Origin of the sequence: Prosthecobacter sp. (assembly GCF_020439865.1) — a bacterium.
Lineage (GTDB): Bacteria > Verrucomicrobiota > Verrucomicrobiia > Verrucomicrobiales > Verrucomicrobiaceae > Prosthecobacter.
On record NZ_JAGRPF010000072.1, the window covers coordinates 1 to 102,479 of the forward strand.

A 102,479-nucleotide genomic window follows, 5' to 3' on the forward strand; every position below is an offset into this window, starting at 1 on the left:
AGAACAAGGTGCAGGAGATCATCGCCAAAGCGCCGCAGCTTCCAGGCAGTCTGCACTGGCATCTCATCGGTCACTTGCAGTCGAACAAGGTGCGCAAAGTGTTGCCGCTGGTGAAGTGCATCCACAGTGTCGGCTCGCTCGATCTCGCGCGCGACATCGACCGCATCGCTGGTGAGCTTGGCTTGTATCCGAAGGTTTATCTGGAAGTGAATCTGGCTGCTGAAATCAGCAAGCACGGGTTTAGCGCCGAGCAACTGCGCTCAACTCTGGAAGCGCTCTACGCGCTGAAGCGCCTCGAGATCCACGGTCTCATGTGCATACCGCCGTATGATCCCGATGCGGCGAAGAGCCGGCCGTATTTCGTCAAGCTGCGCGAACTGCGCGAGGAACTCGAAACCCTCGGCGCTGCGCCGCTTCCACTGCTCAGCATGGGCATGAGCCACGATTTCGAGATCGCCATCGAGGAAGGCGCCACCATCGTGCGCGTAGGGAGCGCGATCTTTGGCGAGCGGACTTACAGCAAAGCCGCATGAATCAACGTGCCGACAAATGGCTGCATCATGTACGCGTGTTCAAGACGCGAACCCTGGCCACGCAGGCGTGTGCCAAGGGCAATGTGATGATCGGCGGACAGACAGTGAAGGCTTCACGCGAATTGAAACCGGGGGATGTGCTGGATGTCGTTCGGGGAGATCTGCGTCTGACCCTGAGGGTGATCGCGTTTTCTCCGCAGCGTCTCGGTGCACCGCGCGTGCCGGAGTTTAGCGAAGATCTAACACCCGTGGAATGTTACCAAAAAGCAGCAGAACTTCGACGCGAGCGCGCGCTGATAACGCCCAAGGAGCACGAAATAGTGGCCAAGCCGGACAAGAAACAGCTGCGCGAGTTGCGGAAGTTTTGGGAGGAACAGCAGGACTGATCATTCGGCCTTTGCCTTGCCTTTGCCTTTCTTTGCTTTGGCGGCGGGCTTGGTCTTCGTATCGGAGATAAAGGGAGGGTTTTCAAAGGGGACAGGATCCTGGGAGACACGCGGATCGCCGACAGCTTTGAGTTTGGCGAGAAGTTCGGCGGCCATCTGATTCTTCACGTCGGCGTAGCTGGGTTCGGCGGCGACGTTGATGGTCTGGCCGGGATCTTTGCTGAGGTCGTAGAGTTCTTCCTCGGGCCGTTGGGCGAAGGCGTAGTCGAAGTACCATTTGTACTGCGAGTCGCTGCGATGCTGGATGAGCCAGGCTTTCGCCGGGGAGGCGTCCATGTCCGGGAAGGCGACATAGGTTTCGTTTTCCAAGTCGTCCTGCGAGGGCGTGAAGGAGTCGGTGAGCTGTTTGTAGTCGCCCATGGGCATGCGGTCGGGTTTGAAGTTGTGAATGTAGAGGAAGCCGTCCTTGCGCAGCGCACGCTGCGGGTAGGGGAGGTTGCCTTCGCGGGCGATGCTCACATGGCGCTCGCGGCCGGTGATGACGTAATCGCGTTCCTCTTCGATCTGGCCCGATTTGCCCGACTTCATGAGGCTGACGATGCTTTTGCCGTTCACACCTTCGGGAATCTTCGCACCGCCGATTTCCATGAAGGTAGGTGCGAGGTCCATCAGGTTCACGAAGTCCTCGATGAAACGCCCACCGGGCTGGCCGGGCCAGCGGATCGCAAGCGTGACGCCGACGCCGAAGTCGTAGAGATTGCATTTGCCTCCGGGGAAGCCGGGCGCGCCGTGGTCGCCGCTGATGACGATGACGGTATTGTCGAGTTCGCCCGCTTCCTCGACCTGTTTGACGATGGTGCCGACCTGCGCGTCAAAGGCCTGAATCTCGCCCATGTAGTCGGCGAAGTCCTCTCGAATTTCGTGCACGTCGGGAAGATGCTTCGGGAGCTTGCCTTTCAATTCATCTGGATTGATGCCCCATTGGGCGAGACCGCTGCCTTTAACCCACTTGCGATGCACGTTGGTGGGGCCATGCCAGAAGAGGAAGGGCGCGTCTTTCGGACGGGCGGCGAGGAAGGAGGCGAAGTTGCCATGAACTTCGTCGTAGATCTGCTGCTTGGCTGCTTCGACGGCGACGCCTGCCTTCATGAGCTTGTCCACGTTCTGGGAGAACTGGTTGCAGCGTCCGCCTGATTTCTGATACGCGTGCGCTTGCATGCCGAAAGGAGCGTCCGCCGGATCGCCGGGGCTCCAGACCTTGAAGGCCTTGCCGATGTGGTAGCCTTCATCTTTGAGCAGCAGCGGGAAGCTCGGAATCGCCATGTCCCACACGGCGCCGTTGAGGATGGCGGCGCGGCCGGTGTTGAAGAAGTAGCGGCCAGAGAGCAGGGCGCTGCGGCAGGGCGTGCAGCTGGGTGCATTCACGTAGGCCCGGCGAAACAGCGCGCCTTCACGGGCGATGCGGTCGATGTTCGGTGTCTTGATGACCTGGTTCGGCGAAGGGAACTTCTCATGCTCGGCGTAGATGCTCGCGTAGCGGCCCCAGTCGTCAGCGAATAGAAATAGGATGTTCAATGGCTTGTCCGCCGCGGCGGCAAAAGTGGTCAGGGCGAGGAAGCAGAGCAGAGTTCGCATGGTCGCGTCATAACGGGATGCGGGCTCACAAACCTTCGCCAAAATTGAGGGCAAACATCGTATCGACATCACCCCAGCGTTTTCGATTCTCACCCTCATGATCCACGCCCTGCTCGACACCACCCAGGTCATCAGAACGCTCCAGTTTGAAGGGGCACCCCATGAAGTTTGTGCTGAAGCGCTTGCCAGCCATGACCGCCACAGCAATCAGCTCACGGTCAAGCTGCGTGCTTTTCTTCGCGCTCAGAACCAGGACCACATCGGCGAAGTGGCTGTCCCCTCATGGCTGCCGGAGCCCGAGACCGTGATTGACCATGTCGAATCTGACGAGGCGCATGAGGTGGCGAACGATGTCTTCGGCAGTTGGAAGCAGAAGGTGGCAGGGCGTTTGCCAGGATAGAGGGGCGGAACGCCCTGTCTTGGTGGTTGCACAGCGATCGTTTCGCCGCATGAATGCGCGCGCATGAACAACCTGAGAATCATTTGCCTCGCGACTTCTGTCGCGCTCGCCTCCTGCAACGTCGGGCCGAATTTCAAGCTGCCGGAGGTGTTGATGCCCTCCCATTGGAAGAATGGCGGACGCTCAAGCACGGCTGACATTCCGGTTCCTGGCGAGTGGTGGAAGCTGTTTGGCTCGTCCGAACTGGATCGCCTGGTGGCCAAGGCGCTCGATGGAAATCAGGAACTGCGCAGTGCTCTGGCACGGGTCGAGACCGCACGTGCCCTCGTCGGAGTTCAGCAGGCCGACTGGTTTCCCCAGCTCACCATGAAGGATGCCATGCAGTATGAGCGTCTCTCAAACACTTCGTTTGGCGCGAACCTGCCGGCAGGGGTTGCATTGCCCAAGACCCAGCGTCGTCGCTTCCAGAACTTGATTGAGCTGGGCTGGGAATTCGATCTTTGGGGACGTGTGCGCCGCGGAGTGGAGGCTTCCAAAGCCTCTCAGTTTGCAGCCTTGGAGACTCTTTCCGCCCAGCGTCTGACTGTCGCGGCAGAGGTGGCGCGATTGTATTTCCTCACGCACTCTCTGGACCGGCAGATGGAGGTGGTGCGTGGCACGCAGACATGGCGTGACGAGGCCCTGAAACTGCAGGAGTCCCGCTTTAAGGGAGGTCTGGCAAATGAGATGGATGTGGCACGGGCGAGAACAGAGCTGGAACTGGCCCACAACGATCTGGCCGCGCTGGAGCGTCAGCGGGGCAACGCGGAGAACGCACTGGCGGTCATTTGTGGTGAGATTCCCTCGATGTTTCACATTGCCAAAAGCAGCAGCCAGCCTTCACCACCGAAGGTGCCGGGCGGACTGCCCTCCAACCTGCTTCAACGCCGCCCCGACATCCGTGCAGCAGAGCAGAAGATGCGTGAGGCGAATGCCAAGGTGGGCGTGTCCAAGGCGGACTTCTTCCCAGCCTTCAGCATCGTCGGAAGCGGCGGTCTGGAGAGCATTGGTGCCGCACACTTCTACGATTCACGCAGCCGGGTGCTGACGATCGGACCGAGCATGACACTACCGATGTTCCAGGGCGGCCGCCTGCGCGCCAACTACAAGGCCAGCAAGGCGGCCTACGAGGAAACGCTGGCGAATTACCGGCAGAGCATCCTCGTAGCTCTTCAAGAAGTCGAGGACAGCATGCTGGACGCCCGTGCGTATGCGAAGCAGGCCTCGGCGCTGAATGCCGCCATCGAGGCGGCGAAGGAGACCCAGCGTCTCGCCGAACTGCGCTACCAGAAAGGTCTGGCCAGCTACTTTGAAGTCGTGGATGCGAACCGCACGGTGCTGAACACCCAGTTGCTCGCCGCACAGGTCGAGGGCCAGCGCCTGTTCGCGAGTGTAGCGATGCTCAAGGCGCTCGGCGGCGGGTGGAAGTGAGCGGGGCGTTAAGTGTTGTTAGTCTGGGTTATGAGTGAGGGAGGACTCACTCATAACGACCAATGCATTACTTGATCTTCACCCACACCGGAGAGGACCAGGCCATGTTGCCGTCGTTTTGCTCGACGCGGAGGTAGTAGCGGTTTTCGCCGGAGTCGGGTGATTCGTCAGTGAAGGTCTGCTCAAAGGTCTTCGAGTTGGGTTCCCACTGCTGATGGTTCTTCTCGTTGCGGACGAGCGTGACGCGTTTGATGGGCGCAGTGCCATCGACGCTGAACTTAAGAACGGGTTTGCCGGTCAGTTCGATCTCGGTGCCAAGGAGTTTGTCGTTGCAGGTGAACTCGACGAAAATCTTGTCCGTCGCAGCGATGGTGCGGCGCGCGTTGAGTCCTTCAACGATGCCCTCGCGGGTGAAGTCCTTCACATAAACACCGCCGTAGCTTGTGTGGGTGCTGATGTGGTCGCTGTTGGCCCACACGCCGAGCTTGTGGCCGATTTCAAGCGCATGCTGATACACGCCGTTGTTCTTTTCGGTGAAACTGCGGATCGGTTCGCCGACGACCGGTTTGCCGATGACGGTGGATGCATGGTTGTACTCCTCACCTTTGCGCAAGCCGACCGTGGGCTGCGGTGCGTTGAGACCTTCGTAGCTGACGCGGGCGCCTTGGTAGATTTCAATGACGTTTTCGACGCGATGGTCGATGGGCGGGATCTGATTCCAATCCGTGCCCATGCCTGTAGCACCCGTGTGAGAGATGGCCGTGACGGGCTTGCCGTAGCGCGTGAGAACGTCCCAGAGCTCAGAAGGATGAAGCTCAGGTTCGCCCTCCTCCTTCAGTGGAAATATTTTTTGCCAAGGGCTGGCGAGGTAGTTTTTACGCTGGATGTAAACGATCGGTCCGCCGCGCTGGGCGAAGACCATGTTGCGATGACCGTAGGGCCACTTCTGTTCGCGCTCGTAGGCATACATGCTCATGAAGAAGCCGGGCGTGTAGAAGACATCGACGAGCTTCTGGTTCAGCCACCACTCGTAAGGAGTGTAGATCTTGGCGATGTCTGTGTGGTCGCTCGTGCCGAGGGTGTCCAGCTTGCCCATGTCCCAGGCGTAACGGAATTGCTCGACGATGCAGCCGTCGTTGGCGGTGATGCAGTTCGAGACGTCCGTGTGACGGTGGTAATCGCCCCAGTAGAGCTTGTAGATCACGCCGTCGTGCGTCCACGTATGGCGGTCGTCACGATCCCGCTCCGGTGTGACAGGATTGATGTATTCGGGGAAAGGTTCGCGCGGTTTGAGGGCGGGGGCGGCGACAAGCGGCAGGTCCAAGCCTGTGTCCACCTTCGCAAGATGCAGGCCGGTGTTGAGCTGAAGCTTCGAGGTGCGTCCATCGCTCGGCCAGGCGATCCACAAGCTGCCGTCCTTTCCAAGCGCATGCGAGGTCTGGCGGTCCTGTGAGTAAACGCTTTCAGGGATGGCAAAAGGCTTCGTCCACTGCTTCGTCGCGACATCATAACGTGTGAGCGCGAGACGCCAGGCGTAGGCCTTGAAATAACGAACGGTGAGCCAGGGCCTGCCTGCAGCATCAAGCATGATGTGAGGCAAATTAACAGCGGCGACTTCGTTGGCGGCGGGCTTGCCTTTGGCCTTGGCCTGTGCGGCCTGCTTCTTGGCGTTGGCTTCGGTCTTTGCTTTTGCCTTCGGATTGTTGGCACGCGGGGCGGCGGGTGCTGCGGCCTTTGGACCGGGAAGATCGGTAAAGAGACCATCGGGCGACGGGATCTCCTCGATCTTGTCGCTGCCGAAGTCCCAATACGCGATGACGGTGTCCTTGCGTCCGTTCAAGCCTTGAGGATGGCCGTGCGCACGCATGTCGAGCCCCCACTGCTGGTTTCCCCGTTCGCAGGCGAGCCAGAGTCCCTTGCCATCCGGTGTGCCGACGGCGTTCACGCGTCCCTCGTAGCGCTCAGTCGAGATCAACGTGCGCGGTTTGGCCGCCTTGAGACCTGCGTCGATGTGAGTGGCATAAATGTTGAATTCGTTGCCAAGAGATGAGTCGTAGAGCACCCAGGCGCCGCCTTTGCCATCAAAGGCCACGCAGGGTTCCCAGTCGCCGCCCGCATCATCGGCCACGACGATTTCGGCGGACCATTCCTTTTTCTTCGCGTCAAAGACGCGGCAGAAAACATCCCCAAGCTTGCCGCGATTGCCCTGCCACACGACCCAGACATTGCCGAACGCGTCTGTTCCTGATTTGGCAAAGGCATTCGCACCGTTGGGTGAACTGGCGAGCGTTGTGATTTCTCCATCGAGCTTGCCATCACGAACTCGAGCCGCCTTGAGGTCCATGAGGTTCTTGTCGTTCACCTGCGACCACACCACATGCAGCGTGCCATTCCCATCTGCGGCAAGAGCGGGCTGATGAATGATGCCCGGCTGACCAATCGTAAGCGTGTCGCTCAATGCGCCATCGGTGAGCTTGGCGAGATGCAGAGTGTCCTTTTCAGCATCCCACTGCACGTAGGCGACCCACGGCGTGCCATCTGCGGCGGTGCACAGGGACGGGAAGTCGGCCCACTTGTCTGCGGAATGAAGGACGGCGGGCTTGGGCAGCAGTTCCTGCGCAAAGCTGGACGCGACGACGACGATCGAGAGGAGGGCTGGTCGGAGCATTGCCTTTTAACATTCCATTTGCCGATTCCTTTCATGCAGCGATGGAAACAAGCACCCCCAACCTGTCATGAAATTCCGAATTCTCCTCGCATCCCTCCTCGTTGGTTCGTTCACGCATGCGGCCGAGCATGACATCGTCATCTATGGTGGCACGTGTTCGGCGATCATCGCAGCGGTGCAGGCAAAGAAGATGGGGAAGTCGGTCATAGTGGTGTCGCCTGACAAGCATCTCGGCGGTCTGAGCAGCGGCGGACTCGGATTTACCGACACAGGCAACAAGGCGGTGATCGGCGGACTTTCGCGCGACTTTTATCACCGCATCTACATGCACTACGACAAGGATGCGTCCTGGGTGCAGCAGAAGAAGTCAGAATACGGTGGCAAAGGACAAGGCACACCCGCCGTCGATGGTGAAAACCGCACAATGTGGATCTTTGAGCCCCATGCGGCCGAGCAGGTGTTTGAAGACTACGTGAAGGAGTTCGGTCTCGAGGTGGTGCGTAATGAGTGGCTGGATCGCGCCAAGGGCGTGGCGAAAGACGGCGATAAAATCACCGCCATCACCACGCTGAGCGGGAAGACTTATGCCGGGAAGATGTTCATCGATGCGACCTATGAGGGCGATCTGATGGCGGCGGCAGGCGTGGACTATCACGTGGGTCGCGAGGCGCAGAGCGTCTATGACGAGAAGTGGAACGGCGTGCAAACCGGCGTGCTGCATCACGGCCATCACTTTGGCAGCATGGACATCAGCCCCTACATCGTGCCGGGAGATCCAAAAAGCGGTGTGCTCCCGCATGTGAGCTCAGCGCCGCCGGGGGAATACGGCAGCGGTGACAAGAAAGTGCAGGCCTACTGCTTCCGCATGTGTCTGACGAACGTTCCGAGCAACCGCGTCCCCTTCGCGAAACCGGAAGGATATGATCCAAAAGAGTTCGAACTGCTTCTGCGCGTGTTTGAAAAGGGCTGGAACGATGTGTTTCACAAGTTCGACCCGATTCCGAATCACAAGACGGACACGAACAACCACGGGCCCTTCAGCACGGACAACATCGGCGAGAACTGGGACTATCCCGAGGCGAGCTACGAGCGTCGGCGCGAGATCATCGCGGAGCACGAGCGCTATCAGAAGAGCTGGCTGTACTGCATCGCCAACGACCCGCGAGTACCGAAGAAGATTCAGGAGGAGATGCAGACCTGGGGCCTGCCGAAGGATGAGTTCAAGGACAACGGCAATTGGAGCCACCAGCTCTACATCCGCGAGGCACGGCGCATGGTTGGCAGCTACGTGATGACGGAGAACGAACTGCTCAAAAAGCGCCCCACGCCTGACAGCGTCGGCATGGGCAGTTACGGCATCGATTCACACAACATCCAGCGCTACATCACACCGGAAGGCTTTGTGCAAAACGAGGGCGACATTGGCGTGAGCACCAAAGGTCCCTATGAGATCGCCTACGGCTCGCTGGTGCCGAAGAGAGGGCAGGGGAGCAATCTGCTCGTTCCCGTGGCGATGTCCGCCAGCCACATCGCCTATGGCAGCATCCGCATGGAGCCGGTGTTCATGATTCTCGGCCAGAGCGCCGCCACCGCTGCGGTGATGGCCATCGACGCGAGCATCGCGGTGCAGGACGTGCCGTATGAAAAACTGCGAGAACAGATTCTCAAAGATGGCCAGATCCTGCACTACGACGGACCTGCGTCCTCGAACGGCGGCATCGACCCGAAGACGCTGAAAGGCATCGTGGTGGACGATGAGCAGGCCAAACTGACCGGCAGTTGGAAGCACAGCCACGCCGCGAAGAGCTTTGTCGGTGACGGCTACAACCACGACGACAACGCGAAGGACGGCAAGGCCAGTGCGCTGTTTGAAACGAAGCTGCCGAAGGGCGGGAAGTATCACGTGTATCTGCTGTCCCCGCCGAACAACAACCGCGCGTCCAATGCGCCGGTGGAAGTGCGCTACGCGGGCGGGGTGAAGCAGGTGAAGCTCAACCTCAAGGAGCCGAAGAGCATGGACGGCGTGTTCGGGTTTGATCTCGGCGTGTTCGAGTTTTCCGCGGATCAGCCTGCGTCCGTGAGCGTGACCAACCAAGGCACGGATGGCTATGTCGTGGTCGATGCTGTGCACTGGGTTCCGGTGAAGGAGTAGTGGTGAAGGAGTAGTCCATGACTCAGGAAGCCCTGCTGTGCCGCTACCGGCTTGTGCTGGGGCTATTCATCACGGGACTTGTGCTCAGTGGTGTTACGGCGTTCCCTTTGCTGCATGAGCTTCGGTTCATGGCCGCTTGGCTGGGGATTGCTGATCATGCCCAATACGCGTCTCATGAAGGGCTGGCGTTCTGGATAGGCCGGGTATGGCATGGGTTGGAGGTAACGCATGCCCAGTTTCCCTTTTTGGCCTATGGGACGGACTGGCTGGCCTTCGGGCATCTCATGATTGCGGTGTTTTTCATCGAACCCTGGCGGCATCCGCTGGGAAACGCATGGGTGCTGAAAGTGGGACTGGTCTGCTGCGCAGGCGTGATTCCTCTGGCTTTCATCTGTGGCGCTCTGCGAGGCATCCCGCTCTACTGGCGGCTGGTGGACTGTTCTTTTGGTGTGTTCGGCTCTATGCCGTTGTTGTACTGCCTGAGGTTGGAACGGCGAATGCGGATGTCGTAGATCGGAAGGAATAGAAGGGGGCGTCGTCGGCGTTTCTTTTTACGACGTCCTTCCGTTTAGGCTGCCGGTGCCGATGGTGGCTCCTTTTAAGCTGAGAGTCCCAGCAAAGACTTTGCAGCAAGGGGGGGATTGCAGGCGCCAAAATCTCTTCGCGAGGTCCGAAATTTCCTCCTTGCCTGTGGCGTATGCTAGCCGACCCCATCTAACCCTCATCATGTCCACCCTACGTCATTTGACTCTCACCGCAGTCGCGATCGTCTTCGCCACGTCCGCGTTTGCCGCCTATCCCACCTTTACCTCGACGAAGCCCAACGGCGGGCAGCGAGGCACCGAGGTGAAGCTGACTGTGACGGGCACTCAGCTCGCTGACTTTGAGAGCATGGTGTTTTTCTCACCAGGATTCACTCAGAAGAGCGTGGAGAAAGTGGAGAACGGCAAAGTGGAACTGACCATCGGCATTGCCGCGGACGTGCCGCCTGGGAATCACCTGATGCGCATCCGCACGAAGAGCGGGATCTCTCATGCCCGCCAGTTTTTCGTGGGCATCTTCCCGAACGTGGACGAAAAAGAACCCAATAGTGATTTCGACACCCCGCAGGTCATCCAACTCAATCAAACGATCGAGGGAATCGTTCAAAACGAGGACGTGGACTACTACCGCGTCAGCCTCAAAAAGGGGCAGCGTCTGTCCGTTGAGGTGGACGGCCTCCGTCTCGGCTACACAGTTTTTGACCCATTCCTGGCCATTATCGACAAGGACCGCTTCGAGAAGGTGATTTCTGATGATACGATCCTTCATCGCCAGGACGGCTACTGCTCCTATGTGGCGGAAGAGGATGGGGACTACACGGTGATGATCCGCGAATCTTCTTACCGTGGCGGCGGCACGTCCTATTATCGCCTCCATGTCGGGAGTTTTCGCCGCCCTGATGTGGTCTATCCGGCCGGAGGAAAAATCGGAACGAAAGAGAAAGTGCGTTTCATCGAACGTGACAGCTCCTTTGATGAAGATGTGACTCTTCCTGCTGAGATTGATCCAGATTTCATGCTGTATTCCAAATCCCAGGAGCCCGCGCCTTCAGGCAATCCGTTTCGCTTGGTCAGCTACGACAATGTTCTTGAAGCTGAGCCGAATGACGAACAGACCAAGGCTACCGTTGCGCCCGGTGCTCCGATTGCGCTCAACGGCATTATCGAGAAGCCCGGCGATGTGGATTTCTTCAAAGTGTCGCTCAAAAAGGGCATGACGCTGGAAGTGCAGGGCTTTGCCCAGAGTGTCGGGTCGCCGCTCGATAGCGTGGTGAATGTTTACAATGAGAAAGGCGGCAGCCTCAGTGGCAACGATGACGGGGGCGGTCGTCGTCGTCTGGACAGCAAGTTCAAGGTGAACATTCCGGCTGACGGAGATTACTTTGTTCGTGTGGCTGATCATCTCGAACGCGGCGGGCCCAACTTCGTTTATCGTCTCGAGCTCATCGCCGCTGAGCCCGAAGTGTTTTTCGCCTCTCCGCAGTACACGGTGAACGACAACAACTACCGGCAGTTCATCGCCGTCCCCAAGGGGGGGCGTTATGCCACGCTGGTCAATGTCACCCGCAGCAATGTCAGCGGCGACTTCAAGTTCGAGACACAGAACCTGCCTCAAGGAGTGAAACTTCTGACCGAACTGGCTCCAAAGGACTTGGGCAGCGTCCCATTGTTGTTCGAGGCCACGGCCGATGCCCCACTGGGGCATCAGGTGGTGCCCATCTTCCTCAATGCGGTTGATCCGAACACCAAGTCACGTGGGAAGCTTCGCCAGGAGTTCGATATCGTTCGCAACGGAAACGTCGTCTATTACACCCAGATCGAAGACCGTCTCCCTGTCGCCGTTGTCGAAGAGGCTCCTTATTCGCTCGAAATCGTCAAGCCGGCCGTGCCGCTGGTGAACAACGGCATCCTTGAACTCAAGGTGGTAGCCAGGCGCAAAGAAGGATTCAACGCCAAGATCAGGGTCTTGATGATCTGGAAACCGAACGGCGTCAGTTCGCTTGGTGAACAGACCATCGCGGAGGGTCAGAACGAGTGCACTTTTCAGCTCGACGCGAATGCAGGGACGCCTGCGGGCACGTGGAACTTCACCGTGATGGGAGAGGCGGATGCGGGGGGCGGACGAATTTACAATGCCTCGCCATTTGCCGCCGTAGAGACCGCTCCTGCTTATCTCACGGCTCCCGCCATCCCGCTGGTTGCAGTGGAGCAGGGCAAGGAGGCGGTCATGGTGGCCAAGCTGGAGCAGTTGCTGCCATTCGAAGGGGAAGCCAACGCTCAGGTGCTCGGCGTTCCGGATACGATTCCGATCGAGCCTGCGAAGATCACCAAGGACACCAAGGAAGTCGCCTTCAAGGTGAAGACGGATGCCAAGTCGCCAATCGGCAAGCAGGGCAACCTGTTTGTGCGCGTCGATGTCCCTGTGAAAGGCACCAACGCCACCACGATTCATCGGATCGCGCTGGGTTCCATTCTGCGCATCGATGCGCCTCGCAAGGTCGTCACGCCGCCTGCCACCCCGGTTGTCGCGGCAAACAAGCCGAAGGAAGCGCCGAAGCCTGCGGCTCCTGCTGCGCCGAAAGTATTGTCCCGCCTGGAACAGCTTCGTCAGGAGGCCGCTGCTGCGAAGAAGTAGTCGGTGCTGCCAGATTGAGTTCTAAAAGTGATGAGGGAGGCTTGGCGGCCTCCCTCATTTTTCGTGGGGAAGATCCCATGCCTTCAGCCACTCCACCTTGGTACGGTTGAAGCCCTTTTTCAGAAGGCGCGCCTCCATGTCGGCAAGATGCGCAGCGCCATAAAAGATGGCGATGTGCTTTTTACCGGCGGCGAGCTGTTGATCCATGATTTCCAGCGCAAACTTATTCCGTTCACCAATCAGCACGGTGCCATCACCGGATTCGATGCCGGCCATGATGTCTTCCACACTGTCGAACTCGCTGGCGAGCATGCGTTTCAGTTCGGTGCTGCTGTCTTTCATGGTCAGGATCTTCAACAACAGAACCATGCCTGCGGCGTCGGAATTCACCCCACGTTCCGCGTTGATGGATTTCTGGGCTTGTACGGCTTTGAGGTAAAGCGTGAGGAAACTTTCCTGTTTCTGGCCCTGAGTTTGGGTGAACTGGGACATGTCCATGTCGGCATGCACGAAGTTCCTGGCCGTGTAGTCGATACCCTCCAACTGGCCATGAAGCTTCAGCGTGTCACGCATTATGGTTTGAAGCTGGCCGACCCACTGCAGCTTTTGCTGCGACTCAGGTTTTGGTTCCTCCTTGCTCCGCTCTTTGATCGAGGGGCCGACGAGCTCATACAACACCGCATCGTAGCTTTTGAAACGCACATTCAGAGCGTCAAAATACGCTTTGTCAGCGATATGAATGGCGCCGACCAAATCGACTTTGGCCTTCTGCGGTGATTCATAGCTCACGACAGCAGTCTGGAGGCTGTCCCCTTCATCTCCCTCGACAAAACGAATAAAATCCGTGGACTCCTCGCCTGCATGCAGCATTGCAAAGGCGAGCGTGGCAGGAAGCAGGAGAAAATGCTTCATCAGGAGGTCTGTTGAAGGGGTCACTGATCGGATTTGAAGATGCGTGAAAAGAACGCCTTCATTTCCTCCCAGGAGGCCTTGTCGGCGGCCTCGTTGTAGGCCGCGCCTTTGCTGTTGTCATTTCCCGCGGCTTTTTGGGTGAAGGCATGCACGGCACCTGGGTACTTCACGAGCTTGTAGTCCACCTTGGCGTCCTTCATCTCTTGTTCAAACGCAGCGACATCCGAGGAGGGTACGAATGGGTCGTCCGCACCGTGAAGGGCCAGGACGTTGCCCTTGATGTTCTTCCCATCGGCCGGGTTCGGTGAATCAAGTCCTCCGTGGAAACTGACCACCCCCTTGAGCAGCGCGCCGCTGCGTGCGAGTTCAATAACTCCGGTGCCGCCGAAGCAGTAGCCGATGGCAGCGACCTTCGAGGGATCGGTGTGCTCATTCTTGTTCAGCACCTCCAGTGCAGAGAGCATGCGTTCACGATAGAGCTTGCGATCAGACTTGTACTTTCCGGCCTCCTTCCCCGCCGCCGGGGGCTGCGGCCGGACGCCTTTGCCATACACATCGGCGGCAAAGACGTTGTAGCCGAGTTCGGCGAGCATGTGGGCACGCATCTTTTCGTTTTCGCTCAACCCAGTCCACTGATGGATGATCAACACTGCGGGCAGTTTGCCCGTCTTAGCGGTGTCCACGACATGCAGCCCTTCACACGTCACTCCACCGGACTGGTAATCGACAGTTGTTTCTTTGATCTCGGCTTGTACAAAACTGGAGGAGCAGAGCAGGGAGGAGATGAAAATCAGAGCGCGGTTGGTTTTCATGGGTGGTGAATGATATACGTCGGGAATGCCGCTGCCAGCCTGTTTTATCCAACGGACATGACTTCTTCCTACTTGAGTTCCTGAATGCGGATGTTCCTCCACATCACTTCCTTGCCCACCGCCTCGGTCTTTTTGCCGATGCCGTGCACCTGCAGCGCGATGACGCCTTCCTTGGTGAGATCGTCGGTGAAGTCGGTGGCGGGAACGCCGTTGATCCAGGTCTTGATGCTGCTGCCGCGGCACTCGATGCGCGCCTTGTTCCAGTCGCCATGTTTGAAGGCCTTGCGCGCGGCCTCGTTGTTCTTCAGGTCAAAGAGCCATCCGCGGCGGCCTTCATCGTACACGCCGCCGGTATAGGCGCGGTCGCTTGGGTCGATTTCATACTGATAGCCGTGCACGCGGTCGGCGGGGAACTTCTTTTTCTTGCCGTTGATCTCCACTTCGGTCTCCTTCTCGTAGTAGTTGCTGCGGAACTGGATGCCGGAGTTCATCCCTTCGGCCACCTTGAATTCGATTTCCAATATGAAGTCGCCGTATTTTTTCGAGGTGCAGAGGAATGAGTTGCCAGTGTTGGGCACGGTCTTGCCCACGACGGCCCCTTCTTCGACCCGGTACTCCGCGGTGCCGCTGTGCTGCTCCCATCCCGTGAGCGTTTTGCCGTCGAACAGCGGGACAAAGGCATCCTCGGCATGAACGGAGGCGACAAAAGAGAAGGCGGCGGCAAGAGAGAGAAGACGGTTGGTCATAGGACGCTCGTAAACGGGGTGTCGGGGTGGCTCTTTCTACACCTGATGTGGCATATTCAACTTTTGTTCACCGGCCGTTGGCAGGATGAAGAGCTCTGGCCGCTTGCACTCGCATGGACTGCTGGCACGGTGGGTGATGCCGAAGCGCATCGCTATTTTTGGAGGCAGTTTCAATCCGCCGGGAAGTCATCATGCCGCCATCGCGACAAGGCTGGGGCAGGTTTTTGACGAGGTGCGCGTGATCCCATGCGGGCCGCGTCCTGACAAGCCAGTGACGGACAGCGTGCCGCCGGTGTATCGGGCGGCGCTGGCGGACATCGTGTTTGGCGGACTACCGAACGTGGTGGTGGATCTGTCGGACTTTGAGCAGGAGACGTTCACGAGGAATCATGAGCTCCAGACCCGGTTTGAGACACAGGGCGAGGTCTGGCATGTCGTAGGGGGAGACCTGGTCGCCGGAGGCGCACGTGGCGAATCACAGATACAGAAAACGTGGCAGCGAGGCGAGGAACTGTGGCAGCGGGCTTGTTTTGCAGTGCTGCAACGTCCGGGATTCACGGTCGAAGCAGCGGATCTGCCGCCGCACGCGGAGGTGATCGAACTGGTGGTCGAGGGATCCAGCACCTTGATTCGGGAGCATTTGAGCCGCGGAAAATGTGTGGGCGGTCTGGTGCCGCCACGGGCGGAGGCCTATCTGGCGCGCTACGGCCTGTACAGGGCACCCGTGCCTGGAAACTGGGCACGTGGGACGCTCGAAGATGCGAAGTTTTTTCTTCAGGCCGATGCTTCGAACCCGAAGGTGAGCGAACTGAGCTGCTCTCTGGATGGCAGGCACGTGGCCGCCGAGCATGCGGACTTTATTAGTGTGGTGGGCGGAGACGGGGCGATGCTGCGCAGCATCCGCGAGCACTGGAGAGCACGGCGGCCGTTCTTTGGCATCAATGCCGGCCATCTGGGCTTTCTGCTCAACGCGCCGGAGCAGGTGAACGCCAACGCCTTTCCGCCGAGTGATGTGATTTTTCGCCAGATGCCGATGCTGTTCCTTGAGTTTGAGGATGAGCAGGGGCAACGGCTCACGGCACACGGTTTCAACGACGCCTGGCTGGAACGGGCGACCAGTCAGTCCGCCTGGCTGGAGGTCACTGTGAATGATGTGCTGCGAATTCCCAAACTGGTGAGCGACGGGGCGCTGGTGGCCACTGCTGCGGGATCCACCGCGTATGCACGGAGCATGGGAGCGGCGCCCCTGCTGGCGGATACACCGGCCTGGCTGCTTGTGGGTTCCAATGTGCTGGAACCGGCGCACTGGCGCAGCGCGCTGCTTTCCCCGGACACGACAGTGACGATCCGCAGCCTCGACCCCAAACGCCGGCCGCTTCAGGCTTATGTGGACGGTCTGAGCATGGGACGGGTGGTGGCTCTGCATGCGCGTCTCTCGCGGGCTGCGGCGGCAGAGCTGGTCTTTTGTGCCAGCCATGACATGGCGGAAAAGATTGCCGCAATTCAGTTTGGAGCCTGACCGATGATTGCTGCTTTTCAAAAGGATGATGAGCTGCTGGCCAACATCTCATCCGCATCGGTCGATGAAGACACGCTGCACGTCTGGTGGCTGGGACAGAGCGGTTTTTTGATTCAGTGGGCAGGGGAGCGGCTGCTGTTTGATCCCTATCTGTCCGAATCACTGACGCAAAAATACGCCGCGACGGACAAGCCCCATGTGAGGATGACCGAGCGCTGCATTGATCCTGCGCGGCTGACAGGTATCACCCGGGTGACGGCGAGCCATGTGCATACCGACCACTTGGACGGCGAAACACTGAGGCTGGTGGCTGAAGCCAGTCCGGGCTTTCGCCTCTATCTCCCACATCCCATCATTCCGGAGGCCCTGAAGCGATTGGGCGATGCCGAGGTGATCTTGTGCGGCATTGGGGATCGCGACCGTTATGCAGAGGGAAGGTGGGAATTGCGAGGTGTCGTTGCCAAGCACAATGAAGTGCTGCGGGATGAAGAGGGACGCTGCCACTACACGGGTTTCATCGTGAATTGCGGGCCATTCACGATTTACCACAGCGGAGACACGCTGTGGCACGATGACATCCTTACAGCCACGCGGGAGGTGAACTGTGATCTGATGCTGCTGCCGATCAATGGCAACAAACCGGAACGTCGTGTGGCTGGAAATCTGAACGGCACAGAAGCCGCGGCGATGGCAAAGGCGGGCGGTGCGGCGCTCGTCGTGCCGTGCCACTATGACATGTTTGAGTTCAACACGGAGACGCCGGACGAATTTGTCGCTGCCTGCGGACGTTTGCAGCAGTCATTCCGAGTGATGCGCTGTGGAGAGCGGCTGGAGTTAAGAGCCCGGACCTCAGGTCATCGGGCGATGGCCTGACCGTCTGCGGTCCAGGCATTGAAACCACCTCTGATCAGCAGGATGTTCTTGAAACCAAGTTTGTGCATTTCTATGGCAATGAATTTTGCCCGACCACCGATGGCACCGTAGACGATGCAGGGTTTGGTTTTATCGAGTTTCACAAGCGCATCGACAGTCTTTTGCCCGTGGAAGTAGTCCAAGGGCAGAGAATTGAGGATATAGCCCCGAGAACGGCGCTCTTCTTCTGTGCGCACATCGATGATGAGGGTGTCGACATGGTCCACAAGATACCTTTCAACCTGTCCAGGCGCGATTTCGTGGACTTCAGGAGGAAGAATGGCCTTGGGAGGAGTGGTCTCAGCCCAGGCGCTGGACTGGAGCTGGACCAAAGCATAGAGCAAAAGGCATATGTTCGAAAGAAGCTTCATGAGGGGGAAGAAGACAGAGCTTAGAAGAGAGTCATGGTAAAACACGCATTTCGCGTGGCGTGGTCCCTTCAAGGAGGAGGGGCGAAATAGGTTATGAAAACAACGGCAGCTCTTGCTGGAAATAGAATATTTGTCAGAAAATTGTGAAAAATATAAAAAAGATGTTGAATAGAATTTCGAGATCGAATATAAATATCATAATTCGAAGCTGAGCTGACTCAAAACCGGCGCACTTTGAACTAACGCCAACAGCCAAACATACAAACACACTATGAAAAACATCAAGCTCAACACCTCCCGCAAAGCTGGCTTCAGCCTCGTGGAAATGCTCGTCGTCATCGCCATCATCGGCATCATCGCCGCGATCGCGATCCCTAACATCGGCAACCTGAACGACAGCGCTCGTGACGCTGCCGCCAAGCGCAATGCCCAAACCGTCGCTTCCGTGCTCAACGCCGCTGTCGCAGCTGGCGCTGACCTCGGCACTCTGACCGACGGTGCTTCGATCGTGGCTCTCGCCCAGACCGGCGTGTCTCCGACCGACGGCGCCTTCCAGGGCAAGACGTTCACCTCCGGCCCGATCGACGACGATGAAGAAACCAAGGTTGCTTCCTACCTTAGCTGGGATTCGACCAACAAGCAGGTCAAGTACGATCCAGGTAACTAATACCGGTAATCCTGACTCGTCGCCCGGCTCTTTGATCTAAACAACAGATTCGGACGATCTACGTCCGCCGGGGAGGTGACTCCCCGGCGGATTTTGTGCAACAAGCAACAAGCGCGGCTGCGATGAAAGTGAGAAATACAGTTCAAGTCTGCAGAAGAGGGTTCAGCTTTGTTGAAGCCATTTTCACCATCGCCATCATCGGCATCATGTCATCACTCGTGGTGGCGGCGATATCGAACGCCTCTCGGGATGCTCATCGGGTCATGGCGCGGCAGCAGCAGGCGTCGGTCCAGAGCGCTCTGACGGCCTGGGTACTGGCTCAGACTCGTATGGGCAACACGGCCCAGTTTCGCAGCCTCGAAAACGTTCGCACCACCTACAACTCGTTGGGGACGACGAGCGCTCGCTTTAATCTTCTGGTTCCCAATTCAGCCTCTCCTGATCCCAATCTGCGTGCAGGATTCCTGGATCAGACGACAGCCGATCACTTTTTGGACTACACGACTGGCTCAGACAAACTGAAAACCGCCGCTTTGGACAATGCAAAGCAGTACCTCTCTCTCCCTGACTGGCAGAGCGGAGATTTTCCGCGGGTGGATTTGGTCAACGAGTAACTTTCCTTTATTTAATTCATGAACGTCACGTTCCAACAAAATCGACTGTCCTGGCGAGGCTTCTCGCTGGTGGAGATGATGGCATGCGTGTCGATCATCGGCATCATTGCGTTCATGGCGATCCCTTCGGTGACGCGCATGCGGAATGACAGTGAACGCAACCTCGCGATCGCCCGGGCCGAGGCGCTGAATCTTGCACAGGCAAGCTTTATCCAAGTCCGCGGCCGCACACAGGCCGCCTTGGACTGGTCTGCCGCTTCTTCGACCGAAGCGAAGTACACCCTTTTGCGCCCCTACCTGAGCTTTTCCGAGGCCACTTTGGCAACATTCATGCCATCCGGTTACTCGGTGACCTTTGCCCCATCCATCACATCCATGACCAAGGCCGCTCTGATAAGTCCGAGCGGAGTCATCTACTACTGACACACCATTCCCGAGCATGACCACCTCCACTCATAGAGGAACCTGTTTGACGAAGCCCACCTTCCTGTCTTCCGACAAGAGGGGAGGGTTTTCTGTCACTGAGCTGGTCATTGTGATCTCGATCATGGGCGCCCTCGCAGGCATCGCGGTGGGAGCCTACAACAGCTTTCTTGGCGGAGCTAAAAATACGTGGCGGAAGCGCGTCAGGAGATGCTCAACCAGGCACTGCACGGATTCGCACAGCAGAACTATGAAATGTTGTTCACGCCGATGGACGGCTCCACGGCGGATGAAATGGTCATCCTGCGCACCTTGCAGTATCGCGATTCGGATGATGATCGCGCGAAAGTTGGCTCACCCTACGTGGACCCGCGTTACAACCCGGTTTCATCCAGTAACACAGCGCATTATCGACTGCGTTGGACGGGCCGCATGTACGAGCTGCTCACGCCGGGTCAAGCAGGGGCCGGCTTGCTCATGAATTTCGAAGGCACTGACTTCACCACGGCATTCGTCTTTCCGCCGAACTTTCAAATGGCAGGACGCTGAACCTGCCACACTTCACCCGATGTCTTCTCTTCTTAAAGTTCCCTCGCCACAGCTCGCCCCAAAATCGTTTGGGGCTGCGAGTAATCCGCCAAACGCGACAATTGAGGCTCGGCAGTCGGCGATCCTGGCCATTCAATCGATCGAAGGACTGGCGTTGCAGTATGGAATGCTGCCGGTGACGCTATTGCGCGAGAGTTGTTCCCCCGACGCTGAAAGACTGATCCGCAAACTTGGGCGCGTGCCCTATGTGGCAGATCCGTGGCTTCCGGTGAGCACTATCGGCCCCATGCTGGTCATGGCGCATCACAATCCTAGGGCGGGGGATCTGTGGGGGGTGCCACACTTCTTGACCATCCGTGTGCTTATCACGCAGGAGCAGTATCAAAACACGCGCAAAGACCTGGTGCAGCGATTTGGTCAGATGCCCATTTCGCAGTCAAATGCGATGGAGCAGCTACAGCCGCCGGTTTTCGGCGATCTGGGTTTGGAAGGATCGTTCAGCTGGCTCTTGGAACACTATCCGTATGAGCCTGCGGAAATCACCAAGCTCAAGGGTTTTTACGAGGCGCAGAAAGGCAAGTCGGAGACGCTTGCCATCAATGATTTCAATGTGGTGCAGCGCAACATGGGGATCGCGCTGCAGCACCTTGTTAGTGGCTGCAAGACTTTGGTCTACAGCGCCACTGAAGCGCAGCGCCAGACGTTTTTCCCGATTCCGCTGCTGGAACGGCACAACGTTTACCCGCTCTACATTGGCAAGCAGGTCGTCTTCCTTCTCAGTGAGAACAGCGACTGTTATGCTTTCGAGGACGAATGGCTCTCCATGGGCAATCCCTCGGTTAAAATCGTGCCGGTGCTTGCAGACCTCGCAAGTATCCGCGACGCCATTAACCGCGCGGGAGCCACATTTGATCCCAGTGCTGTCGCTTCCATCGAAGGAGCGTCACTGTCAGTTGCTGATGATGCGAGTGTTGTCGAGATTTCTCCTGAAGACATGGCGCGGATCAATCCGCAGAATCCGAACCATGAGCCCGAGCAGCTTGTGCAATGGGCTCTTTTCACGGCGATTCGCTGTCGCGCCTCCGACTTGCACTTGGAGAAATTCTACAGCTTCACGCGCTTCCGCGCCCGCATGGACGGGACGATGAAGACCATCATGACGGCTCCCGAGAGTCAGTTGAACCGCTATGTGGCCCTGCTAAAAAACTACGCCGGCATGAGCCAGAACCGGCAGGAGTGCCAGGATGGACGTATGGCGCTCTCCATTGGTCGGCGTCGTGTGGACGTTCGTGTTGCCGCCGTGCCGACACGCCGTGAGTTCCAAAAGGTGATCATGCGCTTTCTCGACAAGCAGGACGGGGTAAAGCGGCTCTCCGATTTCAATCTTTCACAGCGTCAGATCGACATTCTCACGCGCACCATGCAGCGGGACCAGGGGCTGGTGCTGGTCACCGGACCCACTGGTTCGGGCAAAACCACCACGCTTTACGCACTGCTCAACAGTGTGAACGACGAAGGGGTCAATATTCAGACCATCGAAGACCCGATCGAATACGAAATCGAAGGCATCAATCAAACCCAGACCAACAACGCGCGGGGCCTCGACTTTGCCAATGGTCTGCGTGCTCTTCTGCGAGCCGACCCCGACATCATTCTGATTGGTGAGTCACGTGATGCTGAAACCGCCGGCGCTGCGGTGAATGCCTCTCTCACCGGGCATCTCGTGCTCACCACGCTGCATGCAAACGACTCCCTGCGTGCCGTCTCAAGGCTTCTCAGCATGGGGGTTGAGAAATACCTCCTGGCAGACTCTCTGGCCCTGAGTCAGGCACAACGCCTTGCGCGGCGGCTCTGCGCATATTGCAAGCAGCCCATGCAGGCGCCGCAGGATGTGCAGGATCTCATGGCCAAACAGGCCATCATCACCCAGCCTCTTACCACGCCGATTTACAGTGCTCGTGGTTGCGACGAATGTCATGGCACCGGTTACGCCGGCCGCGTGGCTTTGATGGAACTGTGCGAGGTCAACAACGAGCTTCGTGATCTTGTTGAGGAAGGGGCTCCGCTGAGTGCAATGCGTGCGGCCGCCTTCAAGAACGGATTTCGTTCACTCTATCAGGAAGGATTACAGCAGGTCATTGGCGGGCACACCTCGCTCGATGAAATCAAATGCCTCAGCTACACCGCCATGTAGTCGCTCAATGTCAGTCCCCACTTTAATCGTCCTCCGCCATGTCCCAGACCACCCAACTCCTGCCTCGTGAATTCGCCGCGCGTGCTGTTGCGCGTGTGCTGCTTGTCGATGATGAACCCCACGTGCTGGCTGTCGGCAAGGCCGTGCTTGAAGCACATGGTTTTGAGGCCGTGGCCGTTCCCAACGGAGAAGAAGCACTCGAACTGGTGCGCCTTGGAATGGAAGCCGGTCAGCGTTTTACTACCGCCATTCTGGATCTTACGATGCCCGGAGGAGCCTCTGGTTTTGAAGTGCTCGAATGGCTGCGTTCCTGTGATCCACGCCTGCCTGTGATCGCATGCAGTGGCTACTTCCAGGAGGATGTGAAGGAGCTTTGTCAGGCCATTGGTTTCGTCGACGTGTTGCACAAGCCCTTTAATCTTGAGAGTCTCTGTCTCGCTGTTCGCAGGGCCATGGTGCAGGAGCCTGAGTCTTTCGCCGATACCGCCATTCAGCCCGTGGAATGTGAGTCATGAAGTTGCATTTCCAAATCGCCAACAGATTCACGCTTCTGGGCATGTTCGCTGTCCTGGTAGGTGCTGGGGCGACTGCGGCCGGATTTGTCTGGCAGGAGTTTATTACCCTGAGGTTTGTGCAGAGTTCCTATCTCGGGGCTGTCGCTCTTGCCGGCCAGATGGAACTGAACCGGCAGGCGCTAAGTGAAGGGGAGATTTCGGGCGTGGCACCGTTGAACTGGGAAAATGAAACACGTATGCGGATGCGTTTGCAGACTGTGGACATCCCTCCTGCTTTGCAAAACCTTGGTCTGGAGGTTGAGGTTGTCGCACCGCGTCAGTCTGCCGCTGGGGGCGGGGGACAGCCCGTGACAAAATCTCCCCCCATCGTCATTCTGCCCATCTGCCAGAAGTGTGTCATCAGTGATCCTTCGCCCGCGCATGTGGACGGTCTGATCTACCGGGTCATGGCAGGCAGCACGTTGGTGATGGATGACACCAGCGACACGCGGGACCTCGAAATCAATGGCAGCGATCACTGGCTCATCAGCGCCGCCCCACTTTACTCGCGCAATGGACGTGTCGCAGGCGCATTTATCGCACGTCAGCCATTGGTGCAGTTGCGTCATTTGTTCAATACACAGCGCCTCACGGTGCCCATTCTAGGTGCGTGCGCCGGGCTCGCTCTGGCCGTGTTCAGCTTCTACATCATCGGCAGAGGAATCACGAAAAAGACTCACGCACTCATTGAGGCCTTCCGGGCAATGCGCTCAGGCAACCTGAATGTTCGGGTTCCCGCGAATGGTTTCGATGATCTGGATCTCGTTCAGGATGAATTTAACACCATGATCTCCCACGTTCAGGAGGAAGATCACCGCAAGCATACGCTTCTGGTTGAGTACGAGGCCGCCAAACGCCAGGCCGAGTCCGCCACTGCGGCCAAGGGAAGCTTCCTTGCCAACATGAGCCATGAGATTCGCACGCCGATGAATGGCATCATTGGCACCACGAGTCTGCTCATCGAGATGGGCCTCGATCCGGAACAGGAGGAACTGGTGCGAATGATCCGCTCCAGTGGAGAATCTCTTCTTCACGTCATCAATGACATTCTTGATTTCTCCAAGCTCGAGTCGGCCAAGATGGACATGGAGAAACTGCCTGTGGACATTGAAAAACTTCTTGGCGAGACCACCGACGTGTTCTCCCACAAGGCGGCGGAGAAAAACATCGAACTGAACGTTCATGTGGACGCCGCTCTGCCGCGCAAGATTCTTGGAGACTTTCAACGCATTAAGCAGATCCTCGTCAACCTCGTTGGCAATGCCATCAAGTTCACTGAAAAAGGGGAGGTTCTTATTCTCGCCCGCCAGGTTTCTCGACAAACCCCGCAGGGGGACAAAACGCTGCTTCATTTTTCGGTGCGCGATACGGGCATCGGCATTCCGCCCGAAAAAATCGGGCACCTCTTCCAAGCTTTTAATCAGGCCGACTCCTCCACGACCCGGAAGTATGGCGGCACCGGCCTTGGTCTCGCGATCTCCAAAAAGCTCATCAAACTCATGCAAGGTGAGATCAGCGTGGTCAGCGAAGAAGGGAAGGGTTCTGACTTCTTTTTCGAACTGCCACTTGTCGTCGCTCCAGACGATGAGTCACGGGATGAAGAAGTCGCGTGGCTTGATGTGGTTAAGAACCGCCCGGTGGCTCTTTACAGCGCCCACCCCACCACGCTGCAAGTTCTCAACCAGTCGCTGATGCAGTGGGGGATGACTGTGACAACCCTGCGGGATCGCTCCCTCACCGAACTCGACCATGTGATCGAGGAGGCCGGTCTGTTTATTCTTGATGTCTCGCGCCTTCGTCATGAAGAAGCGGTGCTGATGCTCAACGCGGCAGCCGTCAGGGGAACGGCCATCATCACCATCATGCCCATCACGAGCGCCAAGCTCGATCGGGAGCGTTTCAGCCCGCCGCCCGGCAGTCGGCACACACGTCTGTCAAAACCGATCAAGCGCCGGGAACTCCTGCGCTCCATGGCTGAACTTTACCGGATGCCTCGTCGTGTGGTTTTGGCTCCCATGTCCACCACCTCGGCATCACCCTCGACGCCGTCCACAGAACCTCTCGCGGTCCACGGCATGCCAGTTCTGCGACCGATGAGCACACCGGTGCAGTCTCAAATTCAGCAGCCTGTCATTCAGCCACAGGTCCAGCCGATCGCGATGGTTACATTGCCTGCTCCCCAGCCGTCTTTCCAGCCTCAGGTGGAACTGCCGATGGTAAAGCCTCTTTCGGCCTCATTCGATTCGCCCCAGGTTCTGGAAACGCAGCCACCGCCGGCTCTTTCCGGATACGGTTCTGCTCGTGCCGCGGCAGGCAGTCACGACGTTCAGGTCTCGAACTCCACCAATCGGGCCATTGCGAAGGCAGCCAAGGCAGAAACTGATAATTTTGCCAGCCAGAACCCTGCTCGCATCCTCTTGGTGGAAGATCAGCCGTTGAATCAGAAGATCGCAACCATGCTTCTGCAAAGGCTCGGCTACTCCAGAATAGACATCGCGAACAATGGTCAGGAGGCGGTTGAAATGGCCGCTCAGGGGAACTTCGACATCGTCTTTATGGATCTTCAAATGCCGGTGATGGGCGGTGTTGAGGCCACGCGAAGCATTCGTGGCAACTTCCAGCTTAAACGTCAGCCGGCCATCATCGCCATGACCGGGCATGCTCTCACCGGAGTGAAGGAGGAGTGCCGTGAATGTGGCATGAACGCTTTCCTCACCAAGCCTGTCTCCCTTGATGACTTCCGACGCGTGATCCCTCCGGCCCTGGCGGTGGAGGCTTCGCAGATTCCCATGAATCTCTAGAATGTCGCAGAGATGACCGGAGGCGTGTTGTCAGGTTTTCCCGTCTTGCGGCGGCCTGTGAAATGTCTGATAGACGCACTGTGAAATCTCATCTTCCCAATCATCCCACCCAGCTTTATTTCATCCGCCACGGCGAGGTGGAGGAGCGCTATCACAAGGTGTTCGGAGGTTCACGCATCGACATGGCGCTGTCGCCTTTAGGGCTCAAACAGGGGCAGGCGGTGGCGGACTGGCTCAAGGATACGCCGATGGACGCCCTGTATGCCAGCCCTATGCTGCGTGTACAGCAGACGTTAAGTCCCATGGCCAGGCAGCAGAACCTGCAGCCGGAGTTGATGTCAGGACTGCGCGAAATCGATTTTGGCGACTGGACTGGGAGCCGCTGGGACGAAGTGCAGGCAAACTTTGGCGTGAGTGCATTCGACTGGCTGGAGATCATCGAGAGCAACGGCATTCCCCATGGAGAAGGCGTGCAATCCATCAAGATGCGCGTACAGGACTGCCTGCTGCAGATCCTTCACGCTCATCCGCACCAGAGGGTGGCGGTCTTCTGCCACGGCGGCATCATTCGCGTGATGATCTCGCTCTTGTTGGAAGTTCCGCTGGCACACATGGCCCACTTCAACATCGAGTATGGCAGCATCAGCATGGTGGAACTGCTGCCGGAGCGGAAGCACGCCGTAGAGATTGAGCTGCTCAACTTCCAACCACCGGTTTAGAGGCGGCGGCAGCTGGTCAGTAGTTTAGCGGCTTGAGCTCAGGCAGCACAAACCTGCCATCCTTGCGGATGACTTTGCCGTCGAAACGGATTTCACCACCGCCGTAATCGGGACGCTGAATGTTGACCAAGTCCCAATGGACCTGGCTGCGATTTCCGTTGTCGGCGATGCCTTCGTAGGCCTGGCCCGGTGTGAAGTGGAAACTGCCGGCGATCTTTTCGTCGAACAGAATGTCACGCATGGGCTCTTTGATCTCGCGATTGAATCCGATGGCGAATTCGCCGATGTAGCGGGCGCCCTCGTCGCTGTCCAAGATCTTGTTGATGGCTTCGGTGTTGTTTGCCGTGGCCTTGATGATCTTTCCCTTGCTGAACTCGAGCTTTACGCTGTCAAAGGCGATGCCCTGATAGATGGTGGGGGCGTTGTAGCTGATCACACCCTCGACGCTGTCTTTCACTGGTGCGCTAAAGACTTCGCCGTCAGGGATGTTGTGATTGCCGCCGCAGGCGATGGCTTTGAGACCTTTCAAGCTGAAGCGCAGGTCGGTGCCCGGTCCGGTGATGTGGACCTGCTGAGTTTTGTCCATGAGCTTCTTGAGCGCATTCATGGCGGGGAGCAGGGCGGCATAGTCGAGCAGGCAGACACGGAAAAAGAAATCCTCGAAGGCCTGGGTACTCATACCTGCCTGTTGGGCCATGGAGGCGGTGGGCCAGCGCAGGACGACCCAGCGGCTGTTGTTCACACGTTCGTTTTGTACAGGACGAAGCTTGGCCATCACGAGCTTCATCTTGTCTGGCGGCACATCGGCGGCCTCAGTGATGTTGTGGCTGCCTCGCACGGCGATGTAGCAGTCGGTTTGCTTCATCAACGCCAGATTGTTTTTTGCAATGATGTCGTACTGCTTGGCATCGGCGTGAATCATCTGTTCGCGAGTGAGCACTGCATCGTTGATGCGTACCATGGGCATGCCTCCGACAGCGACAACTTCACGAATGAGGCTCTGGCCTACTGTGTTGGGCACGTCGAAGAGGTCGATCCAGACAAGTTCGCCCTTTTTGACCTTGGTGGAGTAGCGGACAAGCTGGCGGGATAGGGCGTCAATTCGGGGGTCGTGCATGGTCGTGGATTGTGGCGATAAAGACGCGTGCTGGCAAAAGGGAAAATTCAGGGAATGCTGCGGCATGCGCTTTTTGTTTTCTGTGCTCCTTTGTCTGCTGATTTGGCAGCGGGCTGCGGCCGAGACTCCTGCCTGGGTAAAAGATCTCACGCCGGGCACTGCCGGTGCCCATGTGCAGGTGCCCCCGTGCAGACTGACGTTTGAGCTTGGCTGGAACAATCTAATCACCGCCGGCAAGGCGACTCTGTCGGTGCGTGAAGCTGGCGCCTACTGGCGTGCCGATGCCACCGCAGCGAGCACTGGTTTTGCGCGGACTCTTTGGAAATACGACTGTGAGATGACGTCGATCATGCATCGCTCCGATCTACGGGCGCACTACCTTCAGCACAGCGAAACAGACAGCGACGAAACCTGCCGCTACCGGGTGTCTTTTGAAAAGAGCCGGGTCACCACCGAAACCTTGGTCCATCCGGTGAAGGGGAAGTCGTCCACATCAACGGCTCTCTGCCCGTATGGCCCGATGGATGACATCCTTTCGGTCATTCTCTATGTGCGCAGTTTGGAGTTGAAGGACGGGCAGAAGATCACGCGGATCGTGCAGCCTTGGGACAAGCCGTATCTGACAACCTTCGATGTACTAGGGCGTCAAACGCTGAACTTTGGCGGCAAGAAACGCCCCTGCATTAAAATCGGGCTGCAGATCCGCAAGATCGACCGGACCACGCTGGCTCTCAGCGCCTATAAAAAAATGAAGACCGCGACGATCTGGGTTTCTGACGACAAGCTGCGTGTTCCCATCGAAATGCATGCCAGTGTCTTCGTGGGCTACATGTCCGCCCGACTGACCAAACTTGAGTTGCTCAGCGGAAAAGATGCTCAGGGCTCCGTTCCACCCAACACCACAGTCAAACCTCCTTCGAAGTAACGCTGTTCTCAGGGTGCGGGAGCAGCCTCTACGCTCAAATGAATGTCGTCGAAATAAACTGGAGTTCCTGAGAACGGAGTGGCCCAGATGGCGCACTTTCCTTGGCCTTTAAGCGCTTTGTCCTCGTATTTGATGAGGGGATCGGCGGGTTCGGCCGCATCAGCCGCCCAAGCTTTGCCGGAAATGTTCCACGCGTCTCCCGCGCTCTTTTGAACGGCGAGCTTGACCTTGAGCCAGGCATCGCTGGTCCAATCGAACGGAACGCTCGTTAGCGTCTCATTGTTTTTGACGAGGTCGAGTGACTTCTTGGCCGGATTGACGATCAGACGATGTCCGCTCATGCCATGGACGCTGACACCGAAGCGCGGCGTGCTGCGTCCGCGTTTGGTGGCTAGAATCCGGGCCTCAATGCTGGCATTGCCATTGGCCGACACGGCCAGTTGAGCGCTGGCATCCGTGATGGGATTGGGGTCTATGACGATGGCCTTGTTACCATCATGAGCGCCAATTCTGATGGTGCCATCGACCACGAAGACTTCCTTGGGTGGTTCGCCTTCGGCCCAATTGTCGGCGCTGATCTCGAAGGATTGCGACTGTTGAGCCTGAAGGGAAAACGCAGCGAGCAGGTTGGCGGCAAGGATCAGTCGTTTCATGATTGGCTAGCGAAACAGAATCAACGCACTGGTTCTTTCAGCAGGGCCAGGGCTTCGAGCGCGGAGACGTCCTCATGTACCACCGCAGCAAGGCTGCGTGCGATGGCTGCAGGATTTTTATGCTGCCAGACATTGCGGCCGATGGCGATGCCTGCGGCCCCGGCATCCATGGCATCTTCAACCATCTTGAGCAGGCCGGCATCATCCCCCATGGCCGCTCCACCGAGGATGATCACTGGAACGAAACTCTGGGCGACGATGCGGCGAAAGTCGTCGACGGTGCCGTTGGTGGGGAAGGGGGTCTTCACGACATCAGCACCCAGTTCGGCAGCGAGACGGACGGCGAAGCTGACATTCTCCACGGTGTATTTCTCCGGAGCCCCAAGGGCGAAGGGAAGAGACTCGAGGATGACGGGAATGTCCGTGTCGAGACTGAGACGAATGAGGTCGGCGCATTCCTGGAAATTGGCCTTCTCATAAGCTGAGCCGGGATAGAGCATGTTCATAACGGCATTAGCACCGACCATTTCAGCTTCCTCAACCCCAAAGACACCGATGCTGCCTGCGCCTTCCCCTGTGGTGCGGGTATTATAAACATCCGTTCGAAGGATGATGCCTTTGCCCGCGAGGCTGTCCGCCGCACGCAAGGCCACGCCGAGGTTCATGACATAACCATCCACGAATTCATTGACCTGGTCGATGAGTTGGAAGGGATTCTCCAGACCGGGCACGGGAATGGCGCAGCCGTGGTCAATAGGAAGGATGACGGTTTTGCCGTTGCGAAAGAGTGCTTCAAGGTTGTCCTGGCGGTTCATGGATTTGGAGGGGGGCCGTTTCTTCGCAGCGTTGCACGCAGCGTGCAAACCAAAATCCCTCTTCTCCTCGACTCTGATCTCAGCGACCGATCCTCTGGGGCTGGTTTTTTACCTTTTCGATCTCACGAATGGAGCTTTCGATCTCCCGCTCGTAAGGGGTCTTGTCGCGCTTGTACTCCCGCACGAGGTCCAACGTCCAGAATGCACCGCTCAAACTGGTGGCGAGGAGCAACACGAACAGCACATAACAGATGAGGGACATCTGGGTCTCATGAGAACGCCTTTTCTCGCGATCCGCATCCACATCAAGCACCCCGAGCAGGTCCATCCACCAAAGACGCCAGACGCGGGGATCGCGGGCTATGTTCAGCGCCCAGAAGCTGATGAACAGGGCGATAATGGAAGCAATGGCGAGGCCGATGGGCATGCTGTGCCTAGTCTTAGCTGGCTGGGTGGAGTAAACCCCGAGTTTTATAGCGAACGGCTACTCAGCCTACCAGTTTTTGATCCATTTGATCGAAATGTTGGTGGACTGCAGGGTGTCGATCGACTTTTTTGTAGTGTTCAACTCGTCTTCCGAATATGACCAGAGGTCATACGTGGAGTTGATGGTGGTGGGCTCGGGGGTGGCCCCGGCTCCACCGCCTGCGGCCGGAGTAGTGGTCACCCCGGCCTTGATATACTGAAACGGGTGTCCAAAACCGTCGATGATGATGTAGGTGCCATTCTTTTTGGTCCAAATAGTTTGAGGAATTTCCACAAGCATCTTGTTTTTAATCTCGGCGGTTCCCTCAGTCTTTCCATCGGACGCTCCAGGTGCGCTGGAAGACCCGGCTCCGGCAGAGGCTGAACCAGTTACACCCTTGATCTGATCATAACCATCGCCTGTGAGAGCTTGATAAAGACAAGCTGCGCCGGAAGTGTCGAAATTAAGTCCTGGAGGAAACTGAGCCATTGTTCCAGTTCCGTTCGCTTCAGGATACTCTCCAAACTCGGTGTTGTAACGTTCGAGGGCCAGTTTGATCGCCTCAAAGGTTCCGGTAGTTACACGTCGTTTGGATGAGCGCATGGCATAGGTATAACCTCCCATGGTCAGCGCAGCGAGGATGGCGATCAGGGTGATTACAATCAGCATCTCCACGAGCGTGAAGGCCCGTGAGTTGAATCTGAAGTGTGTTAATCTCATGATTCTGGAAGGTTCGGGTGTTTGCACTTAGCCCCCCGCGCCGCCGCTGAGGTTCTTGATGACATCGATGAGCGGAAGGAAGAGAGCCATGACGATGACCCCGACGACAAGGGCCAGCACCACGATCATGAGTGGTTCAAGCATGGAGGTGAGTGCGGAAACTGAATTATCCACTTCGTCCTCATAGACATCCGCGATCTTCAGTAGCATTTCGGGCAGCTGGCCCGTCTCCTCACCCACGTCAACCATGGAGATCACCATCGGCGGAAAGACACCGCTGGATTCCAGTGGCGCGACCATGGATTCACCTTCTTTCACAGCGTCATGGACTTTATTGATGGCGTCTGAGACGATGGTGTTCCCAGCTGTGTCACGGGTAATGTTCAGCGCTTGTAGAATCGGTACGCCGGAGGTGACCAGTGTTCCCAAGGTGCGGGTAAAGCGTGAGATGGCGGTCTTGCGCTGAACATCACCGAATAGCGGCAATTTCAGTTTCATCCGGTCGATCCACCTGCGACCTCCTTTGGTGGCGGCGAGCATGCGCCAGCCCGCGATGCTCCCCACCAAGCCGCCCAGGAGGTACCACTTGTACTCAAACATGTTACGGCTGAAACCGATGACCCACTTGGTCAGTTCAGGCAGCTTGTCTTTGCTGCCGAGCATGTCTTCGAAGATTACTTCGAAGCGCGGCACGATGACCATCATGAGGAACACCATGATCGCTGCGGCGATGAACATGACGATGATGGGATACACCATCGCGGCTACGATCTTGTTTTTGAGCTTCTGGGCCTTTTCTTGATACTCGGCCAGTCGGTTGAGCACGAGTTCCAGCACACCGCCGAGCTCCCCGGCTTTCACCATGTTGATGTACAGTTTGTTAAAGATCCGCGGGTATTGCTGGAGGCTTTCGGAGAAGGTGCTGCCGGTCTGCACATTGTCCGCAAGCGTGTTGATCGTTCCCTTCATCACCAGATTGGGCTCCTGTCGGCCCAGTACGGTGAGGCCGCGGAGCAATGGGAGCCCGGAATCGATCAGTGTGGCAAGCTGACGTGTGAAGATCATCAAGCTCTTGCTCTTGACCTTGGCGTTGGCCCCGACCTTGACGACCTTGGCTCGTCCTTTCGTGCTTGATTTTGCACGTTTTTTGATGGCGGCAGCCTGGCCCTGGCCTTCGGCCGCGACACTGGTCGGGTAGAGACCGGCCTGACGCAGCTGATTGATAGCATCGGCCTCGGAGGCGGCATCTAGGTCTCCGGCGGTTTCCTGTCCGTTTTGATCCAGGGCGATGTAGTGAAACTTGGGCATAGGGCGTGTCTAGGAGGCGTTGGTTCAGGGGATTTTCAGCATACCGGGGCGGCGGGCATTCTGTCCATTAAAAATGTGCGGGAGAGCACTCAATGGATGTCTGTCGGCCGACGCAGACTCGATCAGGTGTATTTCAAGACTTCTTCGATGGTGGTCTCCCCATCATAGATACTGCGTAGTCCGTCCTCGCGCAGGGTCACCATGCCCAGTTCGATGGCCTTCTGACGCAACACGATGGAGGGAGCGCGACCTGTAATGAGTTCGCGGATGGGATCGGTCACATCCAGCAGCTCATAGATGCCTTTTCGGCCTTTATAACCGCTGTTGCCGCAGGTGGAGCATCCGGCACCGGTGTAGAAGTGCTTCCCGCCGAGATCCTCGGGGGACAGGTTGAGTTGGTTGAGGATGTGCAGACTGGGCTCATACGGAGCACGGCAACTTTTGCAGATCGTGCGCAGCAGGCGTTGGGCAAGGACTCCCTCGAGCGTCGCAGAAACAAGGAATGGCTCGACTCCCATATCCACAAGACGGGTCACCGCCCCGGCGGAATCGTTGGTATGCAGCGTGCTAAGCACCAAGTGTCCCGTTAGCGAGGCTTGAATCGCAATCTGGGCAGTCTCCAAATCACGCATCTCTCCCACCATGATGCGGTCGGGGTCCTGTCGGAGGAAGGAGCGGAGGGCCTTGGCAAAGGTCAGTCCTACGGCGTCATTGATCGGCACCTGCATGACACCGTCGAGTTCGTATTCCACCGGATCTTCGGCTGTCAGCAGCTTGGCGTCGATCGTGTTGATCCGGCGCAGGCAGGCGTAGAGTGTGGTGGTCTTTCCGGCCCCGGTTGGTCCGGTGACGATGAAAATGCCGTTGGGCTTGTGAATCGTCTCGACGATGTAATCAAACAGGAAAGGCTGCATGCCGAGCACTTCGAGGTCGAGATTGACCGACGAACGGTCCAGAACACGAAGCACCACCGACTCTCCATGCTGGGTGGGGAGGGAATTCACACGCATGTCGACCGGTTTGCCCCCCACCGTAGTCATGATACGACCGTCCTGCGGAATACGCTTCTCGGCGATGTTCATGTTGGCCATGACTTTGATGCGGGAAATGATCGACGTGGCCAGGTGAATCGGAGGCGGTGCCATCTCATACAAGGCACCATCCACTCGGTAACGGATTTTGAATTCACGTTCGAAGGGTTCGAAGTGAATGTCGCTCGCACGTTCCTTGATGGCCTGATGCATCACCAGATCGACGAACTTTACGATCGGGGCGGAGTTTGCCTCTGCCTCTGGCGAACCGCCTTCTTTTCCCCCTTTGCCGAGCTGCCCAAAGATCTCATCAATGCTTGGTGCACCACTGCCGTAGTGCTTTTCGATCAGGTTCAGCACCTGGCTGCGGCGTGCGACGACCGGTACGATCGTTTTTTCCAGCCCGAAACGCAGGTCTTCAGCAAGTTGAGGATTGAGGGGATCGGTGAAGGCAACGTGCAACCCCTGTCCATCCAAGGTGATTGGGAAGGCACCATAAAGTCGTGCCATTCCAGCAGGGATCAGCGCGATAACTGACGGAGGTGGTTCGAAGTCGGTGAGATCAAAATGATCCGCGCCCAGTTCATCCGCCACTTGGGCCCAAAACTCGTCTTCGCTCGTGTAGATACCGTAATCGAGGAGCACTTGAACAATGTCCTTGCCGTTTTGAACCGCATCCTGCTCGAGATCGTAAGCGAGGCCTTTGTCGATCACGCCTCGGTTTTCGAGCATTTCTACCACATTCTGAGGTGTCATAGTCGTCTGTAAAAATGAAATTCGTTGAGATGCCAGGTGGAGAAACTTAATCGGCGTCCGCCATGGTGGCTTCGATGACCTCTTCTGCGGTGGTCATACCGGCAAGAACCTTGCGAATGCCGTCTTCACGAAGAGTGCGCATGCCCAGTTCGCGTGCTCGCTTACGGAGCTGAGGCGTGGTGAGTTGCTGATTGATCATGCTGCGGACCTCGTCGTCCACTTTGAAAATCTCGACGAGGGACATGCGGCCCCGGTATCCTCCCTGACGGCATTTGGAGCAGCCGTTGGGACCATTGATCGTTGCGCCGAGCACCTGGGATGCTTCCAACCCCAAAGCACGCAGTTCACGGTCGCTGAGGCTGGTCGGAGACTTGCAATCGGCGCATAGTTTGCGCACAAGGCGTTGGGCTTCAATCGCCCGAACCGCGGATGCGGTGAGGAAGGGTTTGACGCCGATGTCGCTGAGACGTGCAACTGCGCTCGGAGCATCATTTGTGTGAAGTGTACTAAAGACCAAGTGGCCTGTAAGCGATGCCTGAATGGCGATTGAAGCGGTCTCAAGGTCACGAATTTCTCCCAGCATGATAATGTTGGGCGCCTGACGAAGCATGGCGCGAAGGGCGGCGGCGAACGTCATCCCGACATCTTCCTTCACCATGACCTGATTGATGCCGGCCAGTTCATATTCGACCGGATCCTCTACTGTGATGATCTTGCGGTCGGGACGGTTGATGAAATTGAGACAGGCGTACAGAGTGGTGGTTTTGCCTGAACCTGTGGGGCCTGTAACCAGAATGATGCCGTCAGGAAGAGTGATAAGCTGTTCGAATGCAGCCTGGTCATCACTCAGGAAGCCCAGATCGACCAGGCCAAGTTTGAGGCTGCTCTTGTCGAGCACGCGCATGACGACGCTTTCGCCGTTGTTTGTCGGAATAATCGACACACGCATGTCGATCTCCTTCTCGTTGTAGGACATCTGGATGCGTCCGTCCTGCGGGATTCGCTTTTCATCCAACTGCATCGTCCCGGTCATGATCTTGAGGCGGCCGATGATAGCTGAATGAAGGCGTTTAGGGTGATGCTCCACATCGACAAGCACACCGTCCATGCGGTACCGGATGCGGATGTCTTTTTCCAAGGGTTCGACGTGAATATCGGAGGCCTTGTTTTTGAAAGCCTCCATCAGCATGTTTGTCACCAATTTGATAATGGGCGCATCTTCGTCGGTGACCGTGCCGTCCATGTTTTTGGCCTTCGGCACGCCCATCACTGCTTCATTGCCATAAATATTGGCCTGGAGCGTCTTGATCAGCGAAGGAGTGGAGCAGTAGTATTCAATGTCCGGCTGCAGGACGTGGGGAAGCGCATCCAGGGTTTCGAAATCGTACGGGTCCGCCACCACGATCTGCAGGGAGTTCTGATTCGTTCCCAATGGCGCGATCTTGTATTTCAACGCCACTTCCAGAGAGATCAGGGCTTTCAGACCGGCATGCGGTTCGAAGCCATGCAAATCGACGTACTCCATGCCGGAACTCACCGCCACCATCTGTGCGATTTGCTCATCCGAGACGGTTCCTGTTTTGATCAGCAACTCGATGATGCTCTCTCCTGGTTTCAGGCCGGCTTTGGCCTGCTGGATATCGCGTTCGGTCAGCAGTCCGGATTCCTGGAGCTGTTCGAGGAGGTATGTTTCATTCGAGTACATGAAATCGTATCTGCTTGGCGGGTGGGAAGTGCGGTCGGAATTTTGCGATAATAACGAGACTACAACCTCGCGCAGGAAAGTGTCAACGTCTCGGCGTGAGCAATGCAAAAAATGATCACAATGAATGACAAACTGTTGTTTCGGGTGGCGTTCGACTTGCCCCGCCATCTAAAAACGACGATTCACCACCATGTCTCCCGCTCAACGCCTCGCCGCTCCTTTCTTCAGCCTCTGCCTTGCTCTCTCGAGCGTCACCCCCTGCGAGGCTCATGACGCAGGCACGCAGATGTCCGCCATTGCCAACGTGTTCCTTTCGGCGCTTTCTGCTGAACAGAAGTCCAAGGCCAGTTTTGAATTCGGAAGTGAAGAGCGTGAAAACTGGCACTTCATTCCGCGCGAACGCAAAGGGCTGCCAATGAAGGAGATGTCGCCACAGCAGCGTCTCCTCGCTCATGCTCTATTAAACACCGGACTCAGCTTCCGCGGTTCCGCCAAGGCGGTGACGATCATGAGCTTGGAAGAAGTGCTCTATCAAATAGAGGGTGCTGAAGAGTTAAAGCGCGCGGCTACCCGGGAAAAGCGTGATCCGGAAAAGTACTTCTTCTCCATCTTCGGTGAACCTGCCGACAAAGGAACCTGGGGATGGCGGGTCGAAGGGCATCACCTCTCGCTCAATTTCACCATCAAGGACGGCCAGATGCTGCGCGCCACTCCTTCTTTCATGGGATCCAATCCAGGCGAGATTCGTCAGGGGCCGCTTACTGGCCTAAGGGTTCTGGCCGTGGAGGAAGAGCTGGGACGTGAACTGGTCAAGTCGCTCACGCCGGAGCAGTTCAAGGCGGCGTTTGTCGCCACTGAAGCCCCGAAAGAAATGATCACCGCCGCTGAGCACAAAGTAAATCCGCTTTCTCCTGCGGGACTCGCAGATTCCGAGCTCAATGAGAAGCAGAAGGGCATGCTTGCACGGCTCATCGCTGAATACATTGATCGTCTTCGTCCTGAGATCGCCGAAGCGGCCCGTGAGGAGATAAAGAACAGCGGCACGGTGTACTTTGCGTGGGCTGGTGGACGCGAGCGTGGCGAGCCTCATTACTATCGCGTTCAGGGAAAGACCTTCCTCCTTGAGTATGACAACACTCAGAATGATGCCAACCACGTTCACAGCGTTTGGCGGAGCTTTGACGGAGACTTCGGACGCGATCTGCTCGGTGAACATTTGAAGCAGGCGCATTGATCTGAACGCCTGCATCAACGGATGCGAGATGGCTTGTCTGTAGCAGCAAGCATTTCACGTGCCTGAATTTAGTTGCGCACAGCTATTCGCATGCTGTTCACAGCTTGTTCGCTTCACTTTGCGCAGATCTTCACAACTGATCGCAAATAAATTTTGAATGTTTCATCCGTCTGCATGGAAAATTCAAAAAATATATCGAAGAAGAGCTTGTTACATGTGCCAATTTCGACATACAAAGCGCCATCATTTTAAAAGATATTCATTGGTCTCTCTGATGTGACCATTTGAATCTCTTGTGATCCAACTTCCCAACCAATCCCGACCTCACTCCCCGGAGAAAACTCATCATGGCGCGTAACGATGAAATCACGAATCAAACTTCCCTCAATGGATCAGCCTCTCATGCGCCCGCGGAATTGTTCACGCCCGTTTCCACTGTTTGGGATCAGGTGTGCGAAGTGTTGGTAAAGCGCCTTGGTGGTGACAATTTTCAGCGCTGCTTCAGCGGCACATCGGGGCGTCTGGCTGATGACGGCCGGTTCATCATCACCGTTCCCAATCCCATTCATCAACTTTGGATCGAGAGTAATCACACCGGGGCTGTTGCTGATGCTGTGGCAGAGGTGACGGGCGAGCCATCCGTCATTGAGTTTCATGTCGCCACGGAGTCTGCGCCGGTGTCGTTTGCGCCGCTGCCGGAATTGAAGGCAGCGCGTGTCAACGCTGCCGACCAAGCGCCGATCCGCTTTTTCAGTGAGGCGGGGTTGAACGCCAAGTTCAATTTCGACAGCTACGTCATTGGTACCAACAGCAGCTATTCCGTCGCCGTTGCTCGCGCAGTGGCCGAAAAGCCGGGCCGCATCTACAACCCGCTCTTCTTCTATGGTCCTACGGGACTCGGCAAGACGCATCTCATGCAGGCCATCGGCCAGGAAGTGCTGGCACGCAAACCACGCGCGAATGTGCGTTACGTTACCTCAGAGCAGTTCACGAATGAGTTTGTGGATGCCATCAAACGGCAAACCTTCAGCCAATTCAGGCAGAAGTATCGCAAGGTGGACGTCCTGCTCATCGATGACGTGCATTTCTTCGAAGGCAAGGACAGCACGCAGGAGGAGTTCTTTCACACCTTCAACGAGCTCTTCAACAACGCTAAGCAGATCGTTCTCGCCAGCGATCGCCCGCCGAGTGAGATCAAGAATCTCGAAAGCCGCCTCGTCTCACGCTTCGAGTGGGGGCTGGCGACACAGATTCAAGTGCCTGATTTTGAAACGCGTATCGCCATTCTGCGCCGCAAGCAGAGTGACTTTAATGTTTCGCTCGATCCGTGGATCCTCGATTACATGGCGCAGCGCATTCGCGCCAACGTGCGTAAGTTGGAAGGCGCTCTCATGCGCGTCGCCGCGCACGTCTCTCTCGAAGGTGCTGTCACTACTGAGTCTGCACTTGCCGCGCTGCTGCATGATGTGATCGACGAAGATCACTCAAAGACGGTCACCGTTGATCGCATTCAGCGCATCATCGCCACGCATTACGATCTGCGTGTGAGCGATCTCACCGGTCCACGTCGTCCAAAAAACATCGCTGAAGCACGCCAGGTGGCCATGTATCTCACTCGCACGCTCACCAAGTTGCCGCTCGTGCAGATCGGCGATGAATTCGGCGGACGGGATCATGGCACCGTTATTCACGCCTGCAAAGTTGTGACCAACCTCGTCAACGGTTCCAACGACTTCAAGCGCACGCTGGACTCCCTGACCGGCAAGATCCGGGAAAGCTGAACCCCAAGCCCGCCGTCTCGAAGGGGGGGAGGTTATTTAACGGACCGCCGCGCTTCACTCAGCCACCCTGAGTGAAGCGGGGAAAGAAACCTTCACTTCCCCACACTCAGCACGCCCCACATCAGCACCGCGTGGCCGGGGAAGGTGCAGACGAACTCGTAGTCGCCGGGTTTGCCGGGGGCTTTGAGTTTGATGGTCTCGCGCTGGCCGGGTTCGAGGAGCTTGGTGGCGGCGAGGATTTCTTTTTCGAAAGCGGGCGGCATGAAGGCGCGGCCTTGCTTGTCGAGCTTGTCGGGCGTCATGGTCATGGCGGCCATGCCGATTTCCATGTGCTTGCCGGGCGGGACGATGGCGAAGTTGTGCGGCATCACGTCGTCGTTTTCGAAGATGATTTCAAACTGCTTGCCAGCGGTGACCTCGATCCTCGTGGTGTCGAAGCGGAGTTGCTCGTGGACGGTGTGCACAACGAAGACGTCCACGCTGATCGATTTGAGCTCGGTGAGCACGGGCTTGCCGGCATCGCCCTGCTGCGCGGCCATTTCCTTGGCGGCAGAGATGATCTCGACATACTCGGGCTTGCTGCGGTCCTGCGGCTTGACGGTTTTGCCGTAGGCGAGAACGGAATCGGTGATGGGTTTGGCGAGCGTGCTGTCCCAATTGGCTTTCGGGAATTTCATCAGCGCTTTGGCGGCGGCGTTGCGTTCTTTGCCGTCGATGACGTGCTGGGCAACGATTTTGAAATTCGCCGCGGCGTTGTCGGCACCCATGAGGGGCAGGGCGGTGAGGACGGCGCGGAGACGCGCGCCGGTCGTTTTGCCATCGTTGAGCAGAGCGGTGAGGTGAGGCTGGAACTTGGCGCGCAACGCGGCTTCGTTCGCGGGGATGAGGGCGATGGACTCGATGATGTCGTTGCGCTCGCCGTCGTCGGTGGTGGCCTTCCAGAGATTGTCGGGTGTCTTGTCGCCGACAATGTAAGCGGCGTAGCAGGCGCGTTTGACGGGGGCTTGTTTCGCGTCTTTGGCCAACGTCTTGATGAGCGTGCCATGGCGGGCGAGCATGCCGGGTGATTGTACGAGCAGGAGTTTGCCTAGGTCGTCGGCTGTTGAGTTCAGGCTGCCGCCGGCAGCTTCGATGCGCTTGAGCATGTTGACGAGAACGACGGGAACATCGTCGCCGGTGATCTTGGCGAGTTCTTCGAGAGCTTTGGCGCGGACATCGGCGGGAAGTTTTGGGCGTGTGAGCTTTTCTACGAGCACGGGTTCGAGATCGGGCAGGTCTTTGAGATCGGCGTCGGTGGTCTTCGCGATGAACTCCGCGAGCGCAGCGGGGTCTTTGGGCAGCACCTTGGTCTTGAGAACGGACTGCAGACCTTTGCGGCATTCGCCAAAGACGTGGTCGATGTAGTAATCCGTGGGTTGCTTGAGTGCGTCGTAGGCGATTTCGAGGGCCTTCGCCGCGTCTTCTGTTGGTTGGTAGAAACTAAGAGCACGAACAGCGTGCATGCGGACGGGCATGGCCTCGTCATTCACGGCCGCTTTGAGCAGATCGAGCGCACCGGGAACGCGATCCTTCCAGTAGCAAAGCACGCGCGTGGCGGCGGCACGGGCACGAGGCTCAGGAGAGGCCAGCACCTGCTTCAACAGATCTACATCGACGATGTCGATCCATTGATGAACCCAAAGGGCCTCGAGGCGGTGGTGTTCGTACTCCTTGTCGTTCTTGTCGAGCTTCGCGACCCAGGCTTCGACGGCGGCTTCCACCTTGGCGGGATCGTGCTTCGCCAGTTCGATCTTCGAACGCATGCGGACGTTGTCTTCCCACACCTTGAGGTTTTCGAGGAGGTTCTCGATGCTTTCGCCGTGGATTTTGACCGGCTTGAGCAGTTCGCGGCCTTCGTAAGTGAGCTTGTAGATGCGACCGTGACCGTGGTCGCGGTTGGGATCACGCAGGTGGTGCTGCATGTGACCGATGATCGCATTCGCCCAGTCGCAGAAATAGAGCGCGCCATCCGGGCCGACGCTCACAGCGCTGGGGCGGAAGGTTGGATAAACGGCCGGGTCCGCTTTGACGAGTTCGAATTCCGTGTCGCCTTTCATGCCGGCGCCGTCAGGGGTGAGCGGCACGCGCCAGATGCCCTGGAAGCTGATGACGTTGGTGTTGAGAAAGTTGTTCTGCCAGTCGTCGGGGAAATGGCGGCTGGAGATCATGTTGTTGCCCGGGCTGGGGCGTGCGGGGCGCTTCCAGAACTCCTTGAGTTTCGCGCTGCCGCCGCCTTCGCTCGGCAGGTAGCATGATGAGGCTTCGGCGAAGGTGTTCACGTTGCCTGTGGCGTCGGTGAAATAGGCATTACCCCAGCGATCCCAGATTTTCCCGTGCGGGTTCACGGTCGCGTCGGTGGTGAAACGCTCCAGTTTGCGGCTGTTGAGATCAAAGCGGTAGATGCAGCCGTTGGTGTTGCGCACGGGGCCATAAAGCGTCTCGACCTGCGTGCGGTGGAAGACACCATCGCTCGGATACAAGGCGCCGCCGCAGTCGTAGCTCAGCGCATTGGTTTCGTGATGCGAATCCGCAGCGCAGAGGCCCATGAGCAGGATGGTGCGCTTGTCGGCTTTGCCGTCGCCATCGGTGTCCTCGAGATAGACCAGATTCGGCGACTGCATGACGATGACGCCGTCTTTGTAGAAGTTGAAGCCGGTGGGGCAGTTCAGGTTGTCGACGAATTCGGTCATCTTGTCCGCCGTGCCATCACCGTTGGTGTCTTCAAAGATGAGCAGGCTGTCGCCTTTCCTGCTCGTCGGCGTGCGCTCAGGGTAGTTCAGCCACGCGGCGACCCACAGCCGGCCCTTCGTGTCCCAGGCCATCTGCACGGGGTTCACGAGTTCGGGAAACATTTTCTCATCCGCAAAGAGGGTGATTTTGAGGCCCTTTTCCGGTTGGATGTTCTTGAGGTATTCCTTGGCATCCGGGAAGGCCACGAGTCCTTCGGGCGTGAACGTCATCCCGGTCATGGGCACCTTGTTGAACTCCTTGCCCTCCTTGGGATTGGGCATGTTGGTCGGCACCTTTTCGACTGGTGGCAGGTTGTCGTCTTTGACTTCGAGATCGCCGCCTTTGGCGATGGCCCACACGCGCTTGTCGCGATTGGCGGTCTTCACGTCGCGCTGGGCCATTTCCTCCTGCATGACTTCGTAATTCGAAATGTAGGGCTTCTCAGGATGACGCTCGTTCTGTTTGAAGCCGCCCACACCCGCCGCGTAGGCGAGTCCGGACCGACCGCCATAGACGTTGTAGCCGTCCACGGTGCGGTAGCGCTGATGCCACTCCCAGTTCTTGTCGCGAATGGCCTGGCGCAGCTTTTCGTTCACCTGTGGCGCGTTTTGGCCGGTCAGCGATTTGAAAGCACTCTCGGCGATGGCCTTTTCGCCGCTGTCGGTGACGTAGAGACCGTCGAGCGTTGAGCCTTCCGGCAGACCCTTGGCGCTGGGCTGGAACAGATCGACAAAAGTCACGCCCTTGGCTGCGGCGACTTCGTTCATCGCGGCGGCGTAGTTCTGGATGTTCGTGTTCTTCTCATCCACCGGCGGCAGGCTTGGGTTTGCGAGTTTTTGCAACGCAATGGGCGAGAACAGCACGATGCGCGGCGCCCCTTTGCCGCTGTAGTTTTGCGCCTTGGCGTCGTCGATGAACTTGGCGAGGTTCTTTTTGAACTCGTCGATGCCTTCGTAGCCCTTGAACGACTCGTTGTAGCCGTAAAAGGCGAAAATGACGTCCGCCTTGACCTTGGTGAGCCATTCGTCACGGGTGCCGAAGTTGTCGATTCGGTGCCAGGTCTGCACCTCGTCGCCGGAAAACGCCAGATTGCGGAAGGTGAGGTCCTTGTCCGCATTGGCGTGGGTGAGCATCGTCTCCAGCCAGCCTGAATACTGCGAGCGGTCCGGCAGCGCGTTGCCGAGGATCGCAATCGAGTCGCCTTTTTTCAGCTCGATTTGCGCCTGGAGCGAGACGGTAAGGGCGGCGAGGAGGAAAAAGAGGTTCTTCATGGATTTGGGTCGGAAGGGCTGTGCAATACGGAGTGGCAGGGTCAATGTTTGCCACGGAAAGCGCAAGCCAGGCATTGGGGGAGGCTCCATCAAAAATGTTTACTCTTTTGTGTGGGCGTGATAAACACGATAAATGCTCTCGAAATCCCGCCTGTTTCTCGCCGTTGCCGCCTGCGTGTTGCTCAGCAACTGCGGGCTGATCAACACGGCGTTGAGACTGGCGCCTTACGCCTTGTTCTTCGCAGATGAACAGGGTGCAGGGAGCGACAGAGACAAGCCCCTCGAACTCAGAGGGCAGCAGGTGAACGACAAAGGTGTCCATGGCACGCAGCCGATGGAGACCGCTTCGGGGGCCAAACTGGCTCTCAAACGCTGAACATCTTGTTGTTTACAGGTTTTTCCCCGCATGATAAAAACACCCTCAATGAAATTCTTCCGACTTGCCACCCTTGTATCGCTTTCCGTCTGCCTGACCAGTTGCGGGACTCTTGGAGGACTCATGAACAGCTATCCGGTGAGGATGATGGATCAGACCGCGTCGGCGCTGCTTGGCTATCTGGCCGAGAACGAACTTCCGACAGATGGCAAGCCCGCATCCATTCAGGATCGTGCCCGCCAGGTGGAAGGTCGTGGCATTTACGCCGGTCAAATGCCTGCTGCTGTCGCGCCTCGTCAGAGCATGGCGGCACGCTAGTTGCCGGGGTCCTAGATCATGGACTGGCATCGCATCCGTTCCGATTTCCCAATTCTCGACCAGCAGGTTCAGGGGCATCCTCTGGTCTATCTGGACAGCGCTGCCACGAGCCAGAAGCCGCGCACGGTCATTCAGGCCCTGTCCCACTATTACGAGAGGGACAATTCCAATGTGCATCGGGCTCTGCACGAGTTGAGCGCCCGGGCGACAGATGCCTTTGAAGTGGCCCGGAAGAAGGCAGCTCACTTCATCGGTGCCGCCTCCGAAAATGAAATTATCTTCACGCGGGGGACGACCGAAGGGATCAACCTCGTTGCGAACACCTGGGGGACACAGAACCTCCGCCAAGGCGATGTCATTCTCGTCACTGGAATGGAGCATCACAGCAACCTCGTCCCGTGGCAGTTGCTTGCGCAGCGAACAGGCGCGGTTTTGAAGCACATTCCGGTGCTCGACGACGGCACGCTGGACAATGAAGCCATCGACACCCTGCTTACCGAGCAGGTGAAGCTCTTTGCTTTCGTCCACATCTCGAACTCCCTCGGCACGATCAATCCCGCTCGCGAGCTTTGCGCCAGAGCAAAGGCGGTGGGGGTTGTGACGCTGGTGGACGGTGCCCAAAGTGCCGGCCATATGCCCATCGATGTGCAGGATCTCGGCTGCGATTTCTTCGTGCTTTCGGGCCACAAAATGTGCGGTCCCACCGGGATTGGTGTGTTGTATGGCCGCATGGCGCTCCTGGAGACCATGCCGCCCTGGCACGGAGGCGGAGAGATGATTCTCTCTGTTTCGTTCGAGACCAGCAGCTACAAGCCGCCGCCGCATCGATTTGAAGCGGGCACCCCCAACATTGCCGGCGTCATCGGTCTCGCTGCTGCGATCGATTACCTTGAGGGAATCGGGCTCGAGAACATCCAGCGTCACGACCACAACCTCGCCAACTACGCCGTGCAGCGCATGAGCGAGGTTCCTGGTATTCGGATTCTGGGGCCGCAATCAGGTCATCGGGGTTCTCTCGTCGCCTTCCATCTCGATTTTGCCCATCCGCATGATCTCGTCGAGTTCGCCAACAGCCATGGCATCGCCATGCGTGGTGGTCATCACTGCACGCAGCCGCTGATGAAGCGATTCAAGGTGCCCGGGACCACACGCGCGAGCTTTTACTTCTACAACACGCTTGAGGAGATCAATCGACTCGTCGAAGTACTGTTTGCCGCACGTGCCTTCTTCACCTAATGCCCCTTTCCGACGAACTTCGTGATCTTTACCAGCAAGTGATCCTCGATCACTCCCGGAATCCGCGTAATCACGGCGAAATTCCGCCTCCGTGCCTGCACGCCCATGGAGACAACCCTTCCTGCGGTGACGAGATCGACGTTTATCTGCGTCTGACCGAGGACGGACAGATTGAGGATTTGAAGTTCACCGGCCAGGGTTGTGCCATCAGCCAGGCGAGCGCCTCGATGATGACGCAAAAGATCAAAGGCAAGTCAAAGGCCGAGGCGGAGGCCATTCGTGAAGATTTTCGCCGCGTGGTCATGGGCGATGGCGCCCCGGCCGACGAAGATGCCCTCGGAGAACTGATCCTCCTCGAAGGGGTGCAAAAATTCCCGCAACGTGTGAAGTGTGCCATGCTGGCGTGGCGCGCCGTGGAACAGGCACTCGAAGGCAAGTAGGCCATGCCCGAGTTGCCGGAGGTCGAAACCACGCTGCGCGGCGTCTCGCCGTATGTGATCGGCAAGCGCGTGCGGGAAGTGATCGTGCGGGACAAACGACTGCGTTGGCCGGTGCCGGATGCGATTCATGAGTTGGAGGGCTGCCGTATCGACTCGGGCAGTCGGAGGGCGAAATACATGCTCTTTGGCACGGAGAAGGGCACGCTCCTGATTCACCTGGGAATGTCAGGGAACCTGCGGGTGCTGTCTCCTGATGTGCCGTTCAAGAAGCACGATCATCTGGCGATCACGCTCGAAACTGGCAGGCAGCTTCGTCTGCATGATCCACGTCGTTTCGGAGCTGCTTTGTGGATTGAGGGTAATCCCTTGCTGCATCCGCTGCTCAAAGACCTTGGACCGGAACCCTTGGGGAGCGAATTCTCCGCATCTCACCTGCATGCGGCCTGCAAAGGCAAAACGGCGGCGATCAAGCTGGTCATCATGGACGCGCATGTTGTGGTCGGCGTCGGGAACATCTATGCCAGCGAGGCGCTCTTCATGGCCGGCATCGATCCGCGCAAACCTGCCGGGAAGGTGACGAAACCGAAGCTCGAGAAACTGGTGAAGGCCATCCGTGAGGTGCTGGCTGCTTCCATCAATATGGGGGGCACCACCTTGCGTGACTTTGTGAATGAAAGCGGCGAGCCCGGCTACTTTGCACAGACCCTGCGCGTTTACGACCGCGAAGGCGAACCGTGCCGCGTCTGCGGCGCGAAGATCAAACGAATCGTCCTCGGTCAACGTTCGACATTCTTCTGTCCGAAGTGTCAGCGTTGATTTCGGATAGGAAAGGCTGCGATTCTTTTGGTCGTCAGCCGGGCATTTGTCATTCATCATGGTTCAGTCATGTCGTCCAGCCTTCCTCCCCTTCGCAGTGCCTACGATCTTGAGCGTGTGCTTGAGTTTGAATTCGTACGGGCCACGGAAAACGCAGCTCTTCAGGCGATCCATTGGCTGGGGCGTGGGGAGAAGGAACTCGCTGACGGTGCGGCATGCAGCGCCATCTACGGAGTCTTCGATATTCTGGATGTTCGCGGTGAGGTGGTGATTGGCGAAGGAATCAAGGACAACGCCCCGGGGATTTTCGTTGGTGAACACCTGGGGACGTGGCGCGACGGGTCACCACGGTTCAACATTGCGCTCGACCCCATCGACGGCACCAGCAACATCGCCAAGGGGTTGCCCAACAGCATTTCCGTCATCGCCGCCGCGCAGATTCCCGATGGAGCTCCGTGTGCGATGAAGAGCATCCCGAGCTTTTACAGCCACAAGATCGCCTACGGTCCTGCGGTGAAGAAGGCGCTGGAGGGCAGGGGGGACCGCTGCTTTCTGGACATGCCGCTTCAGGAGGTGATCACCTTTGTAGCCGAGGCTTTGGGCAAACGAGAACGGGATTTGGTTGTTTCCACCATGGACCGCCCTCGTCATCAGGACATCGTGGAGCAGATCCGCCGCTCAGGAGCGGCTCTGCGAATGGTGACGGATGGCGACATCGCCGCCGCCGTGGCTCCTTCGATGCCAGAGTCCACATGTGACCTCTATGTGGGCATAGGAGGATCTCCGGAGGGCATTCTCGCCGCCGCAGCGTTGAAGTGCCTCGGCGGTGACATGCAGTTGCGCATGTGGTTTCACGATGAAGCACACCGCGCCGAAGTGGCCGCTCAAACATCCGTTGCCGAGATGAATCAGGTCTTCCGCGTTCATGAACTCATCGTGGGAGAAAGCGCGCTGTTCTGCGCCACCGGCATCAGCGACAGCCCGCTGCTGCCCGGTTGCCGGCTTGTCGGTCATCGCGTTGAAACCCATTCGATCCTGATGCGGTCCCGCAGTGGAACCGTCCGCCGTATCCACGCGGTGCATGATCTGGACCGCAAGGTGGTGCCGCTCAGGGCTTAGCCCGCGCAGACACAGATCTCCCGGCGATTTGCCGCGAGTTGCGTGGCAAACACGGGGGCTGGAGCCCATTCGCGAATGGCTTCAATGAACTCGTGCGCGCGATCCTCGAGGGCGGGGGTGTTCAGTTTGACCGTGAGAATCAAGCGTCGCGCCTGAACCGCATCCTGGATGCGCCTGACCTGAGGAAGCACTTCGGGAGGAGCGAGATTGATGTCGCAGAGCAGCAGGTCGATGTCCCTCGGTAAGGCGGTGAGATTGAGACGGCCCGCCGCAGTGCGCCAATGCTCGAACCTGACTGCTTTCGATTTGGCCAGTTCAAGAATCCGAGGATCCATGTCGCCTGTATCAACGCCGAGGACGTTCATGCCGCGCTGGAGCAGCGCATAGGTGGCGCCACCGGGAGCGCAGCCGAGATCGAGGGCGGTTTGCCCACGCAGATCCATCTGGTCCCATCCGCGCCATGCGAGTGCCTGTTCGAGTTTGAGCCAGGCACGCGACGGAACGTCCTCGGGCAAAGTGATGCGCGGCAGACCGCCGGGATGGGTGTGCATGCCTGCATGATGCTCGTGACAGCCGAGAAAGAGCGGTTCGCCGTCGGTTTCGCCGACGATGACATCAAGAATCCAATCGCCGTGAGCATAAGGTAGCCGGGTTTCGAGTTGGACGCCAGCCTGCTGGAGTTCGCGGGTGATTTCAGTCTCCAGAGGATCGATGCGCTGCCAGGTGTCGGCGTGGACCCCGTCTTCGGGCGTGTCTCGCGGGAACACATGAAGACGAACCGGGCCTGAAGGAAGTTTGCGGGCGTGATCAGTGAGTTCGGCGATTGTTTTGCACAAGCCCAAGGAGATGCCGCTTACTCGGGCGAAGTGACTGAGGGTGCGCGGCGGGACAAAGTCGGAACGCCGGACCTTCCAGGTAATGAACTGCGGCTTCATGAACGCCGGCACCAGTTCGCCGGCAAAGTGGCTGGCGATGTCGCGCTTGAGCGCGGCTTCAGATCCGGCCCGGCAGGTGGTGAAGCGGAAGGGGGAGTTCATGTGGGTGAGAAAAAGAAAGGCGGAGCCAAAGCTCCGCCCTCCGTGGTGAGATGTTGTTTCGAGAAATTACTCGACGCCTTTCCATGCTCCGAAGCTGGCGCCTTCGGTGATCCACTTCTTGATCAGCGCGATGTTTTCAGGGCTGATGCGGTCGCCTTTGCCTTCAGGAGGCATGGCCATGTCGTCGGAATCGGGCAGGGTCATCGTCTTCACCAACCAGCTTGCGTCCGGCTTGCCAGCCACGACGTTTTCCTCGGGGTATTCCTTGCCACCCTTCATGATGACAGCGGCGCCATCGAGACGAAGACCTCCCTTGGGCTTCTTAATTTTGCCGTTGTCTTCGTGCTCCTTCTCATGGCACTTGAAGCAGCTTTCCTTCAAGATGGGAAGAACCTGCTTTTCAAAGTCCACTTTGCCAGCGTCCTGAGCGCGGGTCGTGGAAGTGACGGAGACACCGAGGGCGAGCGCGGCGGCGATGGTGAGTGCGAGTGTGTTTTTCATGGGTTTGGTGGGACGGGGGTGCAGGTGAAGATGTTCGCGGGAGTTTCCCGGTCAAGTTGCATCCCGAGGAGGATCGAAGCCGAGACAGAAAAGTGAGGCAAGTTAAATATTTTGGTGGCCTTAAATAATTTCGTCTGCCAGAATCCCATCTTATTGCCATGAGCCGAGCTGCTGCTGTCGCCCGTCCTCCTCGCGCCCGATCCACGGACGAGAAGGAAAGTCCGTGGAATGATGTCTTCGGCATCTTCTTCCTGATGGTTGCGGCCATGCTGCTGCTCGCGCTGGTTTCCTACGATCCGCGTGACATGCCGTCTTGGTCCTTCCTGGCGCTTTCGGAGTCATCCGGCGAAGTGACCCACAACTTTGTCGGTCGCATGGGCGCGCTGGTGGCGGGGCACATGCTCTGGCTCATGGGCTTTGCGGCCTACCTGCTGCCGTTCAGCATGACCTGGTTCGGCGTGTGCAAGCTTCATTCCAAGATCAAAATCACCAGGGCGGCGTGGCTGGGGGTGGCGATCATGATCATAAGCGGTGCAGCGTTGCTGGAGGTGCAGAACTTGCTGAGCGAACGAGATCACTTCACGCCGTTGGGCGGTTCCGGCGGGCTCGGCTTTGTGATCGGCGGCGGCTTGTTGAAAAACTTGCTCGGCAAAGTCGGAGCAACCTTGGTGCTGTCCGTTGTGTATCTGGTGGGGCTGTTTCTTGTGACGGGGCAGCACCCGCTGATGGTGATCCGCAACATTCGTGCGGAACTGACGCGCTGGAAGGCCGAGCGTGAGGCCCAGCGTCTGATCGAGGAGAAGCTCGCCGAGGAGGTCGCGAACACGGTGCCGGGAACACTGACACCTGTGCCGACCGAACTACGCCGCAAGAAGAAGGGCGGAGCTGAACTGCGCGGCGACACGCCCGCTGTATCCACCAATTTGGAACTGCCGCTGAAATTTGACCCGCCTCCGCCCAAGATCATCGATTCGTCGGTGTCACGGGCGCATGACGACCGTTCGGACAAACCGAAACTGGCCGAGGTCTGGGAAAAGAAACGTGCGCAGAAGATCGAGCAGGCTCCGCATGGGTCGCTGGGAAATCTGACCGTCCGTTTCAAAGACTACAAGCTTCCCTCCATGGATCTGCTGAAGTGGCCGGAAGAAACCAATCGTGCGCCGACAGACAAAGGGGAGCTTCTCGGCATTCAGGCCACGATTGTCAGGGCGCTCGCCAGTTTTGGCATCAGCGTGGAGCCCGGCGACATCACACGTGGCCCGGCCATCACGCGTTACGAAGTGCGCCCCGTGGACGGTTTGCGCGTGAGCCGCATTGCGAATCTGGACGCCGACATCGCTCGTGCGACGCGTGCGGAGCGGATCAACATTCTCGCGCCGATTCCCGGCAAGGACACCGTAGGCATCGAACTCGCGAACAAGGAGAAAATCATCGTTCCGCTGCGTGAGCTGCTGGAGGACGAAGTCTTCGTCAATGGCAAGTCCAAGCTTCCCGTGGCTCTTGGCAAGGATGTGTATGGCAAGACGATCATTGGTGACCTCGCGGCGATGCCGCATCTTCTGGTGGCCGGCGCTACTGGGTCCGGCAAGTCGGTCTGCATCAACAGCATCATCACGAGCCTGCTGTGTCGTTTTGCACCCGATGAACTGCGCTTCATCATGATCGATCCGAAGGTGGTGGAGATGCAGAACTACGAAGAGCTGCCTCATCTCGCGCTGCCCGTCGTGACCGATCCGAAGAAGGCGCTGCTGGCCCTGCGTTGGGTGGTGAAGGAGATGGAGAATCGCTATCAGATCTTTGCTCAGGAAGGCTGTCGTAACTTTGAGGCCTTCAACAACCGCAATCGCAAGCGTAAGGCTGAGGCGGATGCCGCCCGTGCGGCGCGTAATGGCGCGGCTCCTGGCACCAAGGCAGGCGTGGATGATGCCCGTGTCTCAGCCGCCTTCGCCAAAGAAGCGGCATCTGACGCGGACGCTGCACCGAAAACGGCAGAGGTCGGAACGGTGGACGGAGACGAAAACGAGCTTCGCGATGCCAGCGGCACCTGGCTCGGAGATTCGCAGCCGCCACCTCCGCGCAAGCAGGAAGTGGTGATTCCGGACACGATGCCTTACATCGTCGTCATCGTGGATGAGCTCGCGGACTTGATGCAGACCGCGCCTGCGGACATCGAAGTGGCCATCGCTCGCATTACGCAGATGGCGCGCGCAGCTGGGATTCATCTCATCGTCGCCACACAGACGCCCCGAGCGGACGTCATTACGGGCGTGATCAAAGCCAATATCCCCACGCGAATCGCTTTCCAGGTTTCTTCTGCGCTCGACAGTCGCGTCATATTGGACCGCAAGGGCGCCGAGAACCTCGTGGGCAAAGGGGACATGCTCTATGTGCCGCCCGGTGGAGCGCAGCCTGTGCGCAGCCAGGGGGCGCTGGTCACAGACGATGAAATTCACGCACTCGTGGAGCACTGTGTCGCGCAGGGCAAACCGGTCTTTGACGTCAAGGTGGACGAGGACAGCGGCGACTTTGGTGATGAGGACGGAGAGGGCTCCGGCATCAGCGCCGAGGAGGAGGAAGTTTTGGAGAAGTGTCTCGAAGTCATTCGTCAGGAGAAAAAGGCCAGCACCAGCCTGCTCCAACGCCGTCTGCGTCTTGGATATGGTCGTGCGGCACGCATGATCGATCTCCTTGAGGATCGCGGTATCATTGGACCGGGCGAAGGTGCGAAGCCGCGTGAGATTCTCGTCCAGATGGATTGAGTGCGGTCATGATTCCCGATTTGTTTGCGCGTGATTTGCCGGAGGCATGTCGGCAGGTGTTGCTCGTGATCGCGCCTCACGAGAAATCCATCATGGCCGAACTGCGAATGATCGAGCGCACTTCATTCGAAGAGTGGCAGCAAGTAGGGGAGACGATTCCGGTTTCTCTCGGGCGGAACGGCCTCGCTTGGGGAATTGGCGAACACGCGACGGCACCGCCTGCTGGATTGCCGATCAAGCACGAGGGCGATGGATGCAGTCCCGCGGGCGTGTTTCGTCTGCCATTTGCGTTTGGAGATGCGTCTGTGTCTGAATTCAGGCTGCCTTACATTTCTATCACGGAGTCGCTTGTGGCTGTAGATGATCCTCAGTCACAGTTTTACAATCAGGTCGTCGATTCGGCTCAGGTGACGAAGGACTGGATCAGCACCGAATTCATGCGCCGTGAAGACGGTTTGTATCGCTGGGGAGCTCTTGTAGCGCACAATCCGGCGAATCTTCCCGGGGCAGGCTCCTGCATTTTCCTCCATCTCTGGCGGGGGAAGGGCATGCCGACGGCAGGCTGCACGGCGATGGAGGAGGTCGATCTCCAACACGTGCTCGCCTGGCTTGATCCCTCGTTGGAACCGCGATTGGTGCAGGGGATTGCCTGAAAGGCGACAACCACCTTGCGCAACAACAACGGCTGGCGACAATCGCCGCATGCCCGACCACGCCGCCTTCCGCACCCTGTTTGCCGACCTCAAAGCCGAGATGCAAAAAGCCATCGTCGGCTACGATGAACTCCTGAGTGACGTGCTGGTGGCCATCTTCTCCGGCGGACACGTGCTGCTCGAAGGCGTTCCCGGGCTCGGCAAGACCTATCTCGTGCGCACGCTGTCTCAGGTCGTCGGTCTCGAGCCGGGACGTGTGCAATGCACGCCGGATTTGATGCCGGCGGACATTCTGGGCACGCATATCGTCGGGGAGGACGAAAAGGGCCACCGCACGCTTCGCTACGAAAAAGGACCGGTGTTCAAGAACCTGTTGCTGGTCGATGAAATCAATCGTGCCACTCCGAAGACCCAGGCTGCTCTCCTCGAAGTCATGCAGGAACGCTGTGTCACCACAGGAGGGGAACGACATCCCGTCCCGGAGCCATTTTTGGTGCTCGCGACGCAGAACCCGATGGAAATGGAGGGCACCTACCCGCTGCCCGAGGCGCAGCTCGACCGCTTCATGTTCAAGATCAAGGTGCCGTTTCCCGATCTCGATTCACTCGTCGAAATCTCCCGGCGCACGACAGGTTTTAAAGAACCGCAGCTGGCGACCATGACCGACGGAGCAAAGCTGATCGAATGGCAGCAGACGCTGGCGCAGATGCCCGTGGCTGATCCCGTGGCCCACTACGCTTCGCGTCTGGTCCTGAGCAGCCATCCGGAGCAGCCCGATGCGCTTCCTGAGGTGAAGCGCTATGTGTCTTACGGGGCGAGTCCTCGTGGATTGCAGGCGTTGATTCGTGGCGCTCGTGTTTGGGCCGCGATTCAGGGAGCTACGGCCGTCTCCACCGACGACATCCGAGCCATCGCCCACGTCTCACTTCGCCACCGCATCATTCTCAACTTCGAAGGCGAGGCCGGGCAGATCAAGGTGGACGACATCATCACCAAACTGCTCGACCAGGTGAAAACTCCGGCGCAGCAGGCGGCATAACCTTGGCGGGTCCGCTCCAATGCCTCACTCACTCGAACGCGAAGATTTATTCGACGCCTCCTTTTTGGACCGGCTTCGTGTTCTGGCTCTGCGGTTGAGAAAACGTCGGCAATTGATGCGGCGCGGGGCACAGTCAACCCCGGCGACCGGATTCACGCGTGAGTTCAAGGACTACCGTCACTACACGCCGCGTGAGGATTACCGCGCGATCGACTGGCGGCTCTATGCCCGCCTCGACAAGCTCTTCGTGCGTCTCTACGAGGAGACGCAGGAACTCAATCTGCACATCCTCATCGACACCAGCGCGTCCATGGCACAGCCTTTTCCGGAGAAGCGGCGGCAGGCGTTGCGCTTCGCCGTGGCGCTGGCGTATCTGGCACTCAGTGCGCAGCAGCGTGTGAGCATCTATTCCATGAGCGAAACCGTGCATCAGGAGCTGCCTCCGTTGCGCGGACAGGGGAACATCGAAAAGGTCATTCAGGCCGTCACGAAGCTGAAGTTTGATGGCATCACCAACATGAAGCGCTGCTTTGAGGAGTTCCGTCCCAGCAAGCAGCGCTTCGGGGTCATCTTCCTCATCAGTGACTTTTTCGGTCACGAGATCGGCAGTGCCACCGAGGCGGTCTCCCGTGTCTCTGCATGGCCAGGCGAGAATCATTTCCTCCAGATCGTGCATCCCGAGGAGCGTGAGCCTGAAATCGAAGGCGAGCTCGAACTGACCGAGGTCGAGACCGGTGAGCGCCGCCGTTTCTGGCTCACCAAACGCGACGTGCAGCGCTACATCGAGACCTTCGACGCCTTTGCCGAAAACCTCGCTCGCGAGTGTGCCGGTCATCGCATCGACTTTATGCAGGTGAGCAGCGAAGAGGCGTTCGAGGAGCGCTTTCTTGATCTGCTTGTGCGAGGGTCCGCTCTTGCGGGCGGAGTGTGATCTGTCTTGCTTTTACTGTGATGAACTGGCCTGTGATCAAAGCTGTCGGACTCCTGGTGGGATCGAATGTCTTCATGACCTTCGCGTGGTATGCGCATTTGCGCGATTTGAAGGCGAAGCCGTGGTTCATCGCCGCGCTGGTGAGCTGGGGCATCGCGTTTTTTGAATACCTGCTGCAGGTGCCGGCCAACCGCATCGGCAGCGCGGCACTGAGCCTGCCGCAGCTCAAGATCATCCAGGAAGTCATCACGCTGTCGGTGTTCGTGCCGTTTGCGCTGTTTTACATGAAGCAGCCGCTCAAGTGGGACTATCTCTGGGCCGGCTTGTGCATGGGCGGGGCGGTGTATTTCATTTTCCGCAAATGAACCGCTTCACGGAGAGCTTTTTGGGTGAACGGCTCGGCGATCTCGGATCATGGACCGTTCGCTTGCTGAGCTTTGGCCTCTGCAGGCCCAATCCCGAGTCGTGGGAGGCGATCGGTATCGGTTTTGGAGTGCTGACGAGCCTGGCAGTTTGCTGGGGATTGTGGGGGAAATGAGGACGCAACTTGTTCACATATTCACATTTTGAATTGTGAAGATGTTTAACAAAGGTTAAATAACCCATTATTCCCATGTCCACCGCGAACCTGCGCAGACATCTTCATGAGACCCGAAACCGCCCCGCCGGGATCAACAACCGGCGGGACGTCCACAGGGACCGCTTCCTTCTCCTCGCCAAGCGCTGGATTGGGGGCGCTGTGCTCGCTCCGGCCTGTCTGGTGACGGCGGTCACCCTGATCATGATGCTCTGGCGGGCTGTTACACGCATGGACTTCCTGCGCTCCGAGGAGTTCGTCTTTTTCAGCTTCGGCGGGGTGTTGTGGGCGGCGGCGTATTTGTCCGGCCTGCGGCCGGTGACGGCCTATGTGTTTGGCCACGAATTCAGTCATCTGGTCACAGCACGCCTGTTCGGCGGACACATCTTCGATTGGAAGGTCAGCGCGCAGGGGGGCTATGTGGAGACCGATAAATCGAATACATGGATCACCCTGGCCCCCTACTTGATCCCGTTTTACACGCTGATCATCATGGTTGTTTTCGGCATTGTCGGTCTGGCGCTGGACATGCAGCAGCCTCACGCGGTGTCGATTGGGAGCTGGACGGTGCATCTCAAGCCCATGCGCATTCTATACGCGCTCGTTGGGTTGACCTGGTGCTTCCATGCCACCTACACGGTGAAAACCGTTCTGGCCGAGCAGGGGGACCTCAAGCGCAACGGCGAGTTCTTCTCCATGATGCTGATCTTCCTGATCAATGCCTTCTTGCTGATCGCCTTGTTCTTGGCGGCGTCACCTTCGCCAGGGCTCGGATTTGCCGAGGTGGCCCGCTGCTGGTGGTCGGTTGCCTCTGGCATCGTGAGGTGGCTTTGGAACCTGGTGTTCTAGAGCTGTGGCTGGACTTTGTCCGCTTTTGAGTCAAAGGACCACGGCATGTCCGACGATCCCGACGTCCTGTCCGTCACCCAACTGACCCGCGAGATCCGCGAGGTGCTGGAAGGGCATATCGGCAGCGTGTGGGTCGAGGGCGAGATCAGCAATCATCGCCTGCAATCCTCAGGGCATCAGTATTTCACGCTCAAGGATGCCGGGGCGCAGCTTTCCTGTGTGATGTTCCGCGGAGCCGCCGCCCGCAACTCGGCGCGTGTTCAGGACGGTGCTCTCATGCAGGTGCATGGCGAGATCAGCGTGTATGAGCCGCGCGGTCAGTATCAGATGGTCGTCAAGCAAGTGCAGGCAAAGGGCAAAGGCTCGCTGCAGGAGCGGTTCGAGGCGCTGAAAAGAAAGCTGTATGACGAAGGGCTCTTTGATGAGGCCAACAAACGTCCCATTCCGCGTTTTCCATGCGTCGTTGCATTGGTGACGTCACCCACCGGCGCGGCGATCCAGGACATGCTGAACATCCTCACAAGGCGTGCTCCCTGGGTGCGTGTGCTCGTGTTTCCCGTGCGCGTGCAAGGGCAGGGGGCGGAACGGGAAATCGTGCATGCGCTGGAGGTGCTCGGTGATGCCGAGGCACACGGTCTTCCGGCGCCGGACACGATTGTCGTAGGACGCGGCGGCGGCAGTTTGGAGGATCTGTGGTGCTTCAATGAAGAAGTTCTCGCCCGTGCCATTGCCGCCTGCCCGATTCCGGTCATCTCCGCCGTCGGTCATGAAATCGATTTCACCATCGCGGATTTTGTCGCCGATCTTCGCGCACCCACGCCCAGTGCTGCCGCGGAACTCCTCGCACCCGACAGTGCCGAGCTGCAGCGGCACTTCGACAGCATTGCCCGAACGCTGAAGGCGCGCGTCGGCACGCTGCTGGAGCATCATCAGCATGTCATCGAACTCACCTCCAAGGGGCCGCTGCGACATGCGCCAGAGCGTCTGCTGCAACAGGCGGAGCAGAACATCGATGAACACGAAGCTCATTTGCGCGAATCTTTGCGCGAGCAGTTGCAGTCGTGGACGGACGACCTCATGCGGAAGCAGCAGGTGCTTGCCGCTCATCATCCACGGGTTCAGCTCAGTGAGGCCGTGCATCGGACCGAAACGTGCGCTCATCGGCTCCAGCAGGGACTGATTCACCGGCTTGACCGACTCTCCGATCGATTGAACTCACGCGGCGAATTGCTCAAGCACATCGGTCCCGGGGCCGTGCTCGCCCGTGGCTTTTCGTTCACTACGAACGCGGACGGACGTGTGCTCAAAGATGCAGACGAAGTGAAGGAAGGGGACGAATTGATCACCCGCCTGGCGCAGGGCTCCGTGCGAAGCGTTGCGAAGGCTTAACGGGAAGAATCGGGGTGCTGGGACCGTAGTTGAGGACATGCTTTCACGCCGCTCCATACTCCATCGCTCCGCCTACGGCATTGGTGGCATCGCTTTGGCCACGTTGCTGAAGGAGCAGAATCTTCTCGCCAATCCGGAGCAGTCAGGACCCCGGCACTTTGATCTCAAACCGAAGGCTCCCCACGGCTTTGGTCAGGCCAAGGCGATGATCTCCATGTTCATGCAGGGCGGGCCAAGCCACATGGACCTGTTCGATCCGAAGCCCGAACTCACCCGCTACGATGGCAAGGATTTCCCAGGAGAGGTGAAGTACGATGACGCCGCCGGTGCCAGCCGTGAGTGTCTGGGCAGTCCTTGGCAGTTTAAGAAACACGGGCAATGCGGAACGGAAGTCAGCGAACTGCTGCCGCACTTCGCCGGAATCGTCGATGACGTTACGCTTATCCGTTCCATGCACACGGGCGTGAACAACCACGGCCAGTCGATCTACGCTTTGCTCAATGGTCAGGTCACAGGTGGACGTCCTACGTTGGGAAGCTGGCTCACTTATGGTCTTGGCTCGGAGAATCAGGATCTGCCCGCCTACGTCGCGCTCACGGACCCACGCGGACTGCCGGTGCTCGGTGTGGACAACTGGAGCAACGGCTGGCTGCCCTCGCTGTATCAAGGCACGGTTATCCGCCCCAAGGAACCCCGTATTCCGAACCTGGATGCGCCGCTCAGCCTCAAAGGCGACGCACAGGCCCGCTATCTCAATTTCGTTCAGCGTTTGAACAAGGAGCATCTTGAAGCCCGTCCAGGCGAAGCCGATCTCGAGGCACGCATTCAAAGTTTTGAACTCGCCGCCCGCATGCAGACCGCCGCGAAGGAGGCGCTCGACATCGATCAGGAGAGCGCTGCCACCAAGAAGCTCTACGGCTTGGACAATCCGGCCGCCGCCGAATTTGGCACGCGCTGTCTCATTGCCCGCCGACTCGTTGAGCGTGGGGTGCGCTGCGTGTCGCTTTTCACAGGCAATCAGACCTGGGACAATCATCAAAACATCCGCACCGCGCTTCCTGCCGCATGCACCTATGTCGATCAAGGAGCCGCCGCTCTTGTCATTGACTTGAAGCAACGCGGTCTGCTTGACACCACGATTGTGCATTGGGGCGGTGAGATGGGCCGTCTGCCCGTCATTCAGAATCGCTCAGGTTCCAAGGACCGCAGCACTGTCGGTCGCGATCACAACACCTACGGCTTCAGCATGTGGGTGGCCGGTGGCGGCTTCAAAGCCGGTCACGTGCACGGAGCGACCGACGACTTCGGTCACCATGCCGTGAAGGATGTGGTCAATCACTTCGACTACCACGCCACGCTGCTGCATCTCTTTGGCCTCGATGCCAAGAAGCTCAGCTACAAACGCAACGGCACCGAACAAGTGCTTGTGGACAATCCGCAGGCCCGGGTGGTGAGCGAAGTTCTGGCCTGAGGCGGTTCGGGACTCACTGGCAAGTCGATTTGCCCCCCCCAGTTCCGGTTGGGTTGAGGCGGTGGGAGGGGGGGGCATCTCACGAACACTCGTTCCAACCTTACAGGCTTGTAATGCGCCAGCAAGACTGCGGCCATGCTCGGATGGTCTGTGTTCCGTGGAAATCATTCCACGCAGGCTTCAACTGAACCCAAAACAACAAGACCATGAAAACTTCATCATCCAAAAAAACCTTCTGGAGGCGCACGGCCATCTTTGGTGGCGTCTGCCTCATGGCCGTCTCGCTGGCGGCCTACACCTCCGCCAAGGATTCCAAGGCGGATCCGCTGCACATTCAGGTCAGTGACACTCCGGTCTCTGCTGCGGCCGCGGGTTTCCCCAGTTTCTCTCCCATCATCAAGTCCGTCTCTCCCAGCGTCGTGAAAGTCGCTGTTTCGAGTGAAGCCAAAATCAGCCGCATGGAGATGCCCAACATGCCAAATCTCCGGCGGTTCTTTGGCCCAGGCTTCCAGATGCCCAATGAGTGGCAACAGCGCCGCATGCCGCGTCAGGAAGGCGTGGGCTCCGGCGTTATTGTGACAAAGGACGGCTACATCCTGACCAACAATCACGTGGTGGACAACGCCAGTGAGATCAAAGTCAGCATGATCGACGGCCGCGAATTCGACGGCAAGGTCATCGGTCGTGACCCGAAAACCGATGTCGCGGTGATCAAAATCGACGCGAAGGATCTGCCCGCGATTACCTTTGCCGACAGCGACAAAATCGAGGTTGGCGACATGGTTCTCGCCGTGGGGCATCCGTTTGGCATCGGCCAGACCGTGACCACTGGCATCGTCAGCGCCAAGGGCCGCGCCACACTGGGACTCGACTATGAGGACTTCATCCAGACCGACGCAGCCATCAATCCGGGCAACTCCGGTGGTGCGCTGGTCGATGTTCAGGGCCGTCTGATCGGCATGAACACGGCCATCTTGAGCCACAGCGGTGGCAACCAGGGCATCGGTTTCGCGGTGCCGACAAACCTTGCCCGCTGGGTGATGGAAAGCCTCGTAAATAATGGACGCGTGGAGCGTGGCTTCCTCGGTGTAAACATCCAGGACCTCACCCCGCAACTGGCCAAGCAGTTCAAAGCAAACGACGCCCATGGTGCCCTTGTGGCCGGTGTGACTCCTGACAGCCCGGCGGAAAAGGCCGGGGTAAAGAGCGGTGATGTGATCACCGAGTTCAATGGCAAGCCTGTCACAGACAGCCGTCATTTGAAGCTGCAGGTTGGCATCACGGTGCCCGGCGCTGCCGTCCCGATGACGGTGCTACGCGATGGCAAGAGCATGAACCTGAGCGTCACTGTCAAAGAACTGCCCGGCGAAAAACTGGCCGAAAACATGCCAGCTGCGAACAAGGCGGACGACGCCCTTCACGGCGTGGGCGTGTCAGATCTCGACCAGGCCACTCGCGAGCAGCTCAAAGTACCCTCGCAGATCAAGGGCGCGGTGGTGACCCAGGTGGAGGAAGATTCAGCCGCCTATGAAGCCGGTCTTCGCGAAGGCGATGTTATCACCGAGATCAACCATCAGCCGATCAAAAACGCCGAACAGGCCACGGCCGTGTGCGAAAAACCCGCGAACAAGGTCTCGCTGGTGAAGATTTGGAGCCACGGTGGCAGCCGCTTCGTCGTGGTCGATGAAAGCAAGGCGGGCTGATCCCGCTCGTTTCCACGCCCGCCCTGTCGTTGCCAAAACGGCAGGGCGGGCCTTTGTTTGGACAAGGCTGCGTTCCGCGGCCATTCGTGTTTCCCACCTCCATGCGCATTTTAGTGATCGAAGATGACAGCAAGATCGCCTCGTTCATTGTGAACGGGCTGAAGCAGAACGGCTTCGGTGTCGACTCAGCTTCCGATGGCGAGCACGGCCTCGATCTAGCCTGCACCGTGACCTACGACTGCATCGTCCTCGATTTGATGCTGCCGAAACTCGACGGGATTTCACTGCTGAAGCAGTTGCGCCGTGAGAAGATTCACACGCCAGTCCTCATTCTCAGCGCCAAGGCGACCGTGGATGATCGCGTGAAGGGGCTGCAAGCTGGTGGAGATGACTACCTGACCAAGCCCTTTGCGTTCTCCGAACTGCTCGCCCGCGTGCATGCGCTGATCCGCCGCGCCACCCATGTGGTCGAACCAACGACGCTCACGGCGACTGGCATCACACTCGATCTGCTCTCGCGTGAAATGACGCGGGAAGGGCGCAAGATCGAGCTGCAAACTCGCGAATTCGCCCTGTTGGAGCTGCTCATGCGCCATCCGGGCCGTGTCGTTACCAAGACGATGATCTTGGAGCATGTGTGGGATTACAGCTTCGATCCTCAGACCAATGTCGTGGACGTCCTCGTGCATCGCCTCCGGGCGAAGGTGGACAAGGACTTCGACGTGAAACTCATTCACACCATCCGCGGCGTCGGCTATGTCCTCAAACCCGTTTAAGACTTGGGGGCGCAGCTTCGCTCTGAAGCTCACGTTGGGATACGCGTCGATCTTCACGCTGAGCGCGGTTGTACTCTTTGGCCTTCTTTATGTCCTGCTTGCTTCCGCTTTGGAGCGAAAAGATCGCGAAGTGATCGAAGCACGTTTGAAGGAATGTGCCGCTGTGTATGCCAATGGCGGCCTGCCCGCGCTGCGAAATCTGGTGGAGCGCAACAGCACCGACGCGGACAAATCGAAATCCTTTTTCGTTCGTGTGACCGGCAATCTCGGCAGCGTGCTGTTTGTCAATGTGCCCAACGAGTGGCTGAAGGTGGACACCAGCACTCTTCAGTTGCAAAACGATTCGAACCGCCCCAACTGGCTGCGCATTCCCAAAGATGACGAACGCGATCTCACCGTCGCCACAGCGCGCTTGTCCGACGGATCCATCCTGCAGGTAGGACGCAGCACGAACAGCCGGGAAACTGTGCTTCAGCCCTTTCGCTTGAACTTCCTGCTGGTGATGACACCGACGCTGCTGCTGGCCGTTTTGGGCGGCGCCTACTTTGCCCATCGTGCCACCAAACCCGTTCGTGAAGTCGTGGCCACTGCCCGAACCATCTCGGACACCGGCGACTTTTCCGCACGTGTCACCGCCCGCGCCAGCCAGGCCGAGTTGGAGGAGCTCGCCACCGAGTTCAACCGCCTGCTCGACAAGAACCAGTCGCTCATTCAGGGCATGCGTCATGCGCTCGACAACGTCGCCCATGATCTGCGCACGCCGCTTACCCGCCTTCGCGGCACCGCAGAGAGCGCCGTGCAGACAACCCCTGATCCCGTCGCTCGGGAGGCGCTTGCCGACTGCGTCGAAGAATCCGATCGGGTGCTCACCATGCTCAAGGCGCTCATGGACATCAGCGAGGCTGAAGCTGGCATGATGAAACTCAATCGCGAGCTGACCTCCATCCCTGCCTTGCTCAACGAAGTGACCGAACTCTACGAACTCATCAGCGAGGAGAAGCACATCACCATCACGACTTCCTTCACGGGAGAATGCAAAGCCTCAGTGGATCCCACCCGTCTGAGGCAGGCCTTCGCCAACCTGCTCGACAACGCACTCAAGTACACTCCCAATGGCGGACGGGTTCTGCTTTCTTGCAGTTCGGAATCGAACACCGTCATTGTTTGTGTCCGCGACACCGGCATGGGAATTCCCGCCGCCGACCAGCCGCGTATTTGGGAGCGTCTCTATCGTGGCGACAAAAGCCGCACCCAGCGGGGCCTGGGCCTGGGCCTGAGTCTGGTCAAAGCGATCGTCGAAGCCCACCAAGGCAGTGTGACGGTGACGAGTAAAGCAGGTCAGGGCGCGGAATTCACCATCACGATTCCACAGATTCCGATGGGGACTTAAATCTTCGAGTCGAAGATGGTGCGCGGTACAGGGTTCGAACCAAAAAGGAAATCTGGTTCTTCAAGGAACTGAGGATGTCAGGACACAACAGCGGACACGCGACGCTTTTTATACATCGGATAATGCAGATTTAGCTCTGATTGTCCAGTCCTGGCCGCAATTGTCCGCGCCTGTCCGTGCTGGGGTGATGGCCTTGGTGAGGTCGCAAACAAACGGCGCATGAAAACCGACCGCTAAAAATTTGCGGCGGTGTCTCCGGCTCTGCGCCGTCGCATTTCACACAGGGGCCGGATTCACAAAACACAAAACAAAAATAGTATGCGTGCAAACGTACAAGTCATCAGCGAACGGCTCGATTCGTTCACCGGCAAACGCGGCAAAGTCACCAACAAGGTGCTGTCACTGCTGGACCTCGATCCTGAGAAACCGTTCCTAAACACCTTCGATTACACGATGAGCGAAGAGGAGGCCGAGAAGCATTCCGGCAAGGTCCAGGGCAAAAAGATCGAGCTGGCGATCACCAATATGGAACCGGCCTTTGGCGGCCGTCTCCGTGCGCGTGGTGCGATCATGAAAGTCATCGCCGCCTAATGCGCCATGGAAAGCCCGGACATTCATAAGCTGCGCCTGATCGACTGGCAGTTCTTTGGAACGCTCACGTTTAAGAGTGAACGTCTTCCCGAACGAGTTCGATTGTCCGTCTACTTCGCCATGATGCGAAAAGTAGCGAAGCAGTTCCGGGTTTTCTTCCCTCATCTCCTCTGGTGCCTGCGTCTCGAAAGCGGCGAGGCCACCGGACGGAGACATTTTCACTACCTTCTGGCAGGACTTCCCCGGCAGGCGGTCACGATTTCGACATGCTTCCAACAAATGGCGACCTGGGAACAGGTTGGAGGAGGCATGGCGCGTGTCCACCGGTTCGACCCGCGACTAAACGGTGCGGGTTATCTCCTCAAATGCCTCGGCGATGGTGCCGACGCTGGCGACCTCTACGAGAGCGCCAAGTTTGGGGGAGGTCACTGCCAACTCATGCTCTCGAACGCTGCTGAGAAAGTGATCCAGCGGCGTTCCATGCGGGAGAGAGACGTTTAGCACACGGAACCCAAAATCCTGGGCGTGTGAAAGTCAAAGCGGGTTCCTGCGGAGGGGACGGCGATGGCGCGCGGAGCGCGCCGCGCCGCACCCCTCCGCAGGTCGCTTGAAGACTCACTATGCCCGGATGTCTGGATCTCCGGGGGAACAAACACCAGACAACGCTCTTTTGACCCGAAAGAGAGCCATCAGCAACGCCCCCTAATTACAGCGAAGCGTTAGGGGGTGATGATGAGGGCGTCGCTTTCACCAGCGCCTACGAGTTGCGCCCTCCGGGCGATCATCGTGGATGCCAGCACGGAAGGCTGATTGCATGGAGCGCACGGAACGGGAGAGCCATGCAGGCTGCCTTTGGTGCTGCACTATTGAGTGGTGGCAGGGGAGCAAGCTGGCCTGAATGGCAAGAGCGGGGCGAATGATGCAGGAGGCAAGGAGGGCGCAATCATCGCCGGGAGCGACAGCCATCAGGTGGGCTTGCTCGCGGGGGGAGAGCGGAGCACGGGGCGTTACGGGGTGTCCCCGTTGGAAGGGGTAGCAGCGCACGAAGTAGCTGCGAGGGGAAGGCTTTCCCCCACCCGAGCATTGAAGGGGCATCACTTTTAAAGTAAAACAAGCCAACACCTTAAACTTACCATTCAATGAATGCCGTTCAAAAAAGTAGTGCCATCCCGCACGATGAGGTTTGGTTGGAACGTCTGCGTGATCCTCAAAGAGCTGAATTCGCGCTTAACCTTGCGCTCAAGGAATTCAAAAAGGATCGCGACATGGACAGTCTGCTCGATGTGCTGCGCCTTGTGATCAAGGCTCAGGAGGGGTGATGCGTGAGGTTCGCGGAGGACGCGAGACGAACGGCTGGCAAAGTTCATTGAGTGCAATTCCTTGCCTCGGCGTCCATCCCTCGCTTTGATCGGTCGCATTCATGACGAAAGAACAGTTCAAACAGCTCGAAAAAGACCTGTGGCTCACGGCGGAAAGGTTATGGGCGTTGTCTGGCCTCAAACCCAGCGAGTACTCCTCTCCCGTGCTGGGCATCATCTTCCTGCGCTTTGCGGACAACAACTACCGCCGCCATGAGGCGGAGGTTCTGGCCGAGTTTGAGAAGAAGAAAGGCACACGCGTCGAACGTTCCATTGAGGACATCGCAGTGGAAAAATGCGGTTTTTACCTGCCGGAGAAAGCCCGCTACGACTACCTGCTCAACCTGCCGGGATCGGCGGACGTGGCGAAGGCGATCAAGGAGGCGATGAAGCTCATCGAAAAGCACAAGCCGGAGCTGGAAGGCGTGCTGCCAGCCAATGACTACGCCGTGTTCAACCGTACGGAGGAAGCGAAACAGATTCCCAACCAGCTCCTCCGCAGCTTTGCCAACATTGATGTCACCGCCGGGCGGGATCTGTTCGGCCAGATTTATGAGTACTTTCTTGGCAAATTCGCCAGCAGCGAGGGGCAGAAGGGCGGCGAGTTCTTCACGCCGCGCACGGTGGTGCGGCTCATGGTAGAGATGATCGAGCCGCATGGCGGACGCGTGTTTGATCCGGCCTGCGGTTCCGGCGGCATGTTTGTGCAGTCGGCTCACTTCATCGAGGAGCATAGGCAGAGCCTCAAAGGCGGACAGGCGGATGTGTTCGTTTGCGGGCAGGAGAAGACACGGCAGACGGTGAACCTTGCCAAGATGAATCTGGCTGTGAACGGTCTGCGTGGTGAGATCAAGGAGGCCAATGCTTACTCTGACGATCCCTTCAATAGCTTCGGCCAGTTTGACTACATCCTCGCCAATCCGCCCTTCAACGTGGACGAGGTGCCCATCAAAACCGTCGAGAAAGACCCGCGCTTCAACACCTACGGCCTGCCGCGCAACAAGAGCAAGGTCAAGAAGGAGAATGCGGGCAAGGAGACCGTGCCGAATGCGAACTACCTGTGGATCAGCCTCTTCGCCACCAGCCTGAAGGACGAAGGCCGCGCCGCGCTGGTCATGGCAAATTCCGCCTCCGACGCCCGCCACTCGGAGGCCGACATCCGGCGCAAGCTCATCGAGAAGAATCTCATCTACGGCATGCTCACGCTGCCCTCGAACATGTTCTACACTGTCACCCTGCCGGCCACGCTGTGGTTCTTCGACAAGGGCAAGACAGATGACAAAATCCTCTTCATCGACGCCCGGAACATCTTCACGCCCATCGACCGCGTGCATCGGGAGTTCTCGGAAGAGCAGGTGCAAAACATCGCCATCATCAACCGCTTGCATAAAGGCCAGCGGGCGGAGTTCACCCAGCTCATCGACCGCTACTTCACCCAGGGCATGGAGCGTCTCATCGAAAACGCTGCCCAGGTGCAGCCCGTCTCCGCGCAGTTGCTCGAAGTGCTCGACGATGCCGATGGCAAGGCCGCGGTGAAGGACTTGGTCAAGCAATGGGCCGGGCTGGAGAAGCTGCGGAAACGCTACGACGAGCATCAGGAACGCCACGCCGCCTCCGCGAATGTGGACCTGGAGAACAAGGCCCAGCACCGGCTCCGTGAAGCCTTCGATCCCTTCTTCACCGCCCTGCATGACGGCCTGCGGCATCTGGACAAGATCGTCCGTCAGCATGAAAAGGCCCAGGCGGATGCCGCCAAGGCCGAGGGCAAGCGTGGCAGCACGGACAAGAAGACCAAGGCGCTCAAAACCGCCCTCGAAGCCCTGCACGTTGAGGTGAAGGAAGCCGAGAGCTTCTTCCAGCACATCGCTTGGCTCCAGGAGCGGTTCCCGAAGGCGGAATACGAAGATGTCACCGGCCTGTGCAAGCTCGCCACGCCCGCCGAGGTGGCGGAGCAGGACTGGTCGCTCAACCCCGGCCGCTACGTCGGCGTCGTCATCGAGGAGGATGGGAAAACGGAGGAGGAGTTCACAGAAGGTCTCGTTGCACTCGATTCCGAACTCTCGTCGCTAGCCTCCAAAGCGGCGGACCTACAGCGTGTGATCGAAGCGAACGTCAAAGCACTCACCGCATGAGCAAGTATGACTGGGATCAAGTTCCATTCGAAGACATTCTCGCGGACAGCAAGGATGGCGAGTGGGGCATTGGCGAAGAGGCAGGATCGCACACCGCCTGCTGGATGATTCGTGGTACTGACTTTGCAGGTATCAATGATCCATCGACGGAACTACCGCTTCGGTGGATTCCAGATCACCTGATGGAACGAAAGCGGCTTCAGCCTGGCGATGTTGTTTTTGAGATGGCTGGTGGCACAGCCAAGCAATCGACTGGCAGGAGCGCTTTGGTTAGCCACGCCTTCTTTGAATCGCGCAAGGAGCATCCCGTTTTGTGCGCGAGCTTCTGTCGCCATCTCCGACTGAAGCCGGAATATCATTCGTCGTTCATCTACTACCTGCTCCAGACGCTCTATCGGGCTGGTTACATGGGTGTGTTTAACATCCAGCACACAGGCGTTTCGAGGTTCCAATACACGGCGTTCAAGAAGAAGACGGTTCTAACGATCCCCAAGGAGCCCGTCCAAAAGAAGATCGCCGCGATCCTGACGGCTTACGATGACCTGATCGAGGTTAACCAGCGGCGGATCGCGGCGCTGGAGACAATGGCGGAGGAACTCTACCGCGAATGGTTCGTGCGCCTCCGCTTCCCCGGCCATGCGAAGGTGAAGCTCGTGAAGGGCGTGCCGGAGGGGTGGGAGCGAGGTTCGGTATCGTGTTACACGAGTTATCTTCGCCGCGGAGTGGCTCCCGTTTATGACGACAATGGTGATGGATTAGCGATCAATCAGAAGTGCATTCGCGGTGGCAAATTGAACTTGAAGGAGGCGCGAAAACAGTCACGGGATGCTTCAGAAGACAGATATGTTCGAGTCGGTGACGTGCTCGTGAACTCCACCGGTGAAGGCACGCTGGGACGCGTTGCTCAAGTCCTGTCTCCCATCAACCGAGCCATCGTTGATTCACATGTCACGATCGTTCGTCCGAAGGATGAGGTGCCCGTGCACTACTTTGGAATGACGCTACGAGGATGGGAACCGCATCTCAGTATCATGGGGCAAGGTTCAACCAATCAGACTGAATTATCACCATCCATCATCGGCAGACTTTCCATGTTGATGCCGCCGCAAAAACTCAGCGAGCGCTTTGAAGAGATTGTTTCCCCCATTTTCAAGCAATCAGAGCTTCTTCGTCTTGAGAACGACTCCCTCCGCCAAACCCGCGACCTGCTGCTGCCGCGCCTGATCTCCGGGAAGCTGCGGGTGGAGGCGATGGACATCCAGTTCCCGCCGGGGATGGCAGAGCCGTAGTTGGGGTGGCGTAGATAGAATTTGCCAATGTTCACGAAATAGGTGATGTTCACGACAACGTGAACATGGACAAAATCGTGAACAAAGGTTTGCGCTCTGCGAGTGCCTTGGAAAAAGCGCTGGGGGAGCAAATTCAGCGGCTGCTGCGGGGCATCTCCTGGCTGGAGGGAGTGAAAGCGCATCACAACCCGGCACCGTTCCATCGGGCATTCGACTGGCTGGTGGAGTTCAAGGTGCCCGGAGGGCCGACGGTCGAGCTATGGATTGACTGCCGGGCCGAGCCGCGTCCGGCCCAGTTCCCCTACGTGTCCATGGAGCGTGAATTTGAACAGCAGAAGACCAAGCTCATACGCAGGCGGGTCTTTGCTGCACCGAACCTGTCTCCCCGCATGAGGGAAATCTGCGAAACGCATGGCTGGGCCTGGTATGATCTGGCGGGGAACTGCCGCATTACCGTGCCCGGTGTGATCCATCTGGAACGGATAGGAAATGCCCCCGTCCGCCGGCCCCAGAAACCGGGAGCCAACCTGAGCACCCGCGAAGCCGGGCGTGTGATCCGCGCACTGCTGACGCCGTTTTATGCAGGGCATCGGTGGACACAGCACTTAATCAGACAGCAAATTGAGCTGCATGGCAGTCCAAAGGTTAGCGTGGGATTGGTGAACAAGGTAGTGCGCCATCTTCTTGATGAAGCTTTCATCGAGCCGCTGGAGGATCGTGGCTTCCGGTTGGCCGACCCGCTGAAACTCCTTTTCGCGTGGCGCGATGCCTATCGCTTCGATCAGCATCAACGGCGCGGATACTTCACCCTGCTGCAAGGACGACAGCTCCGTGATGCACTGGCATCGCTGGACGCCTTTACAGGAGGCTTTGCGGCGTATGCGTCTTTCTCCGCGGCAGATTTCCAAGCACCGCATGTGCGGCAACCGAAGACTTGGCTTTACGTGGCGAGTCATGAGCTGGAGCGGTTCGCCGAGACAGTGAAGGCAAAGCCGGTGGACTCCGGCGAGAACTTGGTCGTGCTCGTGCCGGCGGACGATGGTGTCTTCTTTCATCCTGACGGCGGAAACTCCAATGAGCATCACCTGCGCTGTACGAATCTGGTGCAAACCTATGTGGACCTTTGGCACAGTAGCGGTCGGGGGCAGGAAGCCGCGGAAGCTTTGCTCAACCAACGTCTTATTCCCATCTGGAAAGCCGCAGGCCTGAAAATATGAAACCCGAACCACGACAACGAGAAGACTACAGTGAGCGGCAGATTCAAGCCGCGCACCGCGTCCTGGTGGACCTGGGGCAGGTCCTGGCGTCGTTCAAAGACAGCCTCGTGATCGTGGGCGGCTGGACGCCAGACCTGCTGCTCCCGGATGCTGCTGAGCCGCACATTGGCAGCATCGACGTGGATCTCGCACTGGACGCGGCGAAGCTCGGCGAGGGGCAGTACGCTCAATTGATCAAGCTGCTACTGGACACGAAACGCTACCAAAAGGGAGAGAAAGACTTCCAACTCGTGGTGGAGGTGGATTTGAAGGACGGCGAAAAGCCTGTGATTGTCGAGGTGGATTTCCTCGCTGCTCAAGATGTGAAAATGAAAAAGAACAAGCCGAAACTGCTGGAAGGCTTCCGGGTGTTGAAAGCTGAGGGGTGCAACGTGGCCTTCAATGCGCCGGAGGACATCACGATTCCCGGACAGAATGTGCAGGGTGCCAAGAATACGGTACATATGCGAGTAGTCTCGCTAGCTGACTTCGTTCTGATGAAGGCGCACGCTATCGGTGGACGGGACAAACCGAAGGATGTCTATGATCTGTGCTACGCTCTGACAGAATATCCCGGAGGGATCGAAACACTCGCGGCGGACTGGAACAAACGCCTCGCCAACAAGGACGTGGCAAAAGCCATCGCGATACTTGATGAGAAATTCCCAGCCGTGGATGCTTTTGGACCGCAGCAGTTGGTGGAGTTTCACGACTCGGACAACCAAGAGGAGCGAGACATGCAAGCCCGCAGGGCCTTTGAACTGGTTCAAAGCCTTCTTGGCTTGCTCGCCAAGAAATAAGTCGCCACAGTGACCTCAACTTCGTCTCAATGCCGAATTTCCTCTCCGAAGACCAGATCGAACAGGCGCTTCTTCAGAAGCTGCAGTTTGAGCATGGGTTCGAGGTGCTGAACTGCCACACCGAGGATGCTGCGGCGCTGAACGACGGATCCAACCGCACGGACAAGCGGGACGTCATCCTGCTTGACCGTGTGCGTGAAGCGGCGGCGAGATTGAATCCGGACACCCCTGTCGAAGTAATCGAACGTGCGCTGGAGACGCTAACGGACCGACGGCTGGCTATGTCACTGATCGCTGCGAATCGCGATCTGGACGGCCTGATCCGCGATGGAATCCCGGCGACATGGGAAGATGCAAACGGCGAGCGGCACGATGATCCAGTGAGGCTGATCGACTTCAAAAGCCGTGAGAATAACGACTGGCTGGCAGTGTCCCAGCTCTGGATCAGCGGTAAGAAGGGCTATCGGCGTCCAGATGTGTTGGTCTATGTGAACGGTCTGCCGCTGGTGTTCATCGAGCTGAAGAACAGCAACGTGAAACTCAAGACGGCTTACGACGACAACCTGACCAATTACCGCGAGGAAATTCCGCAGCTCTTCCTGACAAACGCTTTTTGCGTGCTTTCCAACGCCATCGAGACACGAGTGGGCAGTCTGAGCGCGGAATGGGAGCACTTCTTCCAATGGCTGCGCGTGGATGATGAAAAAGAGAAGATCGACCGGGACGAGATTCGCGAGAAGGGCACCAGCCTTGAGCGTGTCATTAATGGCCTGCTGAAACCTGAACGGCTGCTGGATTACTGCGAAAACTTCATCCTCTACTATCGCGAGAAGCAGAAGATCATTGCACAGAACCATCAGTTCATCGGGGTGAGCCGGGCCTATGAGAATTTCCTGAAGCGTGAGGAGCTGGAAGGCAGGCTGGGTGTCTTCTGGCATACACAGGGCAGCGGCAAGAGCTTCTCGATGATCTTTTATGCGCGGAAGGTCTTCCGTCAGGCGGTAGGTAACTTCACCTTTGTCATTGTGACGGATCGCGAGGACTTGGACGGCCAGATTTACGGCAACTTTCTGGACACGGGAACGGTCTCCAAAGCAGATGCGGCCCGCCCCAAAGACAGCGAAGAGATGCGGAAGTTCCTGGGACAGCAGAAACGCATGGTCTTCACGCTGATTCAAAAGTTCCGTTATGAGCAGGGTCAGGAGTATCCGCTGTTGACGGATCGCCATGATGTGATCGTCATTGTGGACGAGGCGCACCGGACCCAATACAAGAACTTGGCGGAGAACATGCGGGCGGGATTGAAGCACGCGAGCTTTCTAGCCTTCACCGGAACACCGCTGCTGGGCCGTGACCGCAAGACAAGCAAGTGGTTCGGTGAATACGTTTCGGAATACAACTTCCAGCAGAGCATGGACGATGGCGCCACGGTGCCGCTTTTTTACCAGAAGCGCGTGCCTGAGATGCAGATCCAGAATGAGGATTTGAGCGACGATTTTTACGATCTGCTGGAAGACACGACGCTGGATGAAGCACAGAAAGCCAAGCTGGAGGACCGTTTCTCAAGTGAACTGGAGGTGATCAAACGTGACGACCGCCTCGACAAGATCGCGGAGGACATCGTGCTGCATTTTCCGCAACGTGGCTACTTGGGGAAAGGTGTGGTCATCAGCGTGGACAAGTTTACAGCCGTGAAGATGTTCGAGAAGGTGGAGGATCTCTGGAAGAAGGAGATCAAGAAGCTGACCGGAGATGCCTCCGATAAACTGCGCTCTGTATCCGAACGAGCCGTGCTGAAACGGAGGCTGGACTGGATGAAGCGGGTGGACATGGCCGTGGTGGTGAGTCAGGAGAACGGCGAGGAGGAGAAATTCGCCAAGGAGAAGCTGGACATCACCCGTCACCGCAAACGCATGGAGCGGGTGGACGAGCACGGCCACGACATCGAGTTCAACTTCAAAGACCCGGAGCATCCGCTTCAGCTCGTGTTTGTCTGCGCCATGTGGCTGACGGGTTTCGACGCTCCAACGGTGTCCACACTCTACCTCGACAAACCGCAGAAGGATCACACGCTGATGCAGACCATCGCCCGTGCCAATCGGGTAACCTCATGGAAGATCGACGGCGTGGAGAAAAAGAACGGGGAGATCATCGACTACTATGGGGTCTTCCGAAACATGAAGAAGGCGCTCAAGGACTACGCGCAGGGCGAACAGGGGGAGAAACCGCCGGTGCAGAAGAAAGACCAGCTCTTCAAACTGCTGGAGGATGCGATTCAACAAGGGCTGCTGTTCTGTCGCACCAAAGGCGTGCTGCTCGATGGGTTGTTGGAGAGCAAGGATGTTTTCAAGCAAGTGGGCGAGTTTGAGCGTTTCGCCGATTTGCTGATGAGCAAGGATGAGTGGCGCAAAGGCTTTGCGGTGCACGAGAACACAATCACCGGCCTCTATGAAGCCTGCAAACCGGAGATTCTCGGGAAACCTGTGGTTCGCAAGGTGGCTGTCTTCCAATACCTGCGCGGCGTGATTGATGCACTGATCCAGCAAGCCGATGTGGAAGAGGTCAGTCGCAAAATTGGCGAGCTACTGGACGCCAGCGTTGTGGTGGACCCTGATCACCAAGCGATTGCCGAGGAGCAAAAAGCCAAGGAGACTTTCAAGATCATCCAGCGCGGAAAGGTCTGGGATTTGAGCAAGGTGGACTTTGAGAAGCTGCAAAAGGACTTCAAAGAGGCGACCTATAAAAACATCGAGATAGCAGACCTGCGTTCCTTCCTGGACAAGAAGATGGAGCAGATGCTGAAACAGAACGCCACGCGCAAAGACTTCGCTCAGCGTCTTCAGGAGATCATTAACAACTACAACGCGGGCGGCTCGTCGAACGAGAAATACTTCGAGGAGCTGGTGAAGTATGCCAAGGACCTCCGCGACGAGGAACAACGTCATGTCCGCGAGGGGCTGAGCGACGAAGAACTCGAAATCTTCGACCTGCTGAAGAAGGACAAGATGACCAAGGAGGAAGAAACCAAGGTCAAACTGGCTGCCAAGGCTCTCTTGGAACGTCTCAAAGACGGCGAGCCGAAGGTGCTGGTCCATGGAGCTTTCCAAAACGCGCAATCGACCCTCAAGGTGGAGTCAGCTGTGGAGGAGGTACTCAACACCCATCTGCCAGACAGCTATGACCGGGTACTTTTCAAAGCGAAGTGTCGCGATGTGCTGGGTCTTGTGCAGGAATATGTGACCCAAGGCGTGAAGTGGGCAGCGTGAACGAAAGATGGACGTCGGGAAGCCGATGGGGGACAGGTCCATTGTAAACAATGTAAACTTTAAGAATATAGGTTGCTAAGTGCGGCCCGAGTGTTAATATTGTAAATAATGGAAGAATCGCTAACAAATATCGGCCTACAGCTGTCAACCTTCTCCAAGGAGGAGGCGGAATACTCTGCTCGTGGGGTCTTAACGGAACTGTTCCCGTTTATCGTCGAAGCCTCGAGGCGGATGAGCACCCGTGCGATTAGCCGGTGGTTGTCTGAATTTCATGGCGTGAAATTGAGCGCCGTATCAATCGCCAAAGCGTTGAGGAATCCAGAGCGCTATTGGGATGACTACCTCGAAATGTTGGAGCCGTTTGCACGTCGGGTCGAGGAGGCGACGGATGTGACGGTGGAGGATTTGCTCTCCAACACCGATCTGTTTCACGCCATCGACTCAGATCCGGAGAATTTCTTTAAGGGGCTGACAACACCCGAGCAGTATCACGAAGATCTCGGCGAGATGACGCATGCATTGTCTGAGGTGAGCAAACGCTGGTATTGCCTGGAGGAAAGCACACGCACGAAAGCAAGTGCTGCACTCCACCGCCTTGTCTCGGATGGCGGCGAAGAGTCACAACCAGAAGAGTCTTAGATCAGCAAATTCTCAAAAGGGGAGATCAAAGTACATGAACGAAGAACGACTCATCAATTTCAAGGAGGTAGCGCAGATGCTCGGCGAAATCTCCATCCGATCCATACGGCGGGTAATCGCGAAAGGCGAACTGCCTCAACCCATCAGAGTGTTGAGCGTTCCAACTCTGCCGCTCTCGGAAGTCCAAGCCTACATCGAAAGAAAGAAGAACGAACGAGGAGGAAACAAGCAATGATTGCGATGATCTACAAAAGGAAGCGTCGTATTAATGGCGTCGTCAAAGAAGCAAAGACATATACCGCGAGGATTCGTCTCCATAAGGATGATCCAATGCATGAGGTGCCGTTGAACACCAGTGACAAGCAAATCGCTCAGCAACGTCTCGCCGAAATGGTGCGCGAGATGGAAATGGAGAAGGCAGGAATGCTGCCACCCAAGTCCATTCGAGAGGCATCCAAGAAGCCGCTGAAAGAGCATCTGAACTACCATCTCGATCTCCAGGAGTCTCGCAATGTGTGCGCTGGTCATATCTTCCAAATTCGGAGTCAGATGCTCAGGCTGTTCGAGGCCTGTGGATGGAAGACTTTGAAAGACATCACCGCCAGCGGTTTCGAAAGCTGGCGTGCCAAAACACATCTTTCCGCGAAGACGAAGAACAACTATCTGCACTGCCTTTCGTGTTTCATGAAGGACATGGAGCAGGATGGCCGGATCATGGTCAATGAGGTGCGGCGGATTCGTCCGGTGAAGACAGCAGGCAAGGAAACTTTTGAGCGAGGTGCGCTTTCACCGATGCAGTTCGACAAGCTTGTCAGCGTGTCAGGGGAACGAGCGATTGTTTACTTGACGGCCGGTTTGACGGGGCTTCGCAAGAACGAACTGCGACTGGTCGAAGTGCGTGATTTGAATCTCGATGCAATCGAGCCCTATATACGAGCCAGGGCCAGCACGACAAAGAACAGCAAAGAGGCATTCATTCCACTCACGCGAAAACTTGCGGGACGGATCAAAGAGATTGTTCCAGCCAATGCACGGCCGCAAGACCGCGTCTTTGAAAGCAGGATCTCCGACATGCCTACCTATTACAAGGATTTGGAGGCTGCAGGGATTCCGAGCATCACCCGTGAGGGCAAGCGCATCGACTTTCATTCACTGCGGAAGACCTTCGGGACCTTGCTGGCGCTGGCCGGTGTTCCGCCGCAAATCGCACAGCGTCTCATGCGCCACAGCGATCCCAAGCTTACCTGCAATATCTACACCGATGCAGGACTGCTGCCGATCAATGAGACGATTCACAAGCTGGGAAGCCTGATGGAAGAGTGGACTCACAAGTGGACACAAATGGACACACAAAAACTAGTCCCGGATGGTCACTCGCTGTCCGCCTCTGTCCACGCCGGATCAGCAGATGGATCGAAGCAAGTCCCTGGAAGTGAGGCAGTTGAGGCAGCCTTCGTCCTCATGAGTCCATCCCTGTCCAATGTTGTCGGATGGTGCGCGGTACAGGGTTCGAACCTGTGACCCCTACCATGTCAAGGTAATGCTCTACCACTGAGCTAACCGCGCGAGTCCGGGGGCGCAGTGTATAAACGGCTTGAGCCGTTTCGGCAAACGGTTTTTGCCGTCCGATTTAGCCGTTGTTGACCTGTTTGCGCACGGTTTGACCTTGGTTCATCAAATCGTCGCGTTCGAGGCCCGTCAGCCGGGTGATCGAGCGCAGGAGCCAGAGCAGCAGGGCCAGCGTGACACCCATGAGCGGAAGGCCGATAACGAGAAATCCGCTCCAGTTCAGGCGGCCAATGGCCTTCGTGTATTCCTGGCTTCCAGGAGCCTTGTCGCTCAGCAGGTAAAGAGCGAGGGCGAAGTTGGCCGCAGCGGAGAACATGAATGTGCCCGCCATGCCCCATGAGGCGCGTTTGAGCAGCCCGGCAAATTCGTGATGCTTCTCCGGCGTGTCGAGCGCCTGATGCAGTGCTGGGAGATTGATGACCTGGGGATTGAGCAGCATTTCATTCACCAGCGGTTTGCCCCAGCGGTGGCTGAGTGGGAAGGCGATGCCGAGGAAGATTGGAAAGGACGCTTCTTTGACCGCAAACCAAGTGGCGTTCAGGTTCAGCAGCCCCAGCCCACCTGTGACAATGACGGCGATCAATCCAAGCACGGAGAAGAAGTTTAGCCCGCGCTTGTTGATGAAGCACCAGATGCCAAACCCCAGCGGCAGCAGCAGAGCCACAACAAGCGCCCAGGCCGGTCCCAGCCGTTCGGGCGTGCTCAGCTTTTCGAGCGCGATGGAGGGCAGAATGACGGTGAGTCCGAGGTCGAGCAGGGGATGGGGCTGTTTTTGGGTCACGCGGGGAATGTGGAATGACGAATGATGAATGTCGAATGACGAATCCGACCTCGACTCTTGCTTCCGCCTTCCGCTGCGATATTTCTACCCATGGTCGCCACCGCCGCCCCCAGCCTTACCGAAGAAATCCTCCGCCTCAAAAAGGAACGCAACGCCGTCATCCTCGCGCACAACTACCAGGATCGTGCCATTCAGGAGATTGCGGATTTCGTTGGAGACTCCCTCGGCCTGGCTTACAAAGCAAAAGAGACTGAGGCCGATGTGATCGTCTTCTGCGGTGTGCATTTCATGGCTGAGACGGCCAAAATCGTGAATCCTGGGAAGATCGTGGTGCTGCCCGATGCGAATGCCGGCTGCTCGCTCGAACAGAGCTGCCCCGGACCGCAGCTTGAGGCCTTTCTCAAGGCGAACGCGGCCAAGAACTACTACGTGATCGCCTACATCAATTGCAGCGGTCACGTGAAGGCTCTCAGTGACTGCATCTGCACCAGTGGAAACGCTGACAAGATCGTTGAAGCCGCGCCCAAGGATCGTCCGATTCTCTTTGTGCCGGATCAAAACCTCGGCTCTTGGGTGATGGAGCGCACGGGCCGCAAGATGGACTTGTGGAAAGGGGCCTGCTACGTCCACGTCGAGTTCACACGGGACAGCATTCAGAAGATCAAAGACGAACATCCTGATGCCAAGGTTGTCGCGCATCCCGAATGCACCTACGCCGTGCGCATTCTCGCTGATGAGGTCTGCAGCACCGAGAAGATGGTGGGTTACTGCCGCAACAGTCCTGCGAGCACCTTCATCATCGTGACGGAAAGCGGCATGTTGCATCGCCTGGAGCGTGAAGTGCCCGGCAAGAAGTTCATTCCGGGCCCGACAGGCCACTGCGCTTGCGCCGACTGCCGCTACATGAAGCTTAACACCCTCCAAAAGCTGCACGACTGCCTGCGTGATCTCACGCCGCAGGTCGAGATGCCGGAAGAGTTGCGCAAGCAGGCGGAGAAACCGATTCTGCGCATGCTCGAGCTAAGCCGGTAGCCCCGAATTCTCCTGCAAGGCTTGTTTTCCTTCGCCTACACCCGTGCGAGATCGAGCAGTTGCCTGACTCGGCTGATGTCGGAGGCGGAGGTCTTGGCGACGAAGCCGCGGGCATGGGCGAAGTGTACGTCGGGCTCTTGATCGATGCGGGTAAAGTCGTAACGAGGATCGTCGTTGTGACGTGAGAGGCCATAGCCGCTGCCGCGGCGGTCGGGGTAGATGAGCGCGGCGACACTGCCGCTGCGCCCGGTGTTTTCGAGATAGCGGCCGATGCTGGCGGAGGCGTCGTCCTGGATGGGTTCGGTGCGCGGCAGGAAGAGGACGTCATGGCCGTCAAGGTTCCAGAGCTCCGAATTCTTGGCGACGAAGTCGATGCGGGTGCGAAGCTCGCGCAGGTACTCGAGAAGATCGGCGCCGATGTAGCTGAGGATTTCCCAAAGGGGCTCGCCGGGCTCGAGGCGCGTGGCCTTCGCAAAGCGGCGCAGGATCGTGACATCGACGGGAGAGGTGAGCTTGTTCATTGCAGCGCGGTCCACGCCGAGCCATTGGGCGGTGACGTTCGGGCCGCGGGTGTCGAACCACTCGGCGGGTTCGAGCCAGTCGCAGAACTGGCGGGCGTCCTCATAGACGCCCAGATGCTGAAGCACGAGGCTGAGAGCGCAGACGGGCGGATGATCGGCGGGTAACTGGTGGTGGTCGAAATTGTGCCGCTCGGGGGCATGCTCACCACCGACATCCACGACAGCGATAGTGGGATCGGCAAGGTCTTCGTCGGCAGGTTCGCGGCGAATGATGGGAACACGGTGTGCGGCGGCGAGGAGGGCGCAGGCGAGGAGTTCGTCCTTATGCGCGCCGCCAGGATGGGTCAGAATGAGAGAGAGCATGAAAAATTGCGGTGCGTGACATGCGCGCGAGGCGCGAGGGAGTCAATCAATGAGACGCCAGTCCCATCCACTAAGCCTTGAATGATTTCCCCGAATCTCTTGCGAGAAACTCCCGAACAATCCGCAGACACTCCTCCGCCGGAGCTGGCATGGGAAGGGTGAGAGGACGTCCGTGAATGCGCAGATGACGAAGCTCACCTTCGCGTCTGACGTGGGTGACTTCGATGCCGTGTGCGGCGAAGAAGCGAACGACGTCCTGATTGCTGGCATAGCGACTCATGATCCTGATGCGTCGATGGTGGTTCTGGGCATCAGCGACCATCAGGGCCAGGCAGGCGTTCGAGGTCGACCTCGGCCGGGGGATCTTCCATGAGGGCACGGGCCATGGTGGCGTCCGACGCCCAGGTGGCGATGACCGTGTCCTTGCCGTGAAGAACGCGAATGACTGCACCACGGTAGTCTGGCTCCGTTTTGGCACGGCGTTTGTCCTTGGCCGGAAGCTCGTCGAGATCGTCGGCAAAGTTGTCGTAGGTTGACTTGGGTTTGGTTTTGAATTCGAGCGCCTGTACGCCTGCGCCGCGGAGCTGAACTTTTTCGCTTCCTTTCGCCATGAGGTAGTTAATGCGTTTGATGTCGGTCTTTCCCAGGATCCACCATTCGACTGTGAGCTCCGCCGGGTGGGCGGAGATGTTGCGAAGGTCGATGCCGTAGGACCAGCAGTAGTTGTTGCGCTTGCTGGGCTGCTGGATCAGGCGCCCTTGGAGCTTGAGGCTGGGGGGCTTGCCGGCAGCGTCTCCGGCGCGCGCCATTTCGGCCTGAAAGCGGGCGGACTGCTCGGCAGCGGTCTCACCCATGCTGTTGCGGACAGGTTCGGGTTTGGGCTTGTTGTCTTTGGCGATCTTGGCCTGGTTGGCGCCATGCTGCATTTCGCTTTCGACGGCCTCGAGTTGCTTAGCGAAGGCGGCGTCACGCGCGGAGTCGGCACCACCCTTTTCGCGGCTGCGCGAGGGGGCGACGAGACGGACGTTGGAAATCTCGCGTGAAAGGCGCGGCGCCTGCTCGACGGGGACAATAAACTCAAAGACGGCCTGCGAACCACTGTCGGGTCCCTGAGTGATGAGTCCGGTGAACTTGTGGTCGGCGCCGAAGCAGCCGAGAGCTCGGGCTTCGGTCCACATCTGGGTGAGATTGCCGATGAGCATCATGCGCTGCGCGTCGCCGACGGAGGGGACGAGTTCGAGGGAGCTGCTGATGAGCGTGCGACCGTCGGGGCCGCCGCCTTTGTAGGAGGCCTGCATGGCGCTGAGGATCTCGACGAGGCGTGGGCGGAGCTGATTGAGTCCCTGGGGATCAGCCCGTGGGGTGAGGCCGAGGGGGCGAAGCTGCGGAGCAAGCGCCTTGGCCAGGCGATTGTTTTCCGCACGCGCGTGACTCGCGCCGCTGATCAGGAACAGAGCGATGGTCACGCAGGCAAGTCGAAGCGGCCTGAATTTATGCATTTAATCAGCATGCCACGACGAGGATTTAGGAGCAATGCCTGATGTCGCCGCAGTGCAGTGGATAGGGGCATGCGTGTCTCCCGCCGTGGTGGCCGAAAAATGAAGAATTGCAGCAATTGCGGGATCGGATAGCCTTTACCCGTCGAGCATGCGCGACACGTCATGCTGCCATGCAACCCTGCGTTCACTCCCTATGATGACCGATCGTTCTCATGAATCAGGATGGCGAAGCCTGCTGCTGGTGATGCTGCTGGCCTTAGTTGTAACCGAGCTTCCAGCGCAGGTGCCGGACGTGGGGCCGGGGCGCTGTTATCCCTCCTGTTCCGGACCGGGATGCGCCTGCGGGGGATGTCCGGGATGCAGCGGAACTTCCCGAGGGACCCGCGAATGGTCAGACGGCGTGTCCGGCGGAATTAGATCTGCGCCTGCCCGGGACACACGGTATGATGCCGCACTGGAGCAGGCGCAAAAGGCCAGAGAGGCTGTGAGTGAAGGGTATCTGAAAAACGCGATCACCTATTATGAGTGGGCGATCGTCCGGCTGCCGTGGGGCTTTTGGGATGGACAACGCAGCAGCGCGCTCAAGAAGGAGTGGAAGGAAGAGATCCGGAAGATCAAGGCGAGTCTCGAGACCTGGGAGAACGAAGCAAAGAGGAAGGCTGAGGCTGATCGCGCAGCGGCGAAACAGCAGGAGTCCGCGCATCGGATGGCGGCGAAGTATGCAGCCTCAGATCGCGCGTTTCAGGACGCGGCGGCGGCATGGCGTCTGCATGAATTTCAACGGGCGCTCCAATGTTACAACGATGCGGAACGAGCGCTGCCTCCGCGGTTGTTTGACTGGAGCGACGAGCGGAGGTCGCGGGTCAAGCTGATCGAGGACAACCGCAAACTGCTGCTGCAGGCGATGGCTGCGGCGAAGCAGGCGACGGACTCGATCGGCGAAGATGAACTGGATGACCTTCCCCTCAAACCGTCGCCGGGCGGTTCGTCTTTTGTGAAGGGATTCTTCGATGAGTTCGACGATATCGAATATGATCCCGGTTACCGGCCCTATGCCGCAGCTGCAGGGAAGCGCGATGCGGGCGACCGTGAGGTACCCCGTCTGGCGAAGGCGTTTGCAGGTGAACTGGAGAAGCGCCCCGCCTTGGCGCTGAGCATCGGCCAGATGAGTCCGAAGGAGATTCAAAACGCAGAGAAGGAGATGGCCGTGCAGCGCAGGCAGGATCTACGGTTGATCGAGGACGGAGCCCGAAGTCTGGATGAGCAGCAGGTGAAGTTGGAAGGAATCGAGAAGGCACTGAGCAACGCGCGTTCGCTGCGGGATGAATCTGCCCGTAAACATGCAAGCCTGGCGGCGGCGCTGGAGAGTGATCCCCGGAACAGGACGCTGCAACGCGATCTCGCGGCTGAGCAGAAGAAGTTCGATGCTGCCCAGCGTCAACTGGACCAGTTGGACCGGAAGAAGAACGAGGCCCATGCGCAGACCGTCCGGCTGCGGGATGATCTCGACAATGTGATCCGTGGTGCCACCGCACGATCGCTGGCGCACTGAGGATTTCACATGCGCTGCTGTTTCTTGAAGCGTGATATGAAGCATCACCGTCTTTGATGAAATCGGTGGATTGGATTGCCGAGACGCGATGACTCGGGCACTGTCGAGGCGATGCCTGAAATCGTCCTGGCCACGCTGAACGCGAAGTACATTCACAGCTCCTTCGGGCTGCGCTACCTGCTGGCGAATCTCGGAGAGCTGAAGGAACGCGCCTGCCTGATGGAGTTTCAGATAAACCAGTCGCCGGTCGAGATTCTGGAAGCGGTGCTGGCGCAGGAGCCACGGATCGTGGGCTTCGGGGTGTACATCTGGAACGTGGCTGAGACGACGGAGGTGCTGGGAATGCTGCGGCGGCTGCGGCCGAAGATTCGCATCATTTTGGGCGGGCCGGAGGTATCCTACGAGCAGGAGGGACAGTCGATCGTGGCGCTGGCGGATCATGTGATCACGGGCGAGGCGGATTTGAAGTTTGCGGAGGTGTGCGGCGTGCTGCTTGGCGGCGACGAGCCTGCGATCGCCGCACTGCCGAAGGTGATCCCGGCGGGCCTGCCAACGCTGGAGCGTCTGGCGCTGCCGTATGATTTGTATTCCGATGCGGATCTGGCGCACCGCATCCTCTACGTGGAGGCATCACGCGGATGTCCCTTCACTTGCGAGTTTTGTCTGTCGTCACTGGATGTGCCGGTGCGTGCGTTTGCGCTGGAGGCGTTTCTCAACGCGATGCAGGAGCTGCTGGACCGCGGGGCGCTGACCTTCAAGTTTGTGGACCGCACGTTCAACCTGCACCTGCCGACGAGCCTGGCGATCCTGCGCTTCTTTCTGGACCGCTGGCGCGAGGGGATGTTCCTGCACTTTGAGATGGTGCCGGACCGGCTGCCGGAACAACTGCGCGAGGTAATCCGCGAATTCCCCGCGGGCGCGGTGCAGTTTGAAGTCGGCATTCAGACCTTCGATGAAGCAACGTCGAAGAACATCAGCCGCCGGCAGAATCTGGTGCGGCTGGAGGACAACCTGCGCTTCCTGCGGGAGCAGACGGGCATTCATGTGCATGCGGATCTCATCGTCGGACTTCCGGGCGAAGATGTGGCGAGCTTCGGGCGCGGCTTTGACCGGCTGATGGCGATGGGACCGCAGGAGATCCAGGTGGGCATCCTCAAGCGTCTGCGTGGAACGCCGATCGTGCGGCATGACGAGGAGTATCACATGAAGTACTCGCCGGTGCCGCCCTATGAGATTCTGGAGAACCGCGAGATTACGTTCACGGAGATGCAGCGCATGCGGCGCTTCGCGCGCTACTGGGATCTGGTGGCAAACAGCGGCAACTTCACGTGCACGCTGGCGCTGCTGTGGAATGAGAGCGGATCGCCGTTCGATTCGTTTCTCGCCATTGCCGATCATTTGCATGCAAAGCTGCGCCGAACCCATCAGATCGCGTTGCCGGTGCTGGCGCAGGCGCTGTTTGATTATCTCACGAGCGAACGTGGCGTTTCGACTGACGAGGCTGCGAAGACGTTGATGGAAGACTGGAACCGAGTGCCGGGGCGCGAGTCCCTGCGCTTGAACGGCACCACCAGGATGGATCGCGAAGGCCCTAAACGCAGCACCGCCGGCAGCCGGCAGGCGAGGCATCTGACGAATGAGTGAAGTGAACACAATGGATCCGTTTCGGGTGGTGGACAGTTTCGAAGAATTGGTAACAACGCCATTGGGCAACGGCATCAACGCCCTTTGCTGGCGACGGACGCTGCCGGGCGATTTTGAAGAGATCGTGCAGAAGCTGAAGGTGGGACGGGGGATCACGAGCATCGATGACGAACAACTGCGAGCGCTGGAATTGAGCACAGCAGGCCATGTGGCGCGGGAGATCCTGCTGCAGGACCTCAAACTGCTGCGTGATCACGACCTGCAGCCGAGCCTGGACTGCGTGAACGGCTATCTCCATGATGTGCAGGCGGGGCCGATGCGAACAGACGTGCAGTCCTTCCACGTGGACAGCGCGACGGTGGAGGCGGACACCTATTTGTGCACCTACTTCGGTGCTTCGTCCGAAGGGCTGCCCAATGGCGAAGCGGTGAGACGTGCGGACATTCCAGAGACGCGCGCGGCGTTGCTGAAGCTCTACGGCGGCGAAGATGACGATGGCTTCCGCGAGTTCTTGAACGAGCACTTTTACGATCTGCACTACGCACCTTTGCCGTACGCGTGGCCGTTTTCCTTCGGCGTGGGGCATCTGTGGCGCATCGCCACCGAGTGGCCGGGAAGCCCGGTGCCGCCGTGCATCCATCGCGCACCCGATACCGTGGCGGGCGCGCTGCCGCGTCTGCTGCTGATCAGTTGATGAGGGCCTGAGAGCGGACAAGGGAGATTGACTGCCCGTATCGTCTGAATGAGGGATGAGGCAAAGCAGGCTTCGCCTCTTTGCCCACGCTCATGACGAACTCTCCATTGCCCGAAGCTTCACCACCGCTCCGGGTGATGCGCCGTCTGTCCCAGTTTCTGATTCTGTGCACCTGCGCAGCTGCCTGCGCCCTGAACGGTTGCTCGGCTGAGACGAACGACCGAATCTGGCAAAGAATGGATCCGCTCGGGCACGCCCGAGCGACCGATTCACCCTTCCTTTATCGAGGGAAGAACGGCGGAGGGGATTTCAGGGAGAACTATCTTTCGGATCCTTGATGCCGAGAGCGCTTAGCCCAGTTCGCTGATCTTCACGGGCTTGCCGCCCAGTTCGGCGCTCTTGTCCGAGGCAAAGATCACTTCGAAACTGCGGAGAGCCTCAGGGAAGCTGGTGAGAGGCATGTCCTTGTCCTCGTCGAGTGCATCGAAGAAGGCCTGGAACTGCGACTCGTAGGGGTGGTCGCTCACATCGCCGGAGTCGAGCATCTTCATGGAGAGTTTGCTCCACGCGCCTTTGTCGGTGTGCAGCTTCATGGAGTGGAACTTGTCGTCCAGCAGGCTGCCCTGGCTGCCGCAAAGGTGGGTGTGGAAGTAGTAGGGCTGCAGGCAGTCCACCACGGCGGCGGACTTGCCGACGGAGCCGTTCTTGAAGTGGATGAGGGTGACGCTGGTGGTGTCGTACTCGTAGGGCTTGAAGATGTCGCTCTTCGACTTGGTGGAAAAGCTTGTGACGCTTTCGACTTCATTGCCCATCATCATGAGCAGGGCGTCGAGCGCATGGCAGCCGGCGGTAAGCAGGGCGCTGCCACCGTCCTTCTTACCGGTGTTCCAGCGGAACTGGCCGTACCATGGGCCGATGCCGTGGTAGTAGTCGATTTCGCCGTAATGCAGGCTGCCGAGCAGGCCTTCATCGATCAGCGCCTTCGTGACCTGGAACTGGTTCGACCAGCGGCACTCGAAGCAGACGCAGCCCTTCACGCCGTTGGACTTCGCGGCGGCGACGATCTCGCGCACTTCCTGCAGCGAATTTGCCATGGGCTTCTCGAGAATGATGTGCTTCTTCGCGTTCGCGGCGGCGACGGCCTGATCGCGGTGCTGGCTCGGATAGCTGGAGATGTCCACGACGTGGACGTCGGGATTGGCGAGCATCTCGTCGAGATTCTGATAGCTCTTGATCGGCGTGCCGTGCTTGGCGCTGAGCTCGGCGTCGTCGAGCTTGCGGGAGGAGTAGATCGCGGTGACCTGGCCCTGCTTGGTTTTGTTGATGGCGTCAATGTGAGCGCTGGCGGCCCAGCCGTATCCGATGATTCCGACGTTGTATTTCTTCATGGTGAGGAGGTGCATGCTCCAAACGGAGACAAGGTTGTCAATTCAATACCCCGTCTGGCAGCGGCTCTTTCGAGTCTTTTCGACCCGAGTGAAATGAAGAACGCGAAAGAGAGATTCGCGCCGTCATTCGGACAACTGGCCGATGTCTTGGCGGCATCGCCGTTTTCACTCAAAAACAACAAAGCCGCGTTCATCACGCGGCTTTGTGGGATTGGGAATGACTGCGGTCCGGCGTTTATTCAGCGGCGGCCTCTTCGGCAGGAGCCTCTTCACCCGCGGCGGCGACGGCCAGCTTGATGGTGGCAGTAACTTCGTGACCGAGTTTGACGACGATTTCGAAATTGCCGGTGTTCTTGATCGGCTTCTCGAGCACGATCTGGTGGCGATCGATCTCCACATTCGCTTCTTCGGCAAGCGCCTTGGCGATGTCGATGGTGGTGATGGAACCAAAGGCCTTGCCACCCTGACCGGTGGAGAGAGTGAGCTTGAGCTTCACCTTCTTGAGCTTGGATGCGAGCTTTTCAGCTTCGGCGAGCTCCTTGGCTTCACGTTCGGCACGGACGGCCTTGAGACGTTCGGTGTAGCGGAGATTTCCTTTGGTGGCTTCGTAGGCCTTGCCTTGGGGAAGCAGGAAATTGCGGGCGAAACCGCGTTTCACGCTGACGACATCGGCCTCGGCTCCGAGACCTTTGATTTTTTCTTTGAGAATGACTTGGGTGTTTGGCATGGCGACGTTCCCCGGGGGAAAAGGGGCGCGAAACTACACGCCTCCTAAGTTCTGTCAAAGGGGAATGAGGGTTCTTTCAAAGACGGGCCCGGAGCGCTCAAATGCCCATGTTGGCCAGGGTGGTCGCCAGGCGGTTCATGAATCCCGTGGCCTCCGGGTGCGCTGCCTCAAGTTCCCCTATGGAAGACATCCACTGGCCCTGGGCGTCCTGTGGCGCCTCGGAGGCGACATCTGAGTCTGTCGGCGTCTGATCCAGCAGTTCCAACAGCTTCGTTTTCGCCGCCTCAGGCAGGTCGCCTGCGTTTTCCACCATGGTCTTAAGCTGCTCGAGTTGTTCGGTCGTCATAGGTGGCTCATTCTGTCACCGCCCGTTCTCGCCGACAAGAGTTTTGCATGCTGCTCTGGTTATGGGCGGATGAAAACACAACGGAGTGTCACCCGAGCCATCCATCGACCGCCAGCAAGGCGAGAACGCTGACGCTGTCGCGGATGCGGCCGTCGCGAGCCATTTGAATTGCCTCACTCAATGGCAGGCGCAGGACGGAGAGCTGTTCGGTGTCCTCCGGCTGTGCTTCGGTGTGGGAGAGACCGGTGGCGACAAAGATGTCGCAGACTTCGTTGCTGGTAGAATTGGAAAGCTGGATGCCGGAGAGCAGGGGCTCGATCATTTCTGCGACGATGCCGGTTTCTTCCAGCAGTTCACGTCTCGCCGCCTCCGCAGGAGATTCTCCTGCCGGGCAGCCTCCTTCGGGGATCTCCCATTCGTAGCGTCCGTGGCAGTAGCGCCACTGGCCGACGAGCCAGGTGAATCCATCGCGATCAACGGGGATCACGCCGACGGCGATGTTCTTGTACTCCACCACGCCGTAGATGCCCGGCCCGCCCGTGGGCTTGATCACCTGATCTTCCCGCACGCGGAGCCACGGATTCGCGTAGGTCTCGCGGGTGGAGACCGTCTGCCAGGGATTGGGATGCGAGGGCAGGTGCGTCATTTCTTTTCCTCCGTGGACAGCCAGACGCCGTCGGCCTCGACCTTGAACTGTTTGATGGCTTTCAGCACGGGCCCCAGCGTCGGATGCGTCTGGTAGGGGCCGAGGTAGCCGTACATTTGCATGCCCTTCACCATTTCCTCCTGCACGGTTTTGCCCGGCACGCGCACGGCGCTGACCTTTGCGTCCGGTCCCACGGCGGTCATCTCCATCTTGAAGTCGATCTCGCCGACGAGGTAGCGTTTGGTGTCCTCCCAGAACTTGGCGGTGTTCATGGGCAGGCTGACATCGGTGACAATTGCGCCGGTTGTCGCATCGAGCGACTTTACCCGCAGCATGTCCTTGTAGCTGCCGTTCCCGCCATCGGGTGCGAGGAGAAGCAGTGTGTTGAGATCCGCCACCGAGAGCTTCAGCGTCGCCACTTTGCCCTCGTTCGCGGCTGTGGCGAATTCGGTGAGCCGGGTTTCCAGCTCGGGGACGGCGACGATGTCGGGCAGTTTTGCCGGAGCCGACTGGGTGATCTTGGCAATGGAGGCATCCATGGTCACCAGTGTGTAATATCCCCACCAGAGGATGAATCCGAACACCCCGATCACGGCGGACATGATGATGCAGCCGTAGCCGGAGTGGAATTCGCCTGTGGGGACCTTCTGAATGCGTGCCATGCCGCATCTGAATGCGGCCGGACCAAAGATCAAGCCGGTGTTGGTGCGGGAGTTTTTAAGTGCCGTTGCGATTGAGGCTTGCCAGATGGCGGGCTTTTTGCTGACATAGCATGAAATCAGTCCTGAAAAGGTTTTTCAGGATGATCCATTCAAGTTCAACCCATCTACCCTCTATGATCACTCATCTGTTACCGATGCTTCAGGAATCTGCCAATGGTGTTAACTTCGAGTACTCCTCCCAAGGGAGCCTCGGTCCGGTAGGAACGATCGTGCTCCTCGGGGTCGTCGTCGTCATGATTGCCGCGATGTGGAAAGTGTTCACCAAGGCCGGTGAACCGGGCTGGGCCTGCCTCGTGCCGATTTACAATGTCATTGTGTATCTCAAGATCTCCGGCAAGCCGGTGTGGTGGATCATCCTGTTCATCATTCCCTTCGTGAATTTCATCATCGCGCTGCTCGTGTCTCTCGGGCTCGCCAAGAACTTCGGCAAGGGCGGCGGTTTCGGTGTCGGTCTCTGGCTGCTTGGCCCGATCTTCCTCATGATTCTTGCCTTCGGTGATGCGAAGTTCGTCGGTCAGAAGAGCTAATATTTGGTCGATTGGTTGGTTGGCAATTGCCTCGGGGCGCGCGTGCGGGAAACCGCCGCGCGCCTCTCCGTTGACGCGCGGCGCCAGCCGCCGATTCTCGCGGCATGAAGATTCTCGCAGCCATGTCCGGAGGCGTGGACAGCAGCGTGGCCGCCGCGCAGCTCGTCCGCGATGGGCATGACGTGTCCGGCGTGTACATGAAGAACTGGATCAACGAGGAGAACATCATCGGGCATTGCCCATGGGAGGAGGACATCGTGGATGCGGAGGCCGTGGCAAAGCAGCTCGGCATCCCGTTTCGTGTCGTCAATCTCATGACCGAATACCGCGAGAAGGTGGTCAAGTATCTGCTCGAAGGCTACCAGACCGGCATCACGCCGAATCCGGACGTGATGTGCAACCGTGAGATGAAATTTGGCGTGCTGTGGGACTGGGCGAGCGAGCACGGCTTCGAGGCGATCGCGACGGGTCATTACGCACGCAAGGAAGGCGGCCATGTGCTGCGCGGCGCCGACCCGAACAAGGACCAGACCTACTTTCTCGCCATGATGCAGCCGCATCAGGTGCGCATTGCGCAGTTTCCCATCGGCCATCTGCTCAAGCCGGAACTACGAGATCGTGCGCGCGAGTTCGGCCTTAAGACGGCGGAGAAGAAGGACAGCCAGGGCATCTGCTTCATCGGACAGGTGAAGATGGAGGACTTTCTGCGGACCTTTGTGCCCGACAAACCCGGTCCGATCGTGAACTTCGAAGGCAAGGTGCTCGGAGAGCATCGCGGACTGCATCTTTACACCCTCGGCCAGCGCAAAGGCCACGGCGTCGCGAGCCCTGTCCACAAGCAGGCCTATGTCGTCGTGGCGAAGCGTCCGGCCACCAACGAACTCGTCGTCGCGATCGAAAACTCGGACACTCCGCTGCTGTGGGCGCGCAAAGCAACGCTGCATTCCATCTCGAGCACGGGCGAGCCATTGACGGAGGAACGCATCCTTCAGGCACAGCCGCGTTATCGCTGCCCGGCGGGCGATGCCGTCTTTCGTCCGCTCGGTAGTGGGCGTGCGGAGCTCGAATATCGCGAGCCGCAGCGCGCGCTGACGCCGGGGCAGATCTGCGGTTTGTATGAAGGCGATCGTCTGCTCGGCGGTGCGGTGTTTGAAACGATCCATCACGAATGAACGTCTCCATTCTCATCCTCGGCGGCGGGTGTTTCGGACTGACTAGCGCGCTGGAACTCCGCGCACGCGGATGGTCGGTGACTCTGATTGATCAAGGCCGGCTTCCGCATCCTGATGCGGCATCGACGGACATCAGCAAGGTGGTGCGCATGGACTATGCGGCCGATGAGCAGCACACCGCCATGGGCGAGCACAGTCTGATCCGCTGGCGCGAATGGAACGCGAAATGGGGCGAAGAGCTGTATCACGAGGACGGCTTCCTCGTGATGTCGCGTGATGAACTGCATCCCGGCGGCTTCGAGCACGACAGCCATGCGTTTCTCCAATCACGTGGTCACACGCTGCGTCGCACATCATCCGCCATGCTGCCCAATCTGCATCCAGCATGGAATCAGGACGTCTATCGCGACGGCTATCTCAACCCCACCGGCGGCTGGGTCGAAAGCGGACGTGTCATCGCGCGTCTAGCAGCTGAAGCGCGCATGGCGGGCGTTGAAATCATCGAGGAGGCGGCCGCGCCTCGTCCGTTGTTCGACGGTGATCGTTGCACCGGCATTGTTTGCAGCGACGGCACTCGTTGGAACGCGGATCACGTTCTCGTCACTGCGGGCGCATGGACGCCCACGCTGCTACCGCATCTGCAAAACGTGATGTGGCCCACGGCGCAGACGGTGTTTCACTTCAAGCCGGACCATCCCGAGGCGTTCACGGCGCCGAAGTTTCCGGTCTGGGGCGCTGACATCGGCAGAACCGGCTGGTATGGCTTTCCCGCGAATGCCGACGGTCTCGTCAAGGTGGCCAACCACGGTCCGGGCCGCCGCGTGAATGCCAATGACCAGCGTACGTTGCCGGTCGGCGAAGAAGAGCGATACCGTGCCTTCCTGCGCGAGACGTTTCCATCGTTGGCTGATGCGGCCGTTGCCGCCACACGCGTGTGCCTTTACTGCGACACGTTTGATGGCTCCTTTTGGATCGACCATGATCCTGATCATTCCGGGCTGATCGTTGCCGCCGGGGATTCGGGCCACGCGTTCAAGTTCACCCCTGTGATGGGTAGGATCATTGCGGATGTCGTCGAACGAAAACCGAACCCATGGGCTGAGCGTTATTGCTGGCGCGAAAAAATCGCCGCCAATTCCGACGGCGCACGGGCATCGAACTAGAACAGCATCGGCTGGTCCGGATCCTCACCGGAGGACTTGGAGCGGCGCTTCTTCGGCTCCGGCGCTTCTTCCTCAGGTGGCCGCGCTTCAGTCACCGGAGCTGACTCCGGAGAGTTCTCTGGAGAAGCGTCTGTGGAGGCTTCCGGCTCCTCCACTTGTGGCGGCTCCGATGGAACGGGTTCCTCGACCGGCGTTTCCAACGGGGAGGCGGCAATCGCCTCAGGCTGGATCTCTTCCATCGGTTGCGGTTCTTCCGCTGTCGGGGCTTCTACGGATGCGGCTTCCATGGCGGCAGCAGCCTTGAGTTTGCGCAGACGATGACGGGCCACCCGTTTCGCGGTCAATGCCCTGCTGTGTGCCACCGGGTGGTTGTGCCGCTGGAAGTTACGGAAGGAGAGCTTTCCATCCGTTTCCACCAACCAGCCCGCCTGCTCAAGAGCCTTGGCGAAGCCTTTGCGACCAACAAGCTTGTCGAGGAATTCGTGGGTGACGCCCAGGTCGCTCGGAGTGATTCGATTCAACTCGGCCCAAGACCAGAGACGCACCAGTTTGCCCACCACGGTATCCGGGTCCATGCGCAATTGCGTGGCAATGCTGCAGATCTCCGGTTTGTCTGGCGTACAGGTTTCAATCTTGATCCAAGGGCGTCTCATGGAGCCATCTCACTCCTGAACTTGGGCAACGTCAAGAAAACCTTGTTAGCGTTACATTGTGACTGATTTTAACCGCGGAACAGGGCTCCGAGCTTCTTCCCGAGGATCACGCCCGCCCCCAGAATCGTGACAGCCAGAAAGATCATGGCCCAGACGCCGAGGGCGGAGGCGAGATTTGGGCCGCTGCCAAGGGCGAGGACGAGCGAGTAGATGGCCTTGGTGATGGGGAAGTACGCCGACTGTTGAGCAAGAATCATCGAGTCGCTGACCTCAAGCATCGCGAAAGAGAAAGCGAGCAGACCACCGGCGACAAGGTTGGGCGTCACCAGCGGCAGTGTGATGCGCCACAGGGCTTTTTCCGGACGCGCGCCGAGGTTTTGCGCAGCTTCTTCGAGCGTGGGACTGACCTGCTGGAAGCCGGCGGCGGCAGAGCGCACCACATAAGGCAGGCGACGAACCGCATACGCAATCACGAGCAGAAGCAGCGGATCCTCTCCGAGCATGAGCCAGTGGAACGGCTGACCTTCGCGCGTCATGGCGAGATAGCCGAAGGCCATGACGATTCCCGGCACGGCAAGCGGCAGCATGGCCATCGCATCGAGAATTTGCCGGCCCCAGATGCGTGTGCGGACTGACACGTAGGCCACGCCGATGCCGAGGAAGAGCGCCAGCAGCATCGCCAGCGCGGAGTATTTCAAGCTGTTGGCGATGGAGGACAGCGTGAGTTCATGGCCGAGCGCATCACGGTAGTGCTCCAGCGTAAGCGAGTGAGGAATGACCGTGCCATACCAGTCCTTGGAGAATGAGAGCAGCACGACTCCGAGATGCGGCAGCACCGCGAGGAAGGTCACGAAGGCAAAAAACGCTGTGCAGGCCCAGCCAAGCCAGGAGGGCAGGTTGATCGTCTCACGGCCGGTGGTCGCACGCCCACCACCACCGGCGCTGGAACTGCCAAAGAGGAGTTTGCTGGTGAGATAAAACAAGGTGCTGAACACCAGCATCACGGCCACGAGTGCATACGGGAAGGGGTTTCCGCTGAGATCATTGATGCTGCGGAAGACCTGCACGGCAGTCACGCGGTCGTAGTCAAACAACAGCGGCACGCCCATCTCGGTGAAGGACCACACAAACACGATCGTGCCGCCCGCAAACACGCCGGGCATGATGAGCGGCAGCGTGACGCGCCAGAAACGATTCCAGGCATTGCTGCCGAGATTGGCGGCTGCTTCTTCTAGAGCGGGATCGAGGTTCGAAAGCGCTGCAGCGGCATTGAGATAGATGATGGGATACAGGTGCAGCACCTCCATGATGATGATGCCGAGCATGCGATGCTGGCCGAGCCAGTCCGTCGGATGCATCGCATCCATGAGGCCGAGATTGATCAGCAGGCTGTTCAGCGCGCCCGCCTGTCCGAGCATTGTCTTGATGCCGATGGCGCCGACGAACGGCGGCAGAATCATCGGCATAAGCACGAGCGAATTCAGAAGCGCACGTCCTGGAAACGCAAAGCGTACATAACATACGGCCAGAGGCAGCGCGACGCAGAGAGCCCCCAGTGTCGTCCAAACGGCGATGATGAATGAATTCCACAGCCCTTCGCGATACAGCGCGTTCAGGAACACCTCGGACACGTAGTCGAGGGTGAACTTGTGGTCCGGTCCGCGAAACGCCGTCTCCAGTGCCGCCCAGATCGGATAGGCGAAGAAGCACGCGAAGAACGCGGTCATCACCAGGAAGATCAGGAGCGAGAGAGTTTTTGACATCGGGAAGGGAGTTACAAACCACGTGGCGCCATCGTGCCGGCGCGGATGAATTGATTGCGGAAGGCGTCTCCCAGTTCGCGGGCGAGGCGCGTCTCCTGGGTTTTGTCGCGGGAGGAGAGGATCTTGGAGATGTTGCCGGTGGCGGCCTCATACTTCACGCGCGTGAGATCTTCGAGCACCTGGACCGCACGCTCCGGCATGCCGTTGTCGATGATCTCTTTCCACGCGGCATGCAGTTCATCGTGGGAGTCCACACAGATGACGCGAACAAGGAAGCGAATGGCGCTGAAGGCGGCTCCGGTGCGTTCGGGGTGGTAGGTGAAGGCTTTGGCCTTTTCAAACGGCGCCTCGTCGCCATCGCTCATGCGGGCGATGTTTTCCGGCGTGTAGAGATCATGGCGGACAGAAAGGCGGCGCAGCGCGTGATGACGCGGGCCTCCGGGCTCGCCTGCGCGGAAGCTCCACAGCTTCTGCCCGGGATCGCCAAGCACGAATTCGATGAACGCGGTCGCGAGTTCGGGATCGGGTGCGCCGCGCAGCATGCCGATGGGATCCACGCTGACCGAAGTGCCGCCCAACGGGGCGATGAAGCCGACGCGCGACGTTCCGTCGGCCTTGCGCACATCCTCTTCCGCCGAGCGGCCGTAGAAGTCGATGCACATGCCCGCAGCGGCGTCCCCTTTGGCGACTTCGAGCGGGATCTTGGTGGAGAAGTCTGTGAAATAGCGCGCATTGGCGCTGATGCGCAGGATCAGACGCATGCCTTCGTTCCAGCCTTCGGCAACGCCACGTGCTTCGAGTTCATCGGGAGTCAGTTTAAGGTTGGGTGCGGCCTTGAGGCGGTCGATGGCGATTTGCATCTGCTGCTGGATCAGCATCTCGAGCGCTTTAGTAACCGAACCGCTTTTGCCGGGATCGCTCAACGCAATCTGACCGTAGTAACGCGGATCCGCGAGGTCGTCCCATGAGTCCGGATCTTCGGCGATGCCGATGCGACGAAGCACGTCGCGATTGAAGACGATGCCGCTGCTCGAAAGGCACGCACCGCACCATCGGCCTTGCGGGTCACGAAACGGCTCGCCGCTCAATCGTTCAGGAATGCCGCTGTCGCTGAACCACGCGGGATGACGTTTCATGAGACTGCTGATGCCGGTCTTTTCACCGTCACCGGCCACCAGTGTGCCCGCTTTGGCCTGCTGCTCGAAGTCATAGGCGCCGCCGCCGAAGAACACATCCATGCCGGTGCCGACGTTGGAGGCGAGGTAGGCCTTGCGCGCCTCGTCATCAGGTGCGGCTTTCGCGTTCAGGCAGCTCTGAGCGACGGCGGGCGTCCACGTCTTTTTCAAATCACGCAGCCAGTGTTGTTGAAACGCCGCCGTGGTCTCGGACTTGATCAGCATGGCGATCTCCGACGTTCCGCCAGGCACACGCCAGTCGATGAACAGGGTTTGATGATGCGTCTTCTTCCAGTAGGCGGCGAAGGCCTGGCCAAACTCCTCACGAATGCGATCGTGGTGCGGTGAAATGATGACGAGACGACGGTCGTAACGGGCCGGAGCTGTGCTCTGTGCCGGTTTCAGAAGAAACGGACCGGCAAGAGTGATCAGCATCGCCACGGAAACGGCCACTTCCTTGCGCCAGTGCTGCAACCAAGCGAGTACAGCGCGCGTGCGCGGATGCTCCAGCAGGGCTGTGAGGCGCTCGTTCATTTGCGCAGGATCACGACATCGTTCATGGCGGCCATCGCACGTGTTGCCTCGTCTGATGGCAGGCGGATTTCTTGCGGGTTGGTCTCACAGACTTTCATCAGCGGTCCGCCGTGGATTTGAACGAGGTATTGGACCGTGGCGCCGAGGTAGGTGGTGTCCACGATGTGACCGGGAAAGCGGTTGGGGGAGTCGAGCACATTGCCGAACGTGAGCGATTCGGGACGAATGCTCAGCAGGACCGGTTGGCCGGCTGCGGGCTGCCAGGTGCCGTCGGTGCGACCGCGCAGTACACCGAAGGGAGTTTCAACGTCGTAGAAGCCCTCGCGACTGCTCTCGCGCAGCGCACGTCCTTCGATGAAGTTGGTTTCGCCGATGAACTCGGCCACCATGCGCGTGGCGGGATTGCGGTAGATCTCAGCGGGTGCACCGACTTGCGCGAGTTTGCCGCTTTCCATGATCGCCATGCGGTCGGCCATGCTGAGCGCTTCATCGCGATCATGCGTGACATAGATGGCGGTGAGACCGTGCTGCTTGCAGATCTGTCGAATCTCGGTGCGCATTTCGAGGCGCAGCTTCGCGTCGAGATTCGAAAGAGGCTCGTCGAGCAGCAGACACTTCGGACGAATCACCAGCGCGCGAGCCAGCGCGACACGCTGCTGCTGGCCGCCGGAGAGCTGTTGGATCTTGCGCGAGCCGAGACCGCTGAGCTTCACCTGCTCCAGCGCTTGGGCGACACGGTGCTCGATCTCTTTGCGCGGTCTTTTGCGTTCTTCGAGCCCGAAGGCAACGTTTTGCGCCACGTTCAGATGCGGCCAGAGGGCGTAACTTTGAAACATCATGCCTGTGCCGCGTTTGTGCGCGGGCAGGCGGGTCACTTCCTCATCATCAAACCAGATTTTCCCCTCGTCGGGCGTGTAGAAGCCGGCGATGTGGCGCAGCAGGGTGGTTTTGCCGCAGCCGCTGGGGCCGAGAAGGAAGAACAGTTCACCGGCATCGATCTGCAGGTTCACACTGCTGAGGACGACGCTGCCGCCGAAGCGCTTGGTGAGTTCCTGGATTGTGATCGTGACCATGCGGCGAACCGGTGCGGATTTCCTGCTGCTTTTACGTGACCCGGGAGATGATGGCAAGCCCGGTGAATCGGGCCGGGATTCTTCGAGGAAAGCAACATCGCGGTTGCAAAGACGGCCGCTCTGTCCAGAATGCGCCCCTCTCCGAAGGAGGCCACCCCAACATGGCACCGGCGGAGGGAAGTCAAACAAGGTCGGGCTGTAGTTCAGCCTGGTAGAACGCTTGCATGGGGTGCAAGAGGTCGTGAGTTCGAATCTCGCCAGCCCGACCAGTTTGTTGATTCAAAATCAACGAGTTACGGGGATTTGGATTATAAGCAATTTATGCAATGTGTGCTAGGTTTAGCACAGGATTTTAGCACATTTTGGCATGTTTTAGCACAGCACTTTAGCACAGGAGGGCATCAATCAGTGTCCACTGGCCGCACCCCACGGCACCCGCCATTTTCGCCGACGAGGCCTCAAATTGACGCAGGGTTCTGGGTCTATGAAAGGTCTCTTCAAAAGGCACACGATGTGGTGGCTGCGTTTCACTCCGCTGCCGGGGTTGCCTCAGCAGCGTTTCGCTCTTGGCACCGATGACATGGCTGAAGCCATCATCCGGGCACGTGAAATTCAGGAGCAGGTGACAAACAATGCGCGAGAGGTGGCGGGCTCGTGCCCGCAGGAGATCGAAATCTATCTTCATGAGCAGAAGAAGGCGGGGCTTGCCGTGTCCACACTCACGTCACGCCGCTATGTGCTGACCAAGATGGTCGAGAAGGTCGGAGTGAAGAGTCCACGCCTCATCACGAAGGCTGGGCTCCAGCGCTGGTTTGACCGGCATCGGGAGCAGAATCCGCACACGGCTGTCGCCTACCTCAATATCGTCCACTATTGGATGAAGTGGCTGGTCAAGAAGGGCAAGATTCCGCGTGATGTGACTCGGGACGTGGATATCCCCAAGCTGCCCATGCGCCAGCGACGCAACTTCCTGCTGCCTCACCAGGCCGTGAAGCTGCTGGAGGCCGCCAGTTCGAACCAGGATCTCAAGTTTGCCATCTACTGCGGTTTGCACGCCGGATTGCGCAAGCTGGAGGTGGTGGAGGCCCGCGCAAACTGGTTCGACCTCCACTCGGGGCTTCTGCATGTGCAGGCCACGGACACCTTCCAACCAAAGGACAGGGACAACCGCACCATTCCATTGACCAACGAATTCGCAGACTGGCTGCGCGCGCACTACACGATGAGTTCCGGCTACGTGCTTGCCCCAAAAGTTCAGCATGGATCCTATCGCTACCGTTTCGATTTTCGGGCTGCTTTTGTGAATCTGGTGAAACGCTGTGGATTCAAAGACGTCACTTTCCATGACCTCAGGCGGACCTTTGCCAGCCTGCATGTTTCGAGCGGAACCTCGATCTACAAGGTTGCCCGCTGGCTGGGTGACCGGGTTGATGTGGTGGAAGACCACTACGGTCATTTGATTCCCAACGATTCTGAAATCAACCGGGCGTGGATCAAGCCTGAGCGAGGCCGAGATTCCCAGTGGCAAGGTTCCGCTCCGACCGAAGCGGAGCGCCGGGTGATCAAATGCGCGTGAAGTTCGTTGCGCAACGAGGATCAGAGGGTTCGATGTTCACATCTCACCCCACCGTGCAGGAAGAGGTCGCTGCCGGCCAAGGTGAGCTCGCGTGAGGCTGTCCCATCCCAGCCAAGCTTGGGCTGTTCGGTGGTGTGGAACGGCAGCGCTTTTTGCAGTGCCCATCCCGCCCAGGCGGTGAACCCGCCGGGCACCATGCCGATGGGTTGAACTTGGTCGGAAAGTGAGTCCATCGTCGGCATCCTGCCCCAACGGTCGGAGGTCGTTGAGGCGGCCACACGGTCGGGTTGTCCGCGCGTCGGATATGCTCCTGCCACCGCGGCAACCTTGGTGAAGGGCAGGAAGGGCTCGCATAGCTTCTGCAGGCCATCGAGGGGCGGGAGCACATCATCCTCGAGAGTGATGATAATGTCCTCGGTGCGTCCGGTCATCGTCAGGTTGTAGAGCCGCGCGACCTGCGTGTGAATCGCCTCATAGGTTTGATCTTTCGCGCGGCCGTGCACGCTGCGGATTTCAATCGACTGGACTTGCCACCGCTTGCGCAGCTTCGCTGCGAGCCTCCAAAGCCAGGTCGCGAATTTTGCATCCCCGCTGTTGTCGATCCAGACGATGCTCGTTTGCGGTGGGAGTTCCGCCTTCAAGAACCACGTGGCAAGTTCCTCGCAGCAGTGCCAGCGGGCGGACCATGGTGTGATGATCGCGTGCCGGCGAGCCTGCCAGAGTGTGTCGGCGGTTCGGGGTCGCTTGGTGAGGGATCGACGCAGCGGGTGGTCACGGAGTGCGACGGTTGAGGGAACCGGCTCGCCATTCCACCCGAGTTCGGTCAGACGCTGCACGAGGCAGTAGTCATCGAGGGGCGAGCATCCTGCTCGAAACACCTCGGGAAGCTGGTGAAGTGCCAGCAGCTTCCATGCAGAACAGGTGTCCGCCATGCTGCGCTCTTTGGCTTTCCAGTAGTTCCAGGGTTGTGCATTGGCTCGGAACCCGACTTTTTGATCATCGGTGACCCGGACAACCGAAGGGTAGAGAATGGCGGTCTTGCGCTTCGCATGCTCGGCTGCCACGGCCACGGTTTGAAGGTAGTCACCAGGCATCACGTTGTCGGCGTCCCAGAACACCACCCAGTCGCTTGTGATGTGCTCAAGCGCCGCGTTGCGTGCGGCGTTGGGATCATGCCAGACGCCATGGAGCACCTCCCACTCCTGATCGATCTGCTTGGGTTGGCAGTCGTCACAAACCAGCATCTTGCGGAACGCGAGGTTCTGCTGACGGACACTGGTCAGCAGTGAAGGCAGCCATTGCAGGTACGCCTCGTGCACGGTGACCACGAGTGTGAGTCTCGCGCTCTTGAGGTGGGTCCTTGCGATGTGATTGGCAACGGGCCGTGCAATGATCATGGCTCGGTGCTGGTGAAGATGGAGGCGAAGGCATAGAGGCCGTAGGCTGGACCACCGTAGTAGCCCGAGCCGTCGTTCTGGACTTCCAGCCGGATCATGTCGCCCGGGTTGAGTGATGCCGACACGACGCTGGATTCGAACTGGCCGCTGTCGATGTAGGCCATGCCGATGCTGTTCCAGCCGCCCCAGCCATTGGAGGGGCCCTGGGCGAAAATTTGGAAGGCCATGTTGTCATTGGCTGGAGAGCCCAGCCGCAGCTTGAAGTCCACCTGTCCGGAAGACAGGTCTGGCAGCATGAACAGGTCGTAGGTTCCCAAGGACACCTGTGACTCGGGCGCAAACACCAGCGCTTCGAGGAAGGTGCGGTGAGCGTGGTTGCGGGCCGCCGCGCCAATGTTGCTGCGGGCGGTCGTCTGCTGAGTGCCGTTGAGCCCCTGACTGGCATCGTAACGCACGGCATTGCCGGCGGAGGGGGCACGCAGCCTCCAGACTCGCGCGTTGGTCGTTGCGTTGTAATCGTCCGGACGGATCACGTCCGGAGAGCTCTCCGCAGCGGTGCTGGCATCGAGTTCATAGGTGCGGAGCACGGCGGGGTTGGTGCCGTTGTCCACCAGAGCCACCAGTTTGCCGAGGGGCAGGGAGGGGGAGGCAACGCCATCGAGCTTGGTTGAACCGCCGCCGGTGAGACCCACGACCAACGGGAGGTATTCGATGACACGATCCTTGGTGAGGTAGTTGTCGGGCTGCTGCGCGCTGGTGGGCGTGCCCTCCTCGCCGCGGACCACATCGTTGTGCACCGTGACCTTGAGCGTCTGCGTGGAGAGCCATTCGTCGGAGTCGGATCCGATGCGGTAGCTGACCTCGCCCGCGAGTTCCACACTGGCCAGGTCGTTGGAGTTCGTGTTGTCCACCTGCAGCAGCGCGTTGAGCTCGGTCGTATTGAGCGACGGTCGCGCCGTGTAGATTTTGTTGTTCGCGTCCTCGGTGAAGCTGGCGGTGTAGACGACCGGGTTGGTGTCGTAACGGTTCTTTTCCTTGAGCGCGAAGCGGATGTCGAAGTCAGCGCCGAGCAGGACGCTCACGCCCGAGCGGTAAAAAAGCAGGTCGAGTGTGGTGGCGTCGCCGCGTTTGAATTCCAGTGACACAAGCCGGATGTCGGTGCCCGGAGTGCGCACGAGGTAGCCAAGGTCGAGATCCCAATGAAGTCGCATGTTGCGACAGCGCGGCGTGTCAAAGGCCGATGGTCTCAACAAGCAGGCTTGATGGTCGCAACAAGCTGCAAACGCATCACGCACGAGCGGGTCATACCCACACACCTTGCGAAGCGCTGTGTGTTTCTCAGGCCTCTTTCGCGGCTTTATCGGAGTCCGCGTTCTGGTTCCACCGTTCGCGGCGCTCAGCACAGCTACCACAATGGGCGAGATCGGTGCCAAGGGCATGGTCGAGAACGGTGGCAATGGGTTGGGCGATCTCATGCACCGCGTCGCCATAGCGCTGCTGCTGTGCGGCGTGAACGGCACGCGTGATGATGGCGGGGATCACCCATTTGGGGCGCGGGAGATTGTTCATGGTGGCGCGGTGATGTTTTCGATCTCCACGCCATACGGAGTGTCGAGTGTGAAAGTGAACGGCGGGCCGTAAGCGATGCATTCTCCGGCAGGCACCGTGACGTCGAAGGAATCCGTGCCGCAGGTGCAGCGGTAGGTTTCGCCGGAGCCCTGCGCGGGATGATTGAGTTCGACCTTCACCCGTGCCTGCGCGTGACCCTTGTCGATCCAGTAGGGCATCTGATCAGACACCCCCTCGAAAGAGTAGATGCCGCCCGCCTCTGGCATGGGTTGCCAGCGTTGATTGACGTTGGCAATGGCGTCCTGTTTGAGGGTGACAAAATGGTACGCCACCGATTGCACAGCCTCCGCGTCGGCCAGTGCTGCCTTCAATCCACAGACGGTGGCGTTGAGCTGCCCGATTTGACAGGCTCGGGCAAAGACGCGTCCTTCGAGTTCGGTGAAGGCGGAGCCATCCATGGTTCCTTCGCCCAGGCATCGGGCGACTTTCTCAGCCTGCCATGCCTGATGATCGGCCTGCCACTCGCCAGCATAGTCACCCAGCGCGTTTTGCGCGTCACTGAGCTGCTGCTGGTAGTCTGCCACGTAGTTGCTGGCGTCACTGGCGGCCTGCTGCAAGGCGGCGAGCTCGTTTTGCAAATCGGTGAGCGTGTCGCCAAGCGTGCCCTCGCAGTTGGTGGTGTAACCGATGCGGCGGATCACACCGAGCACGTCGCCGCCCCATGGAACGCTTGCGATGGCAGGCAACGCGGCATCAATCGTGGCGATGATGTCACTGGCGGTGACCTCCTCGGACAATGTGCGCGAGTGCGTGTAGCTGCCCGGACGGGCGTTGGGGCTGTTCGAGCAGGTCCAGTTTTCCGTCCATTGCGTGGCCGTGATGTTGATGGTCGGGAAACCGCAGCCGATGCCGGCTGGACAGTCATAGGCGTCACAGCGTGAGGCGACGGTCTGCTTTCCCTCGATGGAACCGCCGTCATTGTAGGGAATGCCATTTTGCCGGATGCCGTTGAACTGCCAGGTGCCTTGCAGGCAGCCGTGCTCATCGATGGTGGCCGATTCGGAATACTGGCCGCTCACCATCAACACGCCCTTCCAGAGAAAGTGAACGGACTGCTCGCTCCAACTGCGTGTGCGCTGGCCGCTGTAGGTGATGTTGCCCCACTGGTCATAGACTGCGGTGACCTGTTCGGAACCAAACCAGTTGCCCGCGCCGTTGAGCGGTGAACGGCTGCTGTTGAACTGGGTGGAGCTGACCAGCCTGCGATAGGCTTTGTCGTTGAGGAAGTTGAATGCACGATGTCCGAGCGGCCCAAGTCGCATGCTGGCGCTGCGGGTTTGCAGGCGTGCGCTGGCGCTGCAGTTGCAGCCGCAGTGCATGGGGGCGGAGAAGAAGGATTGAGCTGCGCTCAGGCAGGGATTCCAGTCGGGAGCTGCCATGGCGTCAGTTTTCCTCCCAGCGGATCATGAACTGGCTCATCGCACAGTCGATCTGCACGACGTTGCGCGTGAGCGAGAGATTCCTGGAGCACATCTGGTAGGTGACGCCGTCATCATCCACGTAGGCGACGGGGTAGTAGGCGTCGGTGGGCGGAGCATCCGCGCTGAACCAGGACGGCGGGATGTTGGGTGGCGAGGCCGCGCTCTGCATCTCCACGGCGGTCACCCAGCCATAGGCATTGAGAGTGGCATGGACCCACACGTAGCGGTTCTTGGTGAAGGACGTGGAGACGTTGCCGGGCACCAAGCCGTTCACACTGCCGGGTGTGAGCTTGTAGCTGTTGCCCGAGGAGCGAATGCGCCACGGATGATCGACGGTGCTGCCACCACCTCCCTTGGAGCGAAGATGCACGCCCTGCGCGATCTCCTGGACCTCGATGCCCTCCACGCTGATCTTGCCGCTTTGGATGAGCGGCGCCAGCACGCGCATGAGCGTGCCCCAGCGCACGAAGGCGCGGGACGGGACGCTGCCTACGCCTGGACGTGATTTGTGTGTTTGGACCAGGGACATGGCGATTATCCGGGCAGCACCGGCCAGACGAACTCATAGGTGTAGGTGGTGGCCCACACCGTGCCCACGTTGTCGGCGTCGATGCTGGCGAGCTTCCAGTTCCACGGCCACTGAAACACCACGGAGCTGCCCTCATAGTAGAGGTTCTGGACGGGCGGCGGGTTGGGCGGTGCCATCATGCCGGGAATGGCGGCCGTGTTGGGATGCTGGGTCGTGATGTAGGTGTCCATCACCACCACCTTGGGAAAGCTGAACTGCGACTTGCGCGGGTCCTCCCAGCCACCGGGAAGATTGAGATAGACCGGGTCGCTCGGGGAGAGGATCTGTTCGTTGACCGCGATGCGGCGCTTGTAGGGCTTCTCACCGAGCAGTCCGCGATAGGAGGCGCTGATGCGGAAGTAGCCCGATTCGAGTTCATCCTCGGTCACGTCCACGCAGTGCATGGAGGCGTGGCCCTCCGGGGAGGAGCCCAGCGCGATCAAGCCGGTGCCCAGGGCGATCCATTCCTCGCTGCCCTCGTCAAAAGTGTCGAGGGTGCGGCGGAAGCTGCTCTTGAGTTTCCGGTTGGGCTTGCTGCCCAGCACGCCGAGGCATTGCAGGCGGTGGACGTAGCGCCCGGGATAATCCTCCTCGATCTCGACCTCCTGGATGATGAGTCCGCTGTAGCCGGGAGCTGCCGCGCCAGGATTGAAGGCCACGATGTTGGGGCTGAACCACTCCAGCGTGCCGCTGTCGAGGCCGTCGAGGCGGCGGTTGAACCGTGCACCGGGCATGGCGAAGCTCGTCTCGCCAAATTCATGGACGGGCGCGACGGTCATACGGCCATGAAGTCTCCGATGCCCTCGCGGATTTCCGTGAGGAGTTGAACGATTTGATTGCCCTCGGTGAGCTTCACCGAATCGGAACC

Annotated in this window: 93 protein-coding genes and 2 tRNA genes; 57 read left to right on the forward strand and 38 right to left on the reverse strand. The window is 58.6% G+C overall.

Annotation, left to right across the window (positions count from 1 at the left end; genetic code table 11):
- Together KDL09_RS07360 and KDL09_RS07365 are read left to right on the forward strand one after the other, a co-directional pair.
- The coding region (locus tag KDL09_RS07360) for a YggS family pyridoxal phosphate-dependent enzyme (protein WP_294383260.1) at positions 1 to 533 on the forward strand (533 nt) is incomplete at its 5' end.
- On the forward strand, positions 530 to 919 hold the full coding sequence (locus KDL09_RS07365) for a S4 domain-containing protein (RefSeq protein WP_294383262.1): 390 nt from the start codon (positions 530 to 532) through the stop codon (positions 917 to 919). The genes KDL09_RS07360 and KDL09_RS07365, both read left to right, overlap by 4 nt.
- On the opposite strand, the gene KDL09_RS07370 is transcribed toward KDL09_RS07365, so the two are convergent.
- Positions 920 to 2,554: a sulfatase gene (locus tag KDL09_RS07370; RefSeq protein ID WP_294383265.1), complete on the reverse strand. Its 1,635-nt coding sequence runs from the start codon at positions 2,552 to 2,554 to the stop codon at positions 920 to 922.
- A 97-nt stretch (positions 2,555 to 2,651) separates the two neighbouring features.
- On the opposite strand from KDL09_RS07370, the gene KDL09_RS07375 reads away from it, so the two are divergent.
- Entirely contained in the window at positions 2,652 to 2,954 is a 303-nt protein-coding gene (locus tag KDL09_RS07375) for a hypothetical protein (protein WP_294383269.1), read from the forward strand.
- A 63-nt stretch (positions 2,955 to 3,017) separates the two neighbouring features.
- Positions 3,018 to 4,424 carry an efflux transporter outer membrane subunit gene (locus KDL09_RS07380; RefSeq protein WP_294383272.1) on the forward strand — a complete coding sequence of 469 codons (1,407 nt, stop codon included), beginning with the start codon at positions 3,018 to 3,020 and terminating at the stop codon, positions 4,422 to 4,424.
- A 67-nt stretch (positions 4,425 to 4,491) separates the two neighbouring features.
- On the opposite strand, the gene KDL09_RS07385 is transcribed toward KDL09_RS07380, so the two are convergent.
- Complete coding sequence (locus KDL09_RS07385; protein WP_294383274.1) at positions 4,492 to 7,092, reverse strand: hypothetical protein; 2,601 nt, start codon at positions 7,090 to 7,092, stop codon at positions 4,492 to 4,494.
- 67 nt (positions 7,093 to 7,159) lie between these two features.
- On the opposite strand from KDL09_RS07385, the gene KDL09_RS07390 reads away from it, so the two are divergent.
- The 3 genes from KDL09_RS07390 (at position 7,160) to KDL09_RS07400 (ending at position 12,421) form a co-directional block, all read left to right on the forward strand.
- Positions 7,160 to 9,244: an FAD-dependent oxidoreductase gene (locus KDL09_RS07390; protein WP_294383279.1), complete on the forward strand. Its 2,085-nt coding sequence runs from the start codon at positions 7,160 to 7,162 to the stop codon at positions 9,242 to 9,244.
- Between the two features lie 17 nt (positions 9,245 to 9,261).
- Positions 9,262 to 9,756 (forward strand): hypothetical protein, encoded by a 495-nt coding sequence (locus KDL09_RS07395; RefSeq protein ID WP_294383283.1) that lies wholly within the window; start codon positions 9,262 to 9,264, stop codon positions 9,754 to 9,756.
- A gap of 214 nt (positions 9,757 to 9,970) precedes the next feature.
- On the forward strand, positions 9,971 to 12,421 hold the full coding sequence (locus tag KDL09_RS07400; protein WP_294383286.1) for a PPC domain-containing protein: 2,451 nt from the start codon (positions 9,971 to 9,973) through the stop codon (positions 12,419 to 12,421).
- 54 nt (positions 12,422 to 12,475) lie between these two features.
- Here KDL09_RS07400 and KDL09_RS07405 read toward each other — a convergent pair whose 3' ends face one another.
- The 3 genes from KDL09_RS07405 to KDL09_RS07415 all read right to left on the reverse strand — a co-directional run bounded on the left by KDL09_RS07405 (position 12,476) and on the right by KDL09_RS07415 (position 14,891).
- Positions 12,476 to 13,333 (reverse strand): hypothetical protein, encoded by an 858-nt coding sequence (locus KDL09_RS07405; RefSeq protein ID WP_294383288.1) that lies wholly within the window; start codon positions 13,331 to 13,333, stop codon positions 12,476 to 12,478.
- Positions 13,334 to 13,353: 20 nt separating this feature from the next.
- Positions 13,354 to 14,145 (reverse strand): dienelactone hydrolase family protein, encoded by a 792-nt coding sequence (locus tag KDL09_RS07410; RefSeq protein ID WP_294383290.1) that lies wholly within the window; start codon positions 14,143 to 14,145, stop codon positions 13,354 to 13,356.
- A 68-nt stretch (positions 14,146 to 14,213) separates the two neighbouring features.
- Positions 14,214 to 14,891, reverse strand: a complete 678-nt coding sequence (locus tag KDL09_RS07415; RefSeq protein WP_294383292.1) for a DUF1080 domain-containing protein — start codon at positions 14,889 to 14,891, stop codon at positions 14,214 to 14,216.
- An 85-nt stretch (positions 14,892 to 14,976) separates the two neighbouring features.
- On the opposite strand from KDL09_RS07415, the gene KDL09_RS07420 reads away from it, so the two are divergent.
- Positions 14,977 to 16,410 carry an NAD(+)/NADH kinase gene (locus KDL09_RS07420; RefSeq protein WP_294383296.1) on the forward strand — a complete coding sequence of 478 codons (1,434 nt, stop codon included), beginning with the start codon at positions 14,977 to 14,979 and terminating at the stop codon, positions 16,408 to 16,410.
- A gap of 3 nt (positions 16,411 to 16,413) precedes the next feature.
- Positions 16,414 to 17,283 (forward strand): MBL fold metallo-hydrolase, encoded by an 870-nt coding sequence (locus tag KDL09_RS07425; RefSeq protein WP_294383299.1) that lies wholly within the window; start codon positions 16,414 to 16,416, stop codon positions 17,281 to 17,283.
- Here KDL09_RS07425 and KDL09_RS07430 read toward each other — a convergent pair.
- Positions 17,265 to 17,693 (reverse strand): rhodanese-like domain-containing protein, encoded by a 429-nt coding sequence (locus tag KDL09_RS07430; protein ID WP_294383301.1) that lies wholly within the window; start codon positions 17,691 to 17,693, stop codon positions 17,265 to 17,267. The two genes, KDL09_RS07425 and KDL09_RS07430, sit on opposite strands and share 19 nt — an antisense overlap.
- 271 nt (positions 17,694 to 17,964) lie before the next feature.
- Here KDL09_RS07430 and KDL09_RS07435 point away from each other — a divergent pair, with 271 nt between their 5' ends.
- The 6 genes from KDL09_RS07435 to KDL09_RS07460 all read left to right on the forward strand — a co-directional run bounded on the left by KDL09_RS07435 (position 17,965) and on the right by KDL09_RS07460 (position 22,655).
- Entirely contained in the window at positions 17,965 to 18,360 is a 396-nt protein-coding gene (locus KDL09_RS07435) for a type II secretion system protein (RefSeq protein ID WP_294383306.1), read from the forward strand.
- 122 nt (positions 18,361 to 18,482) lie between these two features.
- Positions 18,483 to 18,974: a type II secretion system protein gene (locus tag KDL09_RS07440; RefSeq protein ID WP_294383309.1), complete on the forward strand. Its 492-nt coding sequence runs from the start codon at positions 18,483 to 18,485 to the stop codon at positions 18,972 to 18,974.
- Between the two features lie 18 nt (positions 18,975 to 18,992).
- Positions 18,993 to 19,397 carry a prepilin-type N-terminal cleavage/methylation domain-containing protein gene (locus tag KDL09_RS07445; protein ID WP_294383312.1) on the forward strand — a complete coding sequence of 135 codons (405 nt, stop codon included), beginning with the start codon at positions 18,993 to 18,995 and terminating at the stop codon, positions 19,395 to 19,397.
- 189 nt (positions 19,398 to 19,586) lie between these two features.
- Positions 19,587 to 19,946, forward strand: coding sequence for a hypothetical protein (locus tag KDL09_RS07450; RefSeq protein WP_294383315.1), 360 nt, complete (start codon positions 19,587 to 19,589; stop codon positions 19,944 to 19,946).
- A 19-nt stretch (positions 19,947 to 19,965) separates the two neighbouring features.
- Positions 19,966 to 22,140, forward strand: coding sequence for a GspE/PulE family protein (locus tag KDL09_RS07455; RefSeq protein WP_294383319.1), 2,175 nt, complete (start codon positions 19,966 to 19,968; stop codon positions 22,138 to 22,140).
- Between the two features lie 38 nt (positions 22,141 to 22,178).
- On the forward strand, positions 22,179 to 22,655 hold the full coding sequence (locus KDL09_RS07460; protein ID WP_294383321.1) for a response regulator: 477 nt from the start codon (positions 22,179 to 22,181) through the stop codon (positions 22,653 to 22,655).
- Between the two features lie 749 nt (positions 22,656 to 23,404).
- Here KDL09_RS07460 and KDL09_RS07465 read toward each other — a convergent pair.
- Positions 23,405 to 23,728, reverse strand: coding sequence for a hypothetical protein (locus tag KDL09_RS07465; RefSeq protein WP_294383323.1), 324 nt, complete (start codon positions 23,726 to 23,728; stop codon positions 23,405 to 23,407).
- Positions 23,729 to 23,779: 51 nt separating this feature from the next.
- Here KDL09_RS07465 and KDL09_RS07470 point away from each other — a divergent pair, with 51 nt between their 5' ends.
- A complete protein-coding gene (locus KDL09_RS07470; protein WP_294383326.1) occupies positions 23,780 to 25,495 on the forward strand; it encodes an ATP-binding protein in 1,716 nt (571 codons plus the stop codon).
- A gap of 80 nt (positions 25,496 to 25,575) precedes the next feature.
- Positions 25,576 to 26,214, forward strand: coding sequence for a histidine phosphatase family protein (locus KDL09_RS07475; RefSeq protein WP_294383328.1), 639 nt, complete (start codon positions 25,576 to 25,578; stop codon positions 26,212 to 26,214).
- Between the two features lie 16 nt (positions 26,215 to 26,230).
- Here KDL09_RS07475 and KDL09_RS07480 read toward each other — a convergent pair whose 3' ends face one another.
- Entirely contained in the window at positions 26,231 to 27,331 is a 1,101-nt protein-coding gene (locus KDL09_RS07480; RefSeq protein WP_294383330.1) for an aminopeptidase, read from the reverse strand.
- A 64-nt stretch (positions 27,332 to 27,395) separates the two neighbouring features.
- Here KDL09_RS07480 and KDL09_RS07485 point away from each other — a divergent pair, with 64 nt between their 5' ends.
- Entirely contained in the window at positions 27,396 to 28,256 is an 861-nt protein-coding gene (locus KDL09_RS07485; protein ID WP_294383332.1) for a DUF3108 domain-containing protein, read from the forward strand.
- 8 nt (positions 28,257 to 28,264) lie between these two features.
- Here KDL09_RS07485 and KDL09_RS07490 read toward each other — a convergent pair whose 3' ends face one another.
- From KDL09_RS07490 to KDL09_RS07520, 7 genes are all read right to left on the reverse strand, one after another.
- Positions 28,265 to 28,909 carry a hypothetical protein gene (locus KDL09_RS07490; RefSeq protein ID WP_294383334.1) on the reverse strand — a complete coding sequence of 215 codons (645 nt, stop codon included), beginning with the start codon at positions 28,907 to 28,909 and terminating at the stop codon, positions 28,265 to 28,267.
- 20 nt (positions 28,910 to 28,929) lie between these two features.
- On the reverse strand, positions 28,930 to 29,724 hold the full coding sequence (locus KDL09_RS07495) for a hypothetical protein (RefSeq protein ID WP_294383336.1): 795 nt from the start codon (positions 29,722 to 29,724) through the stop codon (positions 28,930 to 28,932).
- Between the two features lie 79 nt (positions 29,725 to 29,803).
- Positions 29,804 to 30,151, reverse strand: coding sequence for a hypothetical protein (locus KDL09_RS07500; RefSeq protein ID WP_294383339.1), 348 nt, complete (start codon positions 30,149 to 30,151; stop codon positions 29,804 to 29,806).
- A gap of 66 nt (positions 30,152 to 30,217) precedes the next feature.
- Positions 30,218 to 30,910, reverse strand: a complete 693-nt coding sequence (locus KDL09_RS07505) for a type II secretion system protein (protein ID WP_294383341.1) — start codon at positions 30,908 to 30,910, stop codon at positions 30,218 to 30,220.
- 27 nt (positions 30,911 to 30,937) lie between these two features.
- Positions 30,938 to 32,218 carry a type II secretion system F family protein gene (locus KDL09_RS07510; protein ID WP_294383343.1) on the reverse strand — a complete coding sequence of 427 codons (1,281 nt, stop codon included), beginning with the start codon at positions 32,216 to 32,218 and terminating at the stop codon, positions 30,938 to 30,940.
- A 122-nt stretch (positions 32,219 to 32,340) separates the two neighbouring features.
- Positions 32,341 to 34,005, reverse strand: a complete 1,665-nt coding sequence (locus KDL09_RS07515; RefSeq protein WP_294383345.1) for a GspE/PulE family protein — start codon at positions 34,003 to 34,005, stop codon at positions 32,341 to 32,343.
- Positions 34,006 to 34,051: 46 nt separating this feature from the next.
- The gene (locus KDL09_RS07520; RefSeq protein WP_345781078.1) at positions 34,052 to 35,710 is read right to left on the reverse strand and encodes an ATPase, T2SS/T4P/T4SS family; all 1,659 of its coding nucleotides are present in this window, start codon (positions 35,708 to 35,710) and stop codon (positions 34,052 to 34,054) included.
- Positions 35,711 to 35,900: 190 nt separating this feature from the next.
- On the opposite strand from KDL09_RS07520, the gene KDL09_RS07525 reads away from it, so the two are divergent.
- Complete coding sequence (locus tag KDL09_RS07525) at positions 35,901 to 36,944, forward strand: DUF3500 domain-containing protein (protein WP_294383350.1); 1,044 nt, start codon at positions 35,901 to 35,903, stop codon at positions 36,942 to 36,944.
- A gap of 347 nt (positions 36,945 to 37,291) precedes the next feature.
- Positions 37,292 to 38,725, forward strand: coding sequence for a chromosomal replication initiator protein DnaA (gene dnaA / locus KDL09_RS07530; RefSeq protein ID WP_294383354.1), 1,434 nt, complete (start codon positions 37,292 to 37,294; stop codon positions 38,723 to 38,725).
- A 92-nt stretch (positions 38,726 to 38,817) separates the two neighbouring features.
- Here dnaA and KDL09_RS07535 read toward each other — a convergent pair whose 3' ends face one another.
- Positions 38,818 to 42,765: a PVC-type heme-binding CxxCH protein gene (locus KDL09_RS07535; protein WP_294383358.1), complete on the reverse strand. Its 3,948-nt coding sequence runs from the start codon at positions 42,763 to 42,765 to the stop codon at positions 38,818 to 38,820.
- Between the two features lie 133 nt (positions 42,766 to 42,898).
- On the opposite strand from KDL09_RS07535, the gene KDL09_RS07540 reads away from it, so the two are divergent.
- From KDL09_RS07540 to KDL09_RS07565, 6 genes are all read left to right on the forward strand, one after another.
- Positions 42,899 to 43,141, forward strand: coding sequence for a hypothetical protein (locus tag KDL09_RS07540; RefSeq protein WP_294383360.1), 243 nt, complete (start codon positions 42,899 to 42,901; stop codon positions 43,139 to 43,141).
- A gap of 123 nt (positions 43,142 to 43,264) precedes the next feature.
- Complete coding sequence (locus tag KDL09_RS07545) at positions 43,265 to 43,459, forward strand: hypothetical protein (RefSeq protein ID WP_294383362.1); 195 nt, start codon at positions 43,265 to 43,267, stop codon at positions 43,457 to 43,459.
- 18 nt (positions 43,460 to 43,477) lie between these two features.
- A complete protein-coding gene (locus tag KDL09_RS07550) occupies positions 43,478 to 44,695 on the forward strand; it encodes a cysteine desulfurase (RefSeq protein WP_294383365.1) in 1,218 nt (405 codons plus the stop codon).
- A complete protein-coding gene (sufU, locus tag KDL09_RS07555) occupies positions 44,695 to 45,135 on the forward strand; it encodes a Fe-S cluster assembly sulfur transfer protein SufU (protein WP_294383367.1) in 441 nt (146 codons plus the stop codon). The genes KDL09_RS07550 and sufU overlap by 1 nt, the downstream gene beginning before the upstream one ends.
- Positions 45,136 to 45,138: 3 nt before the next feature.
- Positions 45,139 to 45,951 carry a bifunctional DNA-formamidopyrimidine glycosylase/DNA-(apurinic or apyrimidinic site) lyase gene (gene mutM, locus KDL09_RS07560; RefSeq protein WP_294383369.1) on the forward strand — a complete coding sequence of 271 codons (813 nt, stop codon included), beginning with the start codon at positions 45,139 to 45,141 and terminating at the stop codon, positions 45,949 to 45,951.
- A 69-nt stretch (positions 45,952 to 46,020) separates the two neighbouring features.
- The gene (locus tag KDL09_RS07565; RefSeq protein ID WP_294383371.1) at positions 46,021 to 47,070 is read left to right on the forward strand and encodes a fructose-bisphosphatase class II family protein; all 1,050 of its coding nucleotides are present in this window, start codon (positions 46,021 to 46,023) and stop codon (positions 47,068 to 47,070) included.
- Here KDL09_RS07565 and KDL09_RS07570 read toward each other — a convergent pair.
- Positions 47,067 to 48,107, reverse strand: coding sequence for an SAM-dependent methyltransferase (locus KDL09_RS07570; RefSeq protein ID WP_294383373.1), 1,041 nt, complete (start codon positions 48,105 to 48,107; stop codon positions 47,067 to 47,069). The genes KDL09_RS07565 and KDL09_RS07570 overlap by 4 nt on opposite strands.
- 66 nt (positions 48,108 to 48,173) lie before the next feature.
- Complete coding sequence (locus KDL09_RS07575; RefSeq protein WP_294383375.1) at positions 48,174 to 48,608, reverse strand: c-type cytochrome domain-containing protein; 435 nt, start codon at positions 48,606 to 48,608, stop codon at positions 48,174 to 48,176.
- A 158-nt stretch (positions 48,609 to 48,766) separates the two neighbouring features.
- On the opposite strand from KDL09_RS07575, the gene KDL09_RS07580 reads away from it, so the two are divergent.
- From KDL09_RS07580 to KDL09_RS07685, 22 genes are all read left to right on the forward strand, one after another.
- A complete protein-coding gene (locus tag KDL09_RS07580) occupies positions 48,767 to 51,367 on the forward strand; it encodes a DNA translocase FtsK (RefSeq protein ID WP_294383376.1) in 2,601 nt (866 codons plus the stop codon).
- Between the two features lie 8 nt (positions 51,368 to 51,375).
- Positions 51,376 to 52,020, forward strand: a complete 645-nt coding sequence (locus KDL09_RS07585; RefSeq protein WP_294383378.1) for a L,D-transpeptidase family protein — start codon at positions 51,376 to 51,378, stop codon at positions 52,018 to 52,020.
- Positions 52,021 to 52,069: 49 nt separating this feature from the next.
- Positions 52,070 to 53,059 carry a MoxR family ATPase gene (locus KDL09_RS07590; protein WP_294383380.1) on the forward strand — a complete coding sequence of 330 codons (990 nt, stop codon included), beginning with the start codon at positions 52,070 to 52,072 and terminating at the stop codon, positions 53,057 to 53,059.
- A gap of 19 nt (positions 53,060 to 53,078) precedes the next feature.
- A complete protein-coding gene (locus KDL09_RS07595) occupies positions 53,079 to 53,990 on the forward strand; it encodes a DUF58 domain-containing protein (protein WP_294383382.1) in 912 nt (303 codons plus the stop codon).
- 20 nt (positions 53,991 to 54,010) lie between these two features.
- Complete coding sequence (locus KDL09_RS07600) at positions 54,011 to 54,355, forward strand: DMT family protein (RefSeq protein ID WP_294383384.1); 345 nt, start codon at positions 54,011 to 54,013, stop codon at positions 54,353 to 54,355.
- Positions 54,356 to 54,603: 248 nt separating this feature from the next.
- Positions 54,604 to 55,416, forward strand: coding sequence for a hypothetical protein (locus KDL09_RS07605; protein WP_294383391.1), 813 nt, complete (start codon positions 54,604 to 54,606; stop codon positions 55,414 to 55,416).
- A 45-nt stretch (positions 55,417 to 55,461) separates the two neighbouring features.
- Positions 55,462 to 56,805: an exodeoxyribonuclease VII large subunit gene (gene xseA / locus KDL09_RS07610; protein WP_294383393.1), complete on the forward strand. Its 1,344-nt coding sequence runs from the start codon at positions 55,462 to 55,464 to the stop codon at positions 56,803 to 56,805.
- A gap of 37 nt (positions 56,806 to 56,842) precedes the next feature.
- Positions 56,843 to 58,276 (forward strand): DUF1501 domain-containing protein, encoded by a 1,434-nt coding sequence (locus KDL09_RS07615; RefSeq protein ID WP_294383395.1) that lies wholly within the window; start codon positions 56,843 to 56,845, stop codon positions 58,274 to 58,276.
- Positions 58,277 to 58,482: 206 nt separating this feature from the next.
- Positions 58,483 to 59,979, forward strand: a complete 1,497-nt coding sequence (locus tag KDL09_RS07620) for a DegQ family serine endoprotease (protein ID WP_294383398.1) — start codon at positions 58,483 to 58,485, stop codon at positions 59,977 to 59,979.
- Positions 59,980 to 60,080: 101 nt separating this feature from the next.
- A complete protein-coding gene (locus KDL09_RS07625; protein WP_294383401.1) occupies positions 60,081 to 60,755 on the forward strand; it encodes a response regulator transcription factor in 675 nt (224 codons plus the stop codon).
- Positions 60,736 to 62,145 (forward strand): HAMP domain-containing sensor histidine kinase, encoded by a 1,410-nt coding sequence (locus KDL09_RS07630; RefSeq protein ID WP_294383403.1) that lies wholly within the window; start codon positions 60,736 to 60,738, stop codon positions 62,143 to 62,145. The genes KDL09_RS07625 and KDL09_RS07630 overlap by 20 nt, the downstream gene beginning before the upstream one ends.
- Before the next feature lie 318 nt (positions 62,146 to 62,463).
- A complete protein-coding gene (locus tag KDL09_RS07635; protein ID WP_294383404.1) occupies positions 62,464 to 62,736 on the forward strand; it encodes a hypothetical protein in 273 nt (90 codons plus the stop codon).
- A 6-nt stretch (positions 62,737 to 62,742) separates the two neighbouring features.
- The gene (locus KDL09_RS07640; protein WP_294383406.1) at positions 62,743 to 63,237 is read left to right on the forward strand and encodes a hypothetical protein; all 495 of its coding nucleotides are present in this window, start codon (positions 62,743 to 62,745) and stop codon (positions 63,235 to 63,237) included.
- A 638-nt stretch (positions 63,238 to 63,875) separates the two neighbouring features.
- Positions 63,876 to 64,055: a hypothetical protein gene (locus KDL09_RS07645; protein ID WP_294383409.1), complete on the forward strand. Its 180-nt coding sequence runs from the start codon at positions 63,876 to 63,878 to the stop codon at positions 64,053 to 64,055.
- Positions 64,056 to 64,156: 101 nt separating this feature from the next.
- Complete coding sequence (locus KDL09_RS07650; RefSeq protein WP_294383412.1) at positions 64,157 to 66,226, forward strand: class I SAM-dependent DNA methyltransferase; 2,070 nt, start codon at positions 64,157 to 64,159, stop codon at positions 66,224 to 66,226.
- Positions 66,223 to 67,515 (forward strand): restriction endonuclease subunit S, encoded by a 1,293-nt coding sequence (locus KDL09_RS07655; RefSeq protein ID WP_294383415.1) that lies wholly within the window; start codon positions 66,223 to 66,225, stop codon positions 67,513 to 67,515. The genes KDL09_RS07650 and KDL09_RS07655 overlap by 4 nt, the downstream gene beginning before the upstream one ends.
- A 65-nt stretch (positions 67,516 to 67,580) precedes the next feature.
- On the forward strand, positions 67,581 to 68,732 hold the full coding sequence (locus KDL09_RS07660; RefSeq protein WP_294383418.1) for a type IV toxin-antitoxin system AbiEi family antitoxin: 1,152 nt from the start codon (positions 67,581 to 67,583) through the stop codon (positions 68,730 to 68,732).
- The gene (locus KDL09_RS07665; RefSeq protein WP_294383421.1) at positions 68,729 to 69,571 is read left to right on the forward strand and encodes a nucleotidyl transferase AbiEii/AbiGii toxin family protein; all 843 of its coding nucleotides are present in this window, start codon (positions 68,729 to 68,731) and stop codon (positions 69,569 to 69,571) included. The genes KDL09_RS07660 and KDL09_RS07665 overlap by 4 nt, the downstream gene beginning before the upstream one ends.
- A gap of 29 nt (positions 69,572 to 69,600) precedes the next feature.
- Positions 69,601 to 72,837, forward strand: a complete 3,237-nt coding sequence (locus KDL09_RS07670; protein ID WP_294383431.1) for a type I restriction endonuclease subunit R — start codon at positions 69,601 to 69,603, stop codon at positions 72,835 to 72,837.
- Positions 72,838 to 72,945: 108 nt separating this feature from the next.
- A complete protein-coding gene (locus KDL09_RS07675; RefSeq protein WP_294383435.1) occupies positions 72,946 to 73,476 on the forward strand; it encodes a hypothetical protein in 531 nt (176 codons plus the stop codon).
- A gap of 34 nt (positions 73,477 to 73,510) precedes the next feature.
- The gene (locus KDL09_RS07680) at positions 73,511 to 73,711 is read left to right on the forward strand and encodes a hypothetical protein (RefSeq protein ID WP_294383437.1); all 201 of its coding nucleotides are present in this window, start codon (positions 73,511 to 73,513) and stop codon (positions 73,709 to 73,711) included.
- Positions 73,712 to 73,716: 5 nt separating this feature from the next.
- On the forward strand, positions 73,717 to 74,997 hold the full coding sequence (locus KDL09_RS07685; RefSeq protein WP_294383438.1) for a site-specific integrase: 1,281 nt from the start codon (positions 73,717 to 73,719) through the stop codon (positions 74,995 to 74,997).
- Here KDL09_RS07685 and KDL09_RS07690 read toward each other — a convergent pair.
- Together KDL09_RS07690 and KDL09_RS07695 are read right to left on the reverse strand one after the other, a co-directional pair.
- Positions 74,968 to 75,042, reverse strand: a tRNA-Val gene (locus KDL09_RS07690). The genes KDL09_RS07685 and KDL09_RS07690 overlap by 30 nt on opposite strands.
- A gap of 64 nt (positions 75,043 to 75,106) precedes the next feature.
- Complete coding sequence (locus KDL09_RS07695; protein WP_294383441.1) at positions 75,107 to 75,826, reverse strand: VC0807 family protein; 720 nt, start codon at positions 75,824 to 75,826, stop codon at positions 75,107 to 75,109.
- Between the two features lie 90 nt (positions 75,827 to 75,916).
- On the opposite strand from KDL09_RS07695, the gene nadA reads away from it, so the two are divergent.
- A complete protein-coding gene (nadA, locus tag KDL09_RS07700; protein WP_294383444.1) occupies positions 75,917 to 76,858 on the forward strand; it encodes a quinolinate synthase NadA in 942 nt (313 codons plus the stop codon).
- 35 nt (positions 76,859 to 76,893) lie between these two features.
- On the opposite strand, the gene KDL09_RS07705 is transcribed toward nadA, so the two are convergent.
- The 3 genes from KDL09_RS07705 to KDL09_RS07715 all read right to left on the reverse strand — a co-directional run bounded on the left by KDL09_RS07705 (position 76,894) and on the right by KDL09_RS07715 (position 79,208).
- The gene (locus KDL09_RS07705) at positions 76,894 to 77,742 is read right to left on the reverse strand and encodes an MYG1 family protein (protein WP_294383446.1); all 849 of its coding nucleotides are present in this window, start codon (positions 77,740 to 77,742) and stop codon (positions 76,894 to 76,896) included.
- 70 nt (positions 77,743 to 77,812) lie between these two features.
- The gene (locus tag KDL09_RS07710; protein ID WP_294383451.1) at positions 77,813 to 78,022 is read right to left on the reverse strand and encodes a hypothetical protein; all 210 of its coding nucleotides are present in this window, start codon (positions 78,020 to 78,022) and stop codon (positions 77,813 to 77,815) included.
- A gap of 31 nt (positions 78,023 to 78,053) precedes the next feature.
- Positions 78,054 to 79,208, reverse strand: a complete 1,155-nt coding sequence (locus KDL09_RS07715) for a hypothetical protein (protein WP_294383454.1) — start codon at positions 79,206 to 79,208, stop codon at positions 78,054 to 78,056.
- A 433-nt stretch (positions 79,209 to 79,641) separates the two neighbouring features.
- Between KDL09_RS07715 and KDL09_RS07720 the strand changes: the two genes are divergently transcribed.
- From KDL09_RS07720 to KDL09_RS07730, 3 genes are all read left to right on the forward strand, one after another.
- The gene (locus KDL09_RS07720; protein WP_294383456.1) at positions 79,642 to 80,793 is read left to right on the forward strand and encodes a hypothetical protein; all 1,152 of its coding nucleotides are present in this window, start codon (positions 79,642 to 79,644) and stop codon (positions 80,791 to 80,793) included.
- A 111-nt stretch (positions 80,794 to 80,904) separates the two neighbouring features.
- On the forward strand, positions 80,905 to 82,437 hold the full coding sequence (locus KDL09_RS07725) for a B12-binding domain-containing radical SAM protein (protein WP_294383459.1): 1,533 nt from the start codon (positions 80,905 to 80,907) through the stop codon (positions 82,435 to 82,437).
- Positions 82,430 to 83,131: a hypothetical protein gene (locus KDL09_RS07730; protein WP_294383471.1), complete on the forward strand. Its 702-nt coding sequence runs from the start codon at positions 82,430 to 82,432 to the stop codon at positions 83,129 to 83,131. The genes KDL09_RS07725 and KDL09_RS07730 overlap by 8 nt, the downstream gene beginning before the upstream one ends.
- A gap of 350 nt (positions 83,132 to 83,481) precedes the next feature.
- Here the strand turns inward: KDL09_RS07730 and KDL09_RS07735 are convergent, their stop codons facing one another.
- The 5 genes from KDL09_RS07735 to KDL09_RS07755 all read right to left on the reverse strand — a co-directional run bounded on the left by KDL09_RS07735 (position 83,482) and on the right by KDL09_RS07755 (position 86,900).
- Complete coding sequence (locus KDL09_RS07735) at positions 83,482 to 84,534, reverse strand: Gfo/Idh/MocA family oxidoreductase (protein WP_294383474.1); 1,053 nt, start codon at positions 84,532 to 84,534, stop codon at positions 83,482 to 83,484.
- Between the two features lie 220 nt (positions 84,535 to 84,754).
- Positions 84,755 to 85,246 carry a 50S ribosomal protein L9 gene (rplI, locus tag KDL09_RS07740; protein WP_294383476.1) on the reverse strand — a complete coding sequence of 164 codons (492 nt, stop codon included), beginning with the start codon at positions 85,244 to 85,246 and terminating at the stop codon, positions 84,755 to 84,757.
- A gap of 97 nt (positions 85,247 to 85,343) precedes the next feature.
- Positions 85,344 to 85,592, reverse strand: coding sequence for a DUF4404 family protein (locus tag KDL09_RS07745; RefSeq protein ID WP_294383480.1), 249 nt, complete (start codon positions 85,590 to 85,592; stop codon positions 85,344 to 85,346).
- A gap of 88 nt (positions 85,593 to 85,680) precedes the next feature.
- A complete protein-coding gene (locus tag KDL09_RS07750) occupies positions 85,681 to 86,238 on the reverse strand; it encodes an NUDIX hydrolase (protein ID WP_294383485.1) in 558 nt (185 codons plus the stop codon).
- Positions 86,235 to 86,900, reverse strand: a complete 666-nt coding sequence (locus KDL09_RS07755; protein ID WP_294383488.1) for a hypothetical protein — start codon at positions 86,898 to 86,900, stop codon at positions 86,235 to 86,237. Before KDL09_RS07755 ends, KDL09_RS07750 begins: the two co-directional genes overlap by 4 nt.
- A 173-nt stretch (positions 86,901 to 87,073) precedes the next feature.
- On the opposite strand from KDL09_RS07755, the gene KDL09_RS07760 reads away from it, so the two are divergent.
- The 3 genes from KDL09_RS07760 (at position 87,074) to KDL09_RS07770 (ending at position 89,822) form a co-directional block, all read left to right on the forward strand.
- Entirely contained in the window at positions 87,074 to 87,487 is a 414-nt protein-coding gene (locus tag KDL09_RS07760) for a DUF5684 domain-containing protein (RefSeq protein WP_294383491.1), read from the forward strand.
- A gap of 104 nt (positions 87,488 to 87,591) precedes the next feature.
- Positions 87,592 to 88,659, forward strand: a complete 1,068-nt coding sequence (gene mnmA / locus KDL09_RS07765) for a tRNA 2-thiouridine(34) synthase MnmA (RefSeq protein WP_294383493.1) — start codon at positions 87,592 to 87,594, stop codon at positions 88,657 to 88,659.
- Entirely contained in the window at positions 88,656 to 89,822 is a 1,167-nt protein-coding gene (locus tag KDL09_RS07770; protein WP_294383498.1) for an FAD-dependent oxidoreductase, read from the forward strand. The genes mnmA and KDL09_RS07770 overlap by 4 nt, the downstream gene beginning before the upstream one ends.
- Here KDL09_RS07770 and KDL09_RS07775 read toward each other — a convergent pair.
- From KDL09_RS07775 to KDL09_RS07790, 4 genes are all read right to left on the reverse strand, one after another.
- On the reverse strand, positions 89,819 to 90,475 hold the full coding sequence (locus KDL09_RS07775; RefSeq protein ID WP_294383506.1) for a hypothetical protein: 657 nt from the start codon (positions 90,473 to 90,475) through the stop codon (positions 89,819 to 89,821). The genes KDL09_RS07770 and KDL09_RS07775 overlap by 4 nt on opposite strands.
- Positions 90,476 to 90,543: 68 nt before the next feature.
- Positions 90,544 to 92,238 carry an iron ABC transporter permease gene (locus KDL09_RS07780; RefSeq protein ID WP_294383510.1) on the reverse strand — a complete coding sequence of 565 codons (1,695 nt, stop codon included), beginning with the start codon at positions 92,236 to 92,238 and terminating at the stop codon, positions 90,544 to 90,546.
- Positions 92,239 to 92,249: 11 nt separating this feature from the next.
- The gene (locus KDL09_RS07785; RefSeq protein WP_294383512.1) at positions 92,250 to 93,947 is read right to left on the reverse strand and encodes an extracellular solute-binding protein; all 1,698 of its coding nucleotides are present in this window, start codon (positions 93,945 to 93,947) and stop codon (positions 92,250 to 92,252) included.
- On the reverse strand, positions 93,944 to 95,020 hold the full coding sequence (locus tag KDL09_RS07790; protein WP_294383514.1) for an ABC transporter ATP-binding protein: 1,077 nt from the start codon (positions 95,018 to 95,020) through the stop codon (positions 93,944 to 93,946). Before KDL09_RS07790 ends, KDL09_RS07785 begins: the two co-directional genes overlap by 4 nt.
- Positions 95,021 to 95,212: 192 nt before the next feature.
- Here KDL09_RS07790 and KDL09_RS07795 point away from each other — a divergent pair.
- Positions 95,213 to 95,289: transfer RNA gene (locus tag KDL09_RS07795), tRNA-Pro, on the forward strand.
- 215 nt (positions 95,290 to 95,504) lie between these two features.
- A complete protein-coding gene (locus tag KDL09_RS07800) occupies positions 95,505 to 96,596 on the forward strand; it encodes a tyrosine-type recombinase/integrase (protein WP_294383516.1) in 1,092 nt (363 codons plus the stop codon).
- Positions 96,597 to 96,616: 20 nt separating this feature from the next.
- On the opposite strand, the gene KDL09_RS07805 is transcribed toward KDL09_RS07800, so the two are convergent.
- The 6 genes from KDL09_RS07805 to KDL09_RS07830 all read right to left on the reverse strand — a co-directional run bounded on the left by KDL09_RS07805 (position 96,617) and on the right by KDL09_RS07830 (position 102,390).
- A complete protein-coding gene (locus KDL09_RS07805) occupies positions 96,617 to 97,993 on the reverse strand; it encodes a glycosyltransferase family A protein (RefSeq protein ID WP_294383518.1) in 1,377 nt (458 codons plus the stop codon).
- Entirely contained in the window at positions 97,990 to 99,204 is a 1,215-nt protein-coding gene (locus KDL09_RS07810; RefSeq protein ID WP_294383521.1) for a hypothetical protein, read from the reverse strand. Before KDL09_RS07810 ends, KDL09_RS07805 begins: the two co-directional genes overlap by 4 nt.
- 127 nt (positions 99,205 to 99,331) lie before the next feature.
- Entirely contained in the window at positions 99,332 to 99,562 is a 231-nt protein-coding gene (locus KDL09_RS07815) for a hypothetical protein (protein WP_294383524.1), read from the reverse strand.
- The gene (locus KDL09_RS07820) at positions 99,559 to 101,001 is read right to left on the reverse strand and encodes a hypothetical protein (protein WP_294383526.1); all 1,443 of its coding nucleotides are present in this window, start codon (positions 100,999 to 101,001) and stop codon (positions 99,559 to 99,561) included. Before KDL09_RS07820 ends, KDL09_RS07815 begins: the two co-directional genes overlap by 4 nt.
- 4 nt (positions 101,002 to 101,005) lie before the next feature.
- The gene (locus tag KDL09_RS07825) at positions 101,006 to 101,572 is read right to left on the reverse strand and encodes a hypothetical protein (protein WP_294383533.1); all 567 of its coding nucleotides are present in this window, start codon (positions 101,570 to 101,572) and stop codon (positions 101,006 to 101,008) included.
- Positions 101,573 to 101,577: 5 nt separating this feature from the next.
- The gene (locus tag KDL09_RS07830; RefSeq protein WP_294383537.1) at positions 101,578 to 102,390 is read right to left on the reverse strand and encodes a hypothetical protein; all 813 of its coding nucleotides are present in this window, start codon (positions 102,388 to 102,390) and stop codon (positions 101,578 to 101,580) included.
- Between the last annotated feature and the right edge of the window lie 89 nt (positions 102,391 to 102,479).

Bases quoted from the DNA above. Each gene is read 5' to 3' on its own strand.
- KDL09_RS07640 (WP_294383406.1), top strand. From the start codon at position 62,743: ATGGAAAGCCCGGACATTCATAAGCTGCGCCTGATCGACTGGCAGTTC.
- KDL09_RS07390 (WP_294383279.1), top strand. From the start codon at position 7,160: ATGAAATTCCGAATTCTCCTCGCATCCCTCCTCGTTGGTTCGTTCACG.
- KDL09_RS07825 (WP_294383533.1), bottom strand. From the start codon at position 101,572: ATGTCCCTGGTCCAAACACACAAATCACGTCCAGGCGTAGGCAGCGTC.
- KDL09_RS07460 (WP_294383321.1), top strand. From the start codon at position 22,179: ATGTCCCAGACCACCCAACTCCTGCCTCGTGAATTCGCCGCGCGTGCT.
- KDL09_RS07815 (WP_294383524.1), bottom strand. From the start codon at position 99,562: ATGAACAATCTCCCGCGCCCCAAATGGGTGATCCCCGCCATCATCACG.
- KDL09_RS07500 (WP_294383339.1), bottom strand. From the start codon at position 30,151: ATGCCCATCGGCCTCGCCATTGCTTCCATTATCGCCCTGTTCATCAGC.
- KDL09_RS07380 (WP_294383272.1), top strand. From the start codon at position 3,018: ATGAACAACCTGAGAATCATTTGCCTCGCGACTTCTGTCGCGCTCGCC.
- KDL09_RS07650 (WP_294383412.1), top strand. From the start codon at position 64,157: ATGACGAAAGAACAGTTCAAACAGCTCGAAAAAGACCTGTGGCTCACG.
- KDL09_RS07510 (WP_294383343.1), bottom strand. From the start codon at position 32,218: ATGCCCAAGTTTCACTACATCGCCCTGGATCAAAACGGACAGGAAACC.
- KDL09_RS07565 (WP_294383371.1), top strand. From the start codon at position 46,021: ATGTCGTCCAGCCTTCCTCCCCTTCGCAGTGCCTACGATCTTGAGCGT.
- KDL09_RS07445 (WP_294383312.1), top strand. From the start codon at position 18,993: ATGAACGTCACGTTCCAACAAAATCGACTGTCCTGGCGAGGCTTCTCG.
- KDL09_RS07615 (WP_294383395.1), top strand. From the start codon at position 56,843: ATGCTTTCACGCCGCTCCATACTCCATCGCTCCGCCTACGGCATTGGT.
- KDL09_RS07440 (WP_294383309.1), top strand. From the start codon at position 18,483: ATGAAAGTGAGAAATACAGTTCAAGTCTGCAGAAGAGGGTTCAGCTTT.
- KDL09_RS07405 (WP_294383288.1), bottom strand. From the start codon at position 13,333: ATGAAGCATTTTCTCCTGCTTCCTGCCACGCTCGCCTTTGCAATGCTG.
- KDL09_RS07590 (WP_294383380.1), top strand. From the start codon at position 52,070: ATGCCCGACCACGCCGCCTTCCGCACCCTGTTTGCCGACCTCAAAGCC.
- dnaA (WP_294383354.1), top strand. From the start codon at position 37,292: ATGGCGCGTAACGATGAAATCACGAATCAAACTTCCCTCAATGGATCA.
- KDL09_RS07670 (WP_294383431.1), top strand. From the start codon at position 69,601: ATGCCGAATTTCCTCTCCGAAGACCAGATCGAACAGGCGCTTCTTCAG.
- KDL09_RS07480 (WP_294383330.1), bottom strand. From the start codon at position 27,331: ATGCACGACCCCCGAATTGACGCCCTATCCCGCCAGCTTGTCCGCTAC.
- KDL09_RS07800 (WP_294383516.1), top strand. From the start codon at position 95,505: ATGAAAGGTCTCTTCAAAAGGCACACGATGTGGTGGCTGCGTTTCACT.
- KDL09_RS07810 (WP_294383521.1), bottom strand. From the start codon at position 99,204: ATGCGACTTCATTGGGATCTCGACCTTGGCTACCTCGTGCGCACTCCG.
- KDL09_RS07395 (WP_294383283.1), top strand. From the start codon at position 9,262: ATGACTCAGGAAGCCCTGCTGTGCCGCTACCGGCTTGTGCTGGGGCTA.
- KDL09_RS07375 (WP_294383269.1), top strand. From the start codon at position 2,652: ATGATCCACGCCCTGCTCGACACCACCCAGGTCATCAGAACGCTCCAG.
- KDL09_RS07820 (WP_294383526.1), bottom strand. From the start codon at position 101,001: ATGGCAGCTCCCGACTGGAATCCCTGCCTGAGCGCAGCTCAATCCTTC.
- KDL09_RS07385 (WP_294383274.1), bottom strand. From the start codon at position 7,092: ATGCTCCGACCAGCCCTCCTCTCGATCGTCGTCGTCGCGTCCAGCTTT.
- KDL09_RS07780 (WP_294383510.1), bottom strand. From the start codon at position 92,238: ATGTCAAAAACTCTCTCGCTCCTGATCTTCCTGGTGATGACCGCGTTC.
- KDL09_RS07455 (WP_294383319.1), top strand. From the start codon at position 19,966: ATGTCTTCTCTTCTTAAAGTTCCCTCGCCACAGCTCGCCCCAAAATCG.
- KDL09_RS07490 (WP_294383334.1), bottom strand. From the start codon at position 28,909: ATGAAACGACTGATCCTTGCCGCCAACCTGCTCGCTGCGTTTTCCCTT.
- KDL09_RS07495 (WP_294383336.1), bottom strand. From the start codon at position 29,724: ATGAACCGCCAGGACAACCTTGAAGCACTCTTTCGCAACGGCAAAACC.
- KDL09_RS07580 (WP_294383376.1), top strand. From the start codon at position 48,767: ATGAGCCGAGCTGCTGCTGTCGCCCGTCCTCCTCGCGCCCGATCCACG.
- KDL09_RS07705 (WP_294383446.1), bottom strand. From the start codon at position 77,742: ATGCTCTCTCTCATTCTGACCCATCCTGGCGGCGCGCATAAGGACGAA.
- KDL09_RS07585 (WP_294383378.1), top strand. From the start codon at position 51,376: ATGATTCCCGATTTGTTTGCGCGTGATTTGCCGGAGGCATGTCGGCAG.
- KDL09_RS07575 (WP_294383375.1), bottom strand. From the start codon at position 48,608: ATGAAAAACACACTCGCACTCACCATCGCCGCCGCGCTCGCCCTCGGT.
- KDL09_RS07400 (WP_294383286.1), top strand. From the start codon at position 9,971: ATGTCCACCCTACGTCATTTGACTCTCACCGCAGTCGCGATCGTCTTC.
- KDL09_RS07790 (WP_294383514.1), bottom strand. From the start codon at position 95,020: ATGGTCACGATCACAATCCAGGAACTCACCAAGCGCTTCGGCGGCAGC.
- KDL09_RS07655 (WP_294383415.1), top strand. From the start codon at position 66,223: ATGAGCAAGTATGACTGGGATCAAGTTCCATTCGAAGACATTCTCGCG.
- KDL09_RS07830 (WP_294383537.1), bottom strand. From the start codon at position 102,390: ATGACCGTCGCGCCCGTCCATGAATTTGGCGAGACGAGCTTCGCCATG.
- KDL09_RS07540 (WP_294383360.1), top strand. From the start codon at position 42,899: ATGCTCTCGAAATCCCGCCTGTTTCTCGCCGTTGCCGCCTGCGTGTTG.
- KDL09_RS07620 (WP_294383398.1), top strand. From the start codon at position 58,483: ATGAAAACTTCATCATCCAAAAAAACCTTCTGGAGGCGCACGGCCATC.
- KDL09_RS07485 (WP_294383332.1), top strand. From the start codon at position 27,396: ATGCGCTTTTTGTTTTCTGTGCTCCTTTGTCTGCTGATTTGGCAGCGG.
- KDL09_RS07645 (WP_294383409.1), top strand. From the start codon at position 63,876: ATGAATGCCGTTCAAAAAAGTAGTGCCATCCCGCACGATGAGGTTTGG.
- rplI (WP_294383476.1), bottom strand. From the start codon at position 85,246: ATGCCAAACACCCAAGTCATTCTCAAAGAAAAAATCAAAGGTCTCGGA.
- KDL09_RS07600 (WP_294383384.1), top strand. From the start codon at position 54,011: ATGAACTGGCCTGTGATCAAAGCTGTCGGACTCCTGGTGGGATCGAAT.
- KDL09_RS07735 (WP_294383474.1), bottom strand. From the start codon at position 84,534: ATGCACCTCCTCACCATGAAGAAATACAACGTCGGAATCATCGGATAC.
- KDL09_RS07415 (WP_294383292.1), bottom strand. From the start codon at position 14,891: ATGACCAACCGTCTTCTCTCTCTTGCCGCCGCCTTCTCTTTTGTCGCC.
- KDL09_RS07755 (WP_294383488.1), bottom strand. From the start codon at position 86,900: ATGGCACGCATTCAGAAGGTCCCCACAGGCGAATTCCACTCCGGCTAC.
- KDL09_RS07365 (WP_294383262.1), top strand. From the start codon at position 530: ATGAATCAACGTGCCGACAAATGGCTGCATCATGTACGCGTGTTCAAG.
- KDL09_RS07775 (WP_294383506.1), bottom strand. From the start codon at position 90,475: ATGAGACGCCCTTGGATCAAGATTGAAACCTGTACGCCAGACAAACCG.
- KDL09_RS07410 (WP_294383290.1), bottom strand. From the start codon at position 14,145: ATGAAAACCAACCGCGCTCTGATTTTCATCTCCTCCCTGCTCTGCTCC.
- KDL09_RS07725 (WP_294383459.1), top strand. From the start codon at position 80,905: ATGCCTGAAATCGTCCTGGCCACGCTGAACGCGAAGTACATTCACAGC.
- KDL09_RS07520 (WP_345781078.1), bottom strand. From the start codon at position 35,710: ATGTACTCGAATGAAACATACCTCCTCGAACAGCTCCAGGAATCCGGA.
- KDL09_RS07745 (WP_294383480.1), bottom strand. From the start codon at position 85,592: ATGACGACCGAACAACTCGAGCAGCTTAAGACCATGGTGGAAAACGCA.
- KDL09_RS07660 (WP_294383418.1), top strand. From the start codon at position 67,581: ATGGACAAAATCGTGAACAAAGGTTTGCGCTCTGCGAGTGCCTTGGAA.
- mnmA (WP_294383493.1), top strand. From the start codon at position 87,592: ATGAAGATTCTCGCAGCCATGTCCGGAGGCGTGGACAGCAGCGTGGCC.
- KDL09_RS07425 (WP_294383299.1), top strand. From the start codon at position 16,414: ATGATTGCTGCTTTTCAAAAGGATGATGAGCTGCTGGCCAACATCTCA.
- KDL09_RS07545 (WP_294383362.1), top strand. From the start codon at position 43,265: ATGAACAGCTATCCGGTGAGGATGATGGATCAGACCGCGTCGGCGCTG.
- KDL09_RS07750 (WP_294383485.1), bottom strand. From the start codon at position 86,238: ATGACGCACCTGCCCTCGCATCCCAATCCCTGGCAGACGGTCTCCACC.
- KDL09_RS07635 (WP_294383404.1), top strand. From the start codon at position 62,464: ATGCGTGCAAACGTACAAGTCATCAGCGAACGGCTCGATTCGTTCACC.
- KDL09_RS07785 (WP_294383512.1), bottom strand. From the start codon at position 93,947: ATGAACGAGCGCCTCACAGCCCTGCTGGAGCATCCGCGCACGCGCGCT.
- KDL09_RS07470 (WP_294383326.1), top strand. From the start codon at position 23,780: ATGGAGAAACTGCCTGTGGACATTGAAAAACTTCTTGGCGAGACCACC.
- KDL09_RS07595 (WP_294383382.1), top strand. From the start codon at position 53,079: ATGCCTCACTCACTCGAACGCGAAGATTTATTCGACGCCTCCTTTTTG.
- KDL09_RS07505 (WP_294383341.1), bottom strand. From the start codon at position 30,910: ATGAGATTAACACACTTCAGATTCAACTCACGGGCCTTCACGCTCGTG.
- KDL09_RS07685 (WP_294383438.1), top strand. From the start codon at position 73,717: ATGATCTACAAAAGGAAGCGTCGTATTAATGGCGTCGTCAAAGAAGCA.
- KDL09_RS07515 (WP_294383345.1), bottom strand. From the start codon at position 34,005: ATGACACCTCAGAATGTGGTAGAAATGCTCGAAAACCGAGGCGTGATC.
- KDL09_RS07435 (WP_294383306.1), top strand. From the start codon at position 17,965: ATGAAAAACATCAAGCTCAACACCTCCCGCAAAGCTGGCTTCAGCCTC.
- nadA (WP_294383444.1), top strand. From the start codon at position 75,917: ATGGTCGCCACCGCCGCCCCCAGCCTTACCGAAGAAATCCTCCGCCTC.
- xseA (WP_294383393.1), top strand. From the start codon at position 55,462: ATGTCCGACGATCCCGACGTCCTGTCCGTCACCCAACTGACCCGCGAG.
- KDL09_RS07420 (WP_294383296.1), top strand. From the start codon at position 14,977: ATGAAGAGCTCTGGCCGCTTGCACTCGCATGGACTGCTGGCACGGTGG.
- KDL09_RS07430 (WP_294383301.1), bottom strand. From the start codon at position 17,693: ATGAAGCTTCTTTCGAACATATGCCTTTTGCTCTATGCTTTGGTCCAG.
- KDL09_RS07525 (WP_294383350.1), top strand. From the start codon at position 35,901: ATGTCTCCCGCTCAACGCCTCGCCGCTCCTTTCTTCAGCCTCTGCCTT.
- KDL09_RS07630 (WP_294383403.1), top strand. From the start codon at position 60,736: ATGTCCTCAAACCCGTTTAAGACTTGGGGGCGCAGCTTCGCTCTGAAG.
- KDL09_RS07570 (WP_294383373.1), bottom strand. From the start codon at position 48,107: ATGAACTCCCCCTTCCGCTTCACCACCTGCCGGGCCGGATCTGAAGCC.
- KDL09_RS07710 (WP_294383451.1), bottom strand. From the start codon at position 78,022: ATGAGTCGCTATGCCAGCAATCAGGACGTCGTTCGCTTCTTCGCCGCA.
- KDL09_RS07550 (WP_294383365.1), top strand. From the start codon at position 43,478: ATGGACTGGCATCGCATCCGTTCCGATTTCCCAATTCTCGACCAGCAG.
- mutM (WP_294383369.1), top strand. From the start codon at position 45,139: ATGCCCGAGTTGCCGGAGGTCGAAACCACGCTGCGCGGCGTCTCGCCG.
- KDL09_RS07605 (WP_294383391.1), top strand. From the start codon at position 54,604: ATGTCCACCGCGAACCTGCGCAGACATCTTCATGAGACCCGAAACCGC.
- KDL09_RS07805 (WP_294383518.1), bottom strand. From the start codon at position 97,993: ATGATCATTGCACGGCCCGTTGCCAATCACATCGCAAGGACCCACCTC.
- KDL09_RS07760 (WP_294383491.1), top strand. From the start codon at position 87,074: ATGATCACTCATCTGTTACCGATGCTTCAGGAATCTGCCAATGGTGTT.
- KDL09_RS07625 (WP_294383401.1), top strand. From the start codon at position 60,081: ATGCGCATTTTAGTGATCGAAGATGACAGCAAGATCGCCTCGTTCATT.
- KDL09_RS07370 (WP_294383265.1), bottom strand. From the start codon at position 2,554: ATGCGAACTCTGCTCTGCTTCCTCGCCCTGACCACTTTTGCCGCCGCG.
- KDL09_RS07665 (WP_294383421.1), top strand. From the start codon at position 68,729: ATGAAACCCGAACCACGACAACGAGAAGACTACAGTGAGCGGCAGATT.
- KDL09_RS07535 (WP_294383358.1), bottom strand. From the start codon at position 42,765: ATGAAGAACCTCTTTTTCCTCCTCGCCGCCCTTACCGTCTCGCTCCAG.
- KDL09_RS07680 (WP_294383437.1), top strand. From the start codon at position 73,511: ATGAACGAAGAACGACTCATCAATTTCAAGGAGGTAGCGCAGATGCTC.
- sufU (WP_294383367.1), top strand. From the start codon at position 44,695: ATGCCCCTTTCCGACGAACTTCGTGATCTTTACCAGCAAGTGATCCTC.
- KDL09_RS07730 (WP_294383471.1), top strand. From the start codon at position 82,430: ATGAGTGAAGTGAACACAATGGATCCGTTTCGGGTGGTGGACAGTTTC.
- KDL09_RS07675 (WP_294383435.1), top strand. From the start codon at position 72,946: ATGGAAGAATCGCTAACAAATATCGGCCTACAGCTGTCAACCTTCTCC.
- KDL09_RS07770 (WP_294383498.1), top strand. From the start codon at position 88,656: ATGAACGTCTCCATTCTCATCCTCGGCGGCGGGTGTTTCGGACTGACT.